The sequence below is a fragment of the Halomicrobium sp. IBSBa genome (assembly GCF_017612575.1).
In the GTDB taxonomy this organism is placed as follows: domain Archaea; phylum Halobacteriota; class Halobacteria; order Halobacteriales; family Haloarculaceae; genus Halomicrobium.
Map to the genome: position 1 here is coordinate 774,983 of NZ_JADPQC010000001.1, position 112,455 is coordinate 887,437.

Consider the following 112,455-nt stretch of genomic DNA (forward strand, 5'->3'; position numbering starts at 1 on the left):
CGACGAACAGCGCACCGGCGGCCATCCCGAGCGCGGCGATCGAGGCCGCCCAGACCGGGAAACCACTGCCTAACTGACCGGTGCCGAGGATGATCGCGCTGCTGGCGACGAGCAAGAGCGTGCCCAGTACGACCTTTCGTGTATCGGTTGCCATACCGTCGGCTAGTGGGTCATCCGGTATAAATTTCCCCAAAATCGCCGGAGACCATCACGGTTAATCAGAAAATATCCCACAGTATCGAGGGTCTACACCCGAAGTCGCCAGTCACCCCTCCGCAGGTGTCGCCGCCGGGTCGGTCACTCGCGGCCCGCCAGAACGGTCGACTTTTGGTCGACGGCGACCTTCGCCGGACAATGAGCGAGCGAGCCGCCGATCTCCTGACGCGTGTCGCGACCTACCAGTTCGGCCCCGGAGCCGACGAGGCGCTGTTCCCGGACGTGGACGGGCTGGACGTGACGACGACGCGCTCGGGACGACCGCGACAGGTACGGGACGGCGACGACCGACTGCTGGAGTACGGCAGCGACGGTCGATTCACCCTGGGTGTCGCCGGTGGGCGACGCCTCCTCGACGGCCTCGACGACGCGCGCCACCAGGTCGTCGTCGGCGACGACAGCGAGCCGTTCGTCCGCGAGGGACGCAACGCCTTCGCGAAGTTCGTCACCGACGCCGACGAGGGGATCCGGCCGGGCGACGAGGTACTGGTGGTCCACTACGACGGCGACCTCCTGGGCGTCGGCCGCGCGGAACTGCCCGGCGAGGCGATGCTGTCGTTCGAGACGGGGATGGCGGTGAAAGTACGCCACGGGGCCGGTCCAGCGGACGAAGAGTCGTAGAACGACCCCGTCCGAACACTCATACGGCGGCAGTCGTAATACATTCGTATGTCGGATACAGATACACCATCCGGTAATCCAGAGAAGACGAACGTCAATCTCCGGGTGACCGAGGCGCTTCTCGAAGATATCGACGCGACGTGGCGCAAGGAGGGGTACAATAACCGGAGCGAGTTCATGCGTGAGGCACTGCGTGACGCCGTCCGCCATCCCGATCTGACGCGAGAAAGCTGGAAGGAGATCGCTGCTGTCGAACACGCTCGACGGACTGGCGAGAGCGAATCGTTCTCCCGCGAGGAAATTCTCGGTGACGATGAGTGATGGTTGGAACTGGCAGTTCCGAGCGCCCGCAAAGCGGACGTACGATTCGCTCGACGAACACGCTCAGGACCGCATAACGGGCAAGCTCGACGAGATCGTCAACGACCGGTGGCGGGAACCCACCGAGTACCTCGAACCCCTGACCGGTGTGCCCCATTCGAAACTCAGAATTGGACAGTTCCGACTCGGGGCCGAATGCGACCGTACAGCGCAGATCCTGGACGTGTATACGATCGAGCATCGAAGCGGGGCATACAACGCCGACGACGATTGATCCAGCATCTGTGTCCCAGCCCCTCGCTGACGACACAGGTCGGTGTCCTTTTGACGGCGGACCACGCACGGACGGGTATGTTCGGAGGAGGCGGCGGCGGACTCAATCCGCGCAAGATGAAGCAGATGATGGAACAGATGGGCATCGACATGGAAGACATCGATGCCGAAGAAGTGATCATTCGGACCCCCGACAAGGAGCTGTACTTCACCGACGCCGAGGTCCAGCTCATGGAGGCCCAGGGCCAGTCGACCTATCAGGTCGTCGGCGAGCCCGAGGAGCGAGCGCTCGAAGCCGGCGACGACGGTGAGAGCGAGTCCGACACGTCGGCCGACGACGCCACCGGCGACAGCGGGATTCCCGACGACGACGTAGAGCTGGTCGCGATGCGTGCCGGCGTCGACGAGGAGACCGCCCGCGAGGCGCTCGAAGCGGAGGACGGCGACCTCGCAGGCGCAGTCGAGCGTCTGGAGTGACCTACCTCCTCATCCACGAGGGCGAAGACCGCGAGTACCTCCTCGCGGCCGGCGAGACCCTGGAAACTGACCTCGGCGTGCTAGAGGTCCCCGACGATCCCGAGCCGGGCCAGGTTGTCGAGACGCACCTCGACGAGCCGTTCACCGTGCGCGAGCTACGCGGCCCGGACCTGTTCAACCACCTCGAACGCACCGGCGCGCCGATGATGCCACGAGATATCGGGATCGTCGTCGGCAAGACCGGGCTCCAGTCGGGCGACCGCGTGCTCGATGCCGGCACCGGAACGGGCGTCCTCGCGGCCTACCTCGCGCGGATGGGCGTGACGGTGACCACCTACGAGCGCGATCCCGACTTCGCCGACGTGGCCCGCGAGAACATGGCGATGGCCGGCGTCGAGGACCGCGTCGACGTGCGCAGCGGCGACGTGACGGCGGCCCTGTCGACGCTTACCGAGAGCGACTTCGACGTGGTCACGCTCGACACCGGCGACGCCGCGGCGGTCGTCGAGCGAGCGCCGGAGCTGCTCGTCCCCGGCGGCTTTCTCGCGGTCTACTCGCCGTTCGTCGAGCAGGCCCGCGAAGCGATCCAGACCGCGCGGGACGCCGGGCTGCAGGACGCAGAGACGCTGGAGACGATCCAGCGCGCGCTCGACGTGAGCGAGCGGGGCACCCGGCCGTCGACGCGAGGCGTCGGGCACACCGGCTACCTGACCTTCGCACGCAACCCCTGACAGTTCTCCACAGACTGGCGTCCCATCGCGGGCTGGCGAGACCCCCGGCCTACTCGATCGCCCGAATCAGCTCGATCAGCTCGTTTCGGTACCGCTCTGGCGTCCTCGTCAGCACCGCGGGTGGCTCGTCGATCCCGAGGATGTCGGCCACGGGACGAGCCGGGTACGCGCCGGCACCGATGCGAAAGCCATCGCCGTGCCAAACGCCGACCCAGCCCGTAATCGGCAGCGTCGCGTCCGGCTCCGACAGCGGCAGTTCGGCCCGATACTGTGTGAGCTTCGCTCGATCACCAGACGCGACGCGGACACGCTCCGTGCGGCCCCGTTCGATCGACTCGAAGCCACGGTCGCGCAACTCGGACTTGAACGTCCTGTTGGCCTCCGAGCGGACCGTCGGGAGGATCATCGCGGGGCCGATGCCGGGCGACAGCGACGGCGTGAAGGTCAGTTTCGTCGCGAAGAAGAACCGCCAGCGCTGGTCCCGAGCGCCGTACTCGGCGGCAGCTCGACGCGTTCGCTCGTCACCGTACAGCACCGTCGCGCCTTCGACGCGGGTCCCGGGGAGCTGAAACACCGTCTCGACGGTCTCGTCGGTTCGCGTCCAGTCGCCGTCGGCGAGGCGTTGCTCGGGGACCGAAGGGAACCGTTCGTCGGAAGGTGACACACCTCGTACTGACAGTGGCACCCACCTAACAGTTCCGTCGAGCGGTCAGTGGTCGTCTTCGCGCCACTTGTGGTCGCACTCGGTACAAGTGAAAAAGCGCGTCTCGGACTCGTCGGCGGCCCGGATCTGCTTCATCTCCCAGAAGGCTCGGTCGTTGCCACACTCGGGACAGTGCGCGTCCGTCGTCGGCCCCATGTCCTCGGCCTCGACCTCGGAGGTGTCGACGATCTCGCTCTCTTCCTGGCCCTGCGTGGTCACCATCGAACTTTCGTCCGCCGCGTCGCGGGCCTTCTCGGCACCGCAGCTGCCACAGACCCAGACGCCGTCTTCGGCTTTCATCATCGAACCGCAGTCGTCACAGAACTCCATGGTTGACTGGGATTGCCATCGAAGTGGTTTAAGCTCGGGGGTTCACCGCTCCAGCCAGCTCGAACAGGCGTCCAGGTCGTCCATCGTTCGCTCGTGGAGCTGGCAGTACGGCGTCGACTCGCCGTCTTCCATCACGTACTCGAAGTGCCGACAGTTCCCGCAGTACGCTTCGAGGCCGTCCTCGTCATTCTCCTCGGCACCGTCGCTCGTCGAATCGAGGAAGTCGTTGCTGAAGGCCGCGCCACCGGTCGCCGTTCCGTCGGCGTCGATCACTTCGCCGCCGTCGGCGCTGGGTTCTGTCTGTGGCCCCCCAGAGTGGCCCGTGGCGGTGTCGGCGTCGCCAGCGAAGACATCCGTACCGCGATCGAAGGAATACGTCTGGCTGCCAGCGTCGCGATCGAACCGTTCGGTCTGAGTGCGCTCGGTCTGGGTGGCCCGGTCACGCCGAGCGTCGTCCGACCGGCGATCGGCGGCTGGCGACCCGCCGTCGTCGGTCACGTCGCTGTCCTCGTGTTCGGCTCCGGACGTAACTGTCGCGCCGTCGTGACCGGTCGACGCGGTCTCGCGGTTCGTCTGGGTCTCGACCTCGCCGTCGAGGTCCGTGCCGAAGAGGCCGACGCCGCCGAAGCGGCCGATCGAGCGGGCCTCTTCGACGAGCTGGATCGTCCCCTGGCGGGTGATCTCCATGCGGGCCGTCCCGCCGGGATCGTTGCGGGTCTTGAACGTCGCCAGCGCGACGAACAGACACCAGAAGATCGTGACGACGCCGAAGAAGTAGACGGCCGTCGTCGCCAGCGTCAGCAGCGGCGCGGCGGTGACCCAGTCGTAGGGATAGACGTGCTGGAACATGGCGACGCCGATCGCCGTGATCCCCGTCCCGACGATTGCAGCCCCACGGACCGACCGCGACGCCGGGAGGACGGCGAAGACCCCGAGCAACACGGCCGGCAAGCCCAGCCCCGCGAGGACGCCCGCCAGCTCCCGAGCCGGGTACCGTCCCAGCGACTGGACACCCACGTTCGTCGTCGCCAGCGCGATGGCACCCACCACCATCGTCCCGCCGACGAGAAAGAGCCCGCTGCCGAGGAGCTGCTGTCGCCGGCTGGCCACGCGGCCGACGTTGCCCTCGTACACGTCTGTGAGACTCGTCATGGGGCGTTCTAGGGCCGCTGCCCTCAAAACTACCCGTCAGACGCGTGGCAGACGGGGAGAGAGCCCGAACGTCGTGAGGGATCTCGGAAAGCTCGAACGGTGACGATGAGGTGCCCTGCGAGAGCAGGCGGGGTGATCGACACGCCAGTGCGGTGGTCGTTCGACGGGAGCCGACGCCAGCGTTCCGAAAACCCTAATCACGGCCGCTCGGAAGGTGGCAGTATGAGCGACGACGAGGAAACAGACGAGGGGCCGGCAGTCGAACTCGGCGAGGGCGATTCGGTCGCCGGTGCGCCCCTGGCACGCGTTAGCTCCCGACTCACGTGGGGTATCGAGCACAGCACGATCGTCGAGCGCGAGGGCGACACCGAGATCCGCACGCCCGACGGTCCACAGCCACTCGCCGACCTGATGGTCGACGTGGACGTCCCCTACTTCGAGCACCGCCGCGAGTTCGAGTCGGCCGTCCATGAAGTGCTCGGCGACGGCCCGGTTCCGACCGAGTAACACAGCGGACTGTTCTGTCGCAGTCGCCGTTCACCGAGCGCGTCCAGCGGACACGCTGTACGCCGAGTAGAGAGCCGTCAGTTCGCGCGAGAGCGCGACCCGTGGTCACGCCGGTTCAACTGCGAGACGCCTCGTCGGACCGATCCCGGCGCTCGTCGTCGGTGTCGCTCTCGGCGCTGGACTGCTGGTGCCGGAGCCGCTCGACTTCGCGTTCGAGTTCTGCCACGCGCTCGTCGGTCTCGTCGTCGCCCGAGAGCCACCGCAAGAGAAGCACGACCAGTCCGACGACCAACAGGAGAGGGGCCGCGAGCATGATGAGGATCAAGAACACGATAACGAGCTCTTGAGTCCCTGGAAGACCGATCTGGAGGGCAATCACGTCCGGCACATCTGTCACGCCAGAACAAGAACTTACTGGTCGTCGAGTCGGTCCACGCGGCGCTGTAGCTCTTCGACCTGCTGTTCCAGTCGGTCGAGGCGCTGCTGGTCTGGCGAGCGGTTCTGCCTGACGAGCAAGACGCCGCCGACGAGCGCGAGCGACACCACGAGAAAGAGCAACAGGAGCGCGCCGACGAAGAGCAGTTCGACGCCGACCGGAAGCTGTAGCGGTTCCATACCGGCGTCTGGACGGCGAGGTGTATAAGCGCTGTCGGCGATCAGAAGTCGGCCAGCGTCGACTGGAGTCCCGCGACCATGTCGGATTTGCGCCGGAGCGTCCCCAGCGACACCGGGAGCTGTTCGGTGACGGCAGTCACGGCGTCGCGGAAGCTCTCGGCGACGGCGGGCTGGTCCTGGTAAGCAGTGTCGCCGGGTTCGCTCGTCTCGCGAGAGACCCCCGCCTCGAAGGCGTTTCGGACGCCCTCGCGGACCTGCCAGACGCCGACCGGAGCCCAGTAGTCGTCGGTGACCTCCCGCAAGACGAGACACTTCGCCTGGCGGTCTCGCTCCTGGAGGTGTTCGAGCACGCCCAGTCGCGAGGCGTAGTACGCGCCGGCAGTCTCCTCGACGTAGCCAGTGCGGCCCTCGTAGCCCTCGTTGGCGCTGGCGAGATAGTGGGTCTGGCCGGTCGGGTTCCAGACGCTCTCGGGGGCTTTCATCTCGACGAGTTCGAACTCCCACTGGCCCGGAGTCATGAGGACCCAGTAGCGGTTGCCCATGTACTCGTTGTACCAGACCTCGGTCTGGTCGATGGTGTTGCGGTTCTGGATCGTCCCCCGCAGATACTGCCCGACCGTGTCGTCGACGGCGGTGATCGACCACCGCGTCGGGACGAGTCTGCGCTGGCGGCCCCGTCCCAGCGCGCCCGCAGAGAGGATCGTGTTGACCTCGTACACGTCGAATCCCCGGCGGTAGAGGTAGTTCATCGCGCCCTCTGCCTGCCAGTCGTCGTCCTCGAGGGTCTTCTCGACGGCGCGGGGGACGTGTGGGTTCTCCGCGAGGTCGGCGGTCGTCGCGCTGGCACGCGGCCCCGTGGGCGTGCCCACGTCGTCGAAGCGAACGTCCAAATCCGGCGTACCGTCGAGTCCGACCTCCACGTCGACCGGGTGGTCGGCGATCGCGACCTCGCGCTGCGTGCCGACGAAGCCGTCCCACACGTCCGACACGTCGACGTTCGCCGAACGCGTGGAGTTGAGCAGCCCCGTCCGGCGCTGGAGCACGTCGTCGATCCCCAGCCCGTCCCGGTACCACTGGCCGCTGGTGGCGAACTGCCCGGCGTCGGCGTCGGACGCCATCGGCGAGAGCACGCCCGTCGACACGTCGGGATAGCCCGACCGGCCGACGAAGATCTCCGGCGCGGTCGAGCCAAAGAGCGCGTCGCCCTGGACGGTCTCCTCGAACTGTCGTTCGACGTCCTCGAGGTGGTTCGTGATCTCGTAGGACTTCTCCTCGGCGAGGCGACGCCGCTCGGCGGCCTCGTCGCGATCGAACCCCTCGATGAACTCGTCGAGACGCATCGAGAGACCGTTGGACGCTCGGCGATAAAACAGTGACTCTCGTGGCGGGCACGCCGACCGACGGCCTCACGCGTACTGATCGTAGAAGTACAGTCCGACCGCGACGAGCAGCGCGAACGAGCCGACGGTGTCGATCAAGAGCACTCGCTGGACGAGTTCGAACCCCGCGAGACCCTGATAGGCGATCGACAGCCCGGCGATACCGAGTGTCGCCACCAGCGCGACCGCGACGGGTTCCGTCTCGCGGGCGCGACTGATCCGCCGAGTGCCGACGCCACAGGCCAGTAACACGAGCACGCCGATGAGGAGATCCGAGAGCGGCCCGGCGTAGGCGTTCGTCGTCGAGAGTTCCGTGACGAACAGCGCCACGTACACCAGCAGCGCACCGACGACGACCTGTCGCTGGCGCTGTGAGCGGATCGCGAAGATGTCTGTCATCGTCGGGCAATGGACTGGGGGAAAGATAACAGTGACGAGCACGAGACGGTGCCAGCCGGCGGCGCTCCGGACATCGGCGTCCCGTTGGTCGACAACGTGAGAGTTCCACCACAGTCGCGCTCGGCTGGGACAGAACGCAACACATAGGAAACTGGCACCGACAGTGGCGTCTGTGCCCTCCAACACAAACAGCGACGTTCCGCGAGACGTCTCCGCCGTCGTCCGTCGATACCGACGCCTCGAACGACCGATCAGTGCCGGCATCGCCGTCTTCGTCGGACTCGTCGCGGCCGCCGCGATCATCACGCTCCCGCTAGCGGTCGGCCTCGCGGTCGCAGTCGCCGTGCTCGTCGTCGTCCGCGTCCCCATCTTCGAGACCGGTGGGACGACGACGCTGTCGACCCAGCAGCGTCCCGACGAGGTGCGTGCGGCCTTCGAGAGTGCCAGCCCGCCACCGCTGGTCTTCCAGTGGGAGCTGGCCGACGAGGTCGAGCGAGTCGACGGAGGCTGGAGCTACGAGATCTCGTATCTCCTGGGACTGCGATCGGTCCGACTGCACGTCGAGACCCGACCCGGCGACGACGCCGACCTCGAACTGGTGGTCACCGTCGGCGACGAGTCGTGGGGAACCTACCGCGTCGACATCGAGGCCCGCGACGACGAGACGATCGTCGTGATCGACACGACCTCGGATCGCAGATTCGGCCTCCGACGACTACCACAGTGGTTCGTGGGCCAGCGATACCGGACGGCGGCGCTGTCTGCACAGGGATACACCGTCGTCGAGCAGGACACGCGACTGACGCTCTAGAGTCGCTCTGCGACCCTAATTGCCGGTTTCTGAACGACTTAAATTGGCGTGTAGCAAATGCACGAGTCTCTACAGCTATAACTCTCTAAAAAGATGAGAAGAATGATTGTAGTGTGTGACGAGTGCTCTGACGAGCTGATATAGTACAAGGTTTTGATAGGAGTCCTCTCGGGAATGCTATTATAAGCATTCCTCGTCTATCGAGAATTAGTGGTAAATGTTTGAATGTATGCCTTGGAGAGATCCCAGAGAGGCTGCTTTAATATTGGCTAAAATAATTCTTGCACTCGTCATATCAGCGGTAGCAACAATTGCTGTAATGGTTATTGTTCCGCTCGGTGACTTCAGCCCGCAAACTCCGGGAAGGGCGATTATGATTATCGTGTTTTATAGCGTCTGGGCGATGTTGACGTTTAAGTTTTTGTTTGGAGAATATATCCCTCGCGAATCACTCAAAAGAGATAATATTTGATTTTCATTAATTAATTTTGCCCTTGGCGCGAAAAGAGCACCCACTGACGAACGCTCCGTTGACCAGCGCCCACGAAGCGTGGAAGCGCGTCGAGCCCGGTACCTTCGAACTGACCGTCGGCGAGGAGATGTCAAGATCGAAGTCGCAGAGATAGTTATTTGTGGTCGATTATAGACACTATTTTTCTTTTAGCAGCCGGTGAGTTTGTTTGATCACAATACAACCTCTGCGTTTTCTTGATCTTCCGGATACGACCATGAATCCGAATCTGTGTCGATGCTTATTCCGAGTGGTAGATGCGTAAGAACGATACTTTTCAATATATTAAAATTAGTATTAAAAACTAACATATGAATTAATTTCGTTAGGGACACATGGTTGGGATGTCAGTTCACATAATAACGTACAAATTATTTATGTATATCGGGAAGCGATTCAAATATGGATGAGATTAAGGGATATCTGGCAATTATAACAATGCTCCTCGGATTTCAGACACTCAACGCAGTTTCTGATAACACGAACAGTCTTTTTACTGAAGTTGGAGCAGGTCTCGCCATCTTAGTGATACTGCTTGTCCCAATTTATCTCCTCGGAAAAGCAGTCTACCCGAAATTACGATGATATGATCTTCTGACGGATTTATATGTGGTAACAAAGTAGCTCGCCGCGCTACAGTACCGCGACGAGGCGCTGGCCGCACGAGTACAGGGCTGTCGACCGGGAGACCGAGGTCTCGTTCTAGGGATCGCCCGCGAACGTCTCAACGGTCAGCCGGTCGTAGCCCATTCCCTCGTGGACCGCGAGCTCCAGGGCGTTCACGAGGTAGTGGGCGACGACCACCACGAGCAGGCTGTTCGTGAGGACGTAGCCGGCCGCGAGTGCGAGTCCGAGCCCGCCGGTGACGAGCATGCCGACTTTCCCCTGCGCGCCGTGAGCGGCACCGAAGACGACCGACGAGACGACCGCGAGCAGCCACGGCGAGAGGGAGAAGCCGGCGGCCAGCGCACCGATGGCAGCGCCACGGAAGACGACTTCCTCGACGACGGCGACGGTCGGGAGCGCGACGCCGAGCAGGAGGACCCACCCGCCGACGGAGTCGGGGGCGAGCAGTTCCCGGACGGCTTCGTCGTAGCCCGCACCGGTCGCGTCGGCGATCGCACCCGCGGCTTCGTTGGCGAGCCAGAGGGCGACGCCGAAGCCGATCCCGACGGCGACGCCGGGGAGACCACGGGCGAGAGCGGTCTCGGGGATTCCGAGCGCCCACGGCGGGATCGAGAAGTACACCGCGGCCCCGACGACGACCGCGCCGAACAGCCCCTGGGTCACGACGACGTTGGCGAGCAAGGCACCGGGCGACAGCCGCGCCCGCGGGTCCGCCACCGGCCGCTCGAAGCGCGGCACGACTGGGTCAGTCGGTCGCGGATCGCGTGGCGAGGGCTCCCTGAACCGGACGGGATCGTCGTCGCCACTCAGGGCCGACTGGGACGCTCTCGCGAGTGCGAGAAGCAAGAACAGAGAGACGGCGAGCAGGCCGGCGAAGGCGGCCCACCGCGCCACGGTTCTACTGCGGGCTGGGTGAGCCGCTCTGCTGGCCCACTTCGCGTTCGAGCGCTTTGCCGGTGATGGACTTGAGCCGGTCGACCAGCGAGTCCTTCTCGGGTTCGCCGGCCAGGGCCACTTCCAGCACCTCGGAGATATGTGAGACCGGGACGATCTCGATCATCTCCTCGTACTCCTCTTCGATCATCACGTCCTGGGTGTTTGCCTCGGGGATGATGACCGTGTCGAGCCCGGACTTGGCCGCGGCCTCGATCTTGTGGGTCACGCCGCCGACGGGCAACACGTCGCCCCGGACCGACAGCGATCCGGTCATCGCGAGGTTCTGCTCGATCGGGACGTCCTCCAGTGCGGAGATGACCGCCGTTGCGACCGTGATCGAGGCGGAGTCGCCGTCGACACCGCCCTCACCGGCCTGGACGAACTGGATGTGAACGTCCTTCTCGGAGATGTCCTCGTCCGAGAACTTCTTGATGATCGCCGAGACGTTCTGGACTGCCTCCTCGGCCATCTCTTTGAGCTGGCCGGTGGCGATCACCTGGCCGGGACCCTGCGAGGGCGTGACCTCCGCCATGACCGGGAGAACGATCCCGCTGTCCTCGCCCATCACGGCCAGGCCGTTGACGCGGCCGACCACGTCGCCCTCGTTGACGGTCAGCTCGTAGTCCTTGCGGCGTTCGATGTAGTCGTCTGCGAGCTGTTGCTCGATGGAGCGGCTCCGACCTTTCGCCTGGAGCACGTCCTCGCGCGTGGTCACGTCCTGATCCTCCGCGCGGGCGATGTCGCCCGCGACGCGGACCAGTCCGCCCAGTTCGCGCAGCTTCAGGGTCAGGTGCCCCTTGCGGCCCGCACGGCGGCGGGCTTCGAGGATGATCTCCTCGACGGCCTCGCGGTCGAAGTGGGGGAGTCGCCCGTCGTTCTCGACTTCCTGCGCGATGAAGCGGGTGAGCTTCCGGCGCATCTCCGGGGTGTCCTCGATGGTGTCGTCCATGTACACCTCGTAGCCGTACCCCTTGATCCGGGAGCGCAGCGCGGGGTGCATGTTCTCCATGGCGTCGAGATTCCCCGCCGCGATCATGATGAAGTCACAGGGGACGGGCTCGGTCTGGACCATCGCGCCCGAGGAGCGCTCGGACTGGCCCGTGATGGAGAACTCGCCCTCCTGGATCGCGGTCATGAGCTTCTGCTGGCTGCGGATGTCCAGCGTGTTGATCTCGTCGACGAACAGCACGCCCTTGTTGGCCTTGTGGATCGCGCCGGCCTCGACGCGGTCGTGGCTGGGCGTCTCCATCCCGCCCGACTGGAACGGGTCGTGGCGAACGTCGCCCAGCAGCGCACCGGCGTGGGCACCGGTCGCGTCCTCGAAGGGCGCGGTGGTCTGGTTCGACCGGTTGACCAGCAGGTTCGGGATCATCGAGTCGTTGCCACGCGAGCCATAGCGGAACGCCAGGTAGATGACACCGGCCGCGAGGATCCCCAGCAGGACCGACCCCTGGATGATCAGCGCGTAGCCGATGATGATGGCGATGATGATCCACATCAGGAAGGTCCGCATCTGGTTGCGCTTGCGGGCCTCCTCCTTGTGGGCGTCGACGATCTGCTCACCTTTCCCGGCGGGGACGGTCCGAACCTTCGGCTCGTTTCCGTCGTCCGGGTTGTGGTAGACCAGAACGTCCTGTAGTTCCTCTTTCGGGAGCAGTTGGCTCATCGCTTTCGCCAGCATCGACTTGCCCGTCCCGGGCGAGCCGATCATCATCACGTGACGGCGCTGTTTGGCTGCCTTTTTGATGACGTCACGGGCGTGGTCCTGCCCGATGACCTGATCGACGAGTCGGTCGGGGACTTCGATGTCGCTGGTCGACTCGATGCCGAGCCCACCGAGGAGCCCGTCTTCGTCGTCGAGGGACGCGCCGCTCTCGACTTCGACCTCACTGCCGAGGTTGTCGAGGCCGCCACTTTCGGCCCCGCCACCCTCCTCAGTGTCACCAGCGTCGTCGGCCGCGCTGGGGTCGTCGTCTTCGGGCGGCGTCCCGGTCACCTCCCGCTCGTCGTCGGGAGTGTCGTCGATCTCGGTATTGTCGCTCATACAAACGTTGCTAACACCAGTTTGGAGGGACTGTCCACTGATATACTTTCTCCCCGCGACCGTGCTTGCCACACGAGTGGAACCGCAAGAGGGGAGCCGGTTGTAGTGGTAAAAGGCCACTCGTCGGGTTTATCATTTCCGACACCCAGAGATGGGGTATGCGGGGTTTCTACATCGGTCGATTCCAGCCGTACCACAACGGCCACCACACGGTCGTCGAGGAGATCGCGACCGAGGTCGACGAACTCGTCTTGGGGATCGGAAGCGCGGGCGACTCCCACACGGACCACGATCCGTTCACTGCCGGCGAGCGGATCATGATGATCACGCGCGCGGTCCGCGAGTTCGAGCGCGCGAACGACCTGGTCACGTACGTGGTCCCCATCGAGGACCTGAACCGCAACTCGGTGTGGGTGAGCCACGTCCAGAGCATGTCGCCGACCTTCGACGTGGCCTACTCCAACAACCCGCTGGTGATCCAGCTGTTCGAGGAGGCGGGCATCGAGGTCCGACAGTCGAAGATGTTCGACCGGGAGCGGCTGGAAGGCAGTGACATCCGGCAGGCGATGATCGAGGGGGACGCGTGGCGCGAACGCGTCCCCAACGCCGTCGTCGAGACGATCGAAGAGGTTCACGGCGTCCAGCGGATCCGGACCGTCGCCAAAGACGACGTGGTCGAGCGCTGGGAAGCCGGTGACGACGAGTGATGATCACGCTCAGTAGCGACTTCGGTTCGCCGTACCCCGCAGCGATGAAGGGCGTCATCCTCCAGGACAGCGACGCGCGCATCGTCGACGTGAGCCACGAGTTCCCCCGGCAGGACGTTCCCGGCGCGGCGTTCTGGCTCCGGGAGGTGCTGCCGTACTTCCCGCCGGCAGTCCACTGTGTCGTGGTCGACCCCGGCGTCGGGACCGACCGGGCGGCGATCGTCGTTCGGGTCGGCGACCACGCAATCGTCGCGCCGGACAACGGCGTCGCGCTCCCGGCCGCCAGGGCGATCGCGGACGACGGTGACGTGATCGAGGTCTTCGAGATCGAGACCGACGAGCCGGCGAGCGCGACCTTCCACGGTCGGGACGTGTTCGCGCCGATGGCGGCCGTCGTCCACGAGACCGGTGTCGACTCTCTCCACGAGGTCGCGGATCTCGTCCGAGCCGACGGCTACGAAGCGCTCGCCTTCCCGGAGCCGACCGTGAGTCAGACCGGTGCCAGCGGCGCAGTACTCGTCGTCGACGGGTTCGGGAACGCGATCACGAACGTGCCGGGCGAGGCGATCGAGAGCCGGTTCGGCCAGCAGGTCCGGATCAACGGCGAGCCCGCACCGGTCAGACGGACGTACGCGACGGTGGAACCGGGCCAGCGACTCGTCACCGTCGGGAGCCACGGCAACGTCGAACTCGCGGTGAATCGCGGGCGCGGGGACGAGGGCTTCCGCGTCGACGCTGGCGATCGAGTGGAGCTGTCGTACTAGTTTTAGGCACTCCGAAAAACCGACAAGCTTATTACTTTTAGGCTGTCCTAAACAAATGCGTGGGTCGTCGACGGTCGTGATCGTTCCCTGGTTCCGGGAACACACTCCGTGGAGACCGTCGAGCCCCACCGTCTCAGGTCCCAGTTGCATCGTCGGCCACCGTGGCCATACCCTGGCGGCTGTGGGCATCGCTGCCGCCACCGTCTGTCCCTCTATCCATCACCCCCAGTTTTTAGGCTCGCCGAAAATTCGACGCCCTTATGTACTTTAGGCGTGCCAAAACACGTATGCAACACAGAAGAGACGTGCTTGCGAGTCTCGGCGTCGCACTGTCGACCGCACTTGCCGGCTGTTCGGAAGACACCGACGGCGAGACCGTCAGCGAGAACAGCGACGAGGCGACCGAGACGGACCAGACAGGGTCGAGTGGCCCCGAACTCGGGGCTTCGGCCCAGCTAAACGTCTACCGCGCCCGGCTGTTCGACGCCGTCGCGCTCGGTCGTGCCGGCCAGACCGCCGCGGGGGCCTCGGTCGCCGAGTCGATCTTCCAGCGGTTCGAGAACGCGACCGGGGAGTACGGCGCTCACGAGACCCTCGAACGGACCAGCGAGTCGGCCTACGAGGGATTCGAGAGCGCACTGGGCGAACTCCGGTCGACGCTGGAAGACGGCGACACCGACGCCGCCGCCGAGGCCGCGACGACGGCCAGCGACCGGCTCCAAATCGCCCAGCAAGCCCTGATCGGCAACGACGCCACGCGTGCGCTCGACGCGCTCCTCCTCGGGAGCCGCGCCGCCAACGCCCGAGTGCTGGGCGAGGCGGGCCACTTCGAGGCGGCGGCGACCGTGGCCGCCGAAACCACCGAGCGGTTCGAAGACACGCTCGTCCACGGCGCGCTCGAAAACGCCGACGAGGGTGCCTACGAGGACTTCGAGTCCGGGCTGGCGTCGATCCAGCGCGCCGCCAGCGAGGGAGACAGCGAGGGCGTGACCGACGCCGTCGCCGCGGCCCAGTCGGCGGCGGTGGCGGGTGCCTACGCGCTGGGCACCGAGTCGATCGCCGGGACCGGGCACCTCGCAGCGATGCAGGCACAGGGGTACGACGCCGCGGCGCTCGCCGGTCTCGGCGGCCCGAGCGAGGCGCTGGCACACGCGACGACGCTGACCACCTACCGGGCGCGGATCCGGGACGCGGCGTGGCTGGCCGACGCCGACGAGGGATCGACGGCGGGAACCGTCGTCGGGAACGTCTTCGCGGACTTCGAGGGTGCGCGTGCCCACGAGGCGCTGGAAGAAGCCGACCACGAGGCCTACGAGGGGTTCGAGAGCGGCCTGGAGTCGCTCCAGTCGGCCGTCGAGAACGGCGAGGGCGTCGACGACGCCGTCGCCACGGTGGACGAACACCTCCGGACCGGCGTCGCGACGCTGGCCGGCGATCACGCCCCGGTCCTGCAGGCCGGTTTCTTCCGGGCGCGTCTCGCCGACGCACGCGAACGCTACGAGCGAGGTGAGCCCTCGGTCGCCGCGTCGATCTCCCAGGAGCTGTTCGAGCGTTTCGAGGCCGACGAGCTCGGGTTCCACGAGACGCTCGAAGAGACCAGCGAGGACCTCTACCACCGCTTCGAGGAAGAGCACCTGGCCGGCCTGATCGAGGCCTACGAGAACGACGACAGCGAGGCGATCACTACCCACCACGAGGGCGCGCTCGACGCGCTCCTAGAGTTCGAGGCCACGACCGGGGACAGCGTCGCGAGCGCGGCCGAGACCGCGTACTTCGTCGCTCGCGGATTCGACAGCGCCACCGTCGCCACGCTGGGTGACAGCGAGCGCGCGGCGACGATCCCACGAGATGCTTTCGAGCACTTCGAGAGCGGTGCAGCGGGCTACCACGAGGCACTGGAACACGCCGACCACGAGACCTACGAGACGTTCGAGTCCGATCTGGGCGCGATCCGGTCGACCGCGGAGTCGGGCGGCGACGTGCGCAGTGCCGTCCAGACGTTCGTCGGCACCGCGATCGACGGCGTCTACGCCATCGTCGGCGCTGCCGGCGGCTCGAACGGCGCGGCCGCTGGTGCCATCGTACAGGACGTGTACGCGACCTTCGAGGAGGCCCGCGTCCACGAGACACTGGAAGAGGCCGACCACGAGGCCTACGAAGGATTCGAGGCGGCGCTGGAAGCGTACGCGGGCGGCCTGGACGGCGAGGGCGACGTGCCCGTCGGTCGCCTCGCAGACGCGACGCTGCGCGCACAGTTCGCCGTCGCCGGTGCGCTCGACGACGCTCCCGTCAGCCAGGACGGCGAGGGGAGTGCCGAGACGGCGGAGACCGAATCGTCGCTGGAAGGCGGTCCGAACGTCGTCGAGGGCGTCCCGGACGACGCCGACCACGTCGTCTCGATGAAAGCAGTGGCCTTCGAGCCGGCCGAGGTGACCGTCTCGGTCGGCGATACGGTCGCCTTCGAGCACGTCGCCGGTGAAGCCCACAACGTGGTGGCCCGAGAAGAGGAGCTCCCGGGGGACGCGAGCTACTGGGCCTCTGGTGGCTTCGACTCCGAGACGGCCGCAGTCGAGGGGTGGGACGACGGGAACGGTGCCGTCCAGTCGGGCCAGTCCTACGTCCACACCTTCGAGACGGCCGGCGAACACCCCTACTACTGTGTCCCCCACGAGATGGCGGGTATGGAAGGGACTGTCGTCGTCGAGGAGTAACGCGGTCGCACTCTGTTTTATACTGCCGGCTGTCACTTCGTGACGAGCTTCGCCACCCCGCGGTGGCGAAATCGGTCACAGATGTACAGCCGGTAGTAGTAGCCACACGACGCCAGTGCGGTCGGCGTGGCTGGCAGCTCGATTCCGACGACAGCTGCCGCTACTCCGACAGTCGAAGAAAAAATCGAAGGTGGTCGTCGACGGGCGTCGTTACGCGTCCGAGGAGATGACGTCGTCGATCCGGGCGATCATCGTCGCGGCCTCGGTCGCGCTCTCGACGGCTTCGCGCTTGACTGCGGCGGGGTCGAGCACGCCGTAGTCGACCGGGTCGTCGATGACGCCGGTCTGGCCCTCGCTGATGATGCCTGCGATGCCCTCACTCTCGTGTTCGGCGCGCAGGTCGACCAGCGCGTCGATCGGGTCCATGCCCGTGTTCTCCGCGAGCGTGCGCGGGATCACGTCGACGGCGTCGGCGAAGGACTCGACGGCGAGTTGCTTGCGGCCCTCGATGGACGCGGCCTCGCTCCGGATGTGGTCCGCGATGGCGATCTCGGAGGCACCGGCACCGGGGACGACGCCGCCCTTGTCGAGTGCAGCGACGACCACGTCGAGCGCGTCGTTGAGCGCGCGTTCGAGTTCGTCCGTGACGTGGTCGGTCCCGCCGCGCGCGAAGATCGTCACCGTCTCGGAGCTGGCACCGCCCTGCACGAAGGCCAGTTCCTCGTCGCCGTACTTCTGGACGCTCACGTCCTCGGCCTCGCCGAGGTCGTCGGCCTCCAGCGTGTCGACGGAGCCGACGCGGCTCGCGCCGGTGGTGTGGGTCACGTCCTGGAGTTCGTCGCTGTCGACGCCGTCGAAGGCGACGATGCCCTCCTTGGAGAGCTGTGCGCCGACGCGGTCGTCGACGTCACCGGAGACGAACACGACGTCTGCGCCGACCGCGGCGATGGCCTCGGCGTAGCTCGACAGCTCCTCCTCTTCGGCCTCGATGGCGGCGTTGAGCTGGTCGACGCTGGAGACGTTGTACTCGGCGTCGATGTTGCTCTCCTGGACTTCGAGGTCGGCGTCGATCACGGCGATGGTCGCGTCGGCGACCGCGCTCGGCATGTTGCCGTGGACCGGCTCCTCCTCGATGATGATGCCCTCGACGAGCTCCGTCGCAGAGGAGGACGAGCCAGCCTGGCTCCGAATCGCGATCTGGTCACGCGTCGAGCCGGGGCCGTCGGTCGCCTGTCGGACGGCGGCAACGACGGTCTCGGCGAGTGCGCTGGCTTCCACGTCGCCGGTGCCCTTCCCCGTCATGGAGGACTCGGCGACGCTGGTCAGCGTCTCGTCGTCGATGTCGACGTCCAGCACTTCGCCGTCGATGGCTTCCTGGGCGAGCTGTGCCGCCTCGTGGTAGCCTTCGACGATCGTCGTCGGGTGGACGTCGTCTTCGAGCAGGTCCTCGGCCTGTGTCAGGAGCTGACCGGCCAGGACGGAGGCCGTCGTGGTGCCGTCGCCGACCTCGTCTTCCTGAGTCTCGGCGACTTCGACGATCATCTGGGCCGCGGGATGCTCGATGTCCATCTCGTCGAGAATCGTCGCACCGTCGTTGGTGATGACGACGTCGCCCGAGTCCGAGACGAGCATCTTGTCCATGCCACGGGGGCCGAGTGTCGTCCGTACGGACTCGGTAACTGCCTTCCCGGCGGCGATGTTCGAACTCTGTGCGTCGTCTCCTTGCGTACGCTGGGCGTCCTCGTCGAGAATGAAGAGAGGCTGGCCACCCATGCGTCGCTGGCCGGACTGTGACATTGTTGTATACCTCACTTATGTGTCGTTAGCGGTTCTATATAAAACCATCGGTAGGGAGAGAGGCCTCGATGACGCTCGCCGCCGCCGAATCGGCCGGACCGTCAACGCTTTACTACCCGAACCCGCCACGTTAGTGCAATGCTGGAGCTGGAGCACGGGTTCCGGGTCGTCGACGTACACGCGCGACTGGAGCCCGAGGCGTCGCGGCGTCCACGGGAGGGGATGGGTGAGCCCGAACGGCTGGAACGCGAGATGCACCAGGCCGGGGTCGTCCGTGCCGTCGCGTACTCCGACTACCGCGAGCAGGGCTATCTGAAGGCGAACAACGCCGTGGCCCGGATGACCGTGGGCCGTCCGATGGTCGCGTTCGCACGCGTCGACGGTGCCCGCGATCCGGGCGCGGGGGCCGGCTCCCGGCTCAGGAACATCACGGCCTCGCGCGAGGAGTACCACACCTCGCCCGAAGACATCGAGCAGTACGCGTACGACGACCGATTCGTCGGGTTCAAGCTCCACCCCGCCAGAGACGGCCTCCCCGACGAGGCCGTCCTCGAAGAACTCGCCGCCGTCGACAAGCCGATCCTGGTGCACGGCGGCGAGGAGTTCCCACCGAGCGCCGTCGAAGAGCACTTCCTGCAGTACGATCTGCCGGTGATCGTCGGCCACTTCGGCGCACACCCGCTGCGGCGCGACCTGATGCACGAGTCGATCGACCTCCTCGAACAGTACGACCAGTGCTACCTCGAAACGAGCGCGGTGCGGTACCGGGACCCCCTGGAGCGAGCGATCATGGAACATCCGGATCGAGTCTGCTTTGGCAGCGGTGCGCCCAACGTCCACCCGAACGTCGCCGTCATGGAGATTCTGACCCTCGACGTGCCCGAGGACGCGATGAAGAAAGTCTTCTCGAACAACCCCGCTCGCGTCATCGAAGAACTCGCACCGTAGCGCCGGGAGCCGCCGGCCAACGTCGGTTACGCCGTCGGGCCGTCGTCGCGGTCGTCGTACACCTCGACGGCGCGGTCTCTGCGTGCGGACCGACCGTTCGGATTGCGCCGCGGCGGGGCGTCGTGCCGACGGGCCGTGACGCCGTCTTTCCCCCCGAGAACGGTGCCACGAAGGACGCGCCGACCGGTCCCGAGCCACTGTGAGGGGTCGGCCTCGCCACGGATCACGTCCAGCAGCGAGTCGACGGCGTCGCGGCCGGCGTGGGCGACGACACGCCGTGCGACGGTCGGGCGGACGCCGTAGTTTTTCACCAGCCGATAGGTCAGCGACTGGTACTTGGCGTGCCAGTCTTTCTGTCGGATCCCGCCGTCGGCCTCGAACTCGCTGCGGACGCACATCGCGCTCTCCCAGGTCACCACGTGGTCGCTCTCTGCCAGCCGGTGGGCCAGATCGCGGCTCCCGCCGATGCCGAGGTACTCGTCGAAGCCGTCCAGTTCGTCCAGCACGTGGCTGGCGAACGCGACGTTACCGGGGTTGAAGTAGGTCACGTCGCGCCCCGCGATCGTCCGTTCTTCCGGAGCCTCGGTCGTCATCCCGGCCGGGAGCTTGCGGTGGGTGGGTCCGGTGACGACGGCGGCGTTGCCCAGCGCATCGGTCACCGCGTCGAGCCACCCTTCTTCGATCGAGAACGAACGGTCGAGGAGTGCAACGGCGTCCCCGGTCGCGCGGTCGATACCCGCGTTGCGCGCCGTGTTGATGGTCCGGTCGGCGATCTCGACGAGCACCTCCACGTCGTCGCGCGCTCGGACCATTCCCGTGGTGCCGTCGGCCGACGGGCCGTTGACCACGATGGTCTCGGCGTCGGGGACGTGGGCTGCCAGGGTGTCGAGACACCGTGACAGCTCTTCCCGACCGTTGAGTGTCGGGACGACCACGGAGAGATTCATGGGCCAACCACGACGCTCGAAGGTCTTAAAGATCACCGAATGACGGCCGGTATTTCGGAGTATCCGTCCGAAGACGGGCGGAATTAAACGCGCGTGTCCCAGTAGGAGACCGACGCGACCTTGTCGCCGACGGGACTCGCGCCGACGACCTCGTCGATCGAGCGGAAGCCGGACGCGAGATCGTTCGGAATCTTCCGGTAGAAGCCGTAGGGGAGGACGAAGTCGTGTGCTTCGCCGGCCAGTTCGAGCCCCGCGCCGTCGAGGAGTCGGTCGACCTCCCACCGAGAGTAGAGGCGCGATCCCATCGGGAGCGCCCAGTTGTACAGCGATCGCAGCGAGAAGCGGTTGAACGTGTCGAAAAAGACCTGGTGCTTGGAGACCCGGCGCATCTCTGCGAGGAAGGAGGCCGGCGTGTCCGCCAGGTGGAAAAAGCGCATGGCGACGACGGTGTCGAAGTGGTCGTCGGGGAAGGGCAGTCGAGCGGCGTCGCCACGCATGAACTCCACGTGGTCGTCGACGCCGGCCGATTTCGCCTTCTCGCGGCCCTGTGAGAGCATCGGGCCGGAGATGTCCAGGCCGACGATGTCGGCACCACGGTCGGCCAGCATCGCGGTGAAGCGCCCGGTTCCACAGGCTACTTCGAGCACGGACTTGTCGTCGACCGGACCGATGGCGTCGAGGACCGCTTCCTTCTCGCGACGGTCGATGAGTTGTCCGCCACGAGAGAAGCGCTTCGACTCGTACTCCTCGGCGACATCGTCGGTCTGGTACCACTCCTGCCCTTTCACGGTATCGGGTGATGGCTACCCGGGGATAAAACGGTGCTGTTTCACTGTAGTGTACCGTCGGACAGACAGATTGGCCACAGACGGCGGGCAGTTCTGGCGGCGGCCAGCGTGGCACGCGTCAGAAAATATAAGGAGTCATTATACACACTGTAGACTTCCTATTGTATGGTCATACATATAGCCAAGTTTTACCAGTACCCTCGGGGGAGTAGCGTGTATGAGCACGATTCAGGAGGAGACGAAGCCCGCGGCGTTCACCCAGACGGAGTTTCGCGAGCAACTCCGCGAACTCCCGCCGAGCGCGAAGCTCGTCGCGAAGGTCCTGGAGACCGACGCACCGCTGTCCCAGGGGCAACTGGCCGAGGCGTCGCTGTTGCCCGACCGGACGGTCCGCTACGCGTTGAACCGACTCGAAGAGTGTGATCTGGTCGACTCCCGGTACAGCTTCAACGACGCCCGCAAGCAGGTCTACTTCCTCACCAACTGATTTCATACGGTTTATTGTAGTTGCTTACCGGTGATCGTCTGCTCCGTGGCGACGATCACCGGTAAATCGCTACAATAATCCGTATCCGTCGCTCCTCCCTGGGGTGGGTATGGAGCGGATCAGCGTCCCCGTCGCGACGCGCGCGCCGAGCGGACAGACGAACGCGTACGTCCTCGGGCGCGACCGTGCAGCCGTGATCGACCCGTGTGCTCGCCACGAACGCGTAGACGACGCGCTGGCGTCACGCTCGCTCGCTCACGTCCTCGTCACGCACCACCACCCGGACCACGTCGGCGGTGTCGCCGACTACGCGGCCGAACACGACGCCACGGTGTGGGCGCGTCGGGGCCGTGAGGCGGCTTTCGAGGCCGCGACCGGCGTCGCGCCCGACCGGACGTTCACCGGCGGCACGGAGATCCCGGTCGACGACGACCAGCTGCGAGTCGTCGAGACGCCGGGTCACGCGCCCGAACACGTCGCCTTCGCGACCGACGACGGGCTCGTCTGTGGCGACCTGGCCGCGGCGGCCGGCAGCGTCGCCGTCGGAGCACCGGAGGGGGAGATGCGAGCCTACTGTTGCTCGCTGCGGCGCGTGATCGCGCGTGCGCCCGACCGACTCTTCCCCGGTCACGGCCCCGTCGTCGACGACGCGGACGAGACCTGCCGTCGCCTCCTCGCACACCGGCTCGATCGCGAGCGCCGGGTCGAGGCGGCCGTCGCCGAGGGGAGCGAGACGCTGCCGGCGATCACCGACGCGGCCTACGACAAGGACATCGAGAGCGTGCGAGACCTCGCCGAGGCGACCGTCGCCGCCCACCTCGAAAAGCTCGCCGTCGAGGGGCGCGTCGCGTGGGACGGCGAGCGCGCACGGCCACCGTCGGCGTGACGCGGCCCTTTTGTCCGACCGGCCCGAACAGCGTGTGTGACGCTGGAATCGGACCTCGAACGGGCGCGAGCACTCGACGTGAGCGGGCTGGCCGACGCGATCGAGTCGATCGGCTTCGAGTGTACGCGCTGTGGAGAGTGCTGTACGGCGACGGAGCCCGCGGTCGAGCCCGCCGAGGGCGACGCCGCCGAAGAGACGGAGAGCGAGCCCCACACGGCGACGATCTTCCCCGACGAGATCCGACAGCTGCGCGACGACGGCAGGGACTTTCGAGACGTGGCCCGCCCGATGCCCTACGGGCTCTCGGAGACCGAGGACGGCGTCGAGGGCGAGACCTTCGAGTGGGCGCTCCAGACCGACACCTGTGGCGACTGTACCTTCTACGCCGAGGACGACGGCGTCGGAGCCTGCACGGTCCACGAGGACCGGCCGCTGATCTGTCAGACCTACCCGTTCTCGGTAGCGCTGGACAACACCGTCCAGCCGATGGGAGAGGCCGTCGACGAGGCCGGACTCGTCCGCGCCCACGAGTGTGAGGGGCTGGGTCGAGACATCGCGCGCGAAGACGCCGAGGAGCTGGCCGCGACGCTCAAAGAGCGGGCGATTCGCGAACTGGAAGAAGCCATCGCAGTGAGAGACAGCTACGAGCCGGTCGAGCGCGCGGACGGCGAGGTAGTCGTCTACGACTCAGAAGGAGCGAAACGGCCCGACGGCACGCCCCGCTAGACGGTCTCGTCGATGATCTCGCCGACGGCGAAGTTCGACTTGACCTCGCTGACCTCGACCTTGACGCGCTCGCCGATCTCGGCGCCGGGGACGATGATCACGTAGCCCCGTTCGACGCGGGCGATGCCGTCGCCTTGCTTGCCGATGTCCTCGATCTCCACGTAGCGGATCTCGCCCGGTTCGACCGGGGGCTGGGGCTCCGAAGACGGCGTCTGGGACGGCTGTGGCGACGGGTCCTCGCTCTCCTCGCTCGCTTCGTCGGCCCGGATCAGCGCGACCCGATACGTCTCGCCCGGATCGACGGATCCGGTGTCGACCTCCCGCTGTGGGACCTCCACGGTGTAGCGGTCGCCCTCGTCAGTGATCTCCGCACTAAACAGACACAGTAGTTTCTCCGAGATTTCCAAGGCTGTAGACCTCCGCTTTCCGTATGTACATCCATTAATAAAGTATTTGTCGTCGATTTCAGGAGCGACTGCCCTCGCTCGCACCGAACGTCGGGGCGTCGGGAGGAACTATTACGTACGATGGCTCGGTAACTACAGCTGTAATACCTATGTCTCGGATCACGAAGGCGCTCTCGCTGCTCGGGACGCTCGTCGCGGTCGTGACCGTGTTTACGCCCGCGCTGTACGCGGTCAGTCACACACAGGCGCTGGCGAACGTGTTGCTGGGCCAGTTCGCCGCGATGACGATCGGCTACACGGCGTATCGCATCGCGTCGGGGAAGCGCCCGACGCTCCGACCGGCGCTGATCGGCCTGCTCTGTGGGCTCGGGATCGCGATCTCGCCCGTGGTGCTCGTCCCGGTCACCGGTTTCACGACGGTGACGATGTTCGGCGGCGGGTTCGTCGCCGCGATCGGTCTCTACGGCGTCGTCGCGAGCCAGTTCGGCGAAGACGAGGATCGGATTCCGGACCTGTCGGCAGAGCGCAGTCCCGACGAGAGCCTGAAGGCAGCCTGATACTGTCGCCGGCCGTCCCCGCTCCCGGAACGACTGCGCTGGACACGGTGACGGCCGGCGGTGTCAGTCGTCCCGAAGCGTTTCGAAATCGACGCCGTACCGTGCGAACCGACGGGTCAGCGGCGGGTGTGTCGCGGTGACTCGCGCGACCAGCCCGCGCCCCTCGCCGGTCGCGGGAGCGGCGAGCGTCCCGTCCGCCACCGAAGCCTCGTTGCGGGCGGTCGTGACGCCCAGGAGCCCCCGGCAAAACGCGTTCGCGCCGACGATGGCGACCGCTCGGTCGTCGGCCTGTCGCTCTTCGAGACGCCGTCCCATCGCGATCAGGGCCAGCGGGAGCAGTACCACCCCGAGACTCCCGGCGAGGTAGTACAGCTGTGGGAGTGGGGTGCGCCGGAAGACGCCGGCCCCGACGTAGACGGCGAGTCCGACCAGCGACAGCGCGGGACCGAGATGCTGTCCGGCCACGACCCAGAACACCGCGGCCCCGACGACGTGGGCGACGGGATCACGGCTGTCGAGCCAGTCGATGTGACCGCCGTCGAGGTGCGCGAGTTCGTGTCCGACCACACCCCGGAGCGCCTCCCGGTCGAGGTCGTCGACGATCCGTTCCGAGAGGAGCAAGACCGGCCCGTCTCCGCCCTGGAGGACGGTGACGCCGGGTTCGGGCGACGCCTCGACGACGACGCGAGGCGTCGAAACGTCCACTCGATCGGCCACGTCGGCCACCAGTTCACGGAGGGGGCGGTCGGCCGGTCGACCCGTCTGCGCTGCGGTGTCGAGGATCCGGCGACGGGTGAGCCTGCCGACGGCGCGTTCCAGCCCGACGCTGCCAGCGACCAGCGCCGCGACGACGACCGGCTGGAGACCGGTGAGCCAGCACGCTGTCACGGCAGCGAGGAGACACGCGACCAGCGCGCCGTCGACGAGACGGCCGGCGGTCTCGGTCCCGAGGGTGTCGGCCAGGATCTTCTCGACCATCGAACGCCGGAACGTAGGGCTCCCGCGAGCAAATACGTGCGGGTCGGGCTCGTGGTTCCGACGGGTCTGGGTCCTCGGTCTCCCGTACTGTTGGCTGTCTTCGTGACGAGATTCGCCACCCAAAGTGGCGACACCGGTCACAGATAGACAGCCGACAGTGTCACTCGTATCGGAGGGCGTCGATCGGGTCGACGCGGGCCGCCCGCCACGCGGGATAGAGCCCCGCGACGACGCCGACCAGCACGCCGACCAGCACGGCCAGCGCCGACCAGAAGGGTGCGAACGCGAAGCCCACCTCGGCGTATCGGGTCCCACCCCAGGCGACCGCGAGCCCCAGCGGGAGGCCGAGCAACGCGCCGCCGGCACCCAGCAGCGTCGCCTCCAGCAAGAACAGCTCCATCACGTCGCGGTTGCGCGCGCCGACGGCCTTCATGATCCCGATTTCGCGGGTGCGCTCGGTGACGCTGACCAGCATGATGTTGGCGATGCCGATCGCGCCCACCACCAGCGCGATGACCGCGATCCCCGTGACGAAGCGCGTGATCTGGTCGATCACGTCGCTGATCTGCTCGGCGAAGTCTCCGCTGGTCCGGGCGACCAGCTCGACGCCGTCGGGCGCGAGCTGGCGGGCGTCGGACCGCTCCTGTAAGTACGTCTCGACCGCGTCGGTGACGGCCAGCGTCGAAGCCGGATCGGCGATCACGGTCGCCTGCGGGTACGCGCGCAGCCGAGCGTTCGCGTTCGGACTCTCGACGACGCTCTCGTAGAATGGGTCGGCTGGGACGTAGAGCCCCGGCTGCGGACCGAAGTTACCCACCGGCAACTCGCCAGCGGTCCCGTTGACGATGCCGACGACCGTCAGCGTCCAGGTCTCGTCGGCGCGATCGACCGTGATCTCGTCGCCGACGGTGACATTCTCCGCGAAGGTGGCCTCGGCCGCGGCGCGGTTGAGGACCGTCTCGTTCGCACCGCGCTCGAAGCTCCGTCCGGCGACCAGCGTCTCGTCGGTGACGGCCTCGGGAGTCGTGGCCGTCGCCTGCTGGAGGGCCACCGTGTCCCCCCGGTGGGTCACCGCGTTGATCGGGATCGAGCCCCGCGGGACGACCGCCTCGACGCCGTCGATCTCCGCGAGGCGATCGAGGTCGTACTCGGTGAACACGGGCTGGAGCGCCTGCTGGAACCCCTCTTCGTCGGCGGGCTGGCCGAGCACGTAGACGTTGTTCGCCCCCGAGTCGGCGATCCCGCCGACGACCTCGGCCTGGACGCTCGCGCCGAAGGTCGCGAAGGTGACGACCGAGGCGATGCCGATGACGACGCCGATCACCGTCAGCGTCGAGCGCAGCTTGTGCGAGCGGATCGAGCGGGCCGCGATCGTGAACGATTCGCGCGGGTCCATCAGTCGCTCAGCTCCTCGATCCGTTCGACGACGCCGTCTCTGACGTGGACGATGCGCTCGGCGTGGTCCGCGATGCGGCGCTCGTGTGTCACCAGCAGGATCGTGTTGCCGGCCGCGTGGAGGTCGTCGAGCAAGCTCATGATCTGCTCGCCCGTCTCGGTGTCGACGTTGCCGGTCGGTTCGTCGGCCAGGATCAGCTCCGGGTCCGGTGCCAGCGCGCGGGCGATTGCGACCCGCTGGCGCTGACCGCCGCTAAGTTCGGTCGGGCGGTGGTCCAGTCGCTCGCCGAGGCCCACGTCGGCGAGCAGGTCACGGGCGCGCTCGCGGCGTTCGGTGCGCCCCCAGCCGTCGAACACGAGCGGCATGGCGACGTTCTCGACGGCGGTCAGCCGGGGCATCAGGTTGAACGTCTGGAAGACGAACCCCACGCGGCTCCCGCGGATCGCCGCCCGTTCGTCCTCGGTGGCCGCCGAGAGGTCCCGCCCGCCGACGGTGACCGTCCCCTCGGTGGCGGTGTCCAGTCCCCCGACGAGATTCAGGAGGGTGCTCTTGCCCGAGCCACTCGGCCCCATCACGGCGGTGTAAGAGCCCCGAGGCAGCGATAGGGACACGCCGGCAAGCGCCTCCACGACGCCGCCCAGATCGTACGTCTTGCGCACCCCAGACAGCGTGACCACGTCGTCCGCGTCAGCCTGAGCCATTCACTCGCACTAAGGCCGGGACGCCTATCAGCGTTGTCCGAACCTCTCGGATATCGGATAGCAGGAACACACTTTACAGTCCAGCCCTAACCCCACGTAATGAGCCCCAGAGTGGATGGTCGCCGCGGTCTCGTCCTCCTCGTGGTCGTCGCCGTCGCCGTCGCTGGATCGGCCGCCGTCACGGGCGCGTTCGCCACGTTCCAGCAGCCGACGGGCGACGAGGTCCTCGACGAGGTCGAACAGCGGTACGAGAGCGCCGACTCGATGACGAGTACGGCGACGGTGACGGTCGAAAACGAGAGCGCGTCGACGACGGCCACCGTCGAACTGGCCGCGGACGACGAGAACCGGACCCGGATGGTCGTCGAACGAAACGGCGAGACGGTGCGGGCGGGCTCGAACGGCACCGTCGCGTGGTACGTCGGGCCGAACCGATCGGCCGCCTGGCCCGTCGACTCGCTGGAAAGCCAGGCCGGCGAGCAGTGGACCGGAGCCGACGCCGAGTACGGCGAGACGGGCGAACGGCTCTCGGCCGACGGGACGCCACTGAACGCCTCGAACGCCTCGGCGACGCTCGTCGGGACGCCCACGGTCGACGACACCAGCACCTACGAGGTCGAACTCACGCACCCCGAACGTGAAGGGTCGACGACGCTGTGGGTCGCACAGGACGACTACCGCGTGGTCCGGGCAGTCGCCACCGACGGCACGAACCGCACCGTCGTCGCGGTCGAGTCGACGGTGTTCGACGTGTCGATCCACGACAGCACCTTCGACCCGCCGACGGATCGCGTCGCGCTGACGACGGTCGATCGCTACGACAGCTTCGACGCCGCACAGTCCGAGACCGAGCTGTCGCTGCCTCGCCACGACGCGACCTTCAGCGAGGCGACGGTGACGGTCCGACAGGGCGAGACGATCGTCGGCCAGCGCTACGTCGACGACGGGGCGAACGTCACCGTCCTCTCGACGACCGCCGACGAGCGCCTCGATCGACTGACTGAGAACGCGACCGAGCGAACGGTCGACGGCCAGACGGTCCACGTGGCCACGGCCGAGGACCGCGCGATCGCGGTCCGGCAGAACGACGGCGTGACGACCGCGGTCGTCGTGGAGGGATCGACCGACCGGGCGGTCGAGATCGCCGACGAGCTGTATAGTGACAATTGAAATGATTGACACACCGATCGCACTGCTGCCGTGCGATCGGGTGTGCAGTGAATTTCAATGGCGACTATAGTCCGGACCGGCAACGCTTACGGCCCCCGACCTGTTTTCCCGATGCATGACCGACGAGGCGACGGCTTTCGTGCCCGGCCACGTGACGGGCTTTTTCACGACTGACCCGGCCGACGATCCGACGAAGGCGGGATCGCGCGGCGGTGGGATCGCGCTGTCCGACGGCGTGACCGTCACCGTCGAGCGCAGCGACGAGCGGTCGGTGTCCCTGAACGGCGTCGACATCGAGATCGAGGCCGTCGAGCGAGTCCTCGACGCGCTGCGAGCGACCGTCGCGGTGCGAGCCGAGACGCCGCTGCCGCTTGGCTCTGGCTTTGGCGTCTCTGGCGCGACCGCGCTGGGGGCGGCGCTGGGGACCAACGCCGTCCTCGATCGCGGGCTCTCCGAGAACGAACTGGTGACGATCGCCCACGGCGCGGAGGTCCAGGCCGGGACCGGGCTGGGCGACGTGGTTGCGCAGGCCCGCGGCGGCGTCCCGCTGCGACTCGAACCGGGCGGGCCACAGGACAACTACATCGACGCCGTCCCCGCGCGGGGCCGTCTCGAGTACCACGTCATCGGCGAACTCTCGACCGAAGCAGTTCTGGACGGCGACACCGCGGAGCTGACCCGTGCCGGCGAGAAAGCGCTCTCGCGGGTCGTCAAGGAACCCACGACGGAGTCGTTCGTCCGGGCCTCGCGCCAGTTCGCCCGCGAGGCGGGGCTGCTGACCGACGACGTGCGGTCGGTGCTCGAAGACGTGGCAGCGGCCGACGGGGACGGCGCGATGGCGATGCTCGGCGAGACGGTCTTTACGATCGGCTCGGGGCTGACCGACGCGGGCTACGACGCGACGGTCACCGAGATTCACCCCGGCGGTGCGACGCTACTAGATCGGTCGGGTTGATACGGGAACGATCGAGGACGTGCCCTCCGACCGCTCTTACTCCTCGGAGTCGCCGACGGCGGCCGCGGGCGTCGACGAGACGTTGTTCCGGAGGTCCGCCTCGATCGCTTCCAGGGACCGCCCCTTCGTCTCGGGCACGAGGCGGTAGGTGAAGACGAGCGCGACCAGGCTACAGAGTCCGAACAGCCAGAACGTCGAGGGCTGTCCGACGCTGGCGGTCAGGACGGGGAAGGCCAGCGAGACCGCGAGGTTCGCGCCCCAGTTGGCGACGGTGACGAGTCCCATCGCGCTGCCACGGGTCGCCAGCGGGTAGATCTCGGAGATGAGCAGCCAGAAGACCGGGCCGAGCCCGATCGCGAAGAAGGCGACGAACAGCATCAGGCTGCCCGTCGCGATCCAGCCCAGCGCGCCGCCGAAGCCGGGCAGGTAGAAGACGACACCGAGGATGCCAAGCGTGACGACCATCCCGCCGACACCCACCAACAGGAGGACGCGTCGGCCGACACGGTCGATCAGCGCGATGGCGACGACCGTCATGACGACGTTGATGACGCCGATCCCGACCGTCGCGAGGATCGATGTGACGCTGCCGAACCCGGTCGACTCCAGGATCGTCGGGGCGTAGTAGATGACGGCGTTGATCCCGGTGATCTGCTGGAAGACGGCCAGCCCGAGCCCGACGATCAGCGCGGGGCGCATCCACGGCTGGAGCAGGTCCCGCAGGCCGGTACCGGACTGTTTCTCGACGGTCGAGCGGATCTCCGCCAGTTCCTCCTCGACGCCCTCCTCGCGGGTGCGTGCGAGGACGGCGCGAGCCTCGTCCTCGCGGCCGTTTTCCAGGAGCCAGCGGGGGCTCTCCGGCATCTTCAGCATACCGATCGCGAGGACGACCGCCGGCACCATCCCGGCACCGAGCATCCACCGCCACGCCCCCGCGTCCGCGAAGGCGTAGTTGACGAAGTACGAGACGAGGATGCCGACGGTGACCATCAACTGGTTCAGCGAGGTCAACGCACCGCGGATCTTCGGCGGCGAGATCTCGGAGATGTACAGCGGGCCGACGATCGAGGCGAACCCGATCGCGACGCCGTCGATGAGCCGGCCGGCGACGAGGACCGGCACCGACGGGGCGACGGCCATGGTCAGCGAGCCGACGAAGAACACTCCGGCACCGAGCAAGATGAGCCGGCGGCGACCGATCCGGTCCGCGAGTCGCCCGCCGACGGCCGCGCCGAAGGCGGCCCCCGCCATCGCACCGCTGACGACGATCCCCTCGACGAGCGGGGACATCGTGAACGTGTCTTGGATGTAGAGGAACGCTCCGGAGATGATTCCAGTGTCGAACCCGAACAGGAGGCCGTTCAGCGCGGCGAGGGCGGCCGAGAGGTAGATGAACCGCCCCCCGTCGCCGTCCAGAACGCGCCGGAGTTGTGCTGTCGACATGTGTGAATTCCACACGAGCGTTTACAACATCTACAAAGAAGGCTTGCGATTTATCATCAAGATACAATCATGAAATAGTAGAGAAGACAGTGTAGTACTTCAGTAAGGCGATTACTGGCTAAAAAGAGATAGTAAGAAATGTGTAACGATAGAGCGATGGACTTTCGACGGTCGGCGGTCACCTGTCTCCATGAACGAGATCGACGTTCCCGAGTCCCACCCGCGATACGAGTCGCTGCTGACCCGCCACCGGATCGAGGACGGCGTCGAGAAGGGCATCACGTCTAAACAGGGCCTCATCGCACAGGGCCGCGGCGAGGCGTTCGACTATCTGCTCGGCGAACGGACGACCGACACCGCCGCCGCCGCCGAGCGCGCCGCCGCGGCCCACCTCCTGCAGGCCGACCACGCCGTGCTCTCGATCAACGGCAACGTCGCCGCGCTGGTGCCAGGCGAGATGGTCGCACTGGCCGAAGCGACCGGTGCCGACCTGGAGGTGAACCTCTTCAACCGGACCGAGGCGCGGATGGAACGGATCGCCGACCACCTCCGCGAACACGGGGCCGAAGACGTGCTCGGACTCGCCGCCGACGGCCGGATCCCGGGCCTCGACCACGAGCGCGCGAAGGTCGACGCCGACGGCATCGGCGACGCCGACGTGGTGCTGGTCCCGCTGGAGGACGGCGATCGCGCCGAGGCACTGGCCGACATGGGGAAAACGGAGCTCGTCGTCGACCTCAATCCCCTGTCTCGGTCGGCCCAGACCGCCGCCGTGCCGATCGTCGACAACATCATCCGGGCCGTCCCGGCGATGACCGACCACGCCCGAGAACTGGCCGGCGACGAGGCGGCCCAGCGCGAGGCGATCGACTCTTTCGACGCCGACGAGGCGCTGTCCGCGGCCGAGCGGGCGATCCGCGAGGGCGAACTCTGATCGGTGTCCTGTCGCGCAGTCGACCGGAAGGCGTTTTTGCGACCGCTCGCCAGACAGTGATATGTGTCGGGTCAAACGGGTGAACGAGGCGTGACGATACCGGACCACATCGAGATCGACCAGCCACTTCTCGACGGCCGGTCCGTCGCGGCGGGGTTCCGGTCGAACGATCAGACGTGGTGTGACGGCCACGACCAGCTCCAGGGCCTGCTCAGGGTGTTGTACCCGGCCTATCGCGTCGAGTACTCTTACGCCGTCGAGGGGCGGTTCCCGTGGTCGAGCCCGGACCACGAACGCGAGTACGCGCTGCTCGACGGTCTCTGGGAGGACAACGACGCGGGACTGGCGATGCACCGCCACGCCGCGACCGAGACGACGACGATCGATCCGCGAGCGCGCTACGGCGACGCGTCGGTGCCGACGGTCGCGCTGGGCTTCCACGGCGACGAAGCGCGAGCGGCGTCCGTGTTGCCGACCCAGCTCGAACACGAGCGCGAACGGATCGACCGCCAGATCGAGCGGTGGCACGAACAGGCCGACACGGAGGAATCCGCCGGCAACCACACGAAGGCCCGGCGCTTCCGCGAGCAGGCCGACGCCTACGAGGGCGGCGATCCGCTGGACGACCTCCGTGAGATCTACGGTCTGCCAGACGCCGTCGACGCGGGCTCGTTCGAGGGCGTCGAGTCGATCGATCGGGTGTCTCTCCCCTTCTGGATCGCCGAGTTCGGTGCCCAGGACCAGTCCGAACTGTGCTACGTCGCCGTCCGCCCCACCGACGAGGGGTGGGCGCGAGACACCATCACCTCCGTGGGCTGGCTCGAACAGTTCGTGGCGAGCCACCAGTCGGTGCTCGAATCGGACGGCCACTGGCTGGGTGCCGAGGACGTGGCCGTCGAGGGCACGCAAGACCGGATCGACCGTCGGCGCGAGGAGTCGGACGACCAGGCGGCCCGCGGGCAGGACGACGAGGTCGTCGACCCGCCGGAGACGGAACTGCTCGACGCCCAGCGACTCGTCGATCCCAGTCCCGACCGGGGCTTCTCGGACGTGGGCGGGATGACGGGGCTGAAAGAGACGCTGGAGGGGAAGGTGCTGAAGCCACTCGAACACCCCGACCGCTACCGGGAATACGGGCTCAGCACCGTCGACGGCGTCCTGTTGCACGGGCCACCGGGCTGTGGGAAGACCTACATCACGGGCGCGCTGGCGGGCGAACTCGGCCAGTCGTTCGTCCGCGTCTCGCCGGCCGATCTCTCCAGCAAGTACATGGGCGAACCCGCACAGAAGGTCCAGGAGCTGTTTGCCATCGCCAGGGCGAACCAGCCCTGCCTGGTCTTTCTCGACGAACTGGACGCGGTCACGGTCGCGCGGGACAACGACGACTCGAACCAGAGCGAGCAGGGGATGGTCAATCAGCTCCTGACGGAACTGGAAGGCGTCCGCGACGAGGACGTGGTCGTCGTCGGCGCGACCAACCACGTCGAGGACATCGACAGCGCAATCCGGCGCTCGGGCCGCTTCGACGAGCGCATCGAGGTGCCACCGCCCGACGCCGACGCCCGCCGGGAGATGCTCCGGGTCCACCTCGCCGGGCGGCCCACGACCGACGACCTGGATCTGTCCGCGACCGTCTCCGCGACGGCGGGCTACGCCGCCAGCGACCTCGAACGCGTCGTCGACGAAGCGGCCCGTGCGGCGCTTGCAGACGACAGTCCGGTCAGTACCGACCACCTCCGGGCGGCCGCCGAGCGGACCGAGACGAGCATCGACGAGTGGATCGGCCGCTACGAGTTCGTCGCCGAGGAGACCGACGGGACGGGGACGGTCGTCCAGCCGTCAGGCGTCGACCACCTCCAGGCCGACGCGATCGTCAGCGGCGACGTGACCCGGACGTTCGAGGACGTGGGCGGGATGGACGGCCTCCAGACGACGCTCGAAGAGAAGGTACTGGAGCCACTGCGCCAGCCCGAGCGGTTCGAACAGTACGGTCTCGAACCGACCAGCGGCGTCCTCCTGTACGGGCCGCCGGGCTGTGGGAAGACCTACATCACCGAAGCACTGGCGGGCGAACTCGATCACTTCTTCGTCGAGATCTCGCCGGCAGAGCTCGTCAGCAAGTGGATGGGCGAGCCCGCCCAGCGTGTCGCGGACCTGTTCGAGATCGCGCGGGCGAACCAGCCCTGTCTGGTCTTTCTCGACGAGATCGACGCGGTCGCGGGGAGTCGCGGCGCCAGCACGAACCAGAGCGGCCAACAGCTGGTCAATCAGCTGTTGACCGAGCTGGAGGCCATCTCCGACGAGAACGTGATCGTCGTCGGCGCGACCAACCTGATCGAGGACGTCGACGGTGCGATCCGGCGCTCGGGCCGGTTCGACGAACGCGTCGAGGTGCCGCCGCCCGACGCCGAGGCTCGCCGCGAGATACTGCGACTCCACCTCGCAGATCGCCCCGTCGTCGACGGCGTCGACTGGGATCGGCTGGCGGCCGCCACGGACGGCTACGCCGCCAGCGACCTCGAACTCGTCGCCGACGAGGCCGCCCACCGCGCGCTGCGGGCCGGCGACAGCGTCGACACGACGCACCTGCTGGACGCCGTCGAACGCACCGAGTCGAGCCTGCGCCAGTGGGACGACGGCCAGCGCTACCAGCAGAGCGAGGAAACGTCGGACCTCCGGTACTTCGGCTAGCGCGACGTTGTTCTGCCCACACCGTCTAGTCGGTGGGTTCCAGTAGACGCCTCCGTTCGCGAACACGAGAGCTCGCTGTGTGAGCGGGCCGGCGACGACGTGGTCCGCGCTTTCGATCCCGGAGAGCCACGCGTCCTAACAGCCGACGGCTTCGACCCAGACCGGAACCACTATTGCAACGTGGTGGTACCACTAGGTTGTATGAGCGAATTCGAGCAGTTCAGCGACGTCGGTGAGGCGGAAGTCACACGCGCGATCGGTCAGGAGTGGACCGAGGAGTTCATGGACTTCTCGGACTCCGACGTGATCATCGTCGGCGGCGGCCCCTCCGGGCTGACCGCGGCCAAGGAACTGGCCGAGCGCGGCGTCCAGGTCATGGTCGTCGAGAAGAACAACTACCTCGGCGGGGGCTTCTGGCTCGGCGGCTTCCTGATGAACAAGGTCACCGTTCGAGATCCGGCCCAGAACGTTCTGGACGAACTCGAAGTCGACTACAAACAGTCCCAGGACAGCGACGGGCTCTACGTCGCCAACGGTCCCGAGGCCTGTTCGGGCCTGATCAAGGCGGCCTGTGACGCCGGTGCGAAGATGCAGAACATGACGGAGTTCACGGACATCGTCATCCGCGAGGACCACCGCGTCGGCGGCATCGTCATGAACTGGACGCCCGTCCACGCACTGCCCCGCGAGATCACCTGCGTCGATCCGATCGCCGTCGAGGCCGATCTGGTCATCGACGCCACGGGCCACGAGGCCATGGCCGTCAAGAAGCTCGACGAGCGGGGCGTCCTCAACGCGCCGGGTCTCGAAGAGGAAGCCAGCGGCATGGACTCGACCGGCGACGACACCTACGGCGCACCGGGCCACGACTCGCCCGGCCACGACTCGATGTGGGTCGGTAAGAGCGAGGACGCCGTCGTCGAGCACACCGGCCTCGCCCACGACGGCCTCGTCGTCACCGGGATGGCGACGGCGACGACCTACGGCCTCCCGCGCATGGGGCCGACCTTCGGCGCGATGTTGCTCTCGGGCAAGCGCGCCGCACAGGCCGCGCTGGACGAACTCGAAGTCGACGCCGAACCGGTCGACGTGACGGCGACGAACGCGACCCCCGCAGACGATTAGCGAGGCACCGACCAGAGGGAGGGGCCTCGTCATCGCGACTCCGGAACCCAGAGAACCCCGAGCAGTCAGCTTTCACAGAAGTACCGCGTACGTGCCGCGAGAGCAGGACGGAGCGGGTCGTTAGAGCTCGAACTCGCTGTCGTCGTCTTCTTCGGGAGCTTCCTCGAAGGCGTCCGGTGGCTGGCCCGCCTCGTCGACGACCTCGTCGGAGACGATCAGCGGGCAGTCCACGCGCAGCGCGATCGCGATCCCGTCGGAGGGGCGGGCGTCGAACACCATCTCTTTGCGTCGGTCGTCGAGGTACTGCTCGGTGTCGATCTTGGCGTAGAAGGTGCCGTCGGCCAGATCGTCGATCCGGACGCGGTCGATCGCCGCACCGAACTCCGCAACCATCTCGACCATGAGGTCGTGGGTCAACGGCCGCTCGAACAGTTCGCCTTCGAGCGCCAGCTGCATCGACTGGGCCTGATCGGAGCTGACGAAGATGGGGACGACCTCGTCACGGGCGCGCAGGAGAACGACCGGCGCACCGGGACCTTCCTCACCGACGCCGATGCCGACGCCTTCCACCGTGGCCTCGTGTTCCATGGCCGACGGTTCGGTGCGGAGGTATGAAAAGCTGTGCAGTGGGGCCACACCAGCGAGTCGTTTAGGGGCGTGGCGACGAAAGCCGAGTCGTGACCGACGAGTACCGAGTCGCGATCAAGCCCTCCGCCTGGCAGCGCTCGCGGGCGGTCGGCGAGTGGGTGAACCGCGAAGGCGCTCGGCGTCGTTTCGCGTCGAAGGCGCTGGCCAGAGAGTGGGCCAGGGCGTGTTCGGGCCACGGCGTCCACCTGTGGGTGCAGGACGCGCCGGACCGCGAGGACCGGCCGATCGACGGCTACCTCGTCGGCGGCGCGCGCGGGACCGACCGCGCTGCCGACGGAACGAGACAGCAGTCACTCGTCGAGCGGACCGACAATCCCGGTTAATGCGAGTTAATCCGGAGCGTGAAACCGGTTGAAGCGACTTAATTCGACAGAATTCGGCGGTAGCGCGTCCCCCCTTCAAGTCCCATCGGCGGCGTAGGTGAGCCCGGAGACAACGACGATGCAACTCAAGACAATCGCCACGCTGGTGCTGGCCGTCGCCCTCGTCACGGGCTCGGCGGCAGCACTGCCCGGCAACGCACCTGCACAGGCCGACGACCACGCGAACGACGCCGACACCGCGAACGCGAACGCCGACCGCGACACGGACTCCGCCGAGAGCGACGACGCCGACAGTGAGGCGAACGAATCTGCCGACGCCGACCGCGGCCCGCCCGCCGACGTGCCCGGTGACGAACGACGCGGTCCGCCCGCGGACATGCCCGCACAGGTCCCCGACTTCGTCGGTGAGATCCACTCGCTGATCGGCCAGCACATCGATGGGACGCTGGAGGGCTCGCTGGGCGAGCAGATCAGCGACGTGACGCCGGACGACGAGAGCGACGACGCGGGAGCGGACGCGAGCGACACTGACGACGCCGAAAACGACGACGCAGACACCGACGACGAATCCGCAACTGAAGACACGGACAGCGACGACGAGTCTGAGACGACCACCGACGACGGAGACAGCGACGAGCAGACCGGAACGGACGCGTAAGCCGCCCGTCCCCGCTGACGCCGACCGGGTAGTGTTCAGATAAGAGACGCGGCGTGGTGGCGTTCAGGCACCGAAAGCCCTCGCGCAGTTGCGGTCCCGCGACTCGCTGCGCGCTCCGCGTGCTTGCGTCGTCGGGGTTCCTGCCAAGGCCGGCCGGTTGCACCGGCCGGCTATAACGTGACGGCGGAGCCGTCACGCAGCGCTCGCCCTTTCATCCGCCAGAACGTAGCTGGTGGCACTGTCCACGAGCCTGGCGGATGAAAGGGCGAGGCGCGGTAAGCAGATCTGCGCCGGCACTATTCGACCGGCGGGAGAATATCCGGCACAGATCTGCTTAGCGTGCCGAGGGCTTTCGGTGTGTTCGCTCCAGCTTGGCCCGCTTATCTGAACACCGCCGCCGACCGAGCGCGACGTTTTTTACCACAGCGACCCTCGATCTGGATATGGCAGAGTCTTCCGACCGCATCGACACGAGCGACCTGCGTGACGGCCTCGAACTGAACCGCTGGCAGGCGATCAAGGCCGTCACTCCGTTCCTGTTGCTCGGACTGGCGGATCTCGTCCTGTTGCTCCAGTGGGGGCTCGACCCCCTCTGGGGGTTCATGATCCTGCCGCCGATCCTCTTCATCAGCGTGCTGGCCTGGATCGCGTTCCGGACCGGCTTCACCAAGGAACGGACACAGACGGCGGCAAAAGAGTAGCCCGCTACGACGAGAACAGGTCGTCGACGGCGGCCTGGGCCGCGAGCGCCGCGTCGTCTGCGACCTGTGCTTCGTCGTGGCGTCCGTCGGGGGCGTTCACGTAGACATCGACATCGAGGACGCCGTCCTCGAACGAGACGGTCACGTCGAGATCCTCGACGGTGCCGGTGTCGTAGCGCGAGAAGACGACATCTTCGGCAGCCGTCGCAGCGGTCTCGACGACCGTCTCGTCGGTGGGGTCGTCACTGTGCGACTGATCGGTCGACATTTACGCGCCGCCAGCGCCGCCCGGACCAGGTGCGCCGCCGGGACCGCCGCCGCCGCCCAGCATCTGCTGGAGCTCGCTCTGGAGGTCCTCGAACTGCTCTCGGACGCGCTCTTCCTGCTTTTCGAGGGTCTCCGTGCGGATCTCCAGTTCGTCGACCTTCTCTTCGAGGTCCTCGACGGCCTCGGCGTAGTCGGTCTTGACGAGCAGTTCGCCGACCTCGCGGTACATCGTCGAGTCCTCGTCGATGTCGTCGAGTTCGTCGAGCGCCGTCTCGGACTCCTGAAGCTGTGTCTCGGCCTGCTGCTTCTGGGCTGCGACCTGCTGTGCGGTTTCCTGAAGGTCCTGTAGCTCTTCGAGTTTCTCTTGTGCTTCCGGCGGCAGATTACCCTGCATACCCACCACCTCGGGTGCCGCACTGAAAAACCATTGCTTTCGGTGCAGCCGTGTCGAATCCCGGGGCGGCTCGTTACTCGGGGTACAGTTCGACGCGTTCGTCGATGCCCTCGATGCGGGCCACGTCGGCCTCGTCGAGCGTGAGGTCGGTCGCGTCGAGGTTCGCTCGCAGGTGGGCCGGCGAGGAGGCCTTGGGGATCGTCACGACGTTGTCGTGATCGCACAGCCACGCGATCGCGACGGTGGCTGGCGAGGAGTTGTACTTGTCCGCGATGTCTTCGAGGACCGGATCGTCGAAGACCTTCCCGCCGGCCAGGGGCGAGTACGCGACGAGCGGGTAGTCGTGTTCCTGGGCGTCGGCCAGGAGTTCGTCCTGCCGGAAGTAGGGGTGAAACTCGACCTGGTGGGCCGCGATCGGTGCGTCGAGGTGCGTTCGCGCCGTCCGCAGCTGGTCGGGCTCGAAGTTCGAGAGCGCGACGGCCCGCGTCAGGCCCGCGTCGGCGACCGAGTCGAGCGCCGACAGCGTGCTCGACGGCTCGTAGTCACCGCGCGGGCGGTGGACGTAGAGGAGATCGACGGCGTCCAGACCGAGCCGATCGAGGCTCGCCTCGGTGCCGGGACGCACGTCGTCGGCGGCGAGACGGTCGATCCACAGCTTCGTCGCGACCGTCAGCTCGTCCCGATCGACCGGGCTGGCCGCGATGGCGTCGCCGACCGTGGCCTCGTTCTCGTAGATCTGTGCCGTATCGAGGTGGCGGTATCCCAGTTCGATGGCGCGCGCGATCGGCTCGGTCTCGTCGATACCCATCGTCCCGAGGCCGACGGCTGGCAGGTACATACGGCCACTACTGAACGGGACAACTAGTGTCTGGCGGTGCTATCGGAGGACTTCGTCGACGTGTTCGGCCCACTTCTCGACGGTCGGCTGGCCCCAGTAACGGACCGATTCGCTCCGGCGGTCGAAGTCGAGCACGCCCTTCTCGTCGAGTCGCGGGAGGTGGACCTCCACCAGGTCCGTCCGGACGGCAGACACCGATCCAACCTCGAGACAGTCACGACCCATGCCGCGCTGTGTGACCGCCGTGGCGAGGGTCTCGACCGTCGCCGACGACGCCTCGGTGTCGGCGAAGTACAGAACGATCGCCCGCCGACGCCAGTCTGCGAGCAGTTCGAACACGTCGTCGATCATCGGCACGGTGAGACCGCGATCGCAGGGCGTCATCCCACGCCACTCGTCGCTGTCGGGTTCCCCAGTGGGCTGGTTGGTCATGGGTCAAGCACTCGGTTGTAACACTCCCAGATGGGAATAACTAGCCGCCTAGGTGGCTAGGCTATCGGTGGACCAACAGGACCGGTCGTCGTCCGGTGGCGCGATATTACCGGTCGAGCACGCCAGCGAGGAGATTCCGCTCTGCCCGGCGGAGGTGCTCGTGGAGTGTCGGCGAGGCGATGCCCAGCGAGTCCGCGAGCTCCTCGGCGGTCGTCTCGCGAGGCCAGTCGTAGTACCCCGAGAGGTACGCCGCCCGGAGGACCTCTCGCTGGCGATCGGTCAGCGGCGACAGCGGCGACCGCTGGCCGTCGCTCTCGGGCTGGGTCCGCTTGCGCTTGGAGACGAGCGTCACGTCCGGGAACCACCGTTCGACGACGGTCTGGACCGACCGGAGGTCCGCGTCGTCGGTCGTCTCGACGACGAGGCGAGCCCCGCCGGGATCGATCTCGGTCTCGACGAGACGGGCACCCACCTCTGCGAGTTCTGTACCCAGCGACGACGACCCGTGGAGTTCGACGAGAGAGTCCCCGTCGGTCCGGGTCACCGCCGCGTCCTCGACGATCTCGGACTCGCGGACCGTGTCGACCACCGTACCGGGGGCGGCTCCGTCGACCCGAAGGTACTGCACCACGCCGTCGCTGGTCTCGACCACGCCGGCCGTTTCGAGCGTACAGTCACAGCCCCGTGCGATCCCGGCCAGACAGGCGTCGTCGCTGTCGGAACGAAACGCCAGCCTGAGCGGGGCCTCGTGCTGGAGCAGCCGCTTGTTCTGGATCGCCGTGAGGGCGAGCCCGATCGTCTCCCCGAGGACGGCGAAGCTGCGTGCGATGCGCTCGCTGAACGCGTCCGGTTCGGTCGCGTACACGGCGAGGATACCGTGGGTCGTCTCGCCGTGACGGAGCGGGGCGACGATCACCGACTCGAAGCAGGCAGTCAGTGCTCGCTCTCCCTCGGGCGAGAGCGCCGCCAGCGATCGGGTGTCCGAGACGACCTGTACCTCGCCGGTGCGGTAGGCACGAGTGACCGGCCCGCCATCGGTCCCACCGTCGTCGCGAAGCTCGATCTCGTCGAGGTGCTCGGTCCACGCACCGGCACTGGTCAGCGGGACGATCACGTCGTCGCCACCGCGACACTCGCCGATCCACGCCAGTCCGTAGCGACCGGACTCGACCAGCCGGTCACAGACGGTCTGCTGGAGTTCGGTGGTGCTGGCAGCGGTGCCCAGCGAGCCGATGATGTCCTGTACCAGTGCGTTCGTCCGGGTCAGCGTCGAGAGCTCGTCTCGCTGGGACTCGATCTGGCGGGTCCGCTCGCGTCGTTCGGTCACGTCGCGTGCGACGCCCATCAGACCGCCGTAGGTGTCCCCGCCGGTCGACAGGAGCGTGTAGTGGATCGACAGCTCGCGGTGCTGGCCGTCGCGGGTCCGGAAGGTCATGTCGACTTCCGCGCCCTCGGTGTCGGAGTCGTCCAGCAGCGACTGGACGGTGCGCTGACCGGCCTCCAGTTCGCCGGGAGCGAGTATCTCGGAAGCGTGCATCCCGATCAGCTCCCCGCGTTCGTAGCCCAGCATCGCCGCGAACGACTCGTTACAGAAGTCGACGACGCCGTTGTGATCGAGCGTGTACAGGCCGTCCCGCGCCTGTTCGACCAGCAACGCGAGCAGCCGCCGCCGCGTCTCACGGCGGACGCGGTCCGTGATGTCCTCGAACTGCTCGATCGTGATGCCGTCCCCCACACTCGCGAGGCGGTGTCGCTGGTGGACGTAGTAGCGGGTGCCGGTGGGGGTGGGAACCACGACCGAGTGATTTTCGACCGGCCCACCCCGCGAGCCGATTTCGCGGCGGCCACCGTCGTCGAGTTCCGCGGAGACGATCGCGTCCAGTCGCGCGTAGAAGTCCTCCGTCTCCGGGATCGAGCGCTCGATCCGATCGACGGGAAAGAGCGCTTCGAAGCTGTAGTTCGACCAGCGCACGCGGCCGTCGTCGTCGACGACGAACAGCGCGCTGGCTTCGGTCACCTCCCGACAGATCGTCGAGAAAGCAGTCGTACGCGCGTCTTCGAAGGCGTCGGGGAACTGTCCGACGAGCGTCTCGATCTTTTCTGCGAGGAGAGACGGCGCGTCCGCAGTCTCGCGTTCGACGATCGTCTCGACTCGACGTGTCGTCTCCGCTGGGATCGTCGCCGGGTCCGCGCTCGCGTACAGCACCGACGGGCAGTCGACCGCATCGAGGAGCGCGCTGCGTCGGTCCGCCGCGACACCGTCGGTCAAGACGAGCCCGTCCCACGACTCGGACTCGGCGGCCGTGACCGCCTCGACCCCGGTCTCGTGGTGCAGGTGGCAGTCGGCGAATCGATCGGCGAGTCGATCGGCGACGCTGTCGGTCGGCGTGTCGACGTAGAGCACCCGCTCTCTGTCGCTCGTCTCCGATCCGGACCCGTTTTCGCCGGTCATAGTGTCCACCCCGCTGTGATTATCTCAGTGAATACCTTCGACTGTATTCACATAATAATTTCGACAAACCATCGACTAGCGCAAGTACCGAGCGGAGCGACAGTCGCAGTGACTGGCGGCGCTACGGGACGGTGCCGGCGGTCCGTTCGGCGACGGCGACGAGGGTCGCCCAGGTGTTACAGCCGGCACGGAGCGCCACGAGGTCGGCGGCGGTGATCTCGACGACGACCGTCGCCGCGTCCCGCCGGAGCGTGGCGGTCGTCCGCTCCCCGCCGATCTCGCCGATCTCCGGGCGGACGCTGCGTGCGACGCGGCGTGCCTGCTGGTCGTCGTCGTACTCGAAAGAGAGAACGGCTTCGTGATCCACGCTACTTGACGTCGACTTCCTTGACGTCGCGCGACCGCTCTTTCAGCAGCACTCGGTGACCGCAGTACGGACAGCGAACGCCGCCGTACTCGTCGAGCGTCACGTCACGCTTACAGCGGGAACACTTGTAGCTCATTACTCGTCCTCGTCTTCGGCGAGCGCAGCGCGGATCGAACGGGTGACGGTCTTCCCACCGGGGGTCTCCGGACGGTACGTGCCGCCAGTGTACTTGTATCCACAGTAGCTACACTCCCAGATACCGGTCCCCTTGCGGTCGACGCGGTCTTTGCCACATTCGGGACAGGCGTGGTCGTCTCGCATGTCGTCTTCGATCTCGGCGACGCGGCGGCGGGCGACCCGGCCGTACCGTGCGCCGAAGCGACCGGCACTTCCGGTTCGTCCCTTGTCTTTGGCCATAGTATCGTACTGTCGGCCCAGGACTTTCATAAACCTGTTGAGTTTGGACCGGCCGCAGGGACCCGGACTGCTCACAGGCGACCGCCCCGATCCGACCGAGCCGTCGACCGACATCCCGTTCGACACGCCACGCTTATTTATTAGACCCATCTAATACTACGCGACTGACTCATGTTCGTCCACGCGGAGCTACCGAACGTCCACCGTGAGGTGAGAGCGTGACCGGATTCGTCGAGATCGTCGCGGTCGCGATGATCGCGCAGTTGAGCGTGTTGCCCGGTGAGAAAGTCCAGTTCATCATCGCCGGCCTCTCGACGAAGTACAACCCACTGGTCGTCGTCGCGGCGGCCGGGAGTGCCTTCGCCGGCTGGACGGCCTTAGAGATCGCCTTCGGAGCGGCCATCCAGGCAGCGCTGCCGGGCGTCTACCTCGACGCCTTCACCGCCGGAATGTTCCTCCTGTTTGCCGTCCTGCTCTACCGATCCGCCCCGGCAACGGGAACCCAGCCGGACCCGGCGACGATCGCCGACGGTGACGGGGCTGGGGCCGACCACCGGACCGACGGCGGGACGGCCACCGTCGACCTGCCCGACGTGGTCACGCTCGCGGGCCGTGAGTTCACCGTCCCCGACCGGTTCGGGAGCTTCCTCCCCATCTTCCTGCTGATGGCGGCCGGCGAGTTCGGCGACAAGACCCAGCTCATCACGATCACACTCGCGGCCGAGTACGGTGCGACGGCGGCGATCTGGGCCGGCGAGATGCTGGCGATCATCCCAGTGAGCCTGCTGAACGCCTACTTCTTCTACACCTTCTCGCATCGGTTCGACCTGCGGAAGGCCCACTTCTTCGGGGCGAGCCTGTTCGGCTTCTTCGGGCTGGACACGGTGCTTTCGCTGCTGACCGGATTCTCGATCTGGGAGACGATCGTCGACGCGCTCACGACGGCGCTGCTGGCCGTCGTCTAGTCCTGTAAGTCGGCCTCGGTCAGGGCGTCGTTGAGGTCTGCCCGGACGCGCTCGCCGAGTTCTCGGTCGCCAGCCGTCGTCACGATACGGTTCTCCTGAACGCTGGAGCCGTCCCGGATCAGCAGTCTGACGTTGCCGTGTTCGTCCGCTCGGGTCGCCTTGGCGCGCACGCCGGTCCGCGATCCCGACCCACCGGCGTCGATCGGCCCCGGAATCACCTTCTTGACGTGGGGGTGGCCGGCGACCGTCTGGATCGCTCGCTTGCCGGCCCGGCCGCCCACGAGCGTCGAGTGTGAACCGCCGAGTTTCTCCTCTGGGGCGGCGTCGACGACCTCCAGTGCCGGCTCGCCGCGTCGCTCCAGGACGTGTTCGACCGGCTCGTCGCCGTCGACGCGATAGAAGGGGTAGTGGAGCTGACTGCGGACGGCCCCAACAACGTCGCGGTCGCCGGTGACGTACACCTCCTCTGGCCGTTTGCGACGGACGTCGTCGGCGACGAGCCCGGCGAAGTTGCGCAACTCGACGACGCCGGTCTCGCCGCCCGCTTCCGGCGTCGTCGTGATCGTCCGTGCGGCCACGACCGTCTCGTCGGCGAGTGCGGTGACCGTCGCCCGTTCGCGGTCGAGTTCGAGGACGACCACGTCCGTGTTTGCCGACCGACAGACCAGACAGTAATCGCCCGGTCGGTCGAGTTCGGAGCCACACTGCCGACACGACATACAGGCGTCTCGGGGATACGAACGCAAAAGCGAGGCGGTTCGACCGGGCGACCGAGCGGCGGGCGGTTCCGGTCCCGTTACAACTGGGCTGGATCGCGTTTCAGGTACTCACGGAGCAGGACCGTCGCGTAGCTGCCTTTCGGCAGCGAGAACGCGAATCGGATCGCGTCCTCCTCGCGTCGCTGGACATCGATCTGGCTCCGGACCTGAACCGCGCGCCGGGTTCCCGACGAGTCGAACTCGCCCGGAAGCGCGAAGTCGGTCGGTTCGAGGCCGGCGTCGGCGAGCACCGCGCGTTCGATCTCGCCCGGCTCGCCCTCTGCTAGCTCCGTCTCGGTCCCGAGCAGCGGTGCGGTGACGAACGCTCGGCCCCGCTCGCAGTGTCGCTCGACGGTGTCGACGCGCTCGGCAGTGACCCGCTGTGTGCGGTCGGTGTCCGGCAGCGGGAGGTCGGCGGGCGCGTCGCCGTCGGCGAAACAGACCACGTCGCCAGCGACGGGGCGGTCGAACGGGAGCCCGCGGTCGAGGCGTTCCGAGAGGATGCGGTTGAACAGGTATGACTGGGCGGCGTTGACGAAGAGCGTCTGGAGGTTCGTCGGCAGCGTCTCCAGCGCGCTCCGGAACGCCGCTGGGGAGGCGTCGTCGGCGTCGGCCAGACTGTGACAGAGCGCCCGCTCGTACCCCAGTGCTCGCGGGAACCGCTCCAGTGCCCCCTCCCAGTCGTGGGTCTCTTGGACGTAGGCCCGTGCCGCCTGTGTCGTCTCGGGCTCGCGCTCGTTGGGGTTCCCGAGGTAGGCCATCACCGCGCCCTCCCAGTCGTTCCGGACGATCGCCAGCCCGACCTCGTGGGTGATCGGGCGCTTGCTGCCGAAGCGTTGCTGGCCGAAGTAGTTCGGCACCGCGACCGTCGGCTCGTCGCCGTCGGCGCTGCCGGCGAACTCGCGCAGTTGCTCGGTGATCGCGTCGACACCTTCCGGGCGGTCCACGTCCCGGACGGTGATCTCGAAGGCGTTGCCGGCGAGGTCACCGAAGAGGACCGGTCGTCCCGCCCGCCCGACGACGTCGATCTCCGCGCCGTCGATCTCGGGCACGTCGGCCGCGTCCGTGTCTGCGATCGAGAACAGCTGGGTCGTCACGGCACGCTTGTCTTTTGTCCCCGCCCACGAGACGCGCTCCCGAGAGATGCCGAGACGATCCGACAGCGCCGACGCGAAGTCGTTGGTGTCCCAGTTGTGTAGCGTCGCGCGCACGACGAGGTGGGCGTACGCGCCGCTGTCGGCGTCGGCGGGTTCGGCCTCGAACGCCTCCAGTTCCCGGACCGCGAAGTCCTCGGGCGAGGCACGGAGTCGGCCACCGATGCCGTCGCCGTCGCTGACGTAGTAGCGCATTCCGACGGCCTGCTCGATCGGCTGGGCTGGGCGCATGGTCTTGCTGGCTCTCGCCGCGGCGCGCACATAGGGCTAGCGGTGCCACTCCGTAGCGGTGCCACTTCGGGGAACCGACGACTGCCCGACGAACAGCGATAAGAGAGAACGAAACGGAGCGGCTACCGCGCGCCTTCGAAGTCGTCGTAGCCGGTGATGTCGACGCCGTCGCCGGTGACCGTGGCGACGTAGACGCCGTTGCCCGAGCCGGTGTCGCGCTCGGTCGCCGCGTACACGGCCTCGACGGCCAGTTCCTCTGCCTCCTCCATCGAGAGGTCGTCGTGGTAGCGGTCTTCGAGCTTCCCGTGGGCGACCTGCATCCCGCTGCCGGTGACGGTGTAGTCGTCTTCCATGACGCCGCCTGCTGGGTCGATGCTGTAGACGTGGCTGCCCTCCTCGTCGACGCCCCCGAGGATGGGGTTGATCGCGAAGAAGGGACCACCGCGGGCGAAGTTGCCCGCCAGCGTCGCCAGCGCGGAGATGCTCATCGGCTCGCCGCGGCGGACCTCGTAGAGGTCGGACTCAGAGCGCAGCGTCCGGATGAACGACTGCGCGCCGCCGACGCTGCCCACGAGGGTGAGCGCGGCCGACGGGTGGATCTGCTCGACCTTCTGGACGGACTTGTTCGAGACGAAGCGACCGCCCAGCGAGGCTCGCATGTCCGTCGCGATGACGACGCCCTCGTCGGTCGTGATGCCGATGGTCGTCGTGCCGGTCTTCGCGACGGCGTCGCCGTCGCCAGCGTCGGCGTCCATGTCGTCGAACGATGCGAGTTCCGGTTCGTACGGGTTCGCGTCGAGGTTCTTCATACCAGGGAGGTCGGGGAACTTACTCATCGTCATCACCTTCGAGTTCCAGCTCGGTAACTCGTTCGGCGATCTCGTCCTCCGAGAGCGCCGTGAACTGCTCGGACTCGACGTCGATCGTCGCTACGTCGACGCCCGTCGCGTCGAGGCCGTCGTCGCTGACCGATCCCAGCGCTCGCAGCGCCAGCGAGAGCCCGGCTTCGAGGTCCATCTCCTCCTCGTACTCCTCTTCGAGGAACGTTTGGATCTCGTCGCGGTCGCCGCCGATCGCGACGGCCTGCCACTCGTAGGGAGTCCCCGACGGGTCGGTCTCGAAGAGGCGCGGTTCGCCGTCCTCGATACCGCCGACCAGCAGCGCGACGCCGAACGGGCGTGCCCCGCCGGTCTGGGTGTACTGCTGGATGTAGTCGGTGACTTCCTTGGTGAGCGATTCGACGCCGATCTCCTCGCCGTAGCGCAGGTGGTTGACCTGAGCCTGTCGACGCGCCAGGTCGATCAGCTGGCGGGCGTCGGCGACGTGGCCCGCGCTGGCGATGCCGACGTGGTCGTCGGCCTTGTGGATCTTCTCGATGCTGTCACGTTCCAGCAGCGGGGAACGGGCGTGTCGGTCGGCGGCCAGCACGACGCCGTCTGCCGTGCGGACCCCGACACTCGCCGTGCCGCGTTTGACTGCTTCGCGTGCGTACTCGACCTGGTAGAGGCGTCCGTCCGGGGAGAAGATAGTGATCCCTCGGTCGTACGCCTGCTGTTGATTTTGTCCTTGCATTGGTTTCGTTCACCTTGGGTAAGGGGCTGCCAGCCATAACCCTTGTGTCACAGACGGCTATTGCCGACAGCAGTGTCGCTTGCTTGGGGTTAGTACAGGGAGAGGTCACCCGTGACTGCGTCGATCCGGTCGTCGGCCGCCGGCCCGACGGCCAGCGCCGTGACGGTGCCCGGATCGAGTTGCGTGTGACCGGCGTCCCTGACGATCGCATTCGGCAGGCCCTTCCGCTCGGCGTCGTCGGCCAGGCGGAACAGCGCATCCTCGCCCGCGGCCGCGAGGACGACCTTCTTCTGACCCTGCCCTTTCCACTCGGACGTGGCCTGTCGATCGGCGTCCTCGTAGGCCATGAGCGAGGCGTGGGCGACCTGGGCCGCCAGCTTGCCTTCACCCATCCCGATGTCGGAGCGGGCGACGATGGCCTGCTTCATGCCATTGGGGTGGACCCGGGCAGGTATATGTCTGGTCCCCGCTACGCTTTTCGCCGCCATCTCCACGGGAAACTACCCCACGCGAGCCGAGAGAGCCCCGCGAGCGCGGAACGGAACGTTTTCACGACCGCGCTCGCGAGTACGCGTATGATCCTCTCGGATACGGACATCCTGCGACGGCTCGAAGCCGGCGATCTGGTGATCGAGCCACTCGACGACATCGACCTGCAGGTCCAGCCCGCCAGCGTCGACCTCCGACTGGGTCGGGAGTTCCTGGAGTTTCAGCACGCCAACATCCCCTGCATCCACCCAAACAGCGAGCAAGAGACCGAGGAGTACACCGACCGCGTCACGGTCGAGGACGACGACGAGTACATCCTCCACCCCGGCGACTTCGTGCTGGGGACGACCCACGAGCGCGTCGAGATCCCGGCCGACCTGATCGCCCACGTCGAGGGGCGCTCCTCGCTGGGACGGCTGGCGATCGTCGTCCACGCGACTGCCGGTCTGTGCGATCCGGGCTACGAGGGCCAGATCACCCTCGAACTGTCGAACCTCGGGACCGCGCCCGTCGCGCTGTCGCCCGGCATGCGGATCTCGCAGCTGACCTTCACCGAGCTGAAGACGCCCGCAGACCGCCCTTACGGCGAGGAACGCGGCTCGAAGTATCAGGGCCAGACCGGACCGCAGGCCTCGAAGATCGAGAAGGATCACGAGTTCGGAGGCGACCAGAAATGACGGCCGTGGCTGTCAGCGGCCTGTCGGCGAGAACTCGGTGCGAGTTCGGAGGCGACCAGAAATGACGGGCGTGTCCACGAACGGAGGGCGAGCGCCGTGAGGTTCGTCGAGGAGATCGTCGTCGACGAGTTCCTGCCGACCTTCAGGTCGCTGCTCGCGGAGGCGTTGCGCGAGCGTGACCTCACCCAGTCGGAGGTGGCCGAACTGCTGGGGATCAGCCAGAGCGCCGTCTCGAAGTACGCCCACGGAGAGGTCGAGCGCAACGAGCGGCTGCTGGAGAACGGCCGGCTGGCGGCGCTAATCGAAGAACTGGCCGACGGGCTGGCCAGCGGCGAGATGACGCCCGTCCAGGCGTTGATCGAGACGGAAGTGGTCGTCCGCGAACTCGAACAGGGGGGCACACTGGCGGCGCTGCACGAGGACGCCGTGCCGGAACTCGCCGAGTACGGCGGCGACTTCGCGGTCCACGACCCCGACAGCAATCTCCGGGAGGCAGAACAGACCCGCTCGTCGGTTCGGCGTGGGCTGCGCCTCCTGGAGAACACCAGTGGCTTCGCCACGCTCATTCCGGCGGTCGGCTCCAACCTCGTCGAGGCTCTCAGCGACGCGACGGGCATCGAAGACGTGGCCGGCGTCCCCGGCCGGATCCTCGACGTGAAGGGGCGGGCGACCATCCCGGCCGAGCCGGAGTTCGGCGTCAGCGAACACGTCGCGGGCGTGTTGCTCGCGGCACGGGCCGGCGGCGCAGACGCGAACGCGATGGTGAACATCCGCTACGACGACGACGTCGTCGACGACCTCGAAGCCGCGGGGTACACGACGGTCGTATTCGACGCCGAGGCCGACACCGAGACCGCGATCGCGGCCGCACTCGACGAGTGTCCAGACGCCGACGTGCTCTACCAGACCGGCGGCATGGGGATCGAGCCGATCAGCTACGTGATCGGACCCGACGCCAGCGCCGTCGCGGAGATCGTCCGCGAGATCGCGTAATGGGCGACGTGCGCGCGTTCTACGGTCGGTGGGCGACCACCTACGACCTGCTGGCGACACTGCCCGGCGTCCGGTCGTGGCGGCGCGCGGCCGCAGCAGAACTCTCGCTGTCGAGGGGGGCGACCGTCGTCGAGATGGGCTGTGGCACCGGCGCGAACCTCCCACACCTGCGGTCGGCGGTCGGTTCCGAGGGGCGTGTCCTCGGACTGGACGTGACCAGAAAAATGCTCAGTCGCGCACGCGGGCGCGGCGACGCCGACTTGCTCTGGGGGGACGCGACCCGACCGCCGCTCTCGGGATCGATCGAGGGACTGTTGGGCTGTTTCGTCGTCGGTATGTTCGCCGATCCGCGATCGGTCGTCGACGAGTGGTGTACCCTTGTCGAACCCGGCCACCGGGTCGCACTGTTGCACTTTAGCCGGAGCCAGCGCGCGTGGGCGCGTCCGATCGACGCCTGCTACCGAGCGTTCGTCTGGGCGTCCTCGACGGACAAGCGACAGACGGACGTGGCCGACAGTCACGAGCGCCGCGTCGAGGACGCCTATCGACGGCTGGCCGACCGGACGGCAGACTACCGCGAGCGACGGCTGGCGGGGGGCTACCTCCGACTAGCGAGTGGCCGCGTCGAGTGATCCCGACGGCGCTGGCGGTCAGTCAGGGACGGTACCGTTCGGCGTGGGCCGGACAGAAGTCGGTGCCCCGAAGCTGTGCGGCGACGACGCCGGGCTGGCGGTGGGGGTTGGCCAGCCGGCACCCGTCCTCGTCGCAGAAGTCCTCGCCGGTCTCCAGGTAGTGATACGCCTGGAGGACGTACCCCTTCAGCGCCTCGGCCGTCCGCTGGTCGTCCTCGACGAGGAACTCGCCCTCGACTTCGCTCTCGAGGACCTCTCGGGGCGGGGAGTCTCCCGAGACCATCGCGTGTTTCTGTTTTTCCTTGTAGTACTGTTCTGGCTTGGCCGGGGCCTCGTACAGCCCCGGAACCGACACGAGCGCGGGCTGGCCGAGGACGTTGACGCGCTTGTGCCACCGGCCGTCGTGGTCGCCCCACGTGCCGAGCACGCGATCGAGCACTGGAACGTGGAGGTGATCGAGCCCGCGCTCGTCGGCGGGCAGTCGCTCTCCGAGTAGCTTCTGGACCTGGAAGCCGTCGTAGATGACGCCGCCGGCCCGCTCGGGGTGGTCCAGCGCCCGCTGCTCGTAGCGAACGATCCCCAGCATCGTGTTGCCCGTCTCGCGTTCGTACGGCGAGAGCACCCGCGCGGAGGCGAACGCTTCGGCCAGCTCCTCGTCGGCGTACAGATCGAGGAACCGATCCCGAACGTCGACGCTCGCCTCGATCCGCTCGGCCAGCCAGTCGGCGATGGCGTCCACGTCGGCGACCGTCGTCGGTGCTCGGTACAGTGTGACTCGTTCGACCATGTATTAGCCAGTGGTACGACCGAGTGAAACAGTTGCGGTCTGAGTGAGTTGAGGTGGATAAACTTATACATTGATGTACAGATGCGTAGATTATGGCCGACGAGACGTTCGAAGTCGAGCGCGCGTTTCTGTTCATCGGCCGGACCTTCGAGGAGTACCTGGCACTGTTCGGACTGGACCGGACGGACCTCACGGGACCGATCCTCGACTGTCCAGGTGGACCGTCCTCGTTCACGGCAGTCGCCTCGGCACTCGACGTGGACGTTCGAGCCGTCGACCCGATGTACGAGCAGTCCCTCGGCGCGCTCGAACGAGAGTGTCGAGCATCGATCGAGCGCAACGTCGACCAGTTACACGACAAACAGGACCTGTTCGTCTGGGACTACTACGACGACGTGGCGACGCGCGGACGCTACCTTCGAGCGGCCGCAGAGCGATTTCTCACGGACTACGCACAGCATCCAGACCGGTACGTCGCCGCAGGGCTTCCCGACCTCCCATTCGCCGACGACACCTTCGAGTTGACGCTCTCTGGTAATCTGCTGTTCGTCTACGACGACCGCCTCGACCGGGCGTTCCACGAGGCCGCGCTGCGCGAACTCTTGCGAGTCACCGACGGCGAAGTCCGCGTCTTTCCGCTGGCCTCGCTGGATCGAACTCGCTCGGACTACGTCGAGGAGGCCGTGGGGACGCTGCGGGCGGAGGGCGTCTCGGCGACGTTCGAACCGGTCGACTACGAGTTCCAGCCCGGCGCGACCGAGGTGCTCCGGCTGACGTGACAGCGGATGGTTTCACCTCGGTGCTTTACGACGTAGGGCCTGTCTCGGATACGTTCGCTCTCGATACACCAGGAGATAGGACGAGGGCCGACGAGCATCCCTCTCGCTGACGGCGAACACGTCGTTTCCCCAGAGAGGTCAGACACGAGTGCTGTCTCGCGCTCATTCGCGAGGCGAATGATGAAGCATTCGCGCGAACGAGCGGTTCGAAGAACCCGGTAGTTCGCGCGATTCACCCGCGAGCGCGCCTTCGGCGCGCTCGCGGCCTTTTTCGCCCACGTTTTTGCGCAAGCGGTGGCGAGCGAAGCGAGCCACCCGCAGCGGAAAAAGGTGGTAGGTCCTAGTCGTCGGCGACGACCGGCTCGTCCTCGTCGGCGATGAGGCGGTCGATGGCGTCGACCATCGCGTGGACGGAGGCCCGGGTGATGTCCGAGTCGCTGTTCGAGACCGTCACCGTCCGGTCGCCCCGAGACATCTCGACCTCGACGGTGACGACGGCGTCGGTGTTGCCGGTGATGGCGTCGACGTGGTAGGAGTCGAGATTCCAGTCGACGGAGTGCCCCAGCGCCCCCTCGATAGCGCCCATCGCGGCGTCGACCGGGCCGGAGCCGGTCGAACTCGCGGGCTCGCGTTCCTCGCCGTCGACGGCGAGTCGGACGCTGGCCGTGGGGGTGCCGCCACCGGCGATGGTCGTCAGGTCCAGCAGTTCGACGCGGCGCTCGCGGTCGGTGCCCTTGACCTCCTCGGCGATGGTCAGCAGGTCGGCGTCGGTGACCCGTCGGCCGCGGTCGCCGATCTCCTTGACTCGCTGGACGATCGTCGCGAGTTCGTCGTCGCTCACGTCGATGTCGTGCTCGTCGAGCGCGGCGGCGACGCCCGCGCGCCCGGCGTGTTTGCCCAGCGCGAGGCGGCGCTCGCGGCCCACCTTCTCGGGCCGGTAGGGCTCGTACATCGCGTCGTCTTTCAGCGTCCCGTCGGTGTGGATGCCCGACTCGTGGGTGAAGGCATTCTGGCCGACGACGGCCTTGTTCGGGGCCAGCTGGATCCCCGTCGTGTTAGCGATCAGCTGTGCGAGGTCGTACACCTCGGTCAGGTGCATCGTCTCGACGCCGTAGCCGTGATCGAGTGCGATGGCGACCTCCTCCAGGGCGACGTTGCCGGCTCGCTCGCCGATGCCGTTGATGGTCCCGTGGACCATGTCCGCACCGGCGGCGATCGAGACCAGCGCGTTCATCACCGCGAGCCCGAGGTCGTCGTGGGTGTGCGTGCTGACCGGCCCCAGCTCCGAGAGCCGGGAGACGGCTTCGAGCGCGCCGTCCGGCGTCGCGTGGCCGACGGTGTCGGCCCAGCAGATCCGGTCCGCACCGGCGTCGATGGCGGCACCGAGCAGTTCCTCGAGGTAGTCCAGATCCGCACGCGAGCCGTCCTCGCCGATGACCTCAACCCACAGCCCCTGCGCTTTGGCGTACTCGACCAGCTCGACGGTCGAGTCGACGTTGTCGGCCCGGGAGGTGCCGACCTTGTCCTCGATGTGGCGGTCGCTGGCGGGGACGACGAGGTTGATCCCGTCGACGCCACACTCCAGCGCGAGGTCGATGTCGTCGCGAATGCCACGGCAGAAGCTCGTCACCGTCGCGTCGAGGTCGAGATCGGCGACGCGGGAGATGGTCTTTCGCTCGCCCGGCCCGGTACAGGCGCTGCCCGCCTCGATTACGTCGATCTCGGCCGCGTCGAGCTGGCGGGCGATCCGTGCCTTCTCGTCGGGCGAGAGCGAGATACCGGGGGCCTGCTCCCCGTCTCGAAGCGTGGTATCAAGGAACTGTACGCCGTCAGCATCAGAGAGGTCCCGCGTCAGCGGGTGACCCCCGAACAATGTCGTCTCTGTCACGGTTGTGTCCTGCGAGTTATCGTCGCTGGCGAATTTCGCGCCCAGCCGCCGTGAGGCGACTTCCTCTATCCTCGTTGTCGGAATCCGACATAGTACTCGAAGGTCAAGCGGCCACCGCTGATTAATCTGTTGGGATCGGTTCGCACGGTCGGATCACGACTCGATCAGGACGCGGTCGCCGGGCTCGACGCCGTCGGCCGCGCCGGCCGGTAGCTCGACGACGGTGTCCGCGCGGGCCATCCCCAGTCCGGTCCAGGGCGAGAGGGTCTTCACCTGTGCGACGGTCTCGTCCCGGAGCCAGACCACGTCGATGGGGAACCGGACGAACAGCATGTGGATCGACTGGTAGCCATAGTCGCCGAGCAGTGCCGAGAGCGGCCAGGGCGGCCCGTGGAGCCGGAAGACCAGCGCGTAGTCGTCCGGGATCGAGGCCCGAAACATCAGTCCCTTCGCCTGTTCGACGGTCGACTCGGCCACCTCGACGGTGTCGGCGAGCGTCCGCCGTTCGTCTCCATCGTCGTGGACGACGCGCATGGCCGTTGGTGGACGCCGCGGGGCAAAACCCTTGCTGGCCCGAGACAGATTCAAGCGTCTCGATTCGTCAGTGGGGGTATGGAGAAAGCACCCGGCGGGACGAGCGTCGGCGTCGACGACCCCTACGCACACGTCGACCGCTGTGACTGGATCACGGACGACGGGAAGTGCCGGTGGGCAGTCGAACACGGCCACCACGACCCCGAGTTCGCCGACGCCCGCAGTGCCGAGGAGTTCCGGTGTCCCGTCGTCGCCGGGGGAGACGACCACGACCCCAGCGTCTCCGCGACGGAAGCGGCCGCGGGCCGCTGGGAGTGGCGAGACTGCCCGCACTTCCGGCGGCGAGAGCGCGACCGGGCGTGTACCCGCTGCGGGCTCGAAGAGCGACGGATGGCCCACACCGACGAGGGGCCGCTGCTGGAAGAACACCACCTGTCCTATCGCGAGGGCAGCGACGACGACCTGAACCACGAGATCACGATCTACCTCTGTCGGTGGTGTCACGCGAAAGTCCACCAGTCGTGGGCGCGGATCGACGACGACGCGAACCCGGACGCGGAGGCCATCGCCGAGCGGGAGGGCCGGCGCACCCGCGAACAGTCCGAACTCGGGTTCGAGTCGGCCGCCGACCGGTACGAGGAGTAGTGGTCTGAGAGACCGCACTGATCGCGTCACGCGACGGGACTCGCCACAGTTGTCCTCCGAGCTACCCCACATCGTTCACGAAGACACCGAAAGCCCTCGGCACGCTCGGGCGGTCTGTGACGGATATCCTCGCTACGCTCGGATAGTGCCGCCGCAGACCGCCCGACCGCGCCTCGCCCTTTCATCCGCCAGGCCCGTAGATAGATCGGCAAGCGACCTCCTGGCGGATGAAAGGGCGAGCGGGGTTCGAGCCTCCCGGACGATGCAAGCACGCGAACGGAGTGAGCGCGCACAGCGAGTCCCGGAGGCTCGAACGCAGCGAGGGCTTTCGGTCCCTCGCTCCCGGTGATTGTCCCTCTCGTCACGTCTCGAACTCAGTTCCAAGAAATATATACGGACAGACGGCCTCCGTTCGCGTAATGACTCAGATCGCCGTCATCGACAACCACGGCCAGTTCACGCACCTCGAACAGCGTGCGCTGCGTGACATCGGCGTCGACGCGGAACTCGTCGACAACGACACGCCGCCCGGCGAGATCGAGGCCGACGGTCTCGTCCTCTCTGGTGGCCCCGACATGGATCGCATCGGCAACTGCCCGGCGTACCTCGACATGGACGTGCCGATCCTGGGAATCTGTCTGGGGATGCAACTGATGGCCGACCAGCTCGGTGGCCGCGTCGGTGGCGGCGAGTACGGCGGCTACGCCGACGTGACAGTCCAGATCGACGACGACGAAGACCCGCTGATCGGATCGCTGGCCCCGGAGACGCGCGTCTGGGCGAGCCACGCCGACGAGGTCAAGGAAGTGCCCGACGGGTTCGAACGCACCGCACAGTCCGACGTGTGCGACGTCGAGGCCATGAGCAACGGCACCGATCGCTTCGGTGTCCAGTGGCACCCCGAAGTCGCCCACACCGAAGAAGGAGAGGAAGTCTTCGAGAACTTCCTCGCCGTCTGTAACGGGGAGTAGCTCGTCAGAGCCATCGGCCCCACCGCGGGAGGACGCAGACGAGTACATTTAACCGGATCGATAGGGAGAACTACAGTATGACAGCGACGCAAGGAAACCTCGCGGGGCTCTCGCGCTTTATCTTCCGGGCACCGCGCTGGTACACGAGCGTGACGTTCGCGCTGGTGCTGGCGGCCGTCACTGGCATCGCCGCCTTCGACTCGCGGTTCGTGTTGGACGACGCCTGGCAGGGCGTGTTCTTCGTGGGCATTCCGACCGTCCTCGCGAGTGTCGGCACGGCCTACGTCGACAACGCTCTGGGCGGGCAGCTGACGCCCAACCGCGCGTCGCTGCTGGCGCTGTTTTGCGAGCTGATCGTCATCGCCTTCGTCGTCGGTGCCGGCGTCGTCTCGGTGCTGACGGCCTTCGACCAGGAGTTCGTCCTCGATTCGCTGCTGGTGAGTCTCGCCGCGATCTTCGCCCTCCGTCTGCTGGTCGTGATCGCCGTCTCCCGGCGCTCGCTCCCACTCGCGGCGATCGCCGCGAGTATCCAGCCGGCGGCGGCAGCCGCGCTGCTCGCGGTGTATACGGGTGCGACTTCGGCGCTGCTCGACGATCCGACGCTCCGACGATTCCTCTCGCGGCCGGATCACGCACCACCGGAGCTACAGTTCCTCCAGCCGGTCGATTTCGGGCTACTCGCGGTCATGTGCGTGCTGTACGCCGGTGCGGTGTGGCTCTTCCTCGTCCTGCTGGATCGCCCGTGGCGCTCCAGTCTGGGCGTCTCGGTGCTGGATTTCATCCAGGGCTTCATCGGGCACATCGCCGAGGGAAGCCGCGAACTGGAGGACTTCTTCGAAGAACTCGGCGAGGAGGCGCTCGTCCCGGTGACGGTGCTGTCGGTTCGCCGCCCGGGCGGCGAAGAGAAGGCCCGCTTCGTCCTCCCGATGATCCATCCGGGTCCGATGGGCGAGATCGGCGGCGGGAACCTCCCCAAACGGGTCGCTACCGAGGCCGACGGGCTCGCCTTCCCGCCCCACGCCACCGCGGGCCACGACTTCAACCTCGTCACCGAACGCGAGGTCGACGCGATCCTCGCGGCGGCGCGGTCGGCCTATCGGGACCTCGAATACACCGACCAGGCGACGGCGAGCCAGCGAGTCGAGGAGGGTGACGCGTCGCTGCTGGGCCAGGCGGTCGGCGACGACGCCGTGATCGTCTCGACGTTCGCGCCGGGGTTCGCCGACGACGTGGAGTACGCCGTCGGCCTCTCGGCGGCGGCCGAAGCGCGAGCGGGCTCGCTGGACGAGATCCTGCTGGTCGACGCCCACAACAGCAACGACGGTCTGGAAGGCGAGGACCTGGGCCACGTCGTCCCCGGCAGCGAACGCTCGTTCGACATGATCGACGGAGCCGGGAAAGTCGGCGCGGAGCTGGCCGCCGCCGAGCAGGGCCGGCTCCGTTGTGGCGTCGCCTGGGACGAGACGCCCTGGGAACCCCAGGAGGGGATCGGGCCGCTCGGGATCCGCGTCGCCGTCTTCGAGGTCGCAGGGACCAGAACCGCCTACGTCCTGATCGACGGCAACAACATGGAGCCGGGGCTGCGGGGCGACATCCTCGCCGAACTCGACGGCGTCGACGACGCAGAGGTGATGACGACCGACACCCACATCGTCAACACCGTCGAGGCGGAGAATCAGGTCGGCAGCTCGATTCCCGACGACGAGCTGATCGCGCTGATCGCCGAGTTGACCGAGCGGGCGATCGACGACCTCGAACCCGTCGAGGCCGGGATGGCCAGCGAGAAGGCGACCGTCACGGTCTTTGGCAACGACCGGACCGAGACGCTGGCCTCGACGGCCAACGCCGTCGTCTCGCTGGGCGGCGCGCTCGCAGTGACGTTCATCCTCACCGTCTTCACGGTCAGTATCGGGATCTTCCTCGTGACCGGCGGATAGGGACCACTCTCGCGATGTCGTATGCGGAAGAAACGCTGAGAAGTGAAGCTTCTCGTGCTCTCTCTCGTTTCACTCGATAGAACGCCGAGGAGGAGATTTGAACCGGAGGAAGACGTTCCTGCTCATACTGCCGGCTGTAACTTCGTGAAGATCTTCGCCACTCCGGGGTGGCTAAATCATTCATAGACTTACAGCCGGTAGTATCACTTCGTTGCGCGGGCTGCGACTTCCGGGGTTCAAATCTCCGCGTGTGGCGTTTCCTGCTCACAGGTCGATCGACACGCACAGCAGTCGCTCGAAGGCTGGTATTCGCAGGAAAACGCCGAGGAGGAGATTTGAACTCCTGTGTCCTGAACGGACAGTTGCTCTCGAAGCAACCGCCTTGGCCGGGCTAGGCTACCTCGGCTCACTTCATCGTAGCGCGATGTGCTCTTTATCGGTTTCGGTTCGGGCCGGGAGTGACAACCGTTGGACAGCGCCACCCCCGATTCCTCCGACAGTAATATTGTGTGTGGCTGACAGTGGAAATTATGGACGTACCAGAAGCCAGCGACGTGAGTTCACGGGTGTTAGACGAGATGGGATCGGCAGTGATCGGCGAGCGATCGTTCTTCGAGACCGTGTTACTGGGCGTCGTCGGCCGCGGCCACGTCCTCCTGGAGGACGTGCCGGGGACGGGGAAGACGCTGACGGCCCAGACGATGGCCCAGACGCTGGGACTCAGCTTCTCCCGGATCCAGTTCACTCCCGACCTGCTGCCGGCAGACATCACCGGGACACACGTGTTCAACGAGCGCGAGCGGAGCTTCGAGTTCAACGAAGGGCCGATCTTCGCCAACGTCGTGCTGGCCGACGAGATCAACCGCGCGCCGCCCAAGACTCAGTCGGCGCTGCTGGAGGCCATGGAAGAGGGGCAGGTCACCGTCGACGGCGACACCTACGACCTGCCGCAGCCCTTCTTCGTCATCGCGACCCAGAACCCGGTCGAGATGGAGGGGACCTTCGAGCTGCCCGAGGCGCAGGTCGATCGCTTCCTCGCGAAGACGTCGATCGGGTACCCCGACGAGGACGGCGAGTTCGAGTTGCTCCAGCGTCGGGCCGGCCGCGTCGAGCAGAGCCCCTCCGTCGAGACGGTGCTGTCGCCCGAGGAAGTCGACGAACTGCGAGCGCTACCGGAGTCGATCACCGTCGAAGACGACGTGTTGCGCTACGTCTCGAACGTCGCCCGGGCGACCCGAGAGCACCGCCACGTGGACGTGGGTGTCTCGCCCCGTGGCACCCAGCGGCTCTTCGAGGCGGTCCGTGCTCGGGCGCTGATCCGCGGTCGGGAGTTCGTGACGCCCGACGACGTGAAGGCCGTCGCACAGCCGGTGCTGGCCCATCGGGTCGTGCTGACGCCGGAGGCCCGCGTCGAGAACGTCGCCGAGGCGGCCGTCGTCGAGAGCGTGCTGGACGACGTGCCCGTGCCGACCGTGGCTCGCCAGTAGCGTCACCGATCGAGGGCGTAGGTAAACAGCAGCGCCGCACCGAGCGACAGGGCGATCGCGGTCGTGGGCTGGCCGGTGCTCGCGGCGTCGTAGACGACGTAGCCGACGACCGCGACCACGGAGCCGACGGCGACCGTCACACCCACGTGTGCGAGCTGGGCTCGCGTCGAGACCGCCGCGTGTCCGAGTTGCCGACCGAGGCCGATGCCGTGCTCACCCGCGTCCCACGCGACGACCGCTGCCCCCGCAGCGACCAGCATCGGGACCGGGTCGGTCCCTGCGACGCCGGCCAGCAGGACGGCCCCGAACAGCCCCGCAGAGCCGATCCGGTGGGGCAGTCGCGACCCCCGGCGTACGCCGAACGAGACCACGACGAGTCCGCACGGACCGACGGCACCGGCGAGTGGCGTCGTCGCGCTGACCAGCACGGTCACGAGCCCGGCGGCGACGGCGACCGCGACCGAGGCCGTGCCCGGCCGGGTGTCGAGCGAGTCGGCGTCGGTGGCGCGGGTGCTCATCGCGACCCCCCGTCCCAGCGGGCGAGCGCATGCGGGAACGGTTCCATCCCGTCCCAGTCGACGACCGGAATGTCGCGCTGGCGGAGGTCCGCGAGGCGCAGCGACCGCCTGACTCCGGCCAGTCGGTGCCCGGCGGAGTCGTCGGCCGTCGGGTCCGGCGAGACTACCGTCGTCCGGTGGCCGTTGGCGTCGAGTCGGATCGCAGCGCCGGCCACGTGGTCGTCGGTCAGCGGCGTGAACACGACGATCTGGGCGTCCGTCGGCGCGCGACGCCTGATTCGCTGGACCGCGGCGTAGAGGTTGGTCTCCGCGTCGGGCCCAGACGGCGAGAGCGCCGGCTCCGTCGAGAGGAACTCGCGTGCTCGAACGCGGTGTTCGTCCCCGTTACCCGGCGAGAGCCAGCAGTCCGTCGGCGACAGCGCCGTCAGCCCCACGTCGTGGCCCGCGTCGGTCAGCGAGACGTAGGCGTGGCCCGCCGCGTCGACGGCCGCGTCGAGCGCCGTCCGGGCCTGTGGCGCTGGGGCGGCGTACGCCGCCTGTCGAGCGTCGACGACCAGCACGACCGAGACGCTGCGTTCGACCCGGTACTGGACGGTCGTGAGGTCCCCGGTTCGGGCGGTGCGGTTCCAGTCGACCCGGTTCAGCGGGTCGCCCGGACGGTACTCGCGAGTCGCGTAGAACTCCACGCCGGGCCCGCCAGTGTCTGCCGGGAATCGGCCCGTGTGACGGGTGGTCTGTGATCGCAGCGGAAAGGCGACGCTCTGGCTCGGCAGCGACGCCTCGCAGCCGACGGTGTCTGGCGCGTCGACCGTGCCGCGTCGCTCCGTGGCCCCGGACGCGTCCCGAGCGAGGACCGTCGTCGGCTCGAACTCGTGGCGGCCTCGCCGAGCCCGCAGCGAGTAGGAGAACGTCGTCTCCTGGCCCGGTCGGAGCGCGGTCGCGACGCGGGGAGACCCCTCGACGACGGTCATCTTCGGCGGGACGCCGTCGACGAGCCGCAGGTCCGGCATCGTCCGGTCGCTCTCGTTGCGCACCGTCACGGTCACCGCGACGGTGTCGTCGGTGTCGGGAGCGTCGTCGCTGATCGCGCGCTCGACGCTCACCTCGACCGGCGGCGGCGAGGTGAACTGCCCGTAGCCCGCGAAGGCGATCCCGAAGGCACTGGTCAGCAGGAGGCCGGGCTCGCGGGTCAGGACGCCTACTCCGAGCGCCAGGAGCGCGAAGACGGTGACGCCGTACCACCGCCTCGTCCGGCGGTCGACGACTCTCCCCGGCTCGATCTCGAACGCGGCCGCTTCGTCGGTCACGTCGGCAGCGCGGGTGGCCGCGGCCGGAATCGAGCTGAACGACATCAGGCCTCACCACCGGCCTCGACGATGCGGTCGAGCTCCGCGGCCACGCGGCCGGCGCGTCGCGGGAACGGCCCCGACCCCCAGAACGTGCCGGTGACGGACTCGCGGAACGACGAACCGGCACCGCTGGCGGACGCGAAGAACTCGGCGGCCAACTCGTCGTCGGTCCAGGTGCCCTCGTCGAGGCGGCGGCGCGCTTCCGTCTCGGAGAGCCCGCGGTACTGTGTCAGCACCGACAGCGCCGCGTCTTCGAGGTCGCTCCGGACCGCGAGCGCCCGCTGGTCCCCACCGGAGACGCCGAACGAGGGAGCCTGCGAGAGCAAGGCGTCGAACTCGTCGCCCGGCACGGCGGCCGGCCGGCCACGCTCCGGTTCGGGCAGCGAGCCGGCGTCTGAGTCCCGCCCGAACCACTTGTAGGCGCGGGACAGCCCCGCGAGGACCGCGAAGCCGGCGAGTACGGTCGGGAGCAGCGACGGCAGCGAAGCGACGGCGACGGCGTCGGGAGCGAACGCGAGCACGAGCCCGACGACGGCGGCACCCGTCGCGACTGCCAACAGGAGCCTGCGGCGGTTCATCGGTCGCCCTCCGATCGGAGCCGATCCAGCGCGGACCGTGCGCTCGTCTCGCGCTCGCTGGTCGGCGGGCGCTGGCCGTACCGGACCTCGCGGAAGCGGTCGGTCAGGGTCGCTACGGCGTCTCGATCGAAGCCCGCTGCCCGCGCGCGGGCGGCGATCTCTGCGGGCGTCTGGGTCCGGCGGTCGGCGTCCTCGACCTCGCTTTCCAGCTCTCGCCAGGCCCGATAGACCACGTTGGTCGCCTCGGCGTCGGCGTCTTCGAACCGGCCGCTCGCGCGTGAGGCCGCGACGGTGTCCGGCTCGCGGGACGGGTCGGGAGCGTCGGCGACCGATCCTGTCGACCCATCGGCGTCTGGCGTCAGCCGCGACGCGAGCACGACGAGACCGGCGACGAGGACGACCGCACCGATCACGAGCGCGACCAGCGGGAGCGCGTCGGTCGCCGTGTCGGCGGCGACGGCGCTGGCGGAGCCACCACCTTCGAGGTGCTCGGGCGATCCGGAGGTCGAGCGGTCGGTTCTGGGCTCGCCCCAGGAGAGCGTGAACACCTGAGAACCGAACAGCACGAGCCAGGCGACACCGGCGGGGACGATGGTGGTGACGGCGTGTTTGAGCAGTTCGGGCACCGCGCTGGCACCCTCTCGCCACAGTCGGTACCCGACCCACGCCAGGTACGCGACGGTACCACCGACGAGCAGGAGTTGCAACACGGGGCTAACCCAGTTGCCGAACGGAGACGAGGCGTTCGGAGCGACCGTATCGGCCATCGCCTCGGCGGTGTAGCCGGTACCGTCCGAGGAACCCGCTCCCTCCCCCTCACCCTCGCCGGTTCCGACCGCCGTGGCCGTCTCGGGGCTGTCGAGCCCCGCTGCGGCGGCCGAAATCGCGAGGACCCCCAGCACGACGACGAGCACCGGTCCGATGCGGTCGACAGTCATCGACCCCACGTTCGAGGGGGCTGTATGTAAAATTACAGTGTCGAGATCGCCGACCGAAAGCGGACGGTCACAAACTGCTCGCGGCGGTGTGCCACGGAGAGGCGGTCCCGAGAGACAGCCGAGGGGGACACGCGTCAGGCGTCGTCGGGCTCGCCGTAGCCGCCACCGCCCGGCGTCTCGACTCTGACGGTGGTGCCGGCCTCGACCGCGCGGGTGAGCTTCGAGGCAACGGCCTCGCCGTCGACGAAGTTCTCGCCGACGGTCCCGTCTGTGCCCCCGGCTCGGCCCGCTGGCGGCGTCTGGCGGCGATCGGTTAGCAGCGAGACGGTGGCGTCGGTCTCGACGACGATCTCCCGGACGAGTCCGTCACCGCCGCGATGGCGGCCGGGACCGCCCGTGTCCGAGCGCAGCGAGTACTCGGCAACCCGCAGCGGGTACGCCGCCTCCAGCGCCTCGACCGGCGTGTTTCGCGTGTTCGTCATCCCCACCTGGACGCCGGAGGCACCGTCCCGGTTCGGCGTCGCGCCCGCGCCGCCGCCGATGGTCTCGTAGTAGGTGAACTCCGGTCCCCCGACGACGAGATTGTTCATCGTCCCCTGGCTCTCGGCCGGGACGCGGTCGGGTGCGGCCGCCGCGAGCGCGTCGAAGACGACCTCGGTGACCCGCTGGCTCGTCTCGACGTTGCCGCCGACGACCGCCGCGGGCGGCGTGGGGTTCAGCAGCGATCCCTCGGGTGCCGCGACCGTGACGGGGTCGTAACAGCCCTGGTTCGGCGGGATCTCCGGGTCTGTAATACATCGTATGACGTAGTAGACGGCACTCTCGGCGACTGCGAGTGGCGCGTTCACGTTGCCCGCGACCTGCGGGGCAGTCCCTTCGAAGTCGACCGTCACCGCGCCGTCCTCGACGGTCACGGTAACCTCGATCGGCACCGCCGTGTCAGTCACGCCGTCGCCCTCGATCGTCCCCGAGGCCTCGTAGGTGCCCGGTTCGAGGGCCGACAGCTCGCGCTCCATCCGCGCTCGCGAGTAGTCGACGACGGCGTCGAAGGCTGCGAGCAGCCCCTCGCCGTGGTCGTCGAGCAACTCTCCGATCCGGCGGGCACCGCGCTCGTTGGCGGCCAGTTGGGCCTGCACGTCGGCCCGGCGCTGGGCCGGGTTGCGGACGTTCGCCAGCACCAGCTCTAACACGTCGGAGACCACCGTCCCGTCGGCGACGATCCGGACCGGCGGCACGCGCAGCCCCTCCTGCTGGATCTCGCGTGCCCCGGCGGGCATGCTGCCGGGAGCCATCCCGCCCACGTCGGCGTGATGTGCCCGCGAGACGGCGTACGCGACGATCTCGTCGTCTCCGGTGGGCCGGTCGCCGGACCGGGACCGACCACCACCTGCACCCGCACCGATCGGCGAGACGAAGGTCACGTCCGGGAGGTGGGTGCCACCGGCGAAGGGGTCGTTGAGCGCGAACACGTCGCCGGGCCGTGGGTCCCGGTCCCGGATCGCGTCGACGGCACGGGGCATCGCCCCGAGGTGGACCGGGATGTGTTCGGCCTGCGCGACCAGCCGCCCGTCGGCGTCGAACAGCGCGGTCGAGCAGTCCCGGCGCTCGGTGATGTTGGGCGAGTAGGCACCCCGGATCAGCACCTCGCCCATCTCCTCGGCGACGCTCTCCAGCTGGTTCCGGAGGATTTCGAGCTCGACCGCGTCGACGGCGTCGTCGGTCACGCCGACCCCTCCAGACGGATCGTCCCCTCGTCGTCGACGACGAGCGTCCACCCCGGCGGGCAGACGACAGTGCTCTCGCCGCCCTCGACGATCGCGGGGCCGTCGATCGGCCGCTCGGGCACCAGTGCCGGCCAGTCGTAGATCGGCGTCTCACGACGCCCGTCGTCGAAGACCGCCTCGCGAGTCCCGACCTGGGGCTCGCCGCTGCCTTCGAAGGATCGCTCCGGAGCCGTCCCCTCGATCGTCGCCGTGACGCGGCAGTTGACCAGCTCGACGGGCTCGTCGTCGAGCCGGTAGTCCCGCGCTCGCTCGTGGGCCGCGTGGAATCGCTCTCGCAGATCGGCAGGGCGGAACGGCTCGCTCACGTCGACGGTGAGTTCGTGGCTCTGGCCGACGTAGCGGAGGTCCGCTTGCCGGCGATACGTCGCCGCGCCGGGGTCGCTCACGTCCGCACGGACGCGGTCGCGGAGGTCCTCGTAGAGGTCCTCGATCGTCGCCCGCGTCGCGTCGCCGAGCGTCGTCCGGTGGGTCCTGACCGCGTCGTGGTGCTCGGCCGCCGCCAGCAGCCCGAACGCCGAGAGGACGCCGCTGGCTCGCGGGACCACCACCCGATCGACGCCGAGGCGATCGGCCAGCGGGGCGGCGTGCATCGGCCCGGCACCGCCGAAGGCGGCCAGCGCGAACCGCCGAGGATCGTGCCCGCGCTCGGTCGTCACGCCGCGGATCGCTCGCGTCATCGTCGCGTTGGCGACCCGGAAGACTCCCCGCGCCGCGTCGACCGGGCCGTCGAGATCCGCCGCCGTCGCGAGGTCGTCCAGCGCGGCCACCGCGGCGTCGGCGTCGAGACCGAGGTCGGCACCGAGCGTCGTGTCGGGGCCGAGATACCCCAGCACGAGCGCGGCGTCGGTCACCGTCGGTTCGGTCCCGCCCCGACCGTAGCAGGCCGGACCGGGGTCGGCACCGGCCGACGCCGGGCCGACGCGGAGCGCACCCCCGGCGTCGACGCTGGCGATCGATCCCCCGCCCGCGCCCACGGTCTCGACGTCGACCATCGGAATCCGGATCGGGTGACCGCCGACGGCCGCCTCCGTCGTCCGCTCGACCGAGCCGTCCCGGACCAGCGACACGTCGCTGGAGGTCCCGCCCATGTCGAACGTGATCACGCCGTCGGCGTCGTCGGGCTCGAAGGCGGCGGCACCGACGACGCCGGCAGCGGGACCGGACATGACGGTCGTCACCGCTCGCTCGCGGACCGTGGCCGGATCGGCGATGCCGCCGTTTGCCTGCATGACCCGTGGTGCCGGGAGTCCACGGTCGGTCGCCCGGTCGGCCAGCCGGTCGAGGTAGTCGTCGACGACCGGCGTGAGCACGGCGTCGGCGACTGTCGTGGCCGTGCGTTCGTACTCGCGGAACTCGGACAGCACCTCGTGGCTGGCCGAGACGGGCACGTCGAGTTCGGACCGGAGGATCGCCGCCGCACGCCGCTCGTTCTCCGGGTGAGCGTACGCGTGGAGGAAGGCGACCGCGACCGCGTCGGCGTCGATCTCTGTGGCCAGCGCCCGTACCTCGTCGGGATCGACCGACCGCTCGATGCCGTCGGTCGTCGCACGCTCGTCGAGTTCGTACCGTCGCGCCGCGGGGACGAGCGGCGTCGGTCCGCGCGCGTCCAGATCGTAGAGACTGGGACGGTCCTGCCGGCCGATCGCGAGCACGTCGGCGAAGCCCTCGGTCGTGACCAGTGCCGTCGTCGCGCCCGACCGTTCGAGCATGGCGTTGACCGCGACGGTCGTGGCGTGGCGAAAGCGGTCGACGGCGGTCGCCCCGACACCGGCCCGGTCGCAGGCGCGTTCGACGCCGTCGAGCACGCCCTCGCTCTGGTCTGCCGTCGTGGGTACTTTCGCCGTCGTCAGCCGTCCGTCGGCGACGACCACCACGTCCGTGAAGGTGCCGCCGACGTCGACCCCCAGCAGCGTCTCGTCCATACCGGTCGCTGGGTCGCCCGGAGATAAACTGTTGGGACTCGGCCAGCGGCGTCGTTCAAATCAGGTTTAAGCTACCGGGACCGCTTAGGGACACGCGCAACCACGTCGACCCATGAGACAGCAAACGGTCCCCGCGATCGTCGCGCTCCTCCTCGTCGTCCCGTGTGCCGCGATCGGGGCACAGACGACGCCGACCGCGACGATCGACTACGAGGACGAGGAACTGACGGTCGAAGCCGCGCCGGGCGAGCAGATCAGCGGCGAGACGACGCTCCCACCCGGAACGCGGCTGACCGTCCGGATCAAGTCGGCCAACAGCGCCTCGCCCTTCCTCAAGCGCCTGGAGGCGACGGTCGCCGACGACGGCACGTTCACGGCGACCGGCGACCTCAGCGACCTCCCTCCAGACACCGCGTTCGAGGCGGCCGTGGTGTACAACGCGACGGTGATCGACAGACAGAGCGGGCAGATCGTCCCCTGTACGAGCGACTGTACGGCCACGCCGAGAAGCAGCGACACACCGACGGCGTTTTCCACCGACGAACCGGCCCTGCCACGGCCCGTCGTGCAGGTCCGACAGGGCGGGACGACCGAAATTCCGATCGCCGTCGGCGACCGCGAACGCGTGCGACTGTCGATCGGTAGCGACCGGACCAACTACCGGCTCAACGCGACGGTGACAGACGGCGACGGTGACGGTCGTGCGGTCGTCTCGTTCGACTCGGTCAGTGCGGGCCGAGACGCGCCGACCCTGTCGCCGGTCGACGACGACGACCGAGTGACCATGGACAGCGAAACGACGCTGTCGGACGGACTCGACCCCACCGAGTACGATCTCACGCTGCTCGGTGCCGGCGAAAACGGGACGAGACTCTCGATCGGAACGCTGGTCGTCTTCGATCAGAGCGAGCGCACGGACGCGCCCGAACCGCCCGAGGCGACCACGTCGACGCCACCCCTGAACGAGACGACGCCCGCCACGGATCGCGGCGTCGATCTGGGGGGGATCGGCGCGCTCACCGTCGGCGGACTGCTGGGAATCGTCGGGATCGCACTCTTGCTCGGACTCGCCAGAGGCGGGCGCGGGGAGTGATTCTCGTACTACCGGCTGTACGTCTGTGACGAATTTCGCGACCCCGTATCGCGAATAGCTTGAAACAGTGACACACTCAGTCGGACGGTGAGCGTCGAACGGCCAGGAGCGCGACCGTCGCGACGAGTAGCGCTCCGAAGAAAAAGAGGACGCCGGGTTCGACAACCTCGAAGACGACCCAGGCGATCGAACCGTCCGGCGGTGCGACGGTCGTGTCCGGGCTCGCGGGGCCGACGGCACTCGGGGGACGGACGCTCCGTCGCATCAGTCGCTCGGCACCCCACTGGACGAACAACGACGCCGCGGCGAGGACGCCGATCCCGCCGACCACGTCGGTCACCGACTGCCTGACTGCCGGCGTTCGAGCGTCGTCACCGACGAACACCAGCGGGTCGCTGGCCGGACCGTACACCGTCATCTCGTTGCCCTTCTCCGAATAGATCGTGTCGACGGGCTCGACCAGCTCCGCCTCTTCGAGATTCGAGAGGTGGTAGTGGACGTTCTGGACCGACGTGTCGACCCGGTCGGCGATCTCCGAGGGCGTCCGGGGTTCCTCGAACAGTGTTTGAAACGTCGCCCGACCGGTGTCAGACGCCAGCGCGTCGAGTACCTCGTCGGCGTCGCCCTCGGTCATTTCGAGGACGCGAGCCCGCTGGCTGGTCGTGGTCGCCCGGTCCTGAATGCGGTCGATGAGTCCCGACATGGCCGTCGTACTCGGTAGTAGAGACGCGACCTACTAAGCAGTACGCGAAGGTTAAAACGAGATTGAACGCGCGGACCACCGGCGTCACCCGGTATCGTTGGCGACGGCCCGCACCGTCGGGGCCGGGCGGACCAGTCCGTGCCCGGTCCGGGTGTCGACGCCGTCACGGCCCACGTCGCGCGCGTGTCGTTCGAGGGCGCGTTCGACGGCCGTCGGCGATCGGCTCGGGTCCACGTCGAGGAGCAGGGCAGCCAGTCCGCCGACGTACGGAGCGCCGGCAGAAGAGCCGACGAAGCCGTCGGGCCGCTGTGCCGCCGGCAGGCGGTCGGGCGCGACCACGTCGACGCCGGTCCGACCGTCCGTGGTGGGACCTCGAGAGGAGAACGGCTCGGGTCGGTCCCGCCGCAGGTCGTACGCGCCGACCGCGAGTACGTCGTCGGCGGTCGCCGGTGCCGTGATGCTCCCCGCGGGATCGTCGTACTGGAACCGATGGGTCGGCGAGACGAGTTCGAGGTGTGCGCCGGTCGCGTCGGACGGTCCACGGACGACGACGAAGTAGTCGCCGCCTTCGAGCTGGACGGAGAGGCGCTGGTTGGGAACGCCGTCACGCTCGTAGGGCTGGGAGCGAGCGATCAGCTGGGTCCGGTTCCCGTCGGTCCAGTACAGCGACGCTCGGTACGTCTCCGCGGCGTGAGCGCGGTCCCAGGAGAGCCACAGCGTCAGCTCTTGGGCCCCGTCGCTGCGCAGGTAGTTGCGGGTACCGCCGCTGAAGCGAAGCTTCCCGTCGCTGGGATCGTCGTACTCGCCGTCCCAGTGGCCACGTGCGAGATTGCCGGTCGGCGCGACGAACGTCACGTTCTCGGCCCGAGCGCGTTCGGCGACGCGTGCGACCCGTGCGGAGCCGTCGCCGGGCGTCCCGTAAAACGAGACCGGTGCGACGATCACGTCCACGTCCCGGTCGAGCAGCCACCGGACAGCGCGGTGATACCCCCGCGGAGTGTCGAACGTCGCGAGGGCCAGCTCCGCGTCCGGTGCCACGCGGGCGACCAGCGATGCCGCCGCAGTCCCGTGGTCGTGGCGACCCGCGTTGCGGACCGACTGGTCGCGGCCGAACGAGCGAGTTGCGACGACCTGGCCCTCGATCGACTCGTGGCCCGGATCGAATCCGGTGACGTCGACGACGCCGACGCGAACGCCGTCCCCGGTGATCCCGGAGTCGTGGACCGCGTCGAGGTCCTCGCCAGAGACGACCGGCGTCGTCGATCCCGTGCCCGCTGTGGCCGTCTCGACGGTCGGCGCAGTCACGGCGAGCACGGCGATCAGCGCCGTCACGGCGAGCACGCCGATACCGACCCCCGCCAGTACGAATCGCGGTCGTCTGCCCATCACCCGGCACGTCGACCCACCGGAGTAAAACGCTACTGGACCGAACGGCGTCGGCGCTGCGACGACGGACGCTCGAAATCGCCCGCGGATGGCGTAAAATCTCGTTGAATCATTCGGCGGGGATACTTACGTGGCGGCGGTAGCCGTGACTGGCATGTCAAAGCGATGCCGCCCACAATCGACAGTCCCGCCCGCAAACCGACACGAACAGGTGGTGAGACGATGAGACGCCTCGCGACCCTCCTCGCAGCCCTCCTCGTGGGGAGTGCGATCGCGGCGACGCCCGTCACGGCAGTCGCCGAAACCACGACCGCACCGACCGGTACGACCGCACCATCCGTTCCCTTCGACTACGAAGGCGACAACCTGACGCTGTCTGCCGGCTACGGACAGCAGGTCACCGGCCAGCTCGATCGGCCGGCCGGAACGGAGGTCTCCGTCGCGCTCCGGTCCGAAGAGAGCGACCAGCCGTTCCTCCGAAGAGACTCGGCGACCGTCCAGGACGACGGTAGCTTCGCCGTGCAGTTCGACCTGTCTGCCATCGAACCAGACAGCGACGCCGTCGCGACCCTCTACGCCGACGACGAGCGAATCGCCAAACAGTCGGTCCACATCGAGAGCTGTGGCGACGCCTGCACGAGACAATCCCAGAACGCGAGCGACGACTCGGCGTCGTCCCCCGACGTCAGCGGCGACGGGAACGGCGTCCGGCTCGCCGACACCCTCGTGTCGGTGCGAAACGGCGAGACGGCCGCGTTCGACGTTCAGTTCGGTGACGCAGACACCGCGACGGTCTCGCTCTCGACCGAAGGTCCCGACGGCGAACCGACCTGGGAGGTCGTCGCCACGGTCCGCGACACCGACGACGACGGCACCGCGACGGTCCAGTTCGACACCGCCGCGGCGGGCAGCGACGCGCCGACGCTGACCGCGGACGACGAGCTGACGATCACCCGCGAGAGCAGTCTCTCGGACGACGCACTCGATCCCGCCAGCTACGACCTGGCCGTCGACGACGGCACCGAGATCGACGATCCGGAGAGCATCGGAACGGTCGCCGTCACGGCCGGCACGCAAGACGGTGGAGCGTCGGAGCGTGACGAGACCGACGCAGGCGACACCGACGACGAGGAACCGGCCACGGAGTCACAGGACAACGTGAAGAGCGCAGGGATCGTCGGCGGCGGTGTCCTCGCCCTGCTCGCGGTGCTCGGGGTCGGACTGCGCCTTCGCGATTAGGCGACCGTCCCGCTAGTCGTCGTCGACCCGTCTCGGTTTCGACGACGCCAGCACAGGTGTGGCAACCGAACGACAATTTTTATTACCACAATAGGTGCAATTGATTTTGAGATAGGAATCGACGATGACACGCCAACGCCCTCTCGCACTCGTCCTCGTCGCCGTCCTCGTCGGCGCGGCACTGACCGGCGGCGTCGCGGCACAGACAGACAGCACCGAGACACCGACCGCATCGTTCACCCACGAGGAGACACTGACCCTCGAATCCGGCCCGGACCAACAGATCCGCGGGACGACGTCACTGGAAGCGGGTGCGGAAGTGACGGTCAGGATCCGGTCGGCGAACGCCAGCGATCCGTTCATGACGCGGCCGACGGCGACCGTCGACGAGAACGGCACGTTCACCGTCACGGCGAACCTGAGCGACATGTCGCCGGGAACGACGTTCACGGCGACGCTCCGCATCGATGGAGAAGCGTACGCGGAAACGACCGGGCAGGTCGTCGAGTGCACGACAGCGTGCGATTCGACGACCGAGACAGAACAGGCGACAGCGGCGACCGCGTCCAGCACGGCGTCACCGACGGGCGAAACGGTCACGGAGCCGACGCCGACGGCGAGCGACGGCCCCGGCTTTGGCGTCCTCGGCGCGCTCGCCGGGCTGGCGCTCACACTCTGCGGTCTCGTTTCGACCCGCAACTGACGGCCGGCCACCGAGCGTGTCAGCCTACGGCAGCTCGATTTCGAGCGCGTCCAGGATCGGTTCGAACCGCGACCGCACCTCGCCGTACTCCGTCGCCGGGTCGCTGCCCGTGACGATGCCCGCGCCGCCGTACAGCGCGAGCCGTTCGTCCCACGTCAGCCCCGCGCGGATCCCGACGACGAAGGTGCCGTCGCCGTCGCCGTCGACCCAGCCGACCGGCGAGGCGTACCAGCCCCGGTCGAACGGCTCGACGTCGCGGATCACGTCGCTGGCCGCGCGTCGGGGCGACCCGCCGACTGCCGGCGTCGGGTGGAGTCGCTCGGCCAGCGAGAGCACGCTCGTCTCGTTCGGGACCGTTGCCGTGATCGGGCGGTGGAGGTGCTGGAGGTTCGTGATGCGCTTGATCGACGGTTCGGCGACGGTCACGTCGTCGGCGACCGGGCGCAACGCGTCGGCGATCGTGTCTGCGACGATGCGGTTCTCGACCTGGTACTTCTCGTCGCCCAGCATCGCGTCGGCCAGATCGGTGTCTTCGGCGGCGGTCTCGCCCCGATCGGTCGTCCCAGCCAGTGCCTCCGTCTGGACGTGGCCGTCCGCCAGCGCGACCAGCGTCTCGGGGGTCGCTCCGAAGAACGTCCGTCCCGGCGTCGGGGAGAAGCAAAACGTCGTACAGTTCGGGTACGTCTCGCGCAGGCGCGAGAGTACCGGGGCGACCGGAACGGGAGCGTCGAGGTCGACCGTGAGTTCCTGTGCGAGAACGACCTTGTCGAGTCCGTCGCTCTCGATGCGGCCGATCACGTCGTCGACGGTCTGTTCCCACTCCTCGCGGGACAGCGACCAGTGAAACGCCGTCGCCTCCGGCTCGGTGCCGTCGTGGGTGCCAGCGTCGGCCAGGCGGTCGGCCCAGTCGTCGAGTTCGCTCGACAGCTCGGAGCGTTCGTCTTCGGGGACCGTGACCGTCAGCCAGGTGGCGTCTTCCCCGGCGACGATCTGGGCCCGCGGCAGGACGAACGTGCCGTCGTCGAAGGCACGCCAGTGGCTCTGTGTGTCGGCGGGCACGGTGTTGCCGTCGAAGAAGGCGAACCCACCGACCGCGCGAGGGGCGGCGATCTCGGGGGCGTCCGGCCCGTCGACGGCTCCGAAAAGCTCCGTCAGGCGGTCGTCTGCGGTCTCGAATCGATCGGGGCTGTCGACCGTCACGGCGGCTGTCGCGCCGACGGCGAGCAGGTCCGGCTCCTCGGGATGGAGCCAGCAGAATCGCCGCCGATCGGGGACGGCACCGGCGGCAGCGAGCGGGGACACGTCGATTCGTCGGGACGCGGAGACGTACGTTTCGGCACCGACCGAAGCCGGCTCGGTCTCGGCCGCATCCTGTCTACTCATCAGCTAAGATTAGGAGTGGCAACTTATATTTCGCTCGTTCCAGCGAAGGTCTGCGAGGGCGAGAGCGGGCACGGAACCGGTAAGATCGTGTTACCGGTCGTCCGTCCGACCCGTCTCGCCGACCGGGTGGCGACGGTTCCACGACAGTGTGCCGCCCGTATCACTCCGAGTAGCCTTCCTGCAAGAACGCGCCCTCGGTCTCGTACACGGAGACGAGCTCCTCGATGAACGCCTCGTACGACTCGTCGTCTTCCTTGTGAGCCTCGATGCGTTCGCTGAGTTCGTCGCTGATTTCGATCGTGTGGCTCATACCTGGAGCACCGCCACCACACACGTCGGGGCCGACGGCAAAATAACCCACAGTCGGTTCAGACTGTTGGCCGTCACTGTCGGAGCTATTCGCGACCAGCGTCACGGGAGACTGCACGGACGGACAGCCGGCGGTATCGAGACGGCCTTACTCGACGGCGTCCAGCCGGCGGAGCCTGACAGAGCGAGACTGGTAGTCTTCGATGAACGACCCCTTGCCGCCGACGCTGACGATCCCGTCGCCGGTGTCGATGAAGAAGCTGTTTTCGAGCGTGAAGTCGTTGCTCGTGGGCTCGATGAACGCCTGCCTGATCTCGGTGATCGGGCCGGCCACCGTCGTCCCCGACTCGGTCTCGACTTCGGCGTGCAGGTCGACGCCGGCCTGTTCGTGTAAGGTCGCGTGCAGCGTCGCCTGCCGGAACCAGTCGTAGCTCCTGGGCAGTGGGTCCGGATCGGTGACGTACAGCTCCGTCGCGGCGGGCCAGTAGGCGCTGAAGTACATCCCGAGAATCGAACCCGACAGCTGGGGTTCCGAGACCGTCACGGCGACGTCGTCCGTGTGTGTGCCCGAGACGATCGTGGAGTCGCCGATCATCGCCGCCGCGTCGTCGATCGTGTAGACCAGCGGGAGGCTCTCCTCCCAGTACCGGACCACGTCTGCGACCCCGGCGAACTCGCTACCGTCGCCGTCGACCTCGTCCATCCCACCGATCAAGAGGAAGACGACCACGTCGCTGTCGACGGCGGTGCGCAGCTCCGACTCGATCTCCGGGAAGACGTGCTCCGGAACCGCCAACAGCAGCTCCTGTGTCGCCGCCGAGATCGCGCTCTCGATGCGTTTGAGCGCCGTCTCGCGGGACTTGATCATCTGTATCTCCGGGGTCTCCGGCGTCGTCTCGTTGAAGCGCGCTTCGAGCGACGGCCTGATCGAGTCGAGGCGGTCCGAGAGATTTTCGATCGCCTCTGCGGGCGGCAGCGCCCGAATCGTCGTCGGAGAGGCGTGGTCGTTGACCCGCACGAGCCCCTTGCCTTCGAGGCGCTCGGCGATGTTGTACACCGCTCGCTGGGTCACGTCCGTCGTCTCGGAGACGGTACTGGTCGAGGCCTCCCCACATGCGAGCAACGCGAGATACGTATCGATTTCCGTATCGGAAAGTCCGAAGACGCTCAGCTCATCTCGGAGCTGTTCGTCGTCGTGTTCGTCTGAGGTCCCCATTACCAGTGCAGTAGAACGGCTGCGGCCATGTACGTGTTCATCTCGGAACCACCGCGGGTTCCGGCGATCCCGCCGGGGCTCTCGTGAAGCAGAGATAACCGGCGGTGTTAGTCCATGGCGACGGTGACGTAGCCGCCGAAGTCGAGGATGACTCGCTGTGTTCGGTCGCCAAAGACCGCCTTGCCGGTCGGCGAACGACGCTGGCCAGGCAGGAAGATGTGATCGCAGTCCGTCTCGTCGGCGAGTGTGATGATCCGGTCGGCCTGATCCTCGTCGGCGACCTCGACGCGCACGTCGTAGGCGATATCCTCGCCCAGGACCTCCTTGGCCAGGTCCGAGACGTCGCTCGCGAGTCCGTCGAGGATCGTCCCCTCGTCGTAGGTGGTGTGTTCGACCTTCCCGATGGCGTCGAGCGTCTCCGCGACTTCCTCGTACTCGTCGGTCGTCACCAGCGAGAGGACGACGAGGTCGCTGTCCGAGCCGGCGGCGAACGAACGCGCGCGGTCGAGCAGTTGGCGATCACGATCGATATCTTCGACGACGACGAGCGCATCTGACATTGTACTGGCTGTCACGTCAGCGTAGAACATTAAAACAGTGTCGCAGTCAGCGCGGGTCGTCGTCGCCCAGAACCGCCACGATGCCGCCCAGAACGGCCGATCGTTTACTATGACGAACCACCGCTGGCGGACCACACACCGTGATACTACCGGCTGTACATCTGTGAACGATTTCGCCACCCCGGGGTGGCGAAGATCTTCACGAAGTGACAGCCGGCAGTATGACGAGTGATCGCCACCTCGTGAGGAGAGGGGGCCGAGCGGGACCGTCGACAGTATCAGCCGAGTAGTTCCTCGAAGGGGTCCCAGTCGGCGTAGATACACGCCGCCGAGCCGAGGAAGACGGCCCCGAGCATCGCGCCGCTGAGCACCGAGATCACGAACGTCCCCGTTCCGGGTTCGATCGTCGGCGTCGCCAGTCCGAGCAAGGCGAGCAACACCGCACTCGACACGAAGAAACCACGCAGGACGATCGTCATCGGTGGGTACGCTCCGGTAGGGCCGCGTCGATAATCGGGCTTTCGTTCGTCGCGTGGGTGTCGAGTGTGGTCGCGCCCATGCTCAGTCGTTCAGTGTCGGCGACTCGGCGGCTTCGACGCCGTCGAGCGGTTCGCTCTCCCAGTACTCGTGGTCGGGATCGGTGCGGTGACAGGCGGCACAGCGTTCGTTCGCCGTCGCCGCTTCCTCCCCCAGTTCTGGGGCCGTGGTGGTACAGGCCTCCCGCGCCTCCGGACAGCGAGTGTGGAACCGACAGCCCGACGGCGGATTCACCGGGTCCGGGATGTCGATCGAGCGGACCGGCGGATCGGTCATCTCCTGTGCGGTCGGGTCCAGATCGGCGGTCGCCCAGCGCAGCACCTTCGTGTAGGGGTGCTGGGGGTCGTTCAGGACCTCGTCGGGCGGGCCGATCTCGACGATCTCCCCGAGATACATGATGCCGATGCGTCCGCCCGCCTCCTGTGCCAGATAGCGAGCGTTCGAGAGGTTGTGACTGATGAACACGAACGAGGTGTTGAACTGTTCTTGCAGTTCCAGGAGGAGATTCATCGTCTCGACGCGCAGCGACACGTCCAGCGCCGAGACGGCCTCGTCGGCGAGGATCACGTCCGGATTCATCAGCAGGGCACGGACCAGCGCGATCCGCTGCTGTTCGCCCCCCGAGAGCTGGTGGGGGAACCGATGCGCGTAGTCTTCGGGTGGCTCCATGCCCACCCGATCCAGCAGCGCGAAGATTCGCGCCCGGCGGTCCTCGGTGGACATCTCGGGGTCCCACTTCTTCAGGGGCGCTTCCAGCGTCGTCAGGACCTTCCGGTTGGGGTTGAGCGCCGCGCCGGGATCCTGGTGGATCATCTGGAGGGAGCGCCGGATGTCGTCGAAGGGAACGGTCACGTCTCCGCGGCCGTCCTTGGCGTCCCACACGTCTTGCCCCCGGTAAGAGACGGTCCCATCGGTGGGGCGCTGGACGCCGATGATCGTCTTACCCAGCGTCGTCTTCCCGCAGCCAGACTCCCCGACGAGTGCGAGCACGTCGTTCTCGGGGATGTCGATCGACACGTCACTGACCGCCTGAACGGTCTCTGGCTCGTCGAACAGCGACTCGACGACGCCCTGCTCTTTCTCGAAGTCGACCGAGACGTTCTCCAGCGACATCACGATATCGTCGTCGTCCCGGGTGGTCCCCGTCGTCGTGGCGCGGTCGCTCACGCGTCGGACACCTCCGAGAGGTCGAACGGAACGGCGTCCTCGGCCTCGTCGTAGTGGAAGCAGGCCGAGCGGTGGTCGTCCTCGACGTCCATCCACGGCGGCGTCTCCTCGTGGCACTCTCTGGTCGCGAGCGGACACCGCGGCGCGTAGTGACAGCCGTCGGGGACGTGGGCCGGGTTCGGCGCGGTCCCCTCGATCGGTCGCATCGAGTCGGTCGGCGCGTCGAGGTTCGGCACAGCCTGCAACAGCGCCCGCGTGTAGGGATGCTTCGAGTCGTGGGCGATCTGCGTTGCGGTGCCGACCTCCGCGAGTTCGAAGGCATAGAGGATCGCCAGTCGGTCGGCCAGTCCCGCGACCAGCGGGAGGTCGTGGGTGATAAAGAGGATCGTCAGATCGTACTTCTCCTTGATGTCGGCCAGCAAGGAGAGGATCGAGCGCTGCATCAGCAAGTCCAGCGCCGCTGTCGGCTCGTCCATCAGGAGTACCTGCGGTTCGAGGATCAGGCTGAGTGCGATCAGCGCCCGCTGGCTCATCCCGCCCGAGAGTTCGTGGGCGTACGAGTCGAGCACGCGGTCGGGATCGAGATACAGGTCCGACAGCAACTGCCGGGCCCGGTCCATCCCCGCCTCGACGTCGTAGTCGTGGGCTTCGAGTGTCTCCTCGAAGTGCCCGCGGATCGACATCGTGGGGTTGAACGACGACAGCGCGCCCTGGAACACCATCGACACCTCCTCCCAGCGGAACTCTTTGAGGTCCTCGGTCGAGAGGTCGAGAACGTCGACCGGTTCGCCGCCGTCCTCGGGGTGGTAGGTCACCTCTCCGGTCGTGATCCCTGGTTCCTCGACGGCGTCCATCATGGCGTTTGCAAGCATCGACTTGCCGCTGCCGGACTCGCCGACGACGCCGAGGATCTCGCCCCGGCGGAGGTCGATCGACACGTCGTCCAGTACCATCGCGTCTCGGTGCTCCAGGTCGTAGGTGACACAGACGTTGCGGGCCTCGATGATCGGGTCCGCGCTGTCGGGGCCACCCTGCGTGCGTTGTCCTTGCATTCAGATCCCTCCCTCGTCGTCGTCGCTCGCGACGGTCTCGGCGTGGCGGGCACGGACCCGCGGATTGAAGATCCGGTCGGCCCCCTGGGCAAGCAACGTCAGGCCCAGCGCGAGGCCGATGACCGCGACCATCGGGACCAGCAGCCAGTGGAACGCGGCGGGCGAGGAGATCGCGCCGGCACGGTTGACGGCGGCGTTCATCATGACGCCCCAGTTGCTGCTGTTGTACGGCAAGACGCCGAGGAAGTACAGGCCGACGACGCCGAAGATGACCGCACGAGCCTGCTGGACGAAGTTCATCGTGATGTAGGGCATCAGGTTCGGGACGATGTCCCCGGAGATGATGACCGAGGTCTCCATCCCCATGATGCGGGAGGCTTCGACGTACTCGGCGTCGCGCAGCGTCAACACCTGCGAGCGGATGGCGCGTGCCAGCCCCGCCCAGGCGTTGATCGTCACGAGGATCCCGATGACGACCGGGTTGCCCTCGATCTGGAGCGCCGAGGCCAGCACGATCGTCAGCGGGAGCCCCGGAATAGTCATCATGACGTCGGTGACGACCATCAGCACCCGGTCGGCGGTGCCGCCCTTGTAGCCGGCGATGGTCCCGAAGACCGTCCCGAGACAGACCGTAAAGACCGCGCCCGAGGCGACCATTGTCAGCATCGACGGCGTGGCGTGGACCACCTGCGAGAGGAGGCTCACGCCGGACTGTGTCGTTCCCAGCGGGTACTCGAGCGTCCGGAAGGCCCCGATCAGATAGCCGCCCTGGTTGGGCGACGGTTCCGTGACGAGCAGGAGTCCGACCGTCCCCACGAACAGGTACGAGAGGACGACGAGCACGCCCGTGCGCGCGCGCCAGTCGCTCCAGACGATCCGGGCCGGCGCGAGGAGTTTCTCGTCGATCCACTGTCGCCGCCGTTCGGCGTCGGTCATCGACACGTCGGCCATCTGCTGGAACTCCGAGACCGACGAGGAGCCCCCGTCGGCCGCGACGCGGCCGTTGCGAGCGTGGCCCGAGATGGCACCCCGCTCGGGCGTGCGGTCCTCGTCGGTAAAGCGGTCGGGATCGTCGGCCAGCGTGTCGCTGACGGCGGCGAAGTCGCTCTCGTCCACGTCGTCCGCATCGTGACGATCAGTAGGACTCACGAGAGCCACCTCCCTTGGCTCGCGGATCGAGCACGCCGTAGGTCAGGTCCGCGACGGTGATGCCGATGACCATCGCGATCGTGATGACGATGAACCCGCCCATCATCAGCGGGTAGTCCCGCGCGTTGATCCCCTGGATGAGGTAGAAACCGACGCCGGGGTACGCGAAGATGTTCTCGATGATGACCGCACCGCCGAAGACGGTGCCGATGGCGATCATCAGCCCGGTGTACATCGGCAGGATGGCGTTGCGAGCGACGTAGCGCATCGCGATCCGCCGGGTCGAGAGGCCCCGCAGGCGTGCGACCCGGAGGTAGTCCTCCCCGAGCACGCGGATCGAGTTGCCCCGCATCGACAGCGCCCAGCCGCCGAACCCGACCAGCGCCATCGAGGCGATCGGCAGGGCACCGTGATAGAGGACGCTACCCAGGAACGAGGCGTTGAAGCCGACGGTCAGCTCCGAGGCGTACCGCCCGCCCGTCGGGAACAGCTGCATGCGGTAGCCCAGATACGAGACGAACAGCAGTGCGAGGACGTAGCCCGGCGTCGAGTTCAGCACGAGCCCGACGCCCGTACTGGCCACGTCGAATCTCGATCCCTCCCTGTAGGCCATGAACGCGCCCAGCGAGACGCCGATGGTAAAGGCCAGGAACAGCGCCGTCGCCGTCAGGAACACCGTCCACGGGATGGCCGGCCCGATGATCGACATCACGGGGTCGCCGTAGCGCGTCGAGACGCCGAAGTCGCCCTGCAACATCGCGGCCATGTACTCGTAGTACTGGACGTACATGGGCTCGTTCACGGCGATGTTGGTCTGGGCCGCGATGCGAGCGTTGATCTCGGACATCGAGAGGTCACTCCCCCCCTGCTGGACGGCCTGGGCCCGCAGGTAATCGAGCGGTCCGCCCGGCAGCAGTCGGACCAGTCCGAAGCTGGCCGAGATCACCACGTAGACGGTGAGCACCGATTGCGCGATGCGTTTCAGTACGTAGCTCATGGCTCTCCTACTGGTTGGCTGTCGACAGCTCGTCGACGATGTCGACGGGTGTGACGGTCTCGCCGTCACGTTCCTCGTCGTGGAGGATCGGCGATTCGAACTCGCTCGGGAGGTTCCAGGCGTTCTTGGCGTCCCAGCTGTTGAAGATCCAGTCGAAGTGGAAGTACGGGTACGAGTGGTCGTAGGAGGCCCACCCCTGCAGTCCGACGACGAAGTCGCCGTTGGAGTAGTCACTCCCCCAGTACGTGGAGTTGTCGAGCATGATGGATTCGGCCTTGATACCGAAGTCCTTGAGGTTCGAGACGATCGTCTCGACGCCGGTCACCCAGTCCGAGAAGCCCGACGGCCCCTTGATCGGGAGTTCGAGGGGCTCGCCGTCCTTCTGCCAGGTGCCGTTCTGTTTCTCGTAGCCGGCGTCGCGAAGCAGCGACGCGGCCGCTTCGGTCTGGGACTCGCCCGGGCCATAGGTCTCGAACTCGTCGACGACGCCCTCGAGCCAGCCGCCCTCGATCTGGTTGTTGAACTCGCCGGTCAGTCCGCTGGGGTAGGTGACCGCGAGCTTGGACTTGGTGCCCGCGCCGGAGTTGAGCGCCGTGTTCTCACGGTTGACGACGTGGGCGATCGCCTTGCGGACCCGGACGTCGTCGACGGGCTCTTCCTCGAAGTTGAACATCAGTCCCATCCCCCAGTGACGCGGGATGAGACTGACCTGCATCGAGTCGGGGAGCTGGTTCAGCCGGTTCTGGGGCATGAACAGCGTCGCGGACCCGTCGGTCTCGTTGTTGATCAGCGAGTTCCAGCGCCCCTGGTTCTGTGGCTTGTAGAGGTACTCGGCCTCGGGGACGTTGATGTTGTCCGCGTCCGGGTGGTCCTCGTACTTGCTCACCAGCGTGCGCTGGCTGTCGGCGTCCTCGAACTGGAAGGGGCCACAGCCGACCGGTTCGGGGGTCGTGTCGTTGGTGAGATCGCTGAGCGCCGACGCGCGCTCGTCCTCGTCGGCGGCCTCGTCGAGTGCGGTGACGAACTCCCCGTAGGAGTCGTCGTGGGCGGTGAGGCGCTTGGGCTGGAGGTACGCGAGCAGGATCGTCTCGCTCGCGGGTTCGGCCAGCGTGATCTCGACCGTCGACTCGTCGACCGTCGTGACCCGGTCCGACACCGCGCCCATGTCCTCGGGCGCGACGAAGTTACCCAGGGAACCGCCGTTGTAGATGTCGAGCTTGACCTGGTTGGCCACGTCCGTCGCGGTGACGTCGTCGCCGTTGTGCCAGGTCAGCCCCTCGCGGACGGTGAGCGAGACCGTCTCCTCGCCGACTTCCCAGTCCTGGATGGCGTAGCCAGTGTACTCCTGGGTCGCGAGGTTGTACTTCATGAACCGATCGAACATCAGCCGGCGGGCTTCGCCGTAGTTTTGCCCGTTCCAGGGGTTGTACTGCGAGTCCTGGGGGACGGCCCACTGTGCGAAGGTCAGGCGGTCGTCGTCGGAGTCGTCCGTCGCCGTCCACTGACCCTCCCGCGGGAGCCACTCTGTGGGCCAGTACGTCTGGACCGCGTCGCTGTCGGCACCGGGCACGTTCCAGTCGTCGGTCGACTGGAACGACTGGGCGAGTTTCTCCATGACCGGCAACACCGGGAGCGTCTGGTTCGTGATGTAAGCCAGCTCCTGAATCTTGCGCTGGGCCTCGCTGGTAGCCTGGACCGCCGTTGCGGTCTCGGTGTCGGTGTCACCCGCGTCGGTCTCGTCGCCGCCGTCGTCGGACGCCTCGGTCGCCGTCTGTTCGGCCTGCTGTCCGCCACAGCCCGCGAGGCCGGCGATGCCGGCCAGGCTGACGCCGCTGACGAAACGGCGTCGGGAGAGTATCGACTGGTGCTCGTGATCGGTATGATTATTCGCCATGTTCGTCTACTGCTGTGGGACACCCCCACAATAAAAATTCCGGTAGAATAGGTTCTTCGTGATTCTCGCAGAACTTAAGTAGGAGTCTTGCTTCGTCGTTCGTGAACGAAAGCAGGCGAGGCGCCTGCACGTCGTCGAACACCGACCCACGATGACACAGCACAGCACGCACCGGCCGAGAACGGCCACGAGATCGCCCGACGCGGCGACGGTACCGACTCGACCGGTTCAGCGACGAGGCACGACCGAGCGACCAACTGGACGGGGCCACACGGACGAACCTCGCGTTCGTCCCCCCGTCGAGGCTGTCGAACGAACGCTTCGTTCGAGACGCACAGACAGCCCCGTCCCACGGACTGGCCGCCGCGCCGGTGAGTGGCAGTGAGCGAGACAGCCAAGCGGGTGCGAGCCGACCGCCAGTGGTGGAAAGAGGCGGTCGTCTACCAGATCTACCCGAAGAGCTTCTTCGACAGCGACGGCGACGGGATCGGTGACCTCGCTGGCATCACCGAGCAGGTCGACTACCTCGACGCGCTCGGGGTCGACGCGGTCTGGCTCTGTCCCGTCTACGACTCGCCACAGGCCGACAACGGCTACGACATCAGCGACTACCGGTCGATCTTCGACACGTACGGCGACCTGGCCGACTGGGAGCGCCTCCTGTCCGAACTCCACGACAGGGACATCAGGCTCGTCATGGATCTCGTCGTCAACCACACGTCCAGCGAACACGAGTGGTTCCAGCGCTCGCGCCGACGCGAGGGCGAGTACGCCGACTACTACCACTGGCGCGACGGTCGCCCGGCCGCGGAGGCCGACTACGACACCGACGACGGCCCCGCCGACGAGGTCGCCCCCAACAACTGGGAGTCGATCTTCGGCGGCCCCGCGTGGGCCTACGACGAGGAACGCGAACAGTGGTACCTCCACCTCTTCGACGAGAGCCAGCCAGACCTCAACTGGGAGCACGAGGCCGTCCGCGAGGACGTGTACGAGATGATGGGCTGGTGGCTCGACCGCGGGATCGACGGGTTCCGCATGGACGTGATCAACCTCGTCTCGAAGACGCCGGGGCTTCCGGACGGCGACCCCGACGGCGGCCTCGTCGGCGCAGAGCACTTCATGAACGGCCCCAAGGTCCACGACTACCTCTCGGAGCTGGTCGCCGAAGCCATCCCGGACGACGACATTCTCACCGTCGGCGAGACGCCGGGGGCGAGCGTCGAGGACGCCCAGCGGTTCGTCGGCGAGGACGGCCTCTCGATGGTGTTCCAGTTCGAGCACGTCAACGTCGGCCACGAGGGCGACAAGTGGTCGCTGGAGGACTACTCGCTGGTCGAACTCAAGGAGAGTCTGGCACGCTGGCAGAACGGACTGGCCGACGAGGGGTGGAACAGCCTCTACCTGAGCAACCACGACCAGCCCCGGACCGTCTCTCGGTTCGGCGACGACGGGCAGTATCGCGACCGTTCGGCGAAGCTGCTCGGGACGCTGCTGTACACGCTCCAGGGGACGCCGTTCGTCTACCAGGGCCAGGAGATCGGCATGACAAACGCCCCCTTCGAGTCGAAGTCCGAGCTGCGAGACGTGGAGTCGATCAACTTCGTCGAGGAGGCCATCGAGAGCGGCGCGGCCGAGAGCTACGAGGACGTACGCGAGGCCGTCGAGACCGTCGGCCGCGACAACGCCCGGACGCCGATGCAGTGGTCCGACGACGAGAACGCCGGCTTCACCGACGGCGAACCGTGGCTCAAGGTCAACCCCAACTACGACGCGATCAACGTCGAGCAGGCACGCGCCGACCCGGACTCGGTGTGGCACTACTACCGCGAGCTCGGCGACCTCCGCGCGGACCGGGACCTACTCGTCTACGGCACGTTCGACTTGCTCGCGCCCGACGACGAACAGGTGTTTGCCTACACCCGGACGCTGGCCGACGAGCGCGCGCTCGTCGTCCTCAACGTCTCGGCGCAGGCGGCCACGTTCGCGGTCCCCGACGAGGCTGGCGACGACCTCGAACTCGCGATTGCGAACGTGAACGCCCCCGAAACGCCCGGCGGCACCGTCGAACTCGATCCCTACGAGGCGCGCGTCTATCTGACGCCCGCGGATAGCACCGACCGACCGACGACCACGAACTCCGATTCGACATGAGCACGAACACACTCACGACGCTGGAGCACATCGACCGCGAATGGTGGAAAGAGGCCGTCGTCTACCAGATCTACCCCCGAAGTTTCAACGACACCGACGGGGACGGCGTGGGCGACTTACAGGGTATCGTCGACAAGGTCGACTACATCGACTCGCTGGGCGTCGACCTCGTCTGGCTGTGCCCGGTCTATGGCTCGCCCAACGAGGACAACGGCTACGACATCAGCGACTACCACTCGATCATGGACGAGTTCGGCGACATGGCCGACTGGGAGCGCCTGCTGGCCGAACTCCACGATCGGGACATCCGGCTGATCATGGACCTCGTGCTGAACCACACGTCCAGCGAACACGAGTGGTTCCAGCGCTCGCGCCGTGGCGAGGGCGAGTACGCCGACTACTACTACTGGCGCGACGGTCGCCCGGCCGAGGATGCCGACTACGACACCGACGACGGCCCCGCCGACGAGGTCGCCCCCAACAACTGGGAGTCGATCTTCGGCGGCCCCGCCTGGAGCTACGTCCCAGAGCGCGAGCAGTGGTACCTCCACCTCTTCGACGAGAATCAGCCGGACCTCAACTGGCGGAATCCGACCGTCCGCCAGGCGATGAAAGACGTGGTCTCGTGGTGGCTCGACCGCGGGATCGACGGCTTCCGCATGGACGCGGTGTCTCACATGTCCAAGACCGACGGCCTCCCGGACGGCGACCCCGATGGCACGCCCACCGGGATCGAACACTTCAGCCACGGCCCCCGGCTGGAGGAGTACCTGACCGAGCTGTCGGCGGACGTGCTCTCGAATCACGACATCACGACCGTCGCGGAGATGGGCCACACCTCGATCGAGCAGGCCGCAAGCTACCTCGAAGACGACGCCGTCGGGCTGGACATGATCTTCCAGTTCAGCCACATGGGCGTCGACGGCGGCTGGGACCCCGAGACCGTCGGCGAGTGGGATCTCACCGAGTTCAAACGGATCATGTCCGAGCGCCAGGACGCGCTCGCGGACCGTGGCTGGGACGCCCTCTTCCTGGGCAACCACGACCAGCCCCGGATCGTCTCCCGGTTCGGCGACGAGGCCGCCCACCGCGAGTCGGCCTCGCTGATCGCGACCTTCCTGCTGACGATGCGAGGGACCCCCTACGTCTACCAGGGTGAGGAGATCGGCATGACCAACGCGGACTTCGAGAGCCTCGACGAGATCGACGACCCGCAGACTGTCGGTCGCGTCGAGCAGTACATCGCCGACGGCGTCGCGGACTCCTACGAGGAGCTTCGCGAGGTCGTCAACGCCCAGAGCCGCGACCACGCACGGACGCCGATGCAGTGGTCCGACGAGGCGGGCACGGGCTTTACCGACGGCGAACCGTGGCTCAAGTGCAACGCCGACTACACCGAGATCAACGTCGCCGCCCAGCGAGACGACCCGGCGTCGGTACTGAACCAGTACCGGACGCTGATCGACCTCCGCCAGTCGACGGACGCGCTGGTCTACGGCGACTACGAGCTACTCACGCCCGAGGACGACCAGCTCTACGCGTACACGCGGACGCTCGACGACGAACGGGTGCTCGTGGTGCTCAACTGGTCGAGCGAGCCGGCGACGTTCGAGGGCAGCGAGATCGATGCCGGCGATGCGACGGTGTTGTACGGGAATCACGACGACGCGCCGACCGACCCCACCGGAGCGTCGCTCCGGCCGTGGGAAGCCGTCGTCTACCGGCTGTAGGGCTCTGCCCCTCGTCGCTCGGCGACGCCGACTTCTCAGGCCGTCACCGGTCAGGCGATTCGAGTGCTCGTTCCTCCCAACACCGTTCCCGAACGGTACTGTGAACGTCGAACAGCCAGTTCACACGATCGTTACCAGGCGGCGTGTGCGGGGTGCCGACGTAGATTTCACAGAGACGTGTCTCCCCACGAACACCAAGCGCACCGACGGTGCCCAAGCAGATACATGTGACATAAAAACATCCTGATTATCTATAGCATTATCTACCATACATCCATTGTGATGGGCAGTTCCGCCTCTGCATCTATGGAATGATCAAAACAACTTAACTGATGGATGTCGTACAGATCTGCCGATGGAAAATGATGGCACGACAGATACCGTGGTTGCCGAGTCAGATGGGAGTGAGGCGTCGCAGCCCCGAGCACTGATTCACAAAAAGATACTCGACACTGCACAGTCGAATCCGACAGCGTCGACAGAAGAGATTGCCACGGAAGTCAGTGCTGCCTCGGTCGAGCTCGTCGAACAGGTCCTGCAGGAGTACGGCGACCCGGCAGCGGAAGACGACCAACCCGTCGAGAGCGACAAGCAAGACGCCGTCGGCGACGCGACACCTGAACCGGAAGACGGCGAGACCGAACCACGTCTCTCGGGCGAGACAGGCCCGAGCGAGGACGGCGAGGTCGTCGACCTCGGGGCGCTGGACGAAAAGCAGCGTGAAACGTTACGGGCAATTCACAGGCAACCGACGGCGACACAGGCAGAGATCGCCGACGCGCTCGACGTGAGTCGGGCGACGATTCCCAAGCGCGTCAACGACATCCCGGGGTTCGACTGGCCGTCGAGACAGGCGTTCGTCGAAACGCTGTTCGAGACGGACACCCAGAACCAGGACGACCTGACAGCCATCGAGGAATCACTGACCGAATCCCTGGAAGAGGTGACGGCGCGAATCGAGACGATCGAGAGGCAACTCCAGACGACGACACCCGCAACGAACGACGTGCACGTCGAACCGGAGTTGCTCCACAAGGTCGTCCACGCCTGTATGGACGCCGAGTACGTTTCCCGGGACGAGGAACTACAGTTGCTCCGTCAACTGTTGCCGGACACGACAGACGAGTGAGACGATCCCCAGTGTCTCGAAGACGATCACACCGGGGCAGCGAATCCCACCCCGACCTTACGGCCGGTCGTCTTAGGACCGTCGTCGTATCGTCAGGGTGCCAACGACACCGGCGAGCAGCGCTGCGAAGACGAGTTTCGAGAAGCTCCCGCCCTCTCCGGTCGTCGGACTCGGAGTGGCAGCGTCCGATGGTGTCGGCTCCGCCGTCGTGGTCTCCGACGGCGTGGTCGCCGTGCCCGGTGTCTGGGTCGAGCGCTCGGTGGTCGATACCGGCGTCGTCGTCTGATTCGACGACGGCGTCGGTGTCTGTGTCACTGTCGGCGTCTGTGTCGGCGAGGTAGTGGCGCTCGTCTGGGTCGGCGTGCCAGTCGCCCTCTCGGTCGCGGTCGAGGGCTGTCCACCGCTGCCACCAGTACCCGACTCCGTCGACGTCGCCGACTCCGTCACCGAGATGGTCGTCGTCTCACTGATTCCGACCAGTTCGTTGTGGCCGAAGGCCGTGGCACCCGTTTCGGCACGGCTGACGACCTGGTACGTGCCCGCATCGAGCGTCCCGGCAGGAATCGTCGCCGTGTATCGCTGTCCGTCCGCTCTGCTCGCAGTGATGTCGTGTTCCTCCGAGCCGTCCCAGAGTGTCAGGACGATCCGTTCGTGGTCGGCGTCCCCGTGGATAGCGTCGGCCGTGATCGAGATCTCTGTCTCCGTTCCGGCCGTCGTTTCGTCGGGAACGTCCTGTGAGAGGTCGTAGCCTCGAACGACCAGCGGCATGGCCGCGACTGTGCCGTTCTGTTCGATCGTGACTGCGTACGTGCCCGGCTCGAGCGTCCCGAGGTCCAGGGGTACCTCACCGCTACCCGAGGCGCTGTTCGACTGCCGGATGCTTTCCTCTCTGTCGACGACGTAGACCACGTAGTCCGCGTCCTCGGGCGCACTCGCAGTGGCGAGGAACGTCGTCTCTGGGTCCGCGACACCGGTCTGTGAGATCTCGAACGTGTCACCGTCGTAAGAGACCTCCTGTGTCGGGATGTCGACACTGGCGTCCGCAGAGAGCGAGTAGTCCGCACTCGATTGCGCACCGAGAATCCCGGCACCGAGGAGGGCTCCGAGCACCACGCTGGAAAGTAATAACCAACGACGCATTGGTTGGTAGTAACGACCCCCAATGAAATAGATACTGGATATCGGAGCGATCAGATCGAAAAGAGCGGACGAATCGAAGTGGCCGGGAGATCAGGCTCGCCGTCTGAGGATAGCCAGCGTCGCGACCAGCGCGACCAGCACCATCACGGGCGTGAATCCGGGCCCGTCTCCCTGGGTCGTGTCGTCGTCATCGTCGTCACCGTCGTCACCGTCGTCCGGCGTGTCGTCGGGCGTGTCGGTGTCCGGCGTGTCGTCGGGCGTGTCGGTGTCCGGCGTGTCGTCGGGCGTGTCGGTGTCCGGCGTGTCGTCGGGCGTGTCGGTGTCCGGCGTGTCGTCGGGCGTATCGGTGTCCGGCGTGTCGTCGGGCGTGTCGGTATCCGGCGTGTCCGTCGGCGTATCCGTCGGATCGTCATCATCGTCGTCCTCGTCGTCGGGGTCGCGACCGTCGTCCCGTTTCGTAACGGTGGCTTCGATCGCGATCGTCTTCGTCGTTCCGTGGGCCGTTTCGATCGTCAGCTGTCCGTTGTCGAAGCTCCGGGCGTTGTCGAAGGTGAGGTGGACCGTCTTGGAGTTGCCGGCACCGATCTTGTGGAAGGTTTCGCCGACAGTGAACGACTCACTGTAGCTTCCACTCGTGGTGATGTCGGTGACCGTCAGTTCGGCGGTTCCGGTGTTTTTGATCGTGAACTCCTTGGTGCGGTCGTTCCCTTTCTTGATCTCGCCGAAGTCGATCGTATCGCTGGGGGAGACCTCGATTTTGGGCGAGCCGACCTGTCGCTCGATCGTGCTCGTTGAAGAGCGCGTCTCGCCGTCGATCGTCGCGACGTGGACGAGCGTGTACGTGTCGGCCGGAGTCCCCTCCGGGACGGTGATCGTGACCTCGTCTTTGGCGTCACCGACGGTGGATCCGACGGCCGCGTAGAGGGTTTCACCGCCATCGGTGTTGATGTTGTCAGAGTCGACGACGTTGTCCAGCAGCGTCGTCACGTCGATGACGTCGCTGGTGTCGCTGGTACCGATCGACGTGCCGAACGGCTCGGCACCACTGGAGAGGTCGCTGTCGGCTTTGATCTCTTTGATCGACGAGTCGATCGACGTGACCATATCGTCCTCGTTCCCGGTGGCGTGAACGTCCTGTTGACTCAGTCTGTCTTCGTTGATGAGGAGGACGGTGTGACTGACGTCCTTCCCGTCCTGGATACTCCTGAGGTCGTCACCGGCGTCGACCGCGACGTTTCGCGTACTCCCCGGAGCGATGCTCGAGGGGGCGTTGATCGAGCTCTCGCCTTCCTGGACGAGCAAGCTGTCTGCACCGATAATCGTCACTTCGTCGTCGGTGTCGATGTTGCCGGCGGTCGTCTCCTCGAACCCAGTCGGGTCGGAACTGCCGCCACTGTCCTCGATCTGAACGAGACCGACCACGTATCGGCCAGACTCCGTGGGCGTGTACGTGACCGGCTCGTCGTCGAGAATCGTCTCCTGGTCGCGGTACGTCTCGACGACCTCTGCCTCGACGTTCGAGTTGTCGGTCAGCAGCGACGGCAGGTCCTCGACCGACTCTGGCCGAGAGGCGTCGGGCCCGATCCGGGCAGCGACGAGCTGGTAGTCGTCGTTCTTGTACTCACTGACTCCCGTCGGGGGCGTGTACTGGTACTCGATCGCTGTCCCTTCGTCGTAGACGTTCAACTCCTCCTTGTCGAGGTCGAGATCGACTTCGTTGTCGTTGGCGGTCACCGTCGCAGTCACCTGGGCACTCTGAATCGAGGTGGCTGCCGACGACTTCGTGTTGTCGTTGGGACGTAACTGGGCAGGTGCGAACCCGTGAACTGCGATCGTCTCGTCCGGGTTCAGAACGTAGTTGTCGTCAACCTTGGCCGGGACGCCGCCCGATCCGGGCGTCTGTCCGGACGAGATTCTGATCGACGGAGTCGGTGCCGTCTGTTCGAACTGTGCAGACGATGACTGTGCAACGTCTGAACCGCTGACGTGGTCGTTCAGTGACGCCGCAGACACGGTCCCGGCGATCGGCGCACCGAGCATTAGCACGGTCAACGCGATCGCTAAGGCAGTCTGCCGGCCACCTGAAAATAGCCCATTCATATATCGGATCCTTAGCATATCGATTCGTGGAAATGATATAAGCGTTATCATTGGAAGAACAGTAGCAAACTTTTGTGCTCCTTCTACTGACGAATGACTAGTATTTTGTAACGAGCATCTGGCGAATTACTCACATAGGGACCTCGAAGGACGCCGCCGACACGACAACACAGGGCGACCGGTAGACCAGTGAGTCTGGAGACGAGGCGACGTGTGGGTCGAAACACCAAACCTCTTGAGGGCTGCATTTAACGACTGAACTAATGAGGGCCACCGGCCACAAGCGGGGGTACGCGTTGCTCGTCGCGGCGGTCTTCGCCGTCGCGCTCGCTACACGGCTGGGGACGCTGCAGTGGAGTCCGCTCCCGTCGACGCTCGACGGCTTCCTGTACGTGTGGCGTGCCGAAGAGACGATCCGGATCGGGTCGTTCCCGCTGGACGAGTTTCGCGCCGACAGCTTCGTGTTCACGACGGTGCTGACGGTCGCGGGACTGCTCACCGGGGAACGACCGCTGTTCGTCGCCCAGCCGGTGGTCGCGATCAGCGGCGGGGCATCCTGTCTCACCGCGATGGCGCTCGCTCGTCGTCTCGGCCGACGGCTGGGCTGGCGGCCGGGGCGGACGGCGCTCACGACAGGCCTCGCCGGCTTCGGGCTCGCCGTGACCGGCCTGTACGTCCGTCGCAGCGGGACGACCGACGAGGAAGCGCTCGCCTTTCTCCTGGTGCCCCTATTCGCGCTCGCCGTCCATCGGCTGTTCACGCGATCTCGTCGGCGGGGACGCTGGCTCGCCCTGTCCGGACTGTTCTTCCTCACGTTCCCGCTCTTGCACACGTTCAGCTCGCTCGTCGCCGGGCTCGTCGTGACGGGGGTGTTCGGCGCGTACCTCGCCCAGATCCCCGACCGGCGCGGCATCGCCACGGCGGTGGGACTCGTCGGCGGCTTCTGGGTGTATCTGTGGGGGTACTACGAGGTCGCCGAACAGCTCGGCCTGTTGGTGCCCTACGTGAACCGCGTCACAGCCTATCCGGGCCTCTTCGTGGCCTGGCTGATCGTCCTCGTCGTCGGCGTCGCCTGGCTCCAGCGGACCGGCGCGACGGTACAACGGCTCGGGATCGGGGTCGCGATCGGCCTCTGGTTCGTCGCACTCGCAGCCAACGTCGGCCAGTCGGTGTTTCCGGGGATGCAGACGACGCCACCGGCGCTGCTCGTCGTCGTCGCGGCGTTTGCCGTCCCCGTCGTGCTGGCACTCGTCGGCCTCCCGGCGGTGAGCTGGGAACGTCGTGGGAGCGGTGTCGTCGTCCTCGCGCTCCTGGTGGGTCCGATCGTCGCCGTGTACTTCTCGCTCACCGCGGCGCTCACGCCGGAGTACTTCGACACGGCCATCCGCGGTCACGTCTTCGTTCACATCGCAATCTTCGTCCTCGCCGCCGTCGGCGTCGGCACGCTCGCCGTGAGACGGGTCGGGACCGGCGACGACGCACGGTCGACGGCGACCGAGACACGCGAGGTGGCGAGCGACGGCGGTGGAGGGCTCGACCGTACATTGAGCGCCGTCCTCGCCGCCGTCGTCCTCCTCAGTGCCGTCGCGACGCTGCCCGTCGCGTTCGTCCACCTCGATACGCTCACGGGACCCGCGGTAACGTCACAGTCGCAGTTCGCCGCGGCGTCGTTCGCCGCACAGCACACGACACAGCCGTGGACGACCGACGATCCGCTCGGCAGAGTCGCAACACACACGTACCCCGACGGCACGGCCAACTCACAGCGAGCAGTCACCGCGTGGTTGCAGGGCGGTCCGCCACCGCGGTGTCCGACCTTGACCCAGGAGTCGTGGGCTACTTCGGGGGCCCACCTCTTCCCAGCGCCGGCCGAGCGGATTGCCGAACCGACACTCGATCGCTGGCGAGCGCACAACGACGTTGTGTACGCCACGCGAGGGCTCGACTCGCTGGCGCTCGTCCAGCCACGCACCGGAAGCAACGAGAGCGCCTGTTGAGCGGGTTGCCTCGTCAGTTCCCCGCTGGGCCGCCGACGCGCCGACTCGCTTCCGTTCGGACCCCGACGCGTCGAATTTTGTCCGACCGCTAGATACATTACGGCTCCGGGAAAACCGAACGACAGTGCCTGAATCCGTCCTCGTTGGCTCCGATCTGGTCGTGACGCGGGATGGAGAGCGTATCCTCGACGACGTGTCGATCACTGTCGACGGGGATGCGACGCTCCTCGTACAGGGTCCCAGCGGTGCCGGCAAGACGACGCTGTTCAACGTCCTCGGCTTGCTCGAAGCCCCGGACGCCGGGACACTCCAGGTCGACGGACGCGACGCGAGTGCGCTCGCAGAACGCCAGCGGGCGAAGCTGCGACAGTCGACGATCGGATTCGTCTTCCAGGACTTCCAGCTGATCGGCGACCTGACGGCACGTGAAAACGCCGCGCTGCCCCAGGAACACGCCGGAGACCGCGACCCGGCGTGGCTCGATACGCTGTTCGAGAAGCTGGACATCTCGGATCTCGAACGGCAGTACCCGGCGACGCTCAGCGGCGGCGAGAAGCAACGCGTCGCGATCGCGCGCGCACTCGCCAACAGACCCGAGATCGTCCTCGCGGACGAGCCCACCGGACAGCTCGATCCCGACACCGCCGGGGCCGTGCTGGACCTGCTCTTCGAGGTCAAGGAGACGACAGACACCGCGCTGGTCGTGATCAGTCACGACCCACAGCTGGCGACGCAGTTCGACGATCAACTTCGACTCGAAGACGGACGTCTCGTCGAGAGCGGTACTGAAGACGAGCAAGAGCCACAGACGACGCCGTCACAGACCAGTTGAGGGACGAAGATGGGCTATCGACGCGCGCTGTTGTTCCGCTGGTCGCGCCGCGACAGACTGACGATCGTCGTCGTCGCGGTGACGGCCGCGTTCCTCGTCGGGACGGCGCTGCTGTTGTTCACCGCGACCACGTACTCGGAGACGTTCGCGGAACCCCTCTCGAACTCCGCGACGGTCAGCTACGAAACCGCGGACGGTGAGCCACCGGCAGCGACCGACCAGCGAATCGTCCTGCCGACGACGACAGCCGAGACGAGCGGTGGGGCCGTCCAGGTCGTCGGCATTCCCGCGGACGCGCCACGCGTCGTCCAGAACGGCTCTGCGTCGTGGCAACAGGGGCGATTGCCGACAGTCCCCCCCGACGCCGACGGGCGTGCCCCACTCACCGGACAACAGACACGAACGCTGGAGGGCCCCGACGGAACGAGGGCCCTCTCGTTCGTAGCGCAGGAACGCGGGAACGAGTTCCTCCAGTCGACGTGGTACGTCACGAACGCGTCGGTCATTGAAGACCTCGGGACGACCGGCTATCTCGTGATCGATCGAAGCGACAGCGGAGGCGAGGGGCTCGACACCGTCCCGGCGGCCGGCGTGCCGCTCGTGAGTGCGCTGCTCTACGTCCTCGGTGGCCTCGAACAGGTGCTGTGGGCGCTGAGCATCGCCGTCGCCGCAGGCGGGCTACTCGTCCTCGTCGTCGTCTACAGTGTCACCCGAATGAGCGTCCGTGATCGAACGGAGGCGATCCGCGTGATCCGATCGACCGGCGCACCCGGATGGCGTGTCGGACTCCTCTTTACCGCTCGTGCGACGCTGCTGGTGACCATCGGCGTGGCGATCGGCTACGCTGGCGGTCTCATCGCGATCAAGGCGATCGTCAACACGGCCGTCTATCTCGGACTGCCGATCGCCCTTGACGTGACGGTGACAGGCCAGAGTGTGTCAGTCGTCGGTGGCGTCGCCGGGTTGCTCGTCGCGATGGGGGTCGTCGCCGGGGCACTCGCCGCCTATCCAGCCGCGACACGACCGCCAGCGTCGCTCGGCACTCGCCACGCCCAGCCAGCGTCACGGGCCGATGGTGCTGAGAATCGCCTTGCGCGAGTGCGCGCACTGGTTACACCCACTCTCCTCTCCTGGCGCTCGCTCGTCCCGACAGCAGCGACGCTGAGCGTATTCGCCCTCACCTTCTTGCTCGTCGTCTCGATCGCGGGGCTGGCATCACCGCTTGGTGGCGAAGCCGGAGGGACAGGGACGATCACAGAAGCCGACGCACCCCATCCCCTGAACAGTCGACTCGATGCAGACTACGCCCAGGCGATCGAGGCGAGTGGCACGCCCGCGAGTGCCGAAATCATCTACGCGCAGGTACGCGACGGACAACCCTATATGGCCCACGGGGCCGACTATCACTCGTTTGCGAACGTGACGGACGCGACACTCGTCGAGGGTCACGCCCCCGAGACGACCGAAGAAGCCGTCATCGGGACGGATCTTGCAGAGACCCTCGACGTCGCGGTCGGGGACACACTCACAGTCGGTGGCAGCGTCTCACCGGGGATCCGTCAGTACGAGATCGTCGGGACGTATCGAGCGCGCGGAACGCTGGACGACCTCCTCGTCATCCCGCTCGAATCGGCGTGGGGACTGGCGACGAGAGAAGGGCAGGTCCACATGATCCGCGTCGCCGGTGACGTCCCAACTGGTGCGACGGAGGGTCCACAGACGGCCAACCAGACTGGACTCGCAGTCACCGAGTTGACCGGGCCGGCGACGGTCACCAAAGGTGAGAACGTCACGCTCGGGGTCACACTCCAGAACTTCGGCGACACCGAGAGGACTCGAACGGTGAACATCCAGTACCAGAACGAAACCAAATCACGGACTGTGACTGTCGCTCCGGGCGGCCGAACGACCGTCGAGCGGACGTTCACCGCGACAGAAACCGGCGAAACGCGTGCGAGAAGCGGGGCGTATTCACATACTGTGACAGTGGTGTCTCGAAACGCGATCCGCATCCCACCCGAACTGCCCGAGACCGCACCACCCGGGAGCGGGCTGTACGTCCCAGTCGTCTCGAACGACGACAGCCCGGTCTCGAACGCGGCAGTGACCGTCGACGGCGTCACCGTCCAGACGGGCGAGGAAGGCGTCGCAGTGATCCCACTGCCCCGAGAAGCGGGCAACTACACGATCACCGCCAAGCACGACGGCCAGACCGCAACGCACGATCTCCAGATCGTTCCGGGGAGTGGTCGCCGCCTCTCCGGCCGACTCAGCGTGTCGCCACAGTCGGGGAACGCGCTGACGAACCCGACGGTAACGGTCGAACTCGCGAACCCCTGGCAACAGGAGCACACCCGAACGGTGACCGTCGTCGGTCCAGTCTCGTCCCGTGAACGCCAGGTGACGCTGACCCCGGGCAACCGGACGCGCATCGAATACACCGCCGGAGCGGGGACACAGACCCAGCCCGGCGAGTACACCTTCCAGCTGAACGCCAACGGCACGGCGATCGCGACAGCCGGCTACACCGTCACCGGAGACGACCGGCTGGCAGCCGCAGTCGCGAGTAGCGGGCAGTTCGCCTCTGGGACGACGATCGAGCGCTCGGTCGAGGGCGTCTTCGGGAACGTCCAGCTCGTCCTCGTGGCGCTCGTCGTCCTGGCGGGACTGAGCACCGTCGGCAGTACGACGGCGACGTTCGCACAGGCCGTCCACGCGCGCCGACAGTCCATCGGGATCCACCGCTCGGTGGGTGCAACGCGAACGCAGCTCCTGCGCTTGATCCTCGGGGACGTGTTGCGCATCGCGATCCCGGCAGCGCTGCTCGCCGTGCTGGTCGGCGTCGGCGCAATGGTCGCGCTGAATCGAGCGGGCTGGCTGGTCTTCTTCGGATTCCGCCTCTCGACGGCCACGCCGCCGGTCTTGCTCACGGTACTCGCCCTCGCAGGTGTGGGCCTCGCCCTCATAGGCGCACTCGCAGCGACAATTCCGTATCTGACCGCGTCGCCCGTCTCGCTGCTCCCGGCCGGTGATCGTGTGGAGTTACCGACCGCCGAGCGCGGACGGCAGTCGGACGGTCGCGAGCAGCGGCCACCGCCCGACGCGTCGGACGACGACTGACACTGGCCCGGTTCGATCGCTGGACGGAATGTCGACCATCTTTTAACCCAGGTGGATGATACACCAGTATCGATGGCTGACGACGTCCAGTGGCGCGCCCTCCTGCCAGAGCCCGTCCGGACGCTGCCCGCCGACCTCGCGGCGGTCGTCGCGTTCACACTATTCACAGCAGCCGCCGCGACCGTCCCCGGCGTCAGCGAGACGCCGCTGCGCGTTGTGCTGGGACTCCCGTTTACGCTGTTCGTTCCCGGCTACGCCTTCGTTGCGGCGCTCTTTCCAGAAGCCGGCACGGGACCGGCCGAACACGGCGACGAGGCGGACGCCGACCGAACCGAGGACGGCGGTATCGACGGCATCGAACGCGTTGCCCTCTCCTTCGGACTCAGCATCGCGCTCGTCCCGCTGATCGTCCTCGTCCTGAACTTCACGCCGTGGGGGATTCGACTCGTGCCGATCCTCGTCGGCGTCGGTGGCTTCACGCAGGTCGCGACCGCCGTTGCAGCGCGCCGTCGACGTGCGCTCTCACCCGAAGAACAGTTCAGTGTTCCCTATCGAGCGTGGATCACGGGTGCGCGGACAGAACTGTTCGAGCCCGAAACACGAACTGACGGCGCCCTGAACGTCCTGCTGGTACTCAGTATCCTGCTGGCCGCCGGGAGTGTCGGCTACGCCGTTGCCGTCCCACAGCAGGGTGAATCGTTCAGCGAGTTCTACCTCTTGACCGAGGACGACGACGGCGAACTCGTCGCCGACAACTACCCCGAGGAGTTCGTCCGGGGCCAGTCCCAGTCCGTCGTCGTCGGGATCGGGAATCACGAACACCAGCCGACGAACTACACGGTCGTGATGGATCTCCAGAACGTGACGTTCACCGGCCCTAACGAGACCCAGAGTCAGGTGAACAGTGAAGAGGAACTCGGGCGGTACCAGACACGATTGGGGGACAATCAGACGGATCGCCGCACCGTCGACGTCGACCCGACGATGACCGGCCAGGACCTCCGACTGCTGTTCACACTCTATCGGGGTGATGCGCCTGATGATGCATCGATCGAGACGGCCTATCGAGAGACTCACCTGTGGGTGAACGTGAGTTCTGACAGTGGGTGAACGGTTCCAGCAGAGACCGTGTGCGAAAGTAGACAGGACGGGCGAGGCCGAAAACTGGTTTCCAACGCCATATACACAGCCTGCTCTAATTTAAAATGAGCCTATGATAAGACGCACACGATACGGGAGCGTTATCGCTGTCTGGTGGTTTTTGAGGTGGTGTTAACATTCATACAATCCAATAGCTATATGCACGCTCGATTTCACAGTTACACCAAACTGATGGCTCGATATCCGCGGAGTGCCCGTAGTTCGGCTCTGAAGTGTATCTCGTGCAACGCACCAGTTGTGGAAACGATTGACGGTGCGTACCCGTGCGTAGAGTGCGGGACAAGTCCAATCAGACAGTAGTGAAGTTATAAGAGCAACCAGATGAGTATTAGGGATCAACAAAGGGATGGACTGTTTGACCCCTGTACGAGCAGTCGGTACAGACAACTGATCCGGAAGTTTATTTCTGGAGTGTCAGGCAATACTTCAACAATGCATTGTTGTAGAGGGGGCCACGGTGGTGATTCGAAGAACGATGTCTGAGAACGTATACGAACAGAATCAAAGTTCAAGCGTCGCAACGGCCGAACCGGGACATGCCGTTGGTTTCGTCGCGACAGAGAAGAACACAGAAGCGTTACTCCGTGCAATTCTACGCGCACAGGAGCGGGGATACGACGTGTTCGTCGCCACGGTGGGCGAATCAGACGGCGAGAGTACCCGGTTTGCCAAGCAGTTAGGTGCAAAAGTGGTTCCGCTTCGAACAGACGAACTAGCTCCCGAGACACTTCGTCGGTGTCTGTCCGTCGCCGCAGAAGAAGCCGATTTTTCGAGTCTGCTGATCCATCCCGACATTGAGAAGCGGATCGATTACGATCGTAGCGCCGAGTTATTAGATTCAAAAGATTTCTGCATCGACGCAGCAATCAAAGCCGAACCATCAAGCAATACACCAACACCGGAAATAGTGGTCGGTATTCCAGCATACAATGAAGAGCAGACAATCACATCGGTTGTCAAGGAGTCACTCCCCGTCGCAGACGAGGTGCTCGTCGTCGACGACGGTAGCGACGACGAGACCGCGTCGCTCGCAGCAGACGCTGGTGCGACAGTCATCGAACACGGGACAAATAGTGGCTACGGGGCAGCCCTCCAGACGACATTCGAGGAGGCCCACACCCGGAACGCAGATCACCTCGTCGTGATCGACGCCGACGGACAACACGATCCCACAGATATTCCCCGCATAGTCGAAGCCCAGAAAGAAAGCGAGTCTGAACTCGTCATCGGGAGTCGGTTCGCCGACGATGGTGACACCGATGCACCACTGTATCGACGGTTCGGACTCACTATTGTGAACCTGTTGACGAACCTGAGCTTTGGAGTGGTCCGACCACGTTCGTGGGTCAGCGACACGCAAAGTGGGTTCCGTGCCTACGACCAACGCGCTATTGAGAGTCTCGCTACGGATGACGGCATTGGTCACAACATGAGTGCCAGTACCGATATCCTCCACCATGCGCATTCAAATGGGTACGAGGTCGAAGAGGTTGGGACAACTATCGACTACGATGTCGAAAACGCAAGTAACCAACACCCAGTTTCGCATGGGATCACGCTGGTGAGCAATATTCTCCAAACGGTCGAGCACGAGCGGCCGATCACGAGTCTCGGAATTCCGGGATTCCTGAGTTCATTTGTGGGGCTCGGTTTTGGATACTGGACGTTTTCGAACTACATCGCATCGGGGACGTTTCCAATGGGACTCGCGATCACATCTGCGTTCTTTGGGCTGGCAGGGATCTTCGCCTGTTTCACAGCGATTATTCTCCATTCTTTGAAACAGCACCTTGATGACTGACGGACCGAGAAAACCACACGGACTCTATGACGACAGCGTCGGTTCAGCATCTAGAATGGCCCTTCGAAGAATCAATCATCGTCACGCTTGATTTCGAGTGTGATTACGGAACTGCGCTGCCGGAGAATACGTACCAGGCAGTGGACCATGTCGCTACGCTCATCGAGATATTGGAACGACTCGACGTTCCGCTGACTGTTTTCGTTCAAACTGAACTCCTGACGGAACGGCCCGATGTCGTAGAGCAATTACGGAACTGTGAGGTCGATGTTCGGTTCCACCCACACTCACACACCCACCGCCGAAGAGACGAAACCTCAATCCAGCAAGAGATCACTGACAGTACCCGTGAGTACGAATCGTTTTTCGGACACCGCCCATCTGGGTACAGACTTCCGAACGGAAACATTCGAGAGAGTGATTATCAGTATCTAGCAGACGCTGGGTACGACTTCGACGCCAGTCTCTTCCCATCGTGGCGACCCAACCATTTCAACAATACAGCAGCCCCGACGGACCCACATTACCTCCCGGAACACGACCTCGTCGAGATCCCGTTTACCGTGTACTCATCGTTCCTACGTATCCCAACAGCACTGTCGTATTGTCGACTCCTCGGTCGTCCGTTCACGCAACTCTTGACTAGGAGGCCTCCCTCGGTAGTGATCTTCAATATTCACATGCACGATCTCGTGAACCCGGCGTCGTTCGCCGAGTTGTCGACGTTCTACAAGTCCATCTACTCACGGAACGATGATGGGTTCGCGATGTTCGAATCTATCCTGGAACAGTTCAGCCAACGAGGCTATACGTTCAGAACGGTCAACGACGCCTACGGCGAGTTCGTCGTGGAGTAAATATTGGTCGATTCAAGACGGCTGGTCTGTTCGTGTCGGTCTTCGACATGGTACTGTCTGCTTAAGAGTGAGGCGTGATCAGGCCGTAGTGAGGGCTGTTCATTTAGACGTTGACGGAGACAGGTAAGACGTCTAGGAGAACGAGGGCACCCCACACCTGTCTAGGAAAGTTCAACCTGTATTCAGATCACAGGGAGCGGAAGAATATAGTCGACGAGCACGAGACGATAGCCAAAGAGTTAGAAGCACTCGCCACCGATAAAATTGTCCGAGTAGACGAGTCTATAGGCGGAAAACGAACAATGAAATCAGCAGAGTGAAACTGAAGAAGTAAAAATGACTATAGATTGATATAAATCAAAAACACGAGTTTAAATAACTGACTCGTATTCCCGCAGATATGGCAACGAGCGCCGAGACTACCGTAATCGAGACACACAGCGGAACCCTGCCCGACGAGTGGGACAACGTCGTCACGAACCACGACAGAGCGACGGTATTCCACACACGCGCCTGGAAGCAGACCGTCGACAGGACCTTCAACTACGACCCAGCCTACGTCGTCGTCTCGGACGACGAAACGGGCGACACAATCGGTGTTGTCCCGTCGTTTCGGGTCGGCGAGACGGTGGGCGAGAGTTTTGTCAATCCGTTCTGTGAGTACGGTTACCCGCTTGTTGCCACGGATGCAGACCCGAGACGCGTACTCTCAGCGCTGACGACGCTCCCCGGTCGCTTCGACGCCATCATTTGCAAGGACCGTTACGGTACCGACATACGTGGCTACTATCCCGAGTTCGGCGCAATCAAAACGGGAGTGAGCTTCCGGGTGCCGACGACGATAGCCTTCGACACGCTCTGGGAGAACGGCTTCAACCGCGACCTCCGGTCAAGCATACGGACCGCCCGCGACCACGACCTGACGGTGACCGAGACAGACGACGTCGCCGCGTACTTCGAGCTCTACCGCCAGACAATGGACCGACTTGGTAGTCCAATCTTCCCGCAGTCGTTTTTCGACACCCTGAAATCGACGTTCGGGTCGGACTGCCGGATTCTCCTCGTTGACGAGGACAGCCCGAAGGCGGGCCTCCTCGTACTGGATTTCGGCGGCGATCGCTATATCCTGAGCAACGCCTCCGATCCAACACACTGGGACGAACGTCCCAACGAACTGCTATACTGTACGGTCATCGAGTGGGCCTGCGATGGTGAGTACAGTGTGGTCGATTTCGGTCGCACAGAACCGGAGTCACCGCTCTACGAGTTCAAACAGAAGTTCGGCGGGACCGAGAAGCAACTCGCGAGTTTCGTCCACCCGCCACGGTACGTTTCACGGGCATCGATCTCGGGCTACAAGCAACTCAAACCGGTCACGAGACGGCTCGGTCCGCTCCTAACCCATCCACGCGTCGGACCGACGCTCAAGGAGTGGGTCCATGAATAGTCACCTGCTCGCGCTGGCGGCAGCAGTTGGGCTGGTCGCGCTCGTCTTGAATCTCTATTGGGTTCGGCGGGTGCGAACAATAAACCGTGGCTTAGAAGCGGCACGCGAGTGGGACGAGACACCGCCAGAGCAGTCGACGATTGAGGAGAGTCAGGGTGAAGAGCGGGAACTCCTCTACGACGCCGCTGATCGGGCAGACGTCGACCCCGAGATGGTGCCCGAGGAAGTAGCACGTCTCCAGACCCGACTGAAGGAACGCGATGACGAAATTGAACACCTTCGGGAGCGCTGGGCCGGGTCCTGGTGGCAGGCGTTCCAGCGAGATTCCCCAGCAGACGACCCACAGGTCGTCACTGTCGAACTACACGAGGCAGACAGCGAGACCGCACAGAGTATCGCCCGCGAGGCACTCTCCCGAGACGACACCATCGCTATCGTGACGGCACTGGGCGACGGTGCGTTCGCCATCGGCGTCGGTAAAACCATCGCCGAAGAGTACCCTGCAACCGAGGTGGCAGACCAGCTGGTCGACAATCTCGGCCGTGGCGGTTTCAGTGGCACAGAGCGACTCGTCTCAGGCGGTGGGGCGGACGGAGAGACGATAGCCAGCACCGCCGACGCCGTCGCAGACGAACTCGACGACGAACTGTAGTCAGAACTGGTCGTCGAGCAACTGCTGGTAGACTGCGACGTTCTGGTCTACAATTTCAGTCCAGGCGAACCGCTCGGTGACGAGCGTGCGACCCAGATCGGCCTGTTTCTGGTACCACTCGTCGTCAGTCACGAGACGAACGATGCTATCGGCAAGCTGGTCCGGCGACTCGGGGTCAACGACGACACCGGCGTCCTCACTGTCGAGTACACGGCCGACACCAGATCCACTGGTGACCACCGTCGGCACGCCCATCGCCATCGCCTCCATCACGACCATCCCGAAACTCTCAGTAATCGTCGGCGACGGGAGCACGAACACGTCGGCAGCGGCGTAGGCTCGGCGCAGTTCTTCGTCGCTGACAAACCCGGGGAATACGACTGAATCCTCGATACCCAACTTAGCGACCAGCGATTCGATGTCGGCTTTTTTTGCGCCCTCTCCGACGAGCACGAGACGGACGTCGTGATTCTCGACAATCTGTGCGAAGCCCCGAACGAGATCGTCGAGGCTTTTGTACCGGCGGAACGCACCCGCATATAGCACCGTCTTCTTAGTGTCGTCGATCTTGAACGGCGGGTCGCCGTCGGTAGTCTCGGGATCGAACCACTCGGTGTCGACACCGATGGGGACCACGTCGAGTTTGTCCTCGTAGCGCTGGTAGAGCGATATTTCATCGACAATGTTCTGATTCGAGACCAGAATCCGGTCGGCGAGTCGGAGCGTTACCCGTAATAGCGTGCGGTTGTACACCTGTCCGATGGCACCGACGAGGTTGTCCCAGGACATCTCGAAAGCCCCGTGACAGGTGATAACGTGCGGAACCGAGTGGAACTTTGAGAGTACTGCGGCGACATCGGGATACAGAGGCAATGGATAGTTCGAGTGGATGACATCGGGGTCGAACTCCCTGATAGCACGTTTGAGCACGACCGGAAAGCCGGGCGCAATCGGTGCTGGACCCACCTCAAAGGCGGTGGAACGTGTCAGCGGTACCGTCTCGGTGTCGGCCTGCCCACCGACTGTCGTCGTCACGACCCGACACTCATGGCCCTTCGACTCCAGATGTGTAGAGAGGTTATGCACGTAGTAGGGACCACCGCCTCTGACGGGAAGAAAAGTACCAATGACGTGAAGGATACGCATTCGGGGAAACTTCAGTCACAGGCGAATAAGGTCTTTCGATATATCACCGGAGACGCGAGAAAACAGAAAAACGTATCTGGCGGACCGGATGAGATATAAATATGTCTCCAATACGGAACGTGGTCGTCTACATGTCTGACGGCGTCCGTTGGGATTCCCTACCGGACGAAATCAGCGAGATGGGGTTGACGTGTCGAACGATCGCGGCGTCGACACACACGCCGACCGCAATCGCCTCAATGCTGACGGGACAGTACCTGCCGACCCATGGCATCCGGGGATTCACCGACAGACTCGCCGAAGACCAATGGACGATTCTCGACGAATTCCCGCACACGGGTCTGAGTGATTCGGCAGGCAACTTCAATAATGAGATCTACGGTTTTCTGTTCGACCGCTACGACTCGGTACCGCTAGCTAAGATAGAGGAACCGTTCGCTTGGTTCATGCGCGACGCCGGCGGCCATGCACCGTACAGCGAGTTCGACGAGACACTCCAAACTGAGGAGTCTGTCAACTCGTATCTCGCCGAGAACGCTGGTGACAACGAGCAGTTGCGGACAGATTACGAGGCCGGTATCGAGTCCTCTGTCGAACGGTTCCACCGGTTCGTGCTGGATCCGCTACGCGAGCGCGGCATTCTCGACGAGACGCTCGTGTTGTTCGCCTCCGACCACGGCCAAATGCTCGGTGAGTACGGCCACGTCGGCGAATCGTATCCGGCGTGTCCAGAGATTGTCTATGTCCCGACCACGTTCATCCACCCTGACATCGACGATAGCAACCACGATGGTATCTTCCGGCACGTCGATATCCCGGCGACGATTGGTGGATTTCTTGACGAGGACATCGACACTCTCTCGACAGCAGGGACAGACGTCGTCAACGGGGACATCGCACCCGAATACGGGCTGAACTTCTACGACCGACCGTATCCTTCTGTCATCGGTGATTTCAGGTACAGCGTTGAGAGCGTCTGGGACCAGAACGGCGGCTACGCCTTCGTCACTTCGGACACGTGGTCGAATCTGAAACTATTCGGTGGGTTGCTCGCGATGATTCCGGCCGGCAAGCAGATTCGACGGAGTCGAAACCTTGAGGGGTTCAAGCTCCTCTTTCGTCGCGAGCAGACGTGGTTAAATCCCGGGTTCTCGATGGAAGAGGCACGACGCCGACTTGACGACGTTGAGCAGACCTATGACACTGATGGTGTCGACATGGACGCAGAGACGAAAGACAATTTGCAAGACTTGGGCTATCTGTGAGTCGGGAGCAACCGGAGAAAAAAAAAGAACTCCGTAGTACGATTCATTTATCAACAATACCAACAAACCGAATGGTGATACCTCTGTATGGACATACGGTATGCACTCAACGCGATCAAGCGAAACTGGCGTCGTACTGACTGGTGGGGCCGGATGTTCAACTCATTTGTCGCCGGTGGCTATCATGACCTTTTCGTTGAGAACGACGGCCGCTACGTCATGGAGGAAGACTGGGACGACCTCATCATTCTGGACGGCTGTCGTTACGATGTCTTTGAGAACGTGGCTACCGACCACCTTTCGCTGCCGGGCGAACTTCGGCGCATCCGGTCACGGGGAACCGGATCACCCGAGTTTATTGAGGAGAACTACGCTGGTGAACGATTCGAGGATACGGTCTACGTGACAGCGAATCCGTATGTCGAGATGTTGCTGGAGGGGCAGTTCGCCCACGTGGAACACGTTTGGCTCGATGGCTGGAACGACGATCTGGAGACTGTCGAACCCGAGCGAATGGTTGAAGAAACACGACGGCTCAGGGAACGATTCCCCAACAAGCGGTTTATCGTTCACTTTATGCAGCCACACCACCCGTTCATCGGTGAGACACGACTGGAAGAGGATAGCGGGTTCACTGTCCTCCGATCGAAGGTGACGGGCGACGAGATTCCAGACGAGAAGTTTGTCTGGGAGCGTCTCAAACGTGGCGAACTCGACCGCAAGCAGGTCTGGGAAGCCTACCGGAGCAATCTTGAACGAGTGTTACCAGCGGCTGAGGAACTCGCGGAAGAAACGAACGGCAAAACCGTCATCACCTCCGACCACGGTAATGCGTTCGGGGAGCGAGCGCGTCCGTTTCCCACACGGATTTACGGCCATGGTACCAGTGTGCGGATTCCAGCACTGGTGAACGTGCCCTGGTTTGAAGTTGAGGCAGAGACACGCCGTGAGATTACGGGCACGACCGAGACAGCCACCACAGAAGACGCTGACAACGATGTCATCGAAGAGCGTCTCGAATCGCTCGGCTACCGGACCTGAACAGATGCGGGTCGTGATGGTCGCACCGGACGACGACGGAACGAATGGCATCGGATCCTACGCCACGGATCTCGTTAAACAGATTCCGAACTGTACCGTCGATGACCACCGATTTCAACCAGACACCGCCAATCCGCTTCATTTCGTCCGTAAGGCGGCCGCGATACGCCGACGCCGCCCCGACATCGTCCATGTCCAACATGAATACGGATTGTTCGGCCCAGTTAGCCTGTGGAGTCTGCTTTTTTTCCCGATACTGGCACTGACCGCACGGCTCTCCGAGAGTCGTGTCGTCGTCTCCGTCCACGAGAGTCTTGCACCATCGGTGCTGACCAATGAGGCACCGCCGCTGGCCGGTCTGTATGTCACCATGCTCAATACTGTCCTCGACTTGACGGCCGACAACCTGGTCTTTCTCTCGACAGACGCACAACAGCGATTCACCGCATGGACGGCGAGCAGCGACCGGCGACACATTCCACACGGTGTAGCCACCAGCGATACGGTGTCGTACTCACAGGGTGAGGCGAAACGCCATCTGGGCTACGATCACGAGGAGACACTCGTCGTCGAACCCGGGTACGTACTGCCGCGGAAAGGGAGCCACCTATTGCTAGAGGTCGCACGGGAGTTGCCCGAGGCCCAGTTCGTCCTCGCTGGGGGCTGTCCCGACGAAGACTACAAGAAACAGATTCACGAGGCGAGGCCCTCGAACGTTGAAGTCACCGGCAGTCTCGATGACGAAACGTTCCACGCAGCGTTCGTCGCCGCGGACGTCGTCGCGCTCCCGTATCTCGAACAGGAGACAGGCTATTTCGTCAACAAGGTAAGCCAGAGCGGCATCTTCAACCTGTGTGCCGCCTACCGCCGTCCGGTCGTCGCGACAGACTGTGCATATTTCGAACAACTCGAAGCCGAGTGGGGGTGTCTGGTCACTGCAACACCCTCTCCCGGCAGTCTCGCCGATACGGTCGAGGCGGTCCTCGATGACGAGGATCGGCGTACACGACTCGCAAACGGCCTCACTATGTTCGAGGACGCGAACACGATGGCGACTGTCGGCAAGTCCTACGCAAACCTGTACACGACTCTCACAGCCACGCAGTGAGAGAACACTGTAGACGAATTCGTTCCAAACGACGAGGTTAAACAGGAATCGCCTGAACAGGCGTGCTAGCGAGATGGCAGAAGACTTCGACGGTGACGACCCAACAAATGTCGATAAGGACTCGACGGATTTCGATACCGACAGCGATACGACAGGTGAGTCCGACGGGGCCTTCCTGCTGGCCTCCCAAGGCAGTGTGACCTTCACCGGCAAGATGATCGGAAACGCTCTGGGGCTAATTTTCCTGTCGATGGCGACACGTCTCACGTCCAAGACAGTATTTGGAGTTTATACATTGGGGCTGACAGTCGTTTTGTTCACAAAGGAGCTGGCGGACTTCAGTCTCGATCAGTCTATCGATTACTTCATCCCTCAGCACCTCGAAAATGGACGAACCGCGGTTGCACGATACCTTGTGTACAAAATCAGTGCTTTCTCATTGCTCGGGGTGGTTGTCGCCGCGGTTTGTCTCGTCGTCGGCCGGGGCAGTATCGCGACTTTACTCGACGAGAGCACTCTTAAAATCGCACTACCGCTATTTGTTCTAATCATGATCGCCGAGTCCGGGCTGACGCTCTCGGCGGCCGTCTTTCGGAGTGTTAAGCGGATGGAGCTCCGGGTTATCTCTCGAAACATCTCGTTTTCACTGCTTCGAATCATCTTGATCGGCGGATTGCTGATAGCTGGCTGGGACCTGTTTGGTCTGGTGGTCGGTCACCTACTTGCTATACTTCTCACACTCTTCATCACACTCGTATTACTGTACAGATATGTCGACTGGTTCCAAATTCGGTCGGCACTGAGCGCCCCTACCGACAAGATGGAGTCAACGCGATCAATACTTGCGTACTCGCTTCCGCTCGCGTTTACAGGCTCGTTACAGGCTATAACCGGATACATAGACTATTTTTTCATTGGCTACTTCCAGCCATCAAGTAAAGTGGCTACTTACAAAATCGGATTTGCATTGGCGACGACGCTGTTAATGTTCCGCTCGTCGCTGATACCAGTACTCAAGCCGATGATAGTCGAGGTGAAAGACGACACGAAGAAGCTCAGAGAGCGATACGCACTCGCAACGAGATGGGCACTACTCACCACATTGCCCGCTGCAACCACTATGATACTCGCACCGGAGCCGTTTCTGGCAATCCTGTTCTCGCCTTCGTATCTCGGTGCGAGTCTCGTAGTTATCGTCCTCACAGGGGGCATTGTGATGAGAGTCATCGTAGGCCCGACTAACGTTATCTTAGAGGGCAGTGGACTGACGAGGGTCCTGTTCGTGAATATGATAGCAATACTTGGGGTGAACTTTCTGATTGATGTTTTGCTCGTCCCAGAGCTCGGTATCGTCGGAGCAGCAGTTGGAACCGCTGCCGGCTTGGCCATTGGCGGAGTACTCGGACTCGTAGAGATTTACGCATTCAAGGGTGTGCATCCGTTCAGTTGGTCGCTCGTCCCGGCCGGACTTTCCATCGTTCCGACTGCACTGGGTATCGATCTCGCAGCAAGGGCACTCGATTCGTTTCCCAAAATGGTAGTCGTGTTGCCATTATTGGCGCTCGCAATTTATTACAGCACATTCTACCTCATGGGTGGCGTCACCGACCACGACAGGGATGTCATCAACACTTTCTTCAACCGAGTACCTGAATTGCTCCAGTGCGATTAATAGCCAGTATGAACCCCGACTGCGGGTTCGTAGCTACATCCATTGTTGGGGGACCGTGATTATCCTTCCTCGCACCGCCAATGAAGCTTAGAATGCGGTAACTTGGTTGTAGAGATTCGTCTTCACATTGAAGTAGCTAATTGAGGGTGTCATAGAACTGTTCTCATGGCTGTCGACGGATTCAGCGTTATCGGCTCCGAGTTCGCTGTCCACGACTTCATAGAAATCACGGTCGCTAAGCTAAACTACGCCAACCGACCGAGAAAAGTCAGTATACGGAAACAAAGCGCCTATCTCTGAACAGTTCTAAGCGCCGTGCACCTAGTGCACGGGTTTCTGCAACTGTAACGCTCTGAAAAGATGATATATCTGACTTTACCATGTGAAGACTTCTATGACACGCTGCTCTTAGCTAAAGACGGATGATCCATTATACATAACCAAGTGCTTCCAACTGACTCTCAACATCTACGTTATTTCCATTCACATTTTTATTTGATTGCTCTGGTGTATGCATCTCTGAATCTTCCGCAGTAGTTGTGATCCACGGAACACGCCGCACGTGCGGATTTGGACTTCCTGCAGGGTGTCCATAAGTCCCGAACTCTCCAAATGAGTCTCCGTGGTCGGCAGTAATCACCACCCTTTTTGCATCTACATTATTGAGCAATAATTCGACATCGTCCAGAACCCATCGAAGCATTTTTTTGTGAGCTTCAAATGGGGATGACCGATCTCCTGTTTTGCGAATATATTTCCACGGGCTTTTTTCATATTCTCGTGGTTCCCGATTTTCACGAATCGCATTAATTATAAATGGAGTGTGTGGTGGCATGTAATGCAGTACTGTGCGGTCAAGATCTTGCTGACGAAGGAGACTAATCGCCCTGTCAGTCACGTTCCGTGGATTTCCATAATTTTCATACATAGTATATTTTTTATTTGTAGAATTCTGTCTCCAAACTGGCTCATAAGCCTCAAAGCCGTTGAATTGGACGATATCAAAGTCACCATACCGGCGCAATTTTTTCATATCTTTCCGATGGCCCTGGTAGCGTTCCGAAAGATTGTTTTCAAGAACGGTTTTCGAATGGGGGTTAGAAGTAATGTAAGCAGTTTTCGAGATGACCTCTTCGTACGTCCTACAAAAAGTATTTGCCATCCATTCGGGGGATGTCGAGCCAACGGACCATATCGAATCTATATCATTAAGAAACTCATATTCTGATTTCAGTTCTTGAATAATGTCATGCCTTGCAGAATCAAGAACGATTAACAAATCCCAGTCATTTTGAAAAACATTTGTACCAAACGCCCTCCTTGAACCGACAAAGATACTGGCATTCGTGATTATATTTCTTGCTGGAGATGTAATCTTCTCAATGAGAGAAGTAGCTGCATAACGGGGCTCTTTCACAACTTCTCCCAATCGGTGTTTTATATTGGGCATTTAGACTATATGTCTGCATTGCGAATGCGGACATATAATTCTATTTGAAATCTGGCTTGTGATTGGTGGTTACCACCTGAACCGCAGCAATCGCGAGTTCTGGCGCGGTTTGTGTGTTGTCCTATTGTTTGAAATAATCGTAGAATTTCGGTTTTGAACCGGTATAACCGAGTCAGCCCCTGATTTAATATCAAGATTGGCAAAGTTACAGTCTGTAATTTTGGGGTGTTTTAATTAATATATAATATTCATTCGCCGTCAGGATTGGTCAATATGTGCTAATAGGGTCTCTGTTCTTTGAGGGAGGTCTTTCGCCGGTTTGAATTGACTGATTCCCGACGGCGTATGAGTTGTCTCCCCGCTGTGCTCTATTTCTTCTGTTTGATTTTGGTGATAGTATTTTATATTTTCAAGCCGGAAATGATTCTCCAACATTTCTCTAAAGTCAGACATTCCAAATTTGTGGAGATGAGGATATGATTTCACATCTGTTTCAGATTCTATATCTAGGTCCTGATTATACGGAACAGACAAGAAGATGTCTGCGGTAGGCTTTGATGTTCGCTCTATTTCTGCTAGGTACTCTCCAGGGGATGGCAAATGCTCTAACGTTTCAAAACTAACCACAATATCAAACTCGTTTTTTTGAAGTGGTAACGCCTCTGCGCTCAACTGTATATAAGATGCCCCTCCGTAGTATTTGTTCGCGTATTGTAGAGTTCGGGCAGATATATCTCCAGATGTATACCTAATCGATTTGTTTGATTTGTTGAAAATATGATACCCATACCCGGTTCCACAAGCCACATCCAATATTGACGGAGCGGTTTTTGTGGAGAGACACTCATTCTTGGCAAAAACGTATCTATTGAGATGTTTTGCTCTTACATCTTTGCCGGGGTAGGATATAGTCTTATCGGGCCCAATTAATGCGTCATGTCGATCCCGCGCATTGTCCGTAAGCCAGCGAGCATCTTCATAATCTCTTCCGGCTCTCCACAAATTTATGGTGCCAACTTTATTTAATACTCCCAAATCACTCATCATCCTATGACCTGCTTTCTTCAACAATCTCTGGAGACCGTCCTCTTTGAGAATTCTTATTCCTCGGCGGATAGACATATGTTTCAAATATTGAAAGAACATCATTATTCTTTTGTTTTAGATTAGTCATCCCCGGACCGCCGTCACGTGTTAGTGGGAGTCAGACTGGGCAATCTCTAATTGGTTCAACATAACAAGTGGCAAGTCATGGAAATAATTGACCAAGATACTCGCAGACCTACTCGATGAAAATCAGGAATCGGGTTTTGAAGAACGCTCTTGTGAAGTACATTGTTGGTGAGTCAGAGAACTGCTTGGACAATCTGTTCCAGTGCTTCTCGACCCGGTTTGCGGAGGATTCGTCGCCGAAGCTGGAACGGTCTGAGATACGCTGTCAGTTTGTCCTTTGAGATGCCTCGATGCGGCGAGAGCCACCGTCGCGCCAGCGACGCGTGGCTCTCACAGGTGTTCACGTGCGCGTCTCCATCAACGTACTCGCCGTCACCGTGAATTACTGATTCTCGGTGGAAGCTCTCGTCATCGTCGAGTAGATCGTAGGCCCGAAATCCGTCAGTATAGACGGTCAGCGACTCCTTCTCGCGGTTGTCGAGAAGGAGTCGCACGATCGCTTCGTCGGCGGATTTCGCCGGGACGACGTATCGCTGACCGCTGCCGCGATCAACGAGCGTGAACACTGGCGGTTTGTCCCCCTCGTACGTTCCTCGTCCGCGTTTCGAGAGGGCACGCGAGCGCGACTCCTGGTCGCGCTCGCGGCCTTTCTTTCCGGCGGAGACGTAGAACTCGTCAATCTCAACAGGGCCAACGAGGGAGATGGCTGGCGCGTCGAGCGTTCTGGCGAACTGCTCGACGCGCCGGCGAAGCGATCGATACGAAACGTCGATTTCAGCGTCTAACTGTCGGATACTCGTGTTGAACCGGAGGAACGAGTAGAATGCGAACAAGAGCTTATCGAGGCCGATCTTCGCGTGCGCGAAGATCATGCCGGTCTTGTCGTTGAACGTGCGGTCACAATCCTTACAGAGATACCGCTGATACTCCCGATAGCTGCCGTGTTTGATCACTTACTCAAACCGGCAGCGCGGGCACTGGAGGCCCTCGCGCCAGCGAACCTGCTCCAGCAGGTTCGCGGCGCTCGCCTCCGAACTCAGCAATTCAAATGGGAACATTGCATTCGGGTGACGCGGCAGCGTCACCCTTGCCCGCTACGCTTTCACAGCGCCAGCTCTACCCGACCAACAATCTGCTTCCGAAGAGCGACTGTCAAAGACTGAATCTGACTCTTGATGGGGCACTGTCTAGTTGAGGGTTTGAGGAATGAGCAGGCCGTAGCGAGAACTGTCTATG

The 112,455-nt window shown here is 65.2% G+C and carries 111 protein-coding genes, 1 tRNA gene and 1 pseudogene (2 of these 113 only partly in view); 53 read left to right on the top strand and 60 right to left on the bottom strand.

The window, feature by feature from the left end; translation table 11 throughout:
* On the bottom strand, nucleotides 1-154 hold the 5' portion of the coding sequence (locus IL252_RS04015) for a hypothetical protein (protein ID WP_170095159.1). The gene continues 29 nt to the left of window position 1, outside the view; 154 of the gene's 183 nt are visible here — the first part of the coding sequence; it begins with the start codon at nucleotides 152-154; its stop codon lies off the left edge, out of view.
* A 200-nt stretch (nucleotides 155-354) separates the two neighbouring features.
* Between IL252_RS04015 and IL252_RS04020 the strand changes: the two genes are divergently transcribed.
* The 5 genes from IL252_RS04020 (at nucleotide 355) to IL252_RS04040 (ending at nucleotide 2,639) form a co-directional block, all read left to right on the top strand.
* Nucleotides 355-837 (top strand): PUA domain-containing protein, encoded by a 483-nt coding sequence (locus IL252_RS04020; protein WP_208626845.1) that lies wholly within the window; start codon nucleotides 355-357, stop codon nucleotides 835-837.
* A 48-nt stretch (nucleotides 838-885) separates the two neighbouring features.
* On the top strand, nucleotides 886-1,158 hold the full coding sequence (locus IL252_RS04025; protein ID WP_208626846.1) for a ribbon-helix-helix domain-containing protein: 273 nt from the start codon (nucleotides 886-888) through the stop codon (nucleotides 1,156-1,158).
* A complete protein-coding gene (locus IL252_RS04030; RefSeq protein WP_208626848.1) occupies nucleotides 1,151-1,432 on the top strand; it encodes a type II toxin-antitoxin system RelE/ParE family toxin in 282 nt (93 codons plus the stop codon). Before IL252_RS04025 ends, IL252_RS04030 begins: the two co-directional genes overlap by 8 nt.
* 77 nt (nucleotides 1,433-1,509) lie before the next feature.
* Entirely contained in the window at nucleotides 1,510-1,908 is a 399-nt protein-coding gene (locus IL252_RS04035; RefSeq protein ID WP_208626850.1) for a nascent polypeptide-associated complex protein, read from the top strand.
* A complete protein-coding gene (locus IL252_RS04040; RefSeq protein WP_153554182.1) occupies nucleotides 1,905-2,639 on the top strand; it encodes a tRNA (adenine-N1)-methyltransferase in 735 nt (244 codons plus the stop codon). The genes IL252_RS04035 and IL252_RS04040 overlap by 4 nt, the downstream gene beginning before the upstream one ends.
* Before the next feature lie 49 nt (nucleotides 2,640-2,688).
* Here IL252_RS04040 and IL252_RS04045 read toward each other — a convergent pair whose 3' ends face one another.
* From IL252_RS04045 to IL252_RS04055, 3 genes are read right to left on the bottom strand one after another with little or no spacing between them, the layout of a single operon-like run.
* Complete coding sequence (locus tag IL252_RS04045; protein ID WP_208626852.1) at nucleotides 2,689-3,303, bottom strand: hypothetical protein; 615 nt, start codon at nucleotides 3,301-3,303, stop codon at nucleotides 2,689-2,691.
* Between the two features lie 45 nt (nucleotides 3,304-3,348).
* A complete protein-coding gene (locus IL252_RS04050; protein ID WP_153554185.1) occupies nucleotides 3,349-3,672 on the bottom strand; it encodes a transcription factor S in 324 nt (107 codons plus the stop codon).
* Nucleotides 3,673-3,714: 42 nt separating this feature from the next.
* On the bottom strand, nucleotides 3,715-4,824 hold the full coding sequence (locus IL252_RS04055) for a hypothetical protein (RefSeq protein WP_208626853.1): 1,110 nt from the start codon (nucleotides 4,822-4,824) through the stop codon (nucleotides 3,715-3,717).
* Between the two features lie 222 nt (nucleotides 4,825-5,046).
* On the opposite strand from IL252_RS04055, the gene IL252_RS04060 reads away from it, so the two are divergent.
* Entirely contained in the window at nucleotides 5,047-5,331 is a 285-nt protein-coding gene (locus tag IL252_RS04060) for a DUF5789 family protein (protein ID WP_208626855.1), read from the top strand.
* A 115-nt stretch (nucleotides 5,332-5,446) separates the two neighbouring features.
* On the opposite strand, the gene IL252_RS04065 is transcribed toward IL252_RS04060, so the two are convergent.
* The 4 genes from IL252_RS04065 to IL252_RS04080 form a co-directional block, all read right to left on the bottom strand.
* On the bottom strand, nucleotides 5,447-5,662 hold the full coding sequence (locus IL252_RS04065) for a preprotein translocase subunit TatA (protein ID WP_244256783.1): 216 nt from the start codon (nucleotides 5,660-5,662) through the stop codon (nucleotides 5,447-5,449).
* Nucleotides 5,663-5,742: 80 nt separating this feature from the next.
* Nucleotides 5,743-5,946, bottom strand: coding sequence for a hypothetical protein (locus IL252_RS04070; RefSeq protein ID WP_015764138.1), 204 nt, complete (start codon nucleotides 5,944-5,946; stop codon nucleotides 5,743-5,745).
* Between the two features lie 41 nt (nucleotides 5,947-5,987).
* Nucleotides 5,988-7,286 carry a DNA repair protein NreA gene (gene nreA, locus IL252_RS04075; RefSeq protein ID WP_208626858.1) on the bottom strand — a complete coding sequence of 433 codons (1,299 nt, stop codon included), beginning with the start codon at nucleotides 7,284-7,286 and terminating at the stop codon, nucleotides 5,988-5,990.
* A 66-nt stretch (nucleotides 7,287-7,352) separates the two neighbouring features.
* Entirely contained in the window at nucleotides 7,353-7,724 is a 372-nt protein-coding gene (locus IL252_RS04080; RefSeq protein ID WP_208626860.1) for a hypothetical protein, read from the bottom strand.
* A 172-nt stretch (nucleotides 7,725-7,896) separates the two neighbouring features.
* Here IL252_RS04080 and IL252_RS04085 point away from each other — a divergent pair, with 172 nt between their 5' ends.
* From IL252_RS04085 to IL252_RS04095, 3 genes are all read left to right on the top strand, one after another.
* Nucleotides 7,897-8,535, top strand: coding sequence for a hypothetical protein (locus IL252_RS04085; RefSeq protein WP_208626862.1), 639 nt, complete (start codon nucleotides 7,897-7,899; stop codon nucleotides 8,533-8,535).
* 217 nt (nucleotides 8,536-8,752) lie between these two features.
* On the top strand, nucleotides 8,753-9,007 hold the full coding sequence (locus IL252_RS04090; protein ID WP_208626863.1) for a hypothetical protein: 255 nt from the start codon (nucleotides 8,753-8,755) through the stop codon (nucleotides 9,005-9,007).
* Between the two features lie 441 nt (nucleotides 9,008-9,448).
* On the top strand, nucleotides 9,449-9,631 hold the full coding sequence (locus tag IL252_RS04095) for a hypothetical protein (protein ID WP_208626865.1): 183 nt from the start codon (nucleotides 9,449-9,451) through the stop codon (nucleotides 9,629-9,631).
* 117 nt (nucleotides 9,632-9,748) lie between these two features.
* On the opposite strand, the gene IL252_RS04100 is transcribed toward IL252_RS04095, so the two are convergent.
* A complete protein-coding gene (locus tag IL252_RS04100) occupies nucleotides 9,749-10,567 on the bottom strand; it encodes a CPBP family intramembrane glutamic endopeptidase (protein ID WP_208626867.1) in 819 nt (272 codons plus the stop codon).
* 4 nt (nucleotides 10,568-10,571) lie between these two features.
* A complete protein-coding gene (lonB, locus tag IL252_RS04105) occupies nucleotides 10,572-12,653 on the bottom strand; it encodes an ATP-dependent protease LonB (protein WP_208626869.1) in 2,082 nt (693 codons plus the stop codon).
* A 158-nt stretch (nucleotides 12,654-12,811) separates the two neighbouring features.
* On the opposite strand from lonB, the gene IL252_RS04110 reads away from it, so the two are divergent.
* The 3 genes from IL252_RS04110 to IL252_RS04120 all read left to right on the top strand — a co-directional run bounded on the left by IL252_RS04110 (nucleotide 12,812) and on the right by IL252_RS04120 (nucleotide 16,835).
* Nucleotides 12,812-13,360 carry a nicotinamide-nucleotide adenylyltransferase gene (locus IL252_RS04110; RefSeq protein ID WP_208626870.1) on the top strand — a complete coding sequence of 183 codons (549 nt, stop codon included), beginning with the start codon at nucleotides 12,812-12,814 and terminating at the stop codon, nucleotides 13,358-13,360.
* Nucleotides 13,360-14,124: an S-adenosyl-l-methionine hydroxide adenosyltransferase family protein gene (locus tag IL252_RS04115; protein ID WP_208626872.1), complete on the top strand. Its 765-nt coding sequence runs from the start codon at nucleotides 13,360-13,362 to the stop codon at nucleotides 14,122-14,124. The genes IL252_RS04110 and IL252_RS04115 overlap by 1 nt, the downstream gene beginning before the upstream one ends.
* Nucleotides 14,125-14,411: 287 nt before the next feature.
* Entirely contained in the window at nucleotides 14,412-16,835 is a 2,424-nt protein-coding gene (locus IL252_RS04120; protein ID WP_208626874.1) for a DUF5059 domain-containing protein, read from the top strand.
* Nucleotides 16,836-17,045: 210 nt separating this feature from the next.
* Here IL252_RS04120 and thsA read toward each other — a convergent pair whose 3' ends face one another.
* Nucleotides 17,046-18,608, bottom strand: coding sequence for a thermosome subunit alpha (gene thsA / locus IL252_RS04125; protein ID WP_208627372.1), 1,563 nt, complete (start codon nucleotides 18,606-18,608; stop codon nucleotides 17,046-17,048).
* 162 nt (nucleotides 18,609-18,770) lie between these two features.
* Here thsA and IL252_RS04130 point away from each other — a divergent pair, with 162 nt between their 5' ends.
* Nucleotides 18,771-19,580 (top strand): amidohydrolase family protein, encoded by an 810-nt coding sequence (locus tag IL252_RS04130; RefSeq protein ID WP_208626876.1) that lies wholly within the window; start codon nucleotides 18,771-18,773, stop codon nucleotides 19,578-19,580.
* 26 nt (nucleotides 19,581-19,606) lie between these two features.
* Here IL252_RS04130 and IL252_RS04135 read toward each other — a convergent pair whose 3' ends face one another.
* Together IL252_RS04135 and IL252_RS04140 are read right to left on the bottom strand one after the other, a co-directional pair.
* Entirely contained in the window at nucleotides 19,607-20,527 is a 921-nt protein-coding gene (locus IL252_RS04135; RefSeq protein ID WP_208626877.1) for a glycosyltransferase family 2 protein, read from the bottom strand.
* Nucleotides 20,528-20,610: 83 nt separating this feature from the next.
* Nucleotides 20,611-21,315, bottom strand: coding sequence for a class I SAM-dependent methyltransferase (locus IL252_RS04140; protein ID WP_153554199.1), 705 nt, complete (start codon nucleotides 21,313-21,315; stop codon nucleotides 20,611-20,613).
* 217 nt (nucleotides 21,316-21,532) lie between these two features.
* On the opposite strand from IL252_RS04140, the gene IL252_RS04145 reads away from it, so the two are divergent.
* The 3 genes from IL252_RS04145 to IL252_RS04155 all read left to right on the top strand — a co-directional run bounded on the left by IL252_RS04145 (nucleotide 21,533) and on the right by IL252_RS04155 (nucleotide 23,414).
* Nucleotides 21,533-21,802 (top strand): helix-turn-helix domain-containing protein, encoded by a 270-nt coding sequence (locus tag IL252_RS04145; RefSeq protein WP_018256205.1) that lies wholly within the window; start codon nucleotides 21,533-21,535, stop codon nucleotides 21,800-21,802.
* Between the two features lie 109 nt (nucleotides 21,803-21,911).
* Complete coding sequence (locus IL252_RS04150) at nucleotides 21,912-22,688, top strand: MBL fold metallo-hydrolase (RefSeq protein ID WP_208626879.1); 777 nt, start codon at nucleotides 21,912-21,914, stop codon at nucleotides 22,686-22,688.
* Nucleotides 22,689-22,724: 36 nt separating this feature from the next.
* Complete coding sequence (locus tag IL252_RS04155; RefSeq protein WP_208626881.1) at nucleotides 22,725-23,414, top strand: YkgJ family cysteine cluster protein; 690 nt, start codon at nucleotides 22,725-22,727, stop codon at nucleotides 23,412-23,414.
* Here the strand turns inward: IL252_RS04155 and IL252_RS04160 are convergent.
* Entirely contained in the window at nucleotides 23,411-23,821 is a 411-nt protein-coding gene (locus tag IL252_RS04160) for a TRAM domain-containing protein (RefSeq protein WP_208626883.1), read from the bottom strand. The genes IL252_RS04155 and IL252_RS04160 overlap by 4 nt on opposite strands.
* A gap of 149 nt (nucleotides 23,822-23,970) precedes the next feature.
* Between IL252_RS04160 and IL252_RS04165 the strand changes: the two genes are divergently transcribed.
* Nucleotides 23,971-24,378 carry a hypothetical protein gene (locus IL252_RS04165; protein ID WP_208626885.1) on the top strand — a complete coding sequence of 136 codons (408 nt, stop codon included), beginning with the start codon at nucleotides 23,971-23,973 and terminating at the stop codon, nucleotides 24,376-24,378.
* A gap of 63 nt (nucleotides 24,379-24,441) precedes the next feature.
* Here IL252_RS04165 and IL252_RS04170 read toward each other — a convergent pair whose 3' ends face one another.
* The 3 genes from IL252_RS04170 to IL252_RS04180 all read right to left on the bottom strand — a co-directional run bounded on the left by IL252_RS04170 (nucleotide 24,442) and on the right by IL252_RS04180 (nucleotide 27,453).
* Nucleotides 24,442-25,356: a M48 family metallopeptidase gene (locus IL252_RS04170; protein WP_208626887.1), complete on the bottom strand. Its 915-nt coding sequence runs from the start codon at nucleotides 25,354-25,356 to the stop codon at nucleotides 24,442-24,444.
* Between the two features lie 160 nt (nucleotides 25,357-25,516).
* Nucleotides 25,517-26,752, bottom strand: a complete 1,236-nt coding sequence (locus IL252_RS04175) for an ABC transporter permease (protein ID WP_208626889.1) — start codon at nucleotides 26,750-26,752, stop codon at nucleotides 25,517-25,519.
* Complete coding sequence (locus IL252_RS04180) at nucleotides 26,752-27,453, bottom strand: ABC transporter ATP-binding protein (RefSeq protein WP_279634270.1); 702 nt, start codon at nucleotides 27,451-27,453, stop codon at nucleotides 26,752-26,754. Before IL252_RS04180 ends, IL252_RS04175 begins: the two co-directional genes overlap by 1 nt.
* Nucleotides 27,454-27,552: 99 nt before the next feature.
* On the opposite strand from IL252_RS04180, the gene IL252_RS04185 reads away from it, so the two are divergent.
* Entirely contained in the window at nucleotides 27,553-28,623 is a 1,071-nt protein-coding gene (locus IL252_RS04185; protein WP_208626891.1) for a DUF2092 domain-containing protein, read from the top strand.
* Between the two features lie 115 nt (nucleotides 28,624-28,738).
* Nucleotides 28,739-29,578 carry a pantoate kinase gene (locus IL252_RS04190; protein ID WP_208626893.1) on the top strand — a complete coding sequence of 280 codons (840 nt, stop codon included), beginning with the start codon at nucleotides 28,739-28,741 and terminating at the stop codon, nucleotides 29,576-29,578.
* Nucleotides 29,579-29,614: 36 nt separating this feature from the next.
* Here IL252_RS04190 and IL252_RS04195 read toward each other — a convergent pair whose 3' ends face one another.
* Entirely contained in the window at nucleotides 29,615-31,021 is a 1,407-nt protein-coding gene (locus tag IL252_RS04195; RefSeq protein ID WP_208626895.1) for a sugar porter family MFS transporter, read from the bottom strand.
* A 190-nt stretch (nucleotides 31,022-31,211) separates the two neighbouring features.
* Between IL252_RS04195 and IL252_RS04200 the strand changes: the two genes are divergently transcribed.
* From IL252_RS04200 to IL252_RS04210, 3 genes are all read left to right on the top strand, one after another.
* Complete coding sequence (locus IL252_RS04200; RefSeq protein WP_208626897.1) at nucleotides 31,212-31,955, top strand: 4-phosphopantoate--beta-alanine ligase; 744 nt, start codon at nucleotides 31,212-31,214, stop codon at nucleotides 31,953-31,955.
* Nucleotides 31,956-32,018: 63 nt separating this feature from the next.
* Entirely contained in the window at nucleotides 32,019-34,646 is a 2,628-nt protein-coding gene (locus IL252_RS04205) for an ATP-binding protein (RefSeq protein WP_208626898.1), read from the top strand.
* A 201-nt stretch (nucleotides 34,647-34,847) separates the two neighbouring features.
* Nucleotides 34,848-35,771: a sulfide-dependent adenosine diphosphate thiazole synthase gene (locus IL252_RS04210; protein ID WP_208626900.1), complete on the top strand. Its 924-nt coding sequence runs from the start codon at nucleotides 34,848-34,850 to the stop codon at nucleotides 35,769-35,771.
* Between the two features lie 120 nt (nucleotides 35,772-35,891).
* Here the strand turns inward: IL252_RS04210 and IL252_RS04215 are convergent, their stop codons facing one another.
* A complete protein-coding gene (locus tag IL252_RS04215) occupies nucleotides 35,892-36,359 on the bottom strand; it encodes a bifunctional nuclease family protein (RefSeq protein ID WP_208626902.1) in 468 nt (155 codons plus the stop codon).
* An 89-nt stretch (nucleotides 36,360-36,448) separates the two neighbouring features.
* On the opposite strand from IL252_RS04215, the gene IL252_RS04220 reads away from it, so the two are divergent.
* The 3 genes from IL252_RS04220 to IL252_RS04230 all read left to right on the top strand — a co-directional run bounded on the left by IL252_RS04220 (nucleotide 36,449) and on the right by IL252_RS04230 (nucleotide 38,101).
* Entirely contained in the window at nucleotides 36,449-36,742 is a 294-nt protein-coding gene (locus IL252_RS04220; protein WP_208626904.1) for a hypothetical protein, read from the top strand.
* Between the two features lie 118 nt (nucleotides 36,743-36,860).
* Nucleotides 36,861-37,400, top strand: a complete 540-nt coding sequence (locus IL252_RS04225; protein ID WP_208626906.1) for a hypothetical protein — start codon at nucleotides 36,861-36,863, stop codon at nucleotides 37,398-37,400.
* A gap of 443 nt (nucleotides 37,401-37,843) precedes the next feature.
* Complete coding sequence (locus tag IL252_RS04230; protein WP_012807550.1) at nucleotides 37,844-38,101, top strand: hypothetical protein; 258 nt, start codon at nucleotides 37,844-37,846, stop codon at nucleotides 38,099-38,101.
* A 4-nt stretch (nucleotides 38,102-38,105) separates the two neighbouring features.
* Here the strand turns inward: IL252_RS04230 and IL252_RS04235 are convergent, their stop codons facing one another.
* The 8 genes from IL252_RS04235 to IL252_RS04270 form a co-directional block, all read right to left on the bottom strand.
* Nucleotides 38,106-38,369: a DUF3194 domain-containing protein gene (locus IL252_RS04235; RefSeq protein ID WP_153554216.1), complete on the bottom strand. Its 264-nt coding sequence runs from the start codon at nucleotides 38,367-38,369 to the stop codon at nucleotides 38,106-38,108.
* Nucleotides 38,370-38,762: a prefoldin subunit beta gene (locus tag IL252_RS04240; protein WP_153554217.1), complete on the bottom strand. Its 393-nt coding sequence runs from the start codon at nucleotides 38,760-38,762 to the stop codon at nucleotides 38,370-38,372.
* A 73-nt stretch (nucleotides 38,763-38,835) separates the two neighbouring features.
* Nucleotides 38,836-39,600 (bottom strand): aldo/keto reductase, encoded by a 765-nt coding sequence (locus IL252_RS04245; RefSeq protein ID WP_208626908.1) that lies wholly within the window; start codon nucleotides 39,598-39,600, stop codon nucleotides 38,836-38,838.
* A gap of 39 nt (nucleotides 39,601-39,639) precedes the next feature.
* Nucleotides 39,640-40,032, bottom strand: a complete 393-nt coding sequence (locus IL252_RS04250) for a hypothetical protein (protein WP_208626909.1) — start codon at nucleotides 40,030-40,032, stop codon at nucleotides 39,640-39,642.
* Between the two features lie 106 nt (nucleotides 40,033-40,138).
* A complete protein-coding gene (locus IL252_RS04255; protein ID WP_208626911.1) occupies nucleotides 40,139-42,484 on the bottom strand; it encodes a bacterio-opsin activator domain-containing protein in 2,346 nt (781 codons plus the stop codon).
* Nucleotides 42,485-42,605: 121 nt separating this feature from the next.
* Nucleotides 42,606-42,851: a KEOPS complex subunit Pcc1 gene (locus IL252_RS04260; RefSeq protein ID WP_170095194.1), complete on the bottom strand. Its 246-nt coding sequence runs from the start codon at nucleotides 42,849-42,851 to the stop codon at nucleotides 42,606-42,608.
* A 1-nt stretch (nucleotide 42,852) separates the two neighbouring features.
* Complete coding sequence (locus IL252_RS04265) at nucleotides 42,853-42,987, bottom strand: DNA-directed RNA polymerase subunit P (protein WP_012807557.1); 135 nt, start codon at nucleotides 42,985-42,987, stop codon at nucleotides 42,853-42,855.
* On the bottom strand, nucleotides 42,987-43,268 hold the full coding sequence (locus IL252_RS04270; protein WP_049940679.1) for a 50S ribosomal protein L37ae: 282 nt from the start codon (nucleotides 43,266-43,268) through the stop codon (nucleotides 42,987-42,989). The genes IL252_RS04265 and IL252_RS04270 overlap by 1 nt, the downstream gene beginning before the upstream one ends.
* Nucleotides 43,269-43,486: 218 nt before the next feature.
* Between IL252_RS04270 and IL252_RS04275 the strand changes: the two genes are divergently transcribed.
* Complete coding sequence (locus IL252_RS04275) at nucleotides 43,487-44,233, top strand: TMEM165/GDT1 family protein (protein WP_208626913.1); 747 nt, start codon at nucleotides 43,487-43,489, stop codon at nucleotides 44,231-44,233.
* Here the strand turns inward: IL252_RS04275 and IL252_RS04280 are convergent.
* The 5 genes from IL252_RS04280 to pth2 all read right to left on the bottom strand — a co-directional run bounded on the left by IL252_RS04280 (nucleotide 44,230) and on the right by pth2 (nucleotide 48,376).
* Nucleotides 44,230-44,952 (bottom strand): DUF2103 domain-containing protein, encoded by a 723-nt coding sequence (locus IL252_RS04280; protein ID WP_153554224.1) that lies wholly within the window; start codon nucleotides 44,950-44,952, stop codon nucleotides 44,230-44,232. The genes IL252_RS04275 and IL252_RS04280 overlap by 4 nt on opposite strands.
* 77 nt (nucleotides 44,953-45,029) lie before the next feature.
* Nucleotides 45,030-46,376, bottom strand: a complete 1,347-nt coding sequence (gene truD, locus IL252_RS04285) for a tRNA pseudouridine(13) synthase TruD (RefSeq protein WP_208626915.1) — start codon at nucleotides 46,374-46,376, stop codon at nucleotides 45,030-45,032.
* 122 nt (nucleotides 46,377-46,498) lie between these two features.
* Nucleotides 46,499-47,212, bottom strand: coding sequence for an archaeal proteasome endopeptidase complex subunit beta (gene psmB / locus IL252_RS04290; RefSeq protein ID WP_153554226.1), 714 nt, complete (start codon nucleotides 47,210-47,212; stop codon nucleotides 46,499-46,501).
* Entirely contained in the window at nucleotides 47,205-47,948 is a 744-nt protein-coding gene (gene psmA / locus IL252_RS04295; protein ID WP_153554227.1) for an archaeal proteasome endopeptidase complex subunit alpha, read from the bottom strand. Before psmA ends, psmB begins: the two co-directional genes overlap by 8 nt.
* Before the next feature lie 89 nt (nucleotides 47,949-48,037).
* On the bottom strand, nucleotides 48,038-48,376 hold the full coding sequence (gene pth2 / locus IL252_RS04300) for a peptidyl-tRNA hydrolase Pth2 (protein ID WP_153554228.1): 339 nt from the start codon (nucleotides 48,374-48,376) through the stop codon (nucleotides 48,038-48,040).
* Nucleotides 48,377-48,523: 147 nt separating this feature from the next.
* Between pth2 and dcd the strand changes: the two genes are divergently transcribed.
* From dcd to IL252_RS04315, 3 genes are all read left to right on the top strand, one after another.
* Nucleotides 48,524-49,114, top strand: coding sequence for a dCTP deaminase (gene dcd / locus IL252_RS04305; protein WP_208626917.1), 591 nt, complete (start codon nucleotides 48,524-48,526; stop codon nucleotides 49,112-49,114).
* 96 nt (nucleotides 49,115-49,210) lie between these two features.
* Nucleotides 49,211-50,107, top strand: coding sequence for a thiamine-phosphate synthase family protein (locus IL252_RS04310; protein WP_208626919.1), 897 nt, complete (start codon nucleotides 49,211-49,213; stop codon nucleotides 50,105-50,107).
* A complete protein-coding gene (locus IL252_RS04315; RefSeq protein ID WP_208626921.1) occupies nucleotides 50,107-50,739 on the top strand; it encodes a methyltransferase domain-containing protein in 633 nt (210 codons plus the stop codon). The genes IL252_RS04310 and IL252_RS04315 overlap by 1 nt, the downstream gene beginning before the upstream one ends.
* Nucleotides 50,740-50,761: 22 nt before the next feature.
* On the opposite strand, the gene IL252_RS04320 is transcribed toward IL252_RS04315, so the two are convergent.
* Nucleotides 50,762-51,526 (bottom strand): DUF6775 family putative metallopeptidase, encoded by a 765-nt coding sequence (locus tag IL252_RS04320; RefSeq protein ID WP_208626922.1) that lies wholly within the window; start codon nucleotides 51,524-51,526, stop codon nucleotides 50,762-50,764.
* Nucleotides 51,527-51,618: 92 nt separating this feature from the next.
* On the opposite strand from IL252_RS04320, the gene IL252_RS04325 reads away from it, so the two are divergent.
* A complete protein-coding gene (locus tag IL252_RS04325) occupies nucleotides 51,619-52,305 on the top strand; it encodes a class I SAM-dependent methyltransferase (RefSeq protein WP_208626924.1) in 687 nt (228 codons plus the stop codon).
* A 340-nt stretch (nucleotides 52,306-52,645) separates the two neighbouring features.
* Here IL252_RS04325 and IL252_RS04330 read toward each other — a convergent pair whose 3' ends face one another.
* Both IL252_RS04330 and IL252_RS04335 read right to left on the bottom strand, forming a co-directional pair.
* Entirely contained in the window at nucleotides 52,646-54,178 is a 1,533-nt protein-coding gene (locus IL252_RS04330; RefSeq protein WP_208627374.1) for a (R)-citramalate synthase, read from the bottom strand.
* Nucleotides 54,179-54,346: 168 nt separating this feature from the next.
* Nucleotides 54,347-54,727 carry a DUF192 domain-containing protein gene (locus tag IL252_RS04335; protein ID WP_208626926.1) on the bottom strand — a complete coding sequence of 127 codons (381 nt, stop codon included), beginning with the start codon at nucleotides 54,725-54,727 and terminating at the stop codon, nucleotides 54,347-54,349.
* A gap of 78 nt (nucleotides 54,728-54,805) precedes the next feature.
* On the opposite strand from IL252_RS04335, the gene IL252_RS04340 reads away from it, so the two are divergent.
* The 3 genes from IL252_RS04340 (at nucleotide 54,806) to IL252_RS04350 (ending at nucleotide 58,280) form a co-directional block, all read left to right on the top strand.
* Nucleotides 54,806-55,372 carry a hypothetical protein gene (locus tag IL252_RS04340; protein WP_208626928.1) on the top strand — a complete coding sequence of 189 codons (567 nt, stop codon included), beginning with the start codon at nucleotides 54,806-54,808 and terminating at the stop codon, nucleotides 55,370-55,372.
* Nucleotides 55,373-55,791: 419 nt separating this feature from the next.
* Entirely contained in the window at nucleotides 55,792-56,343 is a 552-nt protein-coding gene (locus IL252_RS04345; protein ID WP_208626930.1) for a GMP synthase subunit A, read from the top strand.
* 77 nt (nucleotides 56,344-56,420) lie between these two features.
* Nucleotides 56,421-58,280 (top strand): DUF2070 family protein, encoded by a 1,860-nt coding sequence (locus tag IL252_RS04350; RefSeq protein ID WP_208626932.1) that lies wholly within the window; start codon nucleotides 56,421-56,423, stop codon nucleotides 58,278-58,280.
* 320 nt (nucleotides 58,281-58,600) lie between these two features.
* Here IL252_RS04350 and IL252_RS04355 read toward each other — a convergent pair.
* Nucleotides 58,601-58,686 (bottom strand) — tRNA-Ser (locus IL252_RS04355).
* Between the two features lie 124 nt (nucleotides 58,687-58,810).
* Here IL252_RS04355 and IL252_RS04360 point away from each other — a divergent pair.
* Nucleotides 58,811-59,767, top strand: coding sequence for a MoxR family ATPase (locus IL252_RS04360; protein ID WP_208626933.1), 957 nt, complete (start codon nucleotides 58,811-58,813; stop codon nucleotides 59,765-59,767).
* Between the two features lie 2 nt (nucleotides 59,768-59,769).
* Here IL252_RS04360 and IL252_RS04365 read toward each other — a convergent pair whose 3' ends face one another.
* From IL252_RS04365 to IL252_RS04390, 6 genes are all read right to left on the bottom strand, one after another.
* Entirely contained in the window at nucleotides 59,770-60,285 is a 516-nt protein-coding gene (locus IL252_RS04365) for a hypothetical protein (RefSeq protein ID WP_208626935.1), read from the bottom strand.
* Nucleotides 60,282-61,637, bottom strand: coding sequence for a DUF58 domain-containing protein (locus tag IL252_RS04370; RefSeq protein ID WP_208626937.1), 1,356 nt, complete (start codon nucleotides 61,635-61,637; stop codon nucleotides 60,282-60,284). Before IL252_RS04370 ends, IL252_RS04365 begins: the two co-directional genes overlap by 4 nt.
* Nucleotides 61,637-62,212: a hypothetical protein gene (locus IL252_RS04375; protein ID WP_208626939.1), complete on the bottom strand. Its 576-nt coding sequence runs from the start codon at nucleotides 62,210-62,212 to the stop codon at nucleotides 61,637-61,639. The genes IL252_RS04370 and IL252_RS04375 overlap by 1 nt, the downstream gene beginning before the upstream one ends.
* Entirely contained in the window at nucleotides 62,209-63,150 is a 942-nt protein-coding gene (locus IL252_RS04380) for a DUF4129 domain-containing protein (RefSeq protein ID WP_208626941.1), read from the bottom strand. The genes IL252_RS04375 and IL252_RS04380 overlap by 4 nt, the downstream gene beginning before the upstream one ends.
* Nucleotides 63,151-63,284: 134 nt before the next feature.
* Nucleotides 63,285-64,874, bottom strand: coding sequence for a hydantoinase B/oxoprolinase family protein (locus IL252_RS04385; RefSeq protein WP_208626943.1), 1,590 nt, complete (start codon nucleotides 64,872-64,874; stop codon nucleotides 63,285-63,287).
* Nucleotides 64,871-66,856: a hydantoinase/oxoprolinase family protein gene (locus IL252_RS04390; RefSeq protein ID WP_208626945.1), complete on the bottom strand. Its 1,986-nt coding sequence runs from the start codon at nucleotides 66,854-66,856 to the stop codon at nucleotides 64,871-64,873. Before IL252_RS04390 ends, IL252_RS04385 begins: the two co-directional genes overlap by 4 nt.
* A gap of 112 nt (nucleotides 66,857-66,968) precedes the next feature.
* On the opposite strand from IL252_RS04390, the gene IL252_RS04395 reads away from it, so the two are divergent.
* Entirely contained in the window at nucleotides 66,969-67,949 is a 981-nt protein-coding gene (locus tag IL252_RS04395; protein ID WP_208626947.1) for a BGTF surface domain-containing protein, read from the top strand.
* Between the two features lie 76 nt (nucleotides 67,950-68,025).
* Here the strand turns inward: IL252_RS04395 and IL252_RS04400 are convergent, their stop codons facing one another.
* Both IL252_RS04400 and IL252_RS04405 read right to left on the bottom strand, forming a co-directional pair.
* The gene (locus IL252_RS04400; protein WP_208626949.1) at nucleotides 68,026-68,652 is read right to left on the bottom strand and encodes a helix-turn-helix domain-containing protein; all 627 of its coding nucleotides are present in this window, start codon (nucleotides 68,650-68,652) and stop codon (nucleotides 68,026-68,028) included.
* 84 nt (nucleotides 68,653-68,736) lie between these two features.
* Nucleotides 68,737-70,038 (bottom strand): S8 family serine peptidase, encoded by a 1,302-nt coding sequence (locus IL252_RS04405; protein WP_208626951.1) that lies wholly within the window; start codon nucleotides 70,036-70,038, stop codon nucleotides 68,737-68,739.
* Nucleotides 70,039-70,260: 222 nt separating this feature from the next.
* Here IL252_RS04405 and IL252_RS04410 point away from each other — a divergent pair, with 222 nt between their 5' ends.
* Nucleotides 70,261-71,277 (top strand): BGTF surface domain-containing protein, encoded by a 1,017-nt coding sequence (locus IL252_RS04410; RefSeq protein WP_208626953.1) that lies wholly within the window; start codon nucleotides 70,261-70,263, stop codon nucleotides 71,275-71,277.
* Between the two features lie 124 nt (nucleotides 71,278-71,401).
* A complete protein-coding gene (locus tag IL252_RS04415; RefSeq protein WP_208626955.1) occupies nucleotides 71,402-71,980 on the top strand; it encodes a BGTF surface domain-containing protein in 579 nt (192 codons plus the stop codon).
* A gap of 24 nt (nucleotides 71,981-72,004) precedes the next feature.
* On the opposite strand, the gene IL252_RS04420 is transcribed toward IL252_RS04415, so the two are convergent.
* The 10 genes from IL252_RS04420 to IL252_RS04465 all read right to left on the bottom strand — a co-directional run bounded on the left by IL252_RS04420 (nucleotide 72,005) and on the right by IL252_RS04465 (nucleotide 82,244).
* A complete protein-coding gene (locus IL252_RS04420; protein WP_208626957.1) occupies nucleotides 72,005-73,363 on the bottom strand; it encodes an isochorismate synthase MenF in 1,359 nt (452 codons plus the stop codon).
* Between the two features lie 160 nt (nucleotides 73,364-73,523).
* Nucleotides 73,524-73,673, bottom strand: coding sequence for a hypothetical protein (locus IL252_RS04425; RefSeq protein ID WP_208626959.1), 150 nt, complete (start codon nucleotides 73,671-73,673; stop codon nucleotides 73,524-73,526).
* A 147-nt stretch (nucleotides 73,674-73,820) separates the two neighbouring features.
* Nucleotides 73,821-74,888 (bottom strand): TrmB family transcriptional regulator, encoded by a 1,068-nt coding sequence (locus IL252_RS04430; RefSeq protein ID WP_208626961.1) that lies wholly within the window; start codon nucleotides 74,886-74,888, stop codon nucleotides 73,821-73,823.
* Nucleotides 74,889-74,995: 107 nt separating this feature from the next.
* The gene (locus IL252_RS04435; protein ID WP_208626963.1) at nucleotides 74,996-75,448 is read right to left on the bottom strand and encodes a universal stress protein; all 453 of its coding nucleotides are present in this window, start codon (nucleotides 75,446-75,448) and stop codon (nucleotides 74,996-74,998) included.
* A 278-nt stretch (nucleotides 75,449-75,726) separates the two neighbouring features.
* On the bottom strand, nucleotides 75,727-75,927 hold the full coding sequence (locus tag IL252_RS04440; RefSeq protein ID WP_012807589.1) for a hypothetical protein: 201 nt from the start codon (nucleotides 75,925-75,927) through the stop codon (nucleotides 75,727-75,729).
* Between the two features lie 82 nt (nucleotides 75,928-76,009).
* The gene (locus IL252_RS04445) at nucleotides 76,010-77,152 is read right to left on the bottom strand and encodes an ABC transporter ATP-binding protein (RefSeq protein ID WP_194286880.1); all 1,143 of its coding nucleotides are present in this window, start codon (nucleotides 77,150-77,152) and stop codon (nucleotides 76,010-76,012) included.
* Nucleotides 77,149-78,204, bottom strand: a complete 1,056-nt coding sequence (locus IL252_RS04450; protein WP_208626965.1) for an ABC transporter ATP-binding protein — start codon at nucleotides 78,202-78,204, stop codon at nucleotides 77,149-77,151. Before IL252_RS04450 ends, IL252_RS04445 begins: the two co-directional genes overlap by 4 nt.
* A complete protein-coding gene (locus tag IL252_RS04455; RefSeq protein WP_244256785.1) occupies nucleotides 78,205-79,353 on the bottom strand; it encodes an ABC transporter permease in 1,149 nt (382 codons plus the stop codon).
* Nucleotides 79,340-80,350 carry an ABC transporter permease gene (locus tag IL252_RS04460; RefSeq protein ID WP_170095223.1) on the bottom strand — a complete coding sequence of 337 codons (1,011 nt, stop codon included), beginning with the start codon at nucleotides 80,348-80,350 and terminating at the stop codon, nucleotides 79,340-79,342. Before IL252_RS04460 ends, IL252_RS04455 begins: the two co-directional genes overlap by 14 nt.
* A 7-nt stretch (nucleotides 80,351-80,357) precedes the next feature.
* Nucleotides 80,358-82,244 (bottom strand): ABC transporter substrate-binding protein, encoded by a 1,887-nt coding sequence (locus IL252_RS04465; protein ID WP_208626968.1) that lies wholly within the window; start codon nucleotides 82,242-82,244, stop codon nucleotides 80,358-80,360.
* 381 nt (nucleotides 82,245-82,625) lie between these two features.
* Here IL252_RS04465 and IL252_RS04470 point away from each other — a divergent pair, with 381 nt between their 5' ends.
* From IL252_RS04470 to IL252_RS04480, 3 genes are all read left to right on the top strand, one after another.
* The gene (locus tag IL252_RS04470) at nucleotides 82,626-84,398 is read left to right on the top strand and encodes an alpha-glucosidase (RefSeq protein WP_208626970.1); all 1,773 of its coding nucleotides are present in this window, start codon (nucleotides 82,626-82,628) and stop codon (nucleotides 84,396-84,398) included.
* Entirely contained in the window at nucleotides 84,395-86,128 is a 1,734-nt protein-coding gene (locus IL252_RS04475) for an alpha-glucosidase (RefSeq protein ID WP_208626972.1), read from the top strand. The genes IL252_RS04470 and IL252_RS04475 overlap by 4 nt, the downstream gene beginning before the upstream one ends.
* A gap of 355 nt (nucleotides 86,129-86,483) precedes the next feature.
* A complete protein-coding gene (locus IL252_RS04480; protein WP_208626974.1) occupies nucleotides 86,484-87,257 on the top strand; it encodes a winged helix-turn-helix transcriptional regulator in 774 nt (257 codons plus the stop codon).
* 72 nt (nucleotides 87,258-87,329) lie between these two features.
* Here IL252_RS04480 and IL252_RS04485 read toward each other — a convergent pair whose 3' ends face one another.
* Both IL252_RS04485 and IL252_RS04490 read right to left on the bottom strand, forming a co-directional pair.
* Entirely contained in the window at nucleotides 87,330-88,397 is a 1,068-nt protein-coding gene (locus IL252_RS04485) for a cell surface glycoprotein (RefSeq protein WP_208626976.1), read from the bottom strand.
* Between the two features lie 90 nt (nucleotides 88,398-88,487).
* Nucleotides 88,488-90,437 (bottom strand): choice-of-anchor D domain-containing protein, encoded by a 1,950-nt coding sequence (locus IL252_RS04490; protein WP_208626977.1) that lies wholly within the window; start codon nucleotides 90,435-90,437, stop codon nucleotides 88,488-88,490.
* 323 nt (nucleotides 90,438-90,760) lie between these two features.
* Between IL252_RS04490 and IL252_RS04495 the strand changes: the two genes are divergently transcribed.
* From IL252_RS04495 to IL252_RS04530, 8 genes are all read left to right on the top strand, one after another.
* The gene (locus IL252_RS04495) at nucleotides 90,761-92,494 is read left to right on the top strand and encodes a sodium:phosphate symporter (RefSeq protein ID WP_208626979.1); all 1,734 of its coding nucleotides are present in this window, start codon (nucleotides 90,761-90,763) and stop codon (nucleotides 92,492-92,494) included.
* 124 nt (nucleotides 92,495-92,618) lie between these two features.
* Complete coding sequence (locus tag IL252_RS04500) at nucleotides 92,619-93,326, top strand: ABC transporter ATP-binding protein (protein WP_208626981.1); 708 nt, start codon at nucleotides 92,619-92,621, stop codon at nucleotides 93,324-93,326.
* 9 nt (nucleotides 93,327-93,335) lie between these two features.
* Nucleotides 93,336-96,446, top strand: a complete 3,111-nt coding sequence (locus IL252_RS04505; RefSeq protein WP_208626983.1) for an ABC transporter permease — start codon at nucleotides 93,336-93,338, stop codon at nucleotides 96,444-96,446.
* Nucleotides 96,447-96,518: 72 nt separating this feature from the next.
* Entirely contained in the window at nucleotides 96,519-97,556 is a 1,038-nt protein-coding gene (locus IL252_RS04510) for a DUF1616 domain-containing protein (RefSeq protein WP_208626985.1), read from the top strand.
* 526 nt (nucleotides 97,557-98,082) lie between these two features.
* Nucleotides 98,083-99,408 (top strand): glycosyltransferase family 2 protein, encoded by a 1,326-nt coding sequence (locus IL252_RS04515; protein ID WP_208626987.1) that lies wholly within the window; start codon nucleotides 98,083-98,085, stop codon nucleotides 99,406-99,408.
* 26 nt (nucleotides 99,409-99,434) lie between these two features.
* On the top strand, nucleotides 99,435-100,265 hold the full coding sequence (locus IL252_RS04520; RefSeq protein WP_208626988.1) for a polysaccharide deacetylase family protein: 831 nt from the start codon (nucleotides 99,435-99,437) through the stop codon (nucleotides 100,263-100,265).
* A gap of 400 nt (nucleotides 100,266-100,665) precedes the next feature.
* On the top strand, nucleotides 100,666-101,712 hold the full coding sequence (locus IL252_RS04525; RefSeq protein ID WP_208626990.1) for a GNAT family N-acetyltransferase: 1,047 nt from the start codon (nucleotides 100,666-100,668) through the stop codon (nucleotides 101,710-101,712).
* Complete coding sequence (locus IL252_RS04530) at nucleotides 101,705-102,364, top strand: hypothetical protein (protein WP_208626992.1); 660 nt, start codon at nucleotides 101,705-101,707, stop codon at nucleotides 102,362-102,364. Before IL252_RS04525 ends, IL252_RS04530 begins: the two co-directional genes overlap by 8 nt.
* Here the strand turns inward: IL252_RS04530 and IL252_RS04535 are convergent, their stop codons facing one another.
* Nucleotides 102,365-103,510 (bottom strand): glycosyltransferase family 4 protein, encoded by a 1,146-nt coding sequence (locus IL252_RS04535; RefSeq protein WP_208626994.1) that lies wholly within the window; start codon nucleotides 103,508-103,510, stop codon nucleotides 102,365-102,367.
* 131 nt (nucleotides 103,511-103,641) lie between these two features.
* On the opposite strand from IL252_RS04535, the gene IL252_RS04540 reads away from it, so the two are divergent.
* The 4 genes from IL252_RS04540 to IL252_RS04555 all read left to right on the top strand — a co-directional run bounded on the left by IL252_RS04540 (nucleotide 103,642) and on the right by IL252_RS04555 (nucleotide 108,596).
* Complete coding sequence (locus tag IL252_RS04540; protein ID WP_208626996.1) at nucleotides 103,642-104,775, top strand: sulfatase-like hydrolase/transferase; 1,134 nt, start codon at nucleotides 103,642-103,644, stop codon at nucleotides 104,773-104,775.
* Between the two features lie 87 nt (nucleotides 104,776-104,862).
* Nucleotides 104,863-105,816 (top strand): hypothetical protein, encoded by a 954-nt coding sequence (locus tag IL252_RS04545; RefSeq protein ID WP_208626998.1) that lies wholly within the window; start codon nucleotides 104,863-104,865, stop codon nucleotides 105,814-105,816.
* A 4-nt stretch (nucleotides 105,817-105,820) separates the two neighbouring features.
* Nucleotides 105,821-106,924, top strand: a complete 1,104-nt coding sequence (locus IL252_RS04550; RefSeq protein WP_208627000.1) for a glycosyltransferase family 4 protein — start codon at nucleotides 105,821-105,823, stop codon at nucleotides 106,922-106,924.
* 73 nt (nucleotides 106,925-106,997) lie between these two features.
* The gene (locus IL252_RS04555) at nucleotides 106,998-108,596 is read left to right on the top strand and encodes an oligosaccharide flippase family protein (RefSeq protein WP_208627001.1); all 1,599 of its coding nucleotides are present in this window, start codon (nucleotides 106,998-107,000) and stop codon (nucleotides 108,594-108,596) included.
* Nucleotides 108,597-109,026: 430 nt separating this feature from the next.
* On the opposite strand, the gene IL252_RS04560 is transcribed toward IL252_RS04555, so the two are convergent.
* The 3 genes and pseudogenes from IL252_RS04560 to IL252_RS04570 form a co-directional block, all read right to left on the bottom strand.
* Nucleotides 109,027-110,013: a hypothetical protein gene (locus IL252_RS04560; RefSeq protein WP_208627003.1), complete on the bottom strand. Its 987-nt coding sequence runs from the start codon at nucleotides 110,011-110,013 to the stop codon at nucleotides 109,027-109,029.
* Between the two features lie 291 nt (nucleotides 110,014-110,304).
* Nucleotides 110,305-111,168, bottom strand: a complete 864-nt coding sequence (locus tag IL252_RS04565) for a bifunctional 2-polyprenyl-6-hydroxyphenol methylase/3-demethylubiquinol 3-O-methyltransferase UbiG (protein WP_208627006.1) — start codon at nucleotides 111,166-111,168, stop codon at nucleotides 110,305-110,307.
* A 224-nt stretch (nucleotides 111,169-111,392) separates the two neighbouring features.
* Nucleotides 111,393-112,277: pseudogene (locus tag IL252_RS04570) on the bottom strand (IS1595 family transposase).
* A gap of 175 nt (nucleotides 112,278-112,452) precedes the next feature.
* Here IL252_RS04570 and IL252_RS04575 point away from each other — a divergent pair.
* A protein-coding gene (locus tag IL252_RS04575) for an IS6 family transposase (protein ID WP_208627008.1) crosses the window boundary here: on the top strand, nucleotides 112,453-112,455 show its 5' end (the start). The gene runs 678 nt beyond the window's last position; 3 of the gene's 681 nt are visible here — the first part of the coding sequence; its start codon is at nucleotides 112,453-112,455; its stop codon lies beyond the right edge, outside the window.

Excerpts from the sequence above, each read along its gene's own strand:
- IL252_RS04020 (WP_208626845.1), top strand. The coding sequence starts at position 355 with ATGAGCGAGCGAGCCGCCGATCTCCTGACGCGTGTCGCGACCTACCAG.
- IL252_RS04025 (WP_208626846.1), top strand. The coding sequence starts at position 886 with ATGTCGGATACAGATACACCATCCGGTAATCCAGAGAAGACGAACGTC.
- IL252_RS04030 (WP_208626848.1), top strand. The coding sequence starts at position 1,151 with ATGAGTGATGGTTGGAACTGGCAGTTCCGAGCGCCCGCAAAGCGGACG.
- IL252_RS04035 (WP_208626850.1), top strand. The coding sequence starts at position 1,510 with ATGTTCGGAGGAGGCGGCGGCGGACTCAATCCGCGCAAGATGAAGCAG.
- IL252_RS04050 (WP_153554185.1), bottom strand. The coding sequence starts at position 3,672 with ATGGAGTTCTGTGACGACTGCGGTTCGATGATGAAAGCCGAAGACGGC.
- IL252_RS04055 (WP_208626853.1), bottom strand. The coding sequence starts at position 4,824 with ATGACGAGTCTCACAGACGTGTACGAGGGCAACGTCGGCCGCGTGGCC.
- IL252_RS04060 (WP_208626855.1), top strand. The coding sequence starts at position 5,047 with ATGAGCGACGACGAGGAAACAGACGAGGGGCCGGCAGTCGAACTCGGC.
- IL252_RS04070 (WP_015764138.1), bottom strand. The coding sequence starts at position 5,946 with ATGGAACCGCTACAGCTTCCGGTCGGCGTCGAACTGCTCTTCGTCGGC.
- nreA (WP_208626858.1), bottom strand. The coding sequence starts at position 7,286 with ATGCGTCTCGACGAGTTCATCGAGGGGTTCGATCGCGACGAGGCCGCC.
- IL252_RS04080 (WP_208626860.1), bottom strand. The coding sequence starts at position 7,724 with ATGACAGACATCTTCGCGATCCGCTCACAGCGCCAGCGACAGGTCGTC.
- IL252_RS04090 (WP_208626863.1), top strand. The coding sequence starts at position 8,753 with ATGTTTGAATGTATGCCTTGGAGAGATCCCAGAGAGGCTGCTTTAATA.
- IL252_RS04095 (WP_208626865.1), top strand. The coding sequence starts at position 9,449 with ATGGATGAGATTAAGGGATATCTGGCAATTATAACAATGCTCCTCGGA.
- lonB (WP_208626869.1), bottom strand. The coding sequence starts at position 12,653 with ATGAGCGACAATACCGAGATCGACGACACTCCCGACGACGAGCGGGAG.
- IL252_RS04110 (WP_208626870.1), top strand. The coding sequence starts at position 12,812 with ATGCGGGGTTTCTACATCGGTCGATTCCAGCCGTACCACAACGGCCAC.
- IL252_RS04115 (WP_208626872.1), top strand. The coding sequence starts at position 13,360 with ATGATCACGCTCAGTAGCGACTTCGGTTCGCCGTACCCCGCAGCGATG.
- IL252_RS04120 (WP_208626874.1), top strand. The coding sequence starts at position 14,412 with ATGCAACACAGAAGAGACGTGCTTGCGAGTCTCGGCGTCGCACTGTCG.
- thsA (WP_208627372.1), bottom strand. The coding sequence starts at position 18,608 with ATGGGTGGCCAGCCTCTCTTCATTCTCGACGAGGACGCCCAGCGTACG.
- IL252_RS04130 (WP_208626876.1), top strand. The coding sequence starts at position 18,771 with ATGCTGGAGCTGGAGCACGGGTTCCGGGTCGTCGACGTACACGCGCGA.
- IL252_RS04135 (WP_208626877.1), bottom strand. The coding sequence starts at position 20,527 with ATGAATCTCTCCGTGGTCGTCCCGACACTCAACGGTCGGGAAGAGCTG.
- IL252_RS04145 (WP_018256205.1), top strand. The coding sequence starts at position 21,533 with ATGAGCACGATTCAGGAGGAGACGAAGCCCGCGGCGTTCACCCAGACG.
- IL252_RS04150 (WP_208626879.1), top strand. The coding sequence starts at position 21,912 with ATGGAGCGGATCAGCGTCCCCGTCGCGACGCGCGCGCCGAGCGGACAG.
- IL252_RS04165 (WP_208626885.1), top strand. The coding sequence starts at position 23,971 with ATGTCTCGGATCACGAAGGCGCTCTCGCTGCTCGGGACGCTCGTCGCG.
- IL252_RS04170 (WP_208626887.1), bottom strand. The coding sequence starts at position 25,356 with ATGGTCGAGAAGATCCTGGCCGACACCCTCGGGACCGAGACCGCCGGC.
- IL252_RS04175 (WP_208626889.1), bottom strand. The coding sequence starts at position 26,752 with ATGGACCCGCGCGAATCGTTCACGATCGCGGCCCGCTCGATCCGCTCG.
- IL252_RS04180 (WP_279634270.1), bottom strand. The coding sequence starts at position 27,453 with ATGGCTCAGGCTGACGCGGACGACGTGGTCACGCTGTCTGGGGTGCGC.
- IL252_RS04185 (WP_208626891.1), top strand. The coding sequence starts at position 27,553 with ATGAGCCCCAGAGTGGATGGTCGCCGCGGTCTCGTCCTCCTCGTGGTC.
- IL252_RS04190 (WP_208626893.1), top strand. The coding sequence starts at position 28,739 with ATGACCGACGAGGCGACGGCTTTCGTGCCCGGCCACGTGACGGGCTTT.
- IL252_RS04195 (WP_208626895.1), bottom strand. The coding sequence starts at position 31,021 with ATGTCGACAGCACAACTCCGGCGCGTTCTGGACGGCGACGGGGGGCGG.
- IL252_RS04200 (WP_208626897.1), top strand. The coding sequence starts at position 31,212 with ATGAACGAGATCGACGTTCCCGAGTCCCACCCGCGATACGAGTCGCTG.
- IL252_RS04210 (WP_208626900.1), top strand. The coding sequence starts at position 34,848 with ATGAGCGAATTCGAGCAGTTCAGCGACGTCGGTGAGGCGGAAGTCACA.
- IL252_RS04215 (WP_208626902.1), bottom strand. The coding sequence starts at position 36,359 with ATGGAACACGAGGCCACGGTGGAAGGCGTCGGCATCGGCGTCGGTGAG.
- IL252_RS04225 (WP_208626906.1), top strand. The coding sequence starts at position 36,861 with ATGCAACTCAAGACAATCGCCACGCTGGTGCTGGCCGTCGCCCTCGTC.
- IL252_RS04230 (WP_012807550.1), top strand. The coding sequence starts at position 37,844 with ATGGCAGAGTCTTCCGACCGCATCGACACGAGCGACCTGCGTGACGGC.
- IL252_RS04235 (WP_153554216.1), bottom strand. The coding sequence starts at position 38,369 with ATGTCGACCGATCAGTCGCACAGTGACGACCCCACCGACGAGACGGTC.
- IL252_RS04240 (WP_153554217.1), bottom strand. The coding sequence starts at position 38,762 with ATGCAGGGTAATCTGCCGCCGGAAGCACAAGAGAAACTCGAAGAGCTA.
- IL252_RS04245 (WP_208626908.1), bottom strand. The coding sequence starts at position 39,600 with ATGTACCTGCCAGCCGTCGGCCTCGGGACGATGGGTATCGACGAGACC.
- IL252_RS04250 (WP_208626909.1), bottom strand. The coding sequence starts at position 40,032 with ATGACCAACCAGCCCACTGGGGAACCCGACAGCGACGAGTGGCGTGGG.
- IL252_RS04255 (WP_208626911.1), bottom strand. The coding sequence starts at position 42,484 with ATGACCGGCGAAAACGGGTCCGGATCGGAGACGAGCGACAGAGAGCGG.
- IL252_RS04265 (WP_012807557.1), bottom strand. The coding sequence starts at position 42,987 with ATGAGCTACAAGTGTTCCCGCTGTAAGCGTGACGTGACGCTCGACGAG.
- IL252_RS04270 (WP_049940679.1), bottom strand. The coding sequence starts at position 43,268 with ATGGCCAAAGACAAGGGACGAACCGGAAGTGCCGGTCGCTTCGGCGCA.
- IL252_RS04280 (WP_153554224.1), bottom strand. The coding sequence starts at position 44,952 with ATGTCGTGTCGGCAGTGTGGCTCCGAACTCGACCGACCGGGCGATTAC.
- truD (WP_208626915.1), bottom strand. The coding sequence starts at position 46,376 with ATGCGCCCAGCCCAGCCGATCGAGCAGGCCGTCGGAATGCGCTACTAC.
- psmB (WP_153554226.1), bottom strand. The coding sequence starts at position 47,212 with ATGAGTAAGTTCCCCGACCTCCCTGGTATGAAGAACCTCGACGCGAAC.
- psmA (WP_153554227.1), bottom strand. The coding sequence starts at position 47,948 with ATGCAAGGACAAAATCAACAGCAGGCGTACGACCGAGGGATCACTATC.
- pth2 (WP_153554228.1), bottom strand. The coding sequence starts at position 48,376 with ATGAAGCAGGCCATCGTCGCCCGCTCCGACATCGGGATGGGTGAAGGC.
- dcd (WP_208626917.1), top strand. The coding sequence starts at position 48,524 with ATGATCCTCTCGGATACGGACATCCTGCGACGGCTCGAAGCCGGCGAT.
- IL252_RS04315 (WP_208626921.1), top strand. The coding sequence starts at position 50,107 with ATGGGCGACGTGCGCGCGTTCTACGGTCGGTGGGCGACCACCTACGAC.
- IL252_RS04320 (WP_208626922.1), bottom strand. The coding sequence starts at position 51,526 with ATGGTCGAACGAGTCACACTGTACCGAGCACCGACGACGGTCGCCGAC.
- IL252_RS04325 (WP_208626924.1), top strand. The coding sequence starts at position 51,619 with ATGGCCGACGAGACGTTCGAAGTCGAGCGCGCGTTTCTGTTCATCGGC.
- IL252_RS04335 (WP_208626926.1), bottom strand. The coding sequence starts at position 54,727 with ATGCGCGTCGTCCACGACGATGGAGACGAACGGCGGACGCTCGCCGAC.
- IL252_RS04340 (WP_208626928.1), top strand. The coding sequence starts at position 54,806 with ATGGAGAAAGCACCCGGCGGGACGAGCGTCGGCGTCGACGACCCCTAC.
- IL252_RS04345 (WP_208626930.1), top strand. The coding sequence starts at position 55,792 with ATGACTCAGATCGCCGTCATCGACAACCACGGCCAGTTCACGCACCTC.
- IL252_RS04350 (WP_208626932.1), top strand. The coding sequence starts at position 56,421 with ATGACAGCGACGCAAGGAAACCTCGCGGGGCTCTCGCGCTTTATCTTC.
- IL252_RS04360 (WP_208626933.1), top strand. The coding sequence starts at position 58,811 with ATGGACGTACCAGAAGCCAGCGACGTGAGTTCACGGGTGTTAGACGAG.
- IL252_RS04365 (WP_208626935.1), bottom strand. The coding sequence starts at position 60,285 with ATGAGCACCCGCGCCACCGACGCCGACTCGCTCGACACCCGGCCGGGC.
- IL252_RS04370 (WP_208626937.1), bottom strand. The coding sequence starts at position 61,637 with ATGTCGTTCAGCTCGATTCCGGCCGCGGCCACCCGCGCTGCCGACGTG.
- IL252_RS04375 (WP_208626939.1), bottom strand. The coding sequence starts at position 62,212 with ATGAACCGCCGCAGGCTCCTGTTGGCAGTCGCGACGGGTGCCGCCGTC.
- IL252_RS04380 (WP_208626941.1), bottom strand. The coding sequence starts at position 63,150 with ATGACTGTCGACCGCATCGGACCGGTGCTCGTCGTCGTGCTGGGGGTC.
- IL252_RS04390 (WP_208626945.1), bottom strand. The coding sequence starts at position 66,856 with ATGGACGAGACGCTGCTGGGGGTCGACGTCGGCGGCACCTTCACGGAC.
- IL252_RS04395 (WP_208626947.1), top strand. The coding sequence starts at position 66,969 with ATGAGACAGCAAACGGTCCCCGCGATCGTCGCGCTCCTCCTCGTCGTC.
- IL252_RS04400 (WP_208626949.1), bottom strand. The coding sequence starts at position 68,652 with ATGTCGGGACTCATCGACCGCATTCAGGACCGGGCGACCACGACCAGC.
- IL252_RS04405 (WP_208626951.1), bottom strand. The coding sequence starts at position 70,038 with ATGGGCAGACGACCGCGATTCGTACTGGCGGGGGTCGGTATCGGCGTG.
- IL252_RS04410 (WP_208626953.1), top strand. The coding sequence starts at position 70,261 with ATGAGACGCCTCGCGACCCTCCTCGCAGCCCTCCTCGTGGGGAGTGCG.
- IL252_RS04415 (WP_208626955.1), top strand. The coding sequence starts at position 71,402 with ATGACACGCCAACGCCCTCTCGCACTCGTCCTCGTCGCCGTCCTCGTC.
- IL252_RS04420 (WP_208626957.1), bottom strand. The coding sequence starts at position 73,363 with ATGAGTAGACAGGATGCGGCCGAGACCGAGCCGGCTTCGGTCGGTGCC.
- IL252_RS04425 (WP_208626959.1), bottom strand. The coding sequence starts at position 73,673 with ATGAGCCACACGATCGAAATCAGCGACGAACTCAGCGAACGCATCGAG.
- IL252_RS04430 (WP_208626961.1), bottom strand. The coding sequence starts at position 74,888 with ATGGGGACCTCAGACGAACACGACGACGAACAGCTCCGAGATGAGCTG.
- IL252_RS04435 (WP_208626963.1), bottom strand. The coding sequence starts at position 75,448 with ATGTCAGATGCGCTCGTCGTCGTCGAAGATATCGATCGTGATCGCCAA.
- IL252_RS04440 (WP_012807589.1), bottom strand. The coding sequence starts at position 75,927 with ATGACGATCGTCCTGCGTGGTTTCTTCGTGTCGAGTGCGGTGTTGCTC.
- IL252_RS04450 (WP_208626965.1), bottom strand. The coding sequence starts at position 78,204 with ATGCAAGGACAACGCACGCAGGGTGGCCCCGACAGCGCGGACCCGATC.
- IL252_RS04460 (WP_170095223.1), bottom strand. The coding sequence starts at position 80,350 with ATGAGCTACGTACTGAAACGCATCGCGCAATCGGTGCTCACCGTCTAC.
- IL252_RS04465 (WP_208626968.1), bottom strand. The coding sequence starts at position 82,244 with ATGGCGAATAATCATACCGATCACGAGCACCAGTCGATACTCTCCCGA.
- IL252_RS04475 (WP_208626972.1), top strand. The coding sequence starts at position 84,395 with ATGAGCACGAACACACTCACGACGCTGGAGCACATCGACCGCGAATGG.
- IL252_RS04480 (WP_208626974.1), top strand. The coding sequence starts at position 86,484 with ATGGAAAATGATGGCACGACAGATACCGTGGTTGCCGAGTCAGATGGG.
- IL252_RS04485 (WP_208626976.1), bottom strand. The coding sequence starts at position 88,397 with ATGCGTCGTTGGTTATTACTTTCCAGCGTGGTGCTCGGAGCCCTCCTC.
- IL252_RS04490 (WP_208626977.1), bottom strand. The coding sequence starts at position 90,437 with ATGCTCGGTGCGCCGATCGCCGGGACCGTGTCTGCGGCGTCACTGAAC.
- IL252_RS04495 (WP_208626979.1), top strand. The coding sequence starts at position 90,761 with ATGAGGGCCACCGGCCACAAGCGGGGGTACGCGTTGCTCGTCGCGGCG.
- IL252_RS04505 (WP_208626983.1), top strand. The coding sequence starts at position 93,336 with ATGGGCTATCGACGCGCGCTGTTGTTCCGCTGGTCGCGCCGCGACAGA.
- IL252_RS04510 (WP_208626985.1), top strand. The coding sequence starts at position 96,519 with ATGGCTGACGACGTCCAGTGGCGCGCCCTCCTGCCAGAGCCCGTCCGG.
- IL252_RS04515 (WP_208626987.1), top strand. The coding sequence starts at position 98,083 with ATGTCTGAGAACGTATACGAACAGAATCAAAGTTCAAGCGTCGCAACG.
- IL252_RS04520 (WP_208626988.1), top strand. The coding sequence starts at position 99,435 with ATGACGACAGCGTCGGTTCAGCATCTAGAATGGCCCTTCGAAGAATCA.
- IL252_RS04525 (WP_208626990.1), top strand. The coding sequence starts at position 100,666 with ATGGCAACGAGCGCCGAGACTACCGTAATCGAGACACACAGCGGAACC.
- IL252_RS04530 (WP_208626992.1), top strand. The coding sequence starts at position 101,705 with ATGAATAGTCACCTGCTCGCGCTGGCGGCAGCAGTTGGGCTGGTCGCG.
- IL252_RS04535 (WP_208626994.1), bottom strand. The coding sequence starts at position 103,510 with ATGCGTATCCTTCACGTCATTGGTACTTTTCTTCCCGTCAGAGGCGGT.
- IL252_RS04540 (WP_208626996.1), top strand. The coding sequence starts at position 103,642 with ATGTCTGACGGCGTCCGTTGGGATTCCCTACCGGACGAAATCAGCGAG.
- IL252_RS04545 (WP_208626998.1), top strand. The coding sequence starts at position 104,863 with ATGGACATACGGTATGCACTCAACGCGATCAAGCGAAACTGGCGTCGT.
- IL252_RS04550 (WP_208627000.1), top strand. The coding sequence starts at position 105,821 with ATGCGGGTCGTGATGGTCGCACCGGACGACGACGGAACGAATGGCATC.
- IL252_RS04555 (WP_208627001.1), top strand. The coding sequence starts at position 106,998 with ATGGCAGAAGACTTCGACGGTGACGACCCAACAAATGTCGATAAGGAC.
- IL252_RS04565 (WP_208627006.1), bottom strand. The coding sequence starts at position 111,168 with ATGTCTATCCGCCGAGGAATAAGAATTCTCAAAGAGGACGGTCTCCAG.